This is a genomic window from Streptomyces sp. NPDC088762 (genome assembly GCF_044750905.1).
GTDB lineage: Bacteria > Actinomycetota > Actinomycetes > Streptomycetales > Streptomycetaceae > Streptomyces.
Window position 1 is genome coordinate 56,395 of record NZ_JBIVKT010000014.1, and the last position, 115,343, is coordinate 171,737.

A 115,343-nucleotide genomic window follows, 5' to 3' on the forward strand; every position below is an offset into this window, starting at 1 on the left:
GGCACCGCTCCGCCCGGCCTCGGCCGCGTCCAGGGTCCAGTGCGCGAGGTCGCGTACGTCGATGTACTGGATCGGCAGGTCGCGCGGGCCGGGGGCGAGCACCGGGCCGCCACTGGCCGTGCGGCCCAGCCACCAGGGCAGCCGGCCGGTGTTCTCGTACGGGCCGAGGATCAGCCCGGCGCGGACCAGCAGGGCGCGGTCGCCGAAGGCCTCGACGGCGGCGAGCTCGGCGCCCCGCTTGTCCTCGGCGTAGGCGACGGGTCCGGCGTCGGGCGAGCCCTCCACCACCGGGCTGTCCTCCCCGCCGCCGGCCGGGGCGGGATAGGCGTACACCGAGCGGCTGGAGATGTACGCGTACCGCCCGGCGCGGCCGCTCAGCAGGCGGGCCGTGTCGCGGACGGCGGCGGGGGCGGCGCTCCAGGTGTCGACGACGAGGTCCCACTCCCCCTCGGCGAGGGCGTCCAGGCCCCCGGGGGCGGTGCGGTCCCCGTGCAGGGCCGAGGTCCCCGGCGGGGGCGCGTGGTGCCCGCGGTGGAAGACGGTCACCTCCCAGCCCCGGTCGAGGGCCTCCTCGGTGATCGCGCGTCCGACGAATTCGGTCCCACCCAGCATCAGCAGTTTCATGAGTGGCAGCCTGCCCGGGCGGGCGCGGCGCCGGAAGGCTTGATCGCCCACAGCGATGACGCTCAGGGCGTAGGCGTGAGGGGAACTGCGCCCGCGGGAGCCGCCGGTGCGCGAGCCGTGCGGGACGGGCCCGCCGGACAGCGGAGCGCCCCCGGTGCGGTCGGCACGTGGGGGGCGCTTTGCACCGCTTTGCCGCTAATCGATTCCGGGCAGGATGTGGGACTCCGCCAGGTCGTCCTCGTAGCCGGCCAGCCGGATCGGGGCGGATCGGGCCCAGACCTCGAGGCTTCCGAGTTCGTCGGTCCGCGGCTTGGACCGCGATCCCGGGCGCTCCGCCAACGTCGGTTCGGGCTGCGTCATTTCAGTCACCGCGCACTCCTTTGTGTCGCGTAACCCGGCAGGCGGACCGCGCGCCGGGCAGGGATGAAAGGGTTTCCGGACGCGGTGGCGCCTTGGTGGAGCGAGGCCCTGATGGGGCCGTCTGATGCCCCAGAGTACACATATGAGCGGGCCTGCGCTCGATAGAAAGGCAAAAACCGCGTCGCCCTCTTCTTTTCGCCGCGAGTTCGGGAAGTCGCCGGCCCCGCGGGTGCGACCAGCATGGTCCGCTCGACGCCGAATGCGCGCGGGGACCGCGCGGGGAGCAGTGGTGGCGGGGCCGGTATTCCGGGGGCCCGAAGTGCCGTATTCCTCAGGCGTTTCGGAGGCGGTGGATCTTCTGCGCGCCTGCCGCACGGGCCGCGGACCGCAGGCGGCAGCGCTGTTGCGGCACTCGCGTCCCTGCGGCGAAGAGGCCCGAATCGCCGGTTCCCTGCCGGATCCCGGCGATTTGCTCCGTCCGGGTGATGCGGCGCGGGCGGTGCGCGCGCCGCCGGGTCGGTCGCGGCGAGGGCCCGTCGCGCCGGCCGGAAACGGCGTCGACCCCTCCGGCATGCCGGAGGGGTCGAGCGCGGGTCGGGCGCGGTCGGGCGCGGTCGGGCGCGGTCGGGCGCGGGATCCCGTAGCGCCGGCGGGCCTACCAGTTGGCGGGGGCGTAGTCCTTCAGGAAGACTCCGAAGAGGTCCTCGCCGGCCTCGCCGCGCACGATCGGGTCGTAGACGCGGGCCGCGCCGTCGACCAGGTCGAGCGGGGCGTGGAAGCCCTCCTCGGCGAGGCGCAGCTTGTCGAAGTGCGGGCGCTCGTCGGTGATCCAGCCGGTGTCGATCGAGGTCATCAGGATGCGGTCGGTCTGGAACATCTCCTGGCCGCTGGTCCGGGTCACCATGTTCATCGCGGCCTTGGCGGCATTGGTGTTCGGGTGCCCCGCGCCCTTGTAGCCGCGGCTGAAGACGCCCTCCATCGCCGAGACGTTGACGACGTACGCACGCCCGCTGGCCGCCTTCCGGGCGGCCTCGGCCATGGCCGGCCGGAGCGCGCTGATCAGGATGAACGGCGAGGTGTAGTTGCACAGCTGGGTCTCGAGCAGCTCCACCGGGGAGATCTGGTCGATGGTCTGCACCCAGGTGTTGCTCTCGACGACGTCGGGCAGCAGGCCGCCCGCGTCGATGGCGGTACCGGCGAGGTGCCGTTCGAGGCTGGCGTTGCCCGCGACCAGGGCGAGGTCGGCGACCTTCTGCGCCTCGAGCCCGCTCGCGCCGACGGGCAGCGCCGCCAGGCCGTCGACCGCGCCGGAGTTGAACGCGCCGATGACGTGGTGGGCGGGGAGCTCGCCGGCGGGGAGCGGGGCGCTCTCCCCCTCGACCAGCGCCGCGTACGCGCTGGGCAGGCGGCGCACGGTCTGCGTCGCGTTGTTGATCAGGATGTCCAGCGGACCGGCCTCGGCCACCTGCTCGGCGAGCGCGACGGCCTGGCCCGGGTCGCGCAGGTCGATGCCGACGACCTCCAGGCGGTGCATCCAGTCCGCCGAGTCCTCCATCGCCTTGAAGCGGCGGATCGCGTCCTTGGGGAAGCGGGTGGTGATCGTGGTGTGGGCGCCGTCGCGCAGCAGCCTCAGCGCGATGTACATGCCGATCTTGGCCCGGCCGCCGGTGAGCAGCGCGCGCTTGCCGGTGAGGTCGGTGCGGGCCTCGCGCTTGGCGCGGTTCTCGGCGGCGCAGTTCGGGCAGAGCTGGTGGTAGAAGTAGTCGACCTCGACGTACCGCGTCTTGCAGACGTAGCAGGAGCGCGGGCGCTGGAGTATCCCGGCGATCCGGCCGGCCTCGGTGACCGAGGAGGGCAGGATGCCCTCGGTCTCGTCGTCGATGCGCTCGGCGGAGCCGGTGGCGGTGGCCTCGGTGACGGCCTTGTCGTTGGCGGTCTTTGCGGCGCGGCGCTCCTGGCGGCGGCGCTGCTTGACCGTGCGGTAGAGGCCGGCGGTGGCGCGGCGGACGGTGATCGCGTCGGGGTGGTCGACGTCGAGCTTGTCCAGCTCGTCCAGCACGCTGAGACAGAGGGCCAGCCGCTCGGGGTCGATGCCCGGGCCGTAGGCGTGCCCGTGTTCCTGGCTGTCTTCGGTCACCGTCATGGCCGCTGCCGTTCCTTGATCACTCGTCCGCATCCGCCTGCTGCGGAAGTCCCCAAAAGGGAAACTGTACGGATGCCACGGGCCCGGAACCAAACCTGCTGCCGTAGGCCTACGGACCGAGAGCGGGCCGTCACGGGGCGCACCGGTCGGCCACGCGCTCCGGTACTCCCGTACTACGCCCGGAGTATGAGCCGTGACCCCCTGTGGACGGAGGAATAGCGTAGATCGCTCGGGCATTGTGGACCTTATGAGTGCACTGGCGCTGTCGGTCCTGCTCTGCCTCGTGTCCGCCGTGGCGTACGCGGGCGGTGCGATCGTCCAGGAAAGGGTCGCGGCGACCACGCCGGACCGGCCCTACGCCCCGCTGCGCCGCGGCGGCTGGTGGGTGGCGGTCGCGCTGAACGGCCTGGGCGCTCTGCTGCACGTACTGGCTCTCGCATACGGGCCGCTCAGCCTGGTCCAGCCGCTCGGCGCACTCACCATCGTCTTCGCCCTGCCGATGGCGGCCGTCTTCGTACACCGCCGGGCGGGCGCGGCGGCCTGGCGGGGAGCGGTGCTGGCCACGGTGGGTCTGGCCGGGCTGCTGGCGCTGACGGGCGGGGAGGGACGGGCGGCGCACTCCCTGGCCGGCGTGGAGCGGAGCCTGCTGCTGACGGTGACCGGGGCCGGGGTGACGGTGCTGTTCGTGGCGGCGCACCGGATGCACCGGGAGGTGCTGCGCGGCGTGCTGCTGGCGGCCGCGGCCGGTACGGCCTTCGGCATGGCCTCGGTGTTCACGAAGTCGGTGGCGGAGGGCTTCACGCGGGGCGCGCCGGGCACGCTGTGGCCCGACGTCGCGGCGATCGCGACGCTGGCGACCGCCGGGCTGCTGCTCTCGCAGGCGGCCTACCGGGGCGCGGGCCTGACCGCGCCGCTGGCCACGGTGACCGTGGTCAATCCGGTGGTCGCGGCGACGGTGGGCATCGCCCTGTTCGGCGAGGGCTTCCGGTACGGGACGGCGGGCACCCTGGCGGCGCTGGCCGGCGCCGTGCTGACGGCGACCGGCCTGGTCCTGCTCGTGGCCGTGCCGTCGCACGTGCGCGGGTCAGATGCGGACTCCGTGGGAACGGAGGTACTTGAGCGGGTCGATGTCGGAGCCGTACCCGGGTCCCGTGCGGATCTCGAAGTGCAGGTGCGGACCGGTGGTGTTGCCGGTCGAACCGGAGCGGCCGATCCGCTGGCCGCCGGAGACCTGCTGACCGGCCTTGACGGCGAGCGCCGACAGGTGGGCGTACTGGGAGTACCGGCCGTCGGTGTGCCGGATGACGACCTGGTAGCCGTACGCCCCGGCCCAGCCGGCGGAGACGACCGAGCCGGGTCCGACGGCCTTGACGGAGGTGCCGGTGGCCACCGGGAAGTCGACGCCCGTGTGGTAGCCGCTGGACCAGGAGGAACCGGAGACGCGGTAGGCGGTGCCGAGGGCGGCGTCGACGGGGGCGGAGAAACCTCCCGCGGCCGGCTCCTCCTTCGCTGAGGCGGACTGCGCCGCCGGCTTCTCGGCGGGCTTCTGCGCCTGCTTTTCGGCCGGTTTTTCGGCCGGTTTCGGCGCGGCCTTGTCGGCGGGTTTCGCTGCGGGCTTCTCCGCCGCCGGTTCCACGGGCTTCACCGGTTCCGCCGTCCGCGGCGGCTTCTCGGGGTTCTGCGCGGGCGGCGCGGCGGTGATGCGCAGGGTGAGCCGCTGCCCGGGGAAGATGAGGTCCGGATCGGCGCCCACGGTGGCCCGGTTGGTCTCGTACAGCGCCTGCCAGCCGCCCTCGACGTGCTGCTCGGTGGCGATCGCCGAGAGCGAGTCGCCGGGCGCGACCACGTAGGGGTTCGGGAGGACGGACGTCCCGGTCGGGCGGGGCGCGGCGGCCTGCTGCCCGGCGGCGGTGGTCTTGGTCTGTTGCGCCGGGATCTTGGCGCCCTGGCCTTGGCCTTGGCCTTGACCCTGGCTCTGGTTCTGACTCTGGCTCTGGCTCCGGGGCGTGACGGCGGGGGCCGCTGCGCTGCGGCTGAGTCCGGCCCGCTTGCCGCAGTTCGGCCAGGCCTGCGGCCCCTGGCCCTTCAGGACCTTCTCGGCGACCGCGATCTGCTGGTCCTTGGTGGCCAGGTCGGCGCGGGCGGCGTACGCGGTGCCGCCGAAGGCCCGCCAGGTGCTCTGGCTGAACTGGAGCCCGCCGTAGTACCCGTTGCCGGTGTTGATGTGCCAGTTGTTCGTCGACTCGCAGGCGGCGACCTTGTTCCAGGTGTCCACGGAGGCGGCGTGCGCGGTCCCGGCTCCCATGAAGGGGAGCGCGATCCCGGCGCCGCCGGCGGTGACGGCGAGCGAAGCCCGGTTGATGCTGCTCGGCTGATACCGGCGGTGCCGGCCCCGTATACCCATGGGAGCCCCCATTGAAGACATCAGGAACCGCACAACCTAATCGTCTCGACCGGAGCACGACAAGAGGCGCAACACAGCGCCCTCCAGCGGAATTTGACATTCTTTCGACGAGGGGAAGGCGGGCGGGCCCGTCGGTCGTTGTAGCGTCGGTCTTCCCGCACACCGAAGCACGCAGGAGCGCACGCATGAGCACCAGCACAGCCCAGATCGGCGTCACCGGGCTCGCGGTGATGGGCAGCAACCTCGCCCGGAACTTCGCCCGCAACGGTTTCACCGTGGCCGTCCACAACCGCACCGCCGCCAAGACCGAGGCGCTCGTGGCGGATTTCGGGCACGAGGGCACCTTCGTGGCGGCCGGGTCCGCGAAGGAGTTCGTCGATGCGCTGGAGCGCCCCCGGCGCCTCGTCATCATGGTGAAGGCCGGGGAGCCGACCGATGCCGTGATCCGCGAGTTCGCCCCGCTGCTGGAAGAGGGCGACGTCATCATCGACGGGGGCAACGCGCACTTCGAGGACACCCGGCGCCGTGAGAAGGAACTGCGCGCGCAGGGCATCCACTTCGTGGGCGTGGGCATCTCGGGCGGCGAGGAGGGCGCGCTGCTCGGCCCCAGCATCATGCCCGGCGGCTCGAAGGAGTCGTACGAGTCCCTCGGCCCGCTGCTGGAGAAGATCTCCGCGAAGGCCGCCGACGGCACCCCGTGCACCTCGCACGTGGGTCCCGACGGCGCCGGGCACTTCGTCAAGATGGTGCACAACGGCATCGAGTACGCCGACATGCAGCTCATCGCCGAGGCCTACCACCTGCTGCGCGAGGTCGCCGGCTACTCCCCTGCGCAGATCGCGGAGACCTTCCGGGCCTGGAACCGGGGCCGCCTGGACTCGTACCTGATCGAGATCACGGCGGAGGTGCTCGCGCACACGGACGCCGCGACCGGGCGCCCGTACGTCGACATCGTGACCGACGCCGCCGAGCAGAAGGGCACCGGGCGCTGGACCGTGCAGATCGCCCTGGACCTGGGGGTGCCGGTGTCGGGCATCGCGGAGGCGGTCTTCGCCCGTGCGGTGTCGGGCCACGGCGACCTGCGGGCGGCTTCGCGCGGGCTCGCGGGCCCCTCGGCCGCGCCGCTGTCACCGCAGGAGGCGGACGCGTTCGCAGCGCAGGTGGAGGAGGCGCTGTACGCCTCGAAGATCGTCTCGTACACGCAGGGCTTCCACCAGATCCGGGCGGGCAGCGAGGAGTACGGCTGGGGCGTGGACCTGGGCGCGGTGGCCTCGCTGTGGCGCGGCGGCTGCATCATCCGGGCCGCGTTCCTGGACCGGATCCGGGCCGCCTACGACGCGCAGCCCGGGCTGCCGAGCCTGCTGGCGGACGCGCGCTTCGCCGAGGAGATCGGGGCCGCCCAGGAGGGCTGGCGGTCGGTGCTGGTGGCGGCGGTGCGCCAGGGCATCCCGGTCCCGGCCTTCGCGGCCTCGCTGGCGTACTACGACGCCCTGCGCACGGAGCGGCTGCCCGCTGCCCTCACGCAGGGGCAGCGGGACTTCTTCGGGGCGCACACCTACCGGCGCACCGACCGCGAGGGCTCGTTCCACACCCTCTGGAGCGGCGACCGCTCCGAGGTCCGCACGGACTGAGGCCGCCGGTACCCCCTCGGCCCTGGGGTGGCGGTCAGCTCCAGGGCCCGGGCTGCGGGATGGGCGCGGGTCCCGGCGGCGGAGGCACCGGGTCCGGCTCCGGGACGGGGCCGGGCACGGGCGGCACGGGGCGCGGGATCGGCCCGGGGTCCGGGAAGGGACTGGGGTCCGGGGTCGGCTCGGGCTCGGGCACCGGCGGCTGGGTCTCTTCGGCTTTTCGTACCATGCGGTCCATTTTCCCGCGATTGCGGACGGAATGCCCCTACGACTCTCCCGCCCGGCTTGGCTGCGGTCCCAGGACCGCGGCCAGGCCGCGGGCCGGGCTGGACAGCACCGGGATCCGGGTCGTGACGAGGTCCGCGGCGCCGGCCATGGAGGCCTGGGCCAGCACGATGACGTCGGCCTCGGCGGGGGCGAGCGCGTCGGCGGCCGCGGCCACCAGGGCGAGGTTCCCCGCGATGTCCCCCGCCTCGAAGCGCTCCCAGGCCCCGGGGACCAGGTGCCTGCTGATCGACAGCGGCCGCTCACCGGCCTCCTCGGCCAGCAGCTCGCACGTCGGGGCGAACGTCGACTCCACGGTGGCCAGCACGGCCATGCGCCGCCCCGCGGCCACCGCGGCGGCCGCCATCGGCCGGTCCACGCGCAGCACCGGGACGCCGAGCTCCGGAGCCAGGGACTCCGCCGTCGCCCCGATCGTCGAGCAGGTGACCAGTACGGGCACCGCCGCGCGGGCCACGGCCCCGGCGAGCACCTCCAGCAGGGCCGGAGCCACCGCCTCCGGCCCTTCGACGCGCGCCCGGGCCAGCAGCTGCGGAACCACCAGGTGCCGCAGGACGGCTCCGGGGTGGTTCCGGTCCCGCAGGGCGTCGAAGACTGGAACGTGCGCGGGCGAGGTGTGCAGCAGGACCGCGCCGACCGCCGTCACCACAGGTCCGGGCCGGCGGCGAGCTGCGCCTTGGCCGCGGCCACGACCCCGGCCGGCGCCTCGGGCGCCCGGTCGGGGTGTTTGGCGGCCCAGCTCGCGGCGTACGGGCAGAGCGGCACCACCGGCACGCCTTCACCGGCGGCGATCCCGTAGAAGGTCTTCACCAGCGACCCGGCGATACCGCGCCCCTCGTGGCCGGGCTCGACGATGGTGTGCACCGCCACCAGGGCGTGCGGCTCGGCGTCGAGCACGAAGTACGCGATGAACCCGACCGCCACCCCGTCCTCGACGGCCAGCAGCCTCCCCGCCCCGCGCTCGTCCTCGAACTCGATCGCCATGGTCCCCGGCTCCCCTCAGACGGCCACCGCGTGCGGGCTGCGCTCCTGATCCGTCCCCGGCACCGGCGCCGAGGGGTCCGCACCCAGCTCGACGATCCGGTTGTCCCCGTCGACGTGCACGACGCGGGGCTTCAGCGCCCGCGCCTCGGCGTCGTCGACCTGCGCATAGCTGATGAGGATGACCAGGTCCCCCGGGTGCACGAGATGCGCGGCGGCCCCGTTGATCCCGATGACCCCGGACCCCCGCTCACCCTCGATGACGTAGGTCTCCAGCCGCGCCCCGTTGGTGATGTCCACGATGTGGACCAACTCACCGGGCAGCAGATCGGCCGCGTCCAGCAGATCGGCATCGATGGTCACGGACCCGACGTAGTGCAGGTCGGCCTGGGTGACCGTAGCCCTGTGGATCTTGGACTTGAACATGGTGCGAAACATGAGGAAACTCCCGATATGTCTGCTCCCTGCCTGCTTGCCGCAGGTCAAGGGCGATGCCCGGAGCCTACAACGGTTCACATGTCCGGTCAGCTCTCCAAACCGGACACCTGGCCCTCCGTGTACGACGCCCTCGGCCCTGCACTTTCAAGCAGCCCTTGGCTGCCGACGGCACGCCGGTCCTCGAACAAGTCATATGGTGACCGGCAGCCTCGGATGGGTGGAGTGATGAAGCAAGAGACGTCAGCGATCCGCATCGCACCGTGGATGCATGTCATCACGCCCGGCGGGAGCGTGCCTCTCGATCAACTCCTGCCCGGGTCAGGCAGCGTGTACGTGGCCCGTCTCAGCGGTCAGGAGATGCCCGACGAGGTGTCTGCGTTCCAGCACTTCTCGGAGGTGCTGAAATTCCCTGATTACTTCGGGTGGAACTGGAACGCCTTCTACGATTGCCTGCGCGACCTCGATTGGCTTTCGGCAGACCATCGCATCCTGGTCATAGAATCCGCCGAGCGCGCCCTCTCGGAGGACGACGCTGCCCGCACAACCTTCTTCGGATGCCTGTGGCGCGCCGGTCAGCGGTGGTCCTACACCAAGCGACCCGAAGGCGTGACGCTCACCAAACTCTCCGTCGTCCTGTCGTGCGACAAGGACTCCGTATCCACCCTCGCGGATCAACTGGAGGCATGGCAGGAACAGCGCCATGGGTGAACTGACCCAGTCCGCCCCGCGATAGTGAACGCCTTGAGCCGGCCTCGCCGGTGGCAGTTCGCCGAACCACCGGGCACCGGTCATTCGCCGAGGAGGCGGCGGGCTTCCGAGAGGAGGTGGAGGAGTTCGGTGCGCGGAGGGGTGTCCGGGGTGGGCCGGGGGGCGTGGGTGATGAGGACGTGCAGGGCGACTGCGGCCTGGCGGGCGAAGAGGCCCAGCAGGTCGAGCTCCGGCAGGCCGGAGCGGGCCTGGGGGGACGGGTCGAGCACCTCCAGGACGCCGAGGACCCGGCCCCGGCGGATGAGGGGGGCGGCCATGAGCGCGTTCGGGACGTAGCCGGTGGACTCGGCGATGTCCCGGTCGAAGGACGCGCTGTCGTGCAGGTCGTCGACCACCATCGGCTCGCCCGAGGCGGCGACCCACCCGGCGATCCCCCGGCCCGCCGGGAACCGCCGGCCCACCAGGAACTCCTGTCCCTGCCCGGAGACGGCCTCGAAGACGAGCTCGTCCGCCGCGGAGTCCAGGAGCATGATGGAGCTCGCCTGCGCGCCGAAGATGGCGCGCGCGGTGTCCACCACCGACTGCAGGAGCTCCGTCAACGCCGGATCCGGCCGGAGTGCTGCGGACACGACAGGGGCGGTCGTCTGAGTCATGGGGCTTCCCTTCCGACGCCGGTCGTTACCGGCGGCCGCGGACACGGACGTTGGCTGCGGACAGGTACAGGGCGTTCTTCAGCTGGAACGGCGTCAGCCGCGGGCCGCTCGACAGGATCCGCGCGCAGAGCCCCGCGATGAACGGGGTGGCGTAGCTGTTGCCGGAGCTGCGGATCGACGTGCCTCCGAGCCACGCCACCTGGACTTTCTGGCCGGGGGCGAAGAACTCCACCGGGGGCTCGGGGTTGTAGAGGTGGAGATCCGGGTCGTCCTCCTGGTGGCTGCCGACCGAGATCACCGAGGAGAAGCGCCAGGGAAAGCTCTCCACCCGCGTGTTGTGCGCGGAGGCGACGATCACGGTCTGCTGGAAGTACGCCTCGTCGGTCAGCCGGCGCAGCTCCTCCACGAAGCGGTCGTGGGTGGTGGACAGGCTCAGGTTCACCACGTCGAACCGCTGGCGCACGGCCCAGCGGATTCCTTCGAGCAGGACGTCCCCGCTGCCGGAGAACCGGTCGCCGAGCACCCGGATGCTGGACAGCTCGCAGTCCGGCGCGGTGCGCCGGATGATCCCGGCGCAGGCGGTGCCGTGACCGCAGGTGTCGCCTTCCTCCGTCTCCTCGACGTGGACGCCCTCGTCGTCCTTGAAGACCCTCCACGACCGGGCGACCGGGCCGACCATGGGATGGTCCCGTTCGACCCCGGAATCGACCACGCAGACGCGTACGCCGCGGCCGGTGCCTCCGAGGAGACCCTCGTCGGGCGCGTCCGGCGGCCCGTCGGCCTCCACGGGTACGTCCGAGGGGCCCCGGCCTCGCAGGCCCCAGGTGAGTGCGGGCGCGGGTTGCTGCGCGGCGGTCATCGTGGTGCTTCCTTTCCGGCTCCGGTGACCCGTCCGGCGGCGGGGCCGTGCCCGGGCGAGCGGCTGTGGCAGCGGAAGACCACGGCCTCGGCCTGGCGTACGGCGGGCAGATGGCCCTTGTCCGCGAAGCGCCGGCGGGCGCGGGTCGCCGCCGCGGCTGCGTCGGCCGGGCGCCCCAGCGCCAGGGCGGTTCGGGCGAGGTCGAGGGCGGCGATGCCCTGGACGATCGGCGAGTCGGTGCGGTCGGCGGTGGCGAGCGCCCGGGCGGCCAGCCGGGTGGCGGTCGAGGCCTGCCCCCGTGCGGCGGCGAGCCGGGCGCGCAGGCCGTCGAGGTCCGCCGACTCGGCTCGCGGCCGGGCCGGTTCCTGGTACTCCCCTTCCAGTTCGGCGAGGGTGCCGCGGGCGGTACGCCAGTCGCCGAGGTCCAGCCGGATGCGGGCGGCGTCCAGCAGGGCACCGCGCAGCAGCGCCGTGGCGCCCAGGTCGCGCGCGGCGGCGGCGGCCCGTTCCAGGCCCAGGAGCGCCTCCTCCCGGCGGCCGGTCAGATCGGCCACGGTCGCTGTGAAGATCGGCAGGAAGGCGTCGGCCTCGGCGTAGCCGAGCCTCTTGGCGAGGTGCTCCGCCTCCGCGAGGCAGGCCAGGGCCCCGTCCCGGTCGTCGTGGAGGGCCAGCACCACCGCCAGCGGGCAGTTGAGCGTCAGCCGGACGGCCCGGCGGCCGGCCCCCTGGTCGGCAAGGAGCTCGCGGCAGCGGGACACCGCGTCGGCGACCGGTTGGGGGCCGCGCCAGAGCGAGACCCCCAGCGCGCCGAGGGCCGCGGCCCGCTCCGGCTCGGCGTCGGCGCGTACCGCGTGGTCCAGCGCGCGGGCGAGCAGACGCTCCGCCGACCGGTGCCGGCCCTGTTCCTGGGCGCGCTGGGCGAGCCGCAGGCAGGCCCTGGTCTGGCCGAGGTCATCGCCGGCCGCCGCGAAGACCGGCAGGGTGGCGCCGGCGGCCGCTGCCGGTGACTCGCCCGGTCCCCCGGACCGGGCGACCGAGGCCAAGGCGAGGCGGGCGTGCGCGCTCTCCACCGCCTCCTCGCCGTCGGCCCGGGCCTCGGCCAGCACCGTTTCGAGCAGCGCTCTGCCCTCCGTGCCGCGCCCCAGGTCCAGCAGCGCCTGGCCGAGCCGCCGGCGTGTCGCCGTACGTCCCGGCTCGCCCGCCGCATACCGGGCCGCGGCCCTGGTCAGCACGTCGGCCGCCCATACGGGGTCCGCGTGGGCCAGCGCGAGGCGCCCGGCCTCGGCGAGCGCGTCGGCGGCGCGCCGGCGCAGCCCGTCGGTGTGCGCGTCCTGGGCGCCCAGCTCCACCCGGTAGCGGTACGCCTGTTCCAGGTGGCCCCCGACCGCCGCGCTGCCCCGCCGGCGGACCGAGTCCAGGCGGGCCGCCCGTTCGTGGTGGTCGGCGCGGTCCTGCTTGGACTGGCTGGCGTAGACGACCTCCTGGATCAGCCCTCCGGCGAAGCGGAACGCCGCGCCGTCCGGCCTGATCAGGCGGTGCCGGACCAACCGGTGCAGCAAGGGTCGGAGTTCGGGGCCGGTCCACGCCGGCGGGGGATGTCCGGCGAGCGCCGTCAGTTCGTCGGCGGTGAAGTCGCCGCCCAGCACGGAGGCCAGGCCCAGGGCCCGGTGCTCGGGCGGGTCGAGCGCGTCGATCCGCGCGCCGATCAGGGCTTGGAGCGGGAGCGGAACGCTGTCCGCGTCGATCGCGTCGCCCGCGACCAGCAACTGCTCCAGGTGCAGCGGGTTTCCGCCCGCCCGTGCCAGGGCCTGGGGGCCGAGCGGCTCGCCGTGCGCCGTGCCCCCGGTCAGCTCGGCAGCGAGGAGCTGCGCCTCGGCGTCGGAGAGCCCGCCGAGCGGCACGGCGTCCGCAGCCAGCCCGGGTCGTACGTCGAACAGGTGGGGACGGGTGAGCAGGATGATCAGGACGGCGGCGTCGCCGAGTGCCCGCAGCAGCCGGTCGAGGGCGTCGAAGAGCGGCTGCGCGCCCCAGTGACAGTCGTCGATCACCAGCACCACGGGCTGCGTTCCGCAGAGCCCGGCAAGGACCTTGGCGAGTGCGGCGCAGGTGTCCGCGGGCGACGGGTTGGGCGTACCGTTCAGGAGCAGGCCCTGGTGGAGCAGGTCCAGTTCGGGCGACGGTACGGCCGTCACTCCGGTCCTCAGCAGGTCGGCCACGGCATCGGCGAGCGGTCCGAGGCTGGGCTGTTCGCCGCGGGCCCGACAGCGCCCGACGCCGTGACGCGGGCCGCCCGCCGTGGCCGTGGCCCGGTGGAGCCACTCTCGCACGAGTCTGGTCTTGCCCTGGCCCGCCTCCCCGCCGATCACCATGCGAGCGGCCCGGCGGGTGCGCACCACCCGGTCCAGCGTCCGGTCGAGCAGGGCCAGTTCGCGGGTCCGGCCGATGAAGGCGAGGTCGAAGCGGCGCAGCGCCTCCGGGCCCTCCCCCTCGTCCAGGCCGATCAGGCGGTGAGCGGTGACCCGGTCGCTCTTGCCCTTGAGCAGCAGCGGCCCGGTCTCCGTCGTCCGGACGCCCGGCCCGGCGGCCGCCAGGGTGTCCGGTCCGATGAGGATCTCCCCGGCGGCGGCGTTCTGTTCCAGGCGCGCGGCGATGTTGACCACCTCGCCGGAGACCATCGCCTGCCGCAGGGTTGCCGAACCGGTCACCGCCTGGCCGGTGTTGAGACCGATGCGCATCTCCAGCCGTACGCCGACGCCCTGCTCCAGGCGGACGTTGAACCCGGCGAGCGCCTCCCGCATGGCCAGGGCGGCGGCGACGGCCCGGCGGGCGTCGTCCTCCTGCACGGTCGGCACTCCGAAGACGGCCATCACGGCGTCCCCGATGAACTTCTCCACGGTGCCGCCCTGTTCCTCGATCCGCAGCCTCATCAGGTCGAACCAGCGGAGCGTCACCGAGCGCAGGGTCTCCGCGTCCAGTGCCCCGGAGAGCGCGGTGGAACCCACCAGATCGCAGAACAGGACGGTCACCACCTTGCGGCCGGTCGGCTTGGCCGTGACCGGCCCGGGGGCGCACGGGCTGCCGCAGAAGGGGCAGAACCGGGCGTCGGGCGGCAGTGCGCTCCGGCACTCGGTGCAAGGCATGGATTCCTCCGGTGGACGCGGGACCGCGGGACGGCCGGGGTCAGAACAGAGCGCCGCCCGCCACGTCGGCATGGGCCTGCACCTCGGGAGCCGCCGCGTCGAGCCTGCCCCTGATGTCGACGAGCAGAGCCAGTTCCTCGGGGCCCAGCGCGCGCAGGACCTCGTACTGCTCCTCGCTGAGGGCGTCGAGGTCGAACCCCGCGGCGGCCAGCTCCTCCAGGGTGGGCTCGGGCGGGGCATCACCGGACGGGGTGTCGTCGTGGGGCCTGGTGTCCTCGGTCACGGGTGTCCTCCGGGGTCGGCGGCGAGGGAGAGGAAGAGCCGGGTGAGCAGGTTCGCCGTGTGCAGCGCGCTGACGGAGACGGTGGTCTGCCGGGCCGGGGCCGGCGCGAGGTCGTCGAGCACCCGGTGGAGGTCGTCGAGATGGCCGCCGTCGAGCTCGGCGTGTTCCCTGAGGGTGCGGAACGCGCCGTCGGGGAGCCCGGTGGCTTCGGTGAGGCGGTCGGCGAGCCGGGGCCCGGGAGCGTTGCCCTCCAGGACCGCGATGTACCCGAGCAGCGCGACGGGGTGCTCGTGCTCGATCCGGTAGTACTGCGCCCCGGCGAGTTCGACGACGACGGGGGGCGGTACGGCGGCCGGCCCGGCACCGGCGGCGGCGAGGTCCTCGAGCAGCCAGGTGTCGTGGTCGCGCTCTTCCTCGGCGTGGCGGGTGTAGTACGCCGCGAGGTTCCGCGCGGACGGGTCGTCCAGCTCGGCGCACCGCTCGGCGGCCCGCTCCAGCAGCGGCACCGAGGCCCGGACGAGCGGATGCATGGCCGCCAGGTAGCGGGGGTACCGCTGCCGCAGTCCGTCCGGTCGCCACAGCGCCGCGGTCGCGGCCCTCAGGGCGGTGGTGGTGGGCGCGAGTTTGGTCCTGAGCGCGAGGGATGCGGGGGCGGTCACCGAGGGCTCTTCTCCGGGGGAAGCGACTCGACCAGGTCCGCGTAGCGGGCGCAGCCCAGGCGACGCACCAGCGCGGCGGGTCCGGCGGCGCGCTGCTGCTCCGCGCTGAACCGGTCGAGGAGTTCACCGACCCGGCCGCCGGCATCGCGGTCCGCGCCCGCGAGGACGCCGGGGCGGTCGGCGAGTGCGTGACAGCTGCGGCAGTAGCCGGCCGGGGCGGGTGAGCTCTCGTAGCGGGCGTGCAGCCGCTGGGGGCCGACGGCGCGCAGCATCCGCAGGACCGGGGAGCCGAGGGAGCGCTCGCGGACGGCCGGCCAGTCGTCGTCGGCGATGTGTCCGAGCCTCAGGTGCCGGGGCACGGGGCGGCGGTCCACCGTCCACTGGTTGCAGCAGGCGGCCACGGTCCCGTCGAAGGCGACCACGGGCCAGGCCGCGAGGGTGCACGGCGCCGCCACGGAGCCGTCCGGTCCGGTCGGCGTCGCCGGGACGAGGCCCGCGGCGCGGCCGAGCGGCCGGACCTCGTTGACGAGGAGGGGCACCCGGCCGGCGAACACGCGGCGGACGTCCGCGACGGCGTCCGCCAGATACGGGTCGTCGGGTCCGGTACCGGTGAGGTGGATGCTGACGGGGATCCCGGCGTCGAGCACGTCCCGCAGGGCGCGCAACACCCCCGCGCGGGGGACCTCGCGCTCGTGGTGGACGTCCAGGCTCGCCGAGAAGTGGTCCAGGGCCGTGATCGCCCGCATGATCCGGTCCGGGACGCGCCCCTCACGGGCGAAGAACATTCCGCTGAGCAGCGCCGTACGGGAGCCCGCGGCGCGGGCGAGACCGGCCAGGCGGGCGGCCAGTTCCGGCAGCAGCAGCGGTTCGCCCCCGGTCAGCATGACCGCCTCGGGGCGGTCCTGCGCGCCGAACGAACCGACGAAGCGCAGCAGGTGTTCCGGGTCGGGCTGTTCGGAGACCGACATGGAGGAGCCGGTGGAGCAGTGTGCGCAGCTCATGGGGCAGCGACGGGTGAGCGCCACCAGGAGACCACCACAGGGCACCGGCCGCAGGCCGATGAGCTCCGACAACTCCACGTCTCCCCCTCTCGTGCTCGTGCCGCGCGCCGCTGCCGCGCGCGGTTCATGGCCCGGATCGTGGCAGCGGGCGGCACACTTCCGGTTCACGAACGCCTGGTGATCGGTTGATCCGCAGGTCGGAGCGGCCGCACATCGGGGATCGGCCGGGTCTGCGGCGGGGATCCGGGGTCGTACCGCGGCCCTGTGCTCGGCGTATACCGGCGCCGAACCGGTGGCCAGGCGTTCCCGTACCCGGCGTCCCTAACTTCTTGCTCAGACGGCGCCACACCGACGCCGCCGACGAAGGAGGACGCACATGTCTGAGAACACGAAGCCGCAGACCGAGACCGAGGACATCGAGGTCGTCGCCCACGGCGAGGACGAAGAGGCCGAGGCCGGCTGCATCGTCAACCACTCCGCGGAGATGTGACAGCTCGTCTCCCGAGCCTGAGCACCGCGCGGGCCCCCCGGCTCTCGGCAGATCCTGCCCGGAGCCGGGGGCCCGCGGCCACCCCGGCACCGGAACCGCCACACCGTGGGAGCGGCGACCATGAAGATCCTTCTCTGCCCGCTCAGTGACGGCGGCTACCTCTACCCGGCGATCGCGGCCGGCCGGGAACTACGGCGCCGGGGCCATGACGTCGGCGTGCTGGGCCGCTCCACCGCAGCGACCGTCGCGTCCGACGCCGGACTGCCCTTCGCGGCGGCCGAGGACTACGGCGGCCACCGGGCGTTCTCCGCCACGTGGTGGGGGCCGACCGGCGCGGCGCAGTACCGGGCGATCGTACGCGCGGCCCGCGAGGCGGGGGCCGACCTGCTGGTCACCTCCGTGCTCTGCAACGGCGCCCTGCTCGCCGCCGAGACGCTGGACGTCCCGGTGGTCGTGATCGGGCTCGCGGCGCACCTGTGGGACTACCGGTCGGGCGGCGACGACGAACCGCACCTGGGCCGGACCCGGCAGAGCCGGACCCAGGACTGCCTGCGGATCCACAACGGCCTCCGGGAGCAGACCGGTCTGGCGGGGCGGGCCTCCCGGTGGGGGGACGAACCGCTGCTGGGCGACGCGTTGCTGCTGCGCGGGGATCCGGAACTGGAGTATCCGGGGGCCCGCCTGCCCGAGCGCGTCCGCCACGTGGGACCGCTGTCCTGGGAACCGACGCCCGACCCGGCCGAGGTCGATGCGATCGCGGATCACCTGTCGCGGTCCGGCAAGCCCGTCGTCTACGTCCATCTCGGCCGCTTCTTCGAGGGCAGGAGCCTGTGGCCGCGCCTCAACGAGGCCTTCACCGGCGGCCGGTTCCAGGCCGTGGTCGAGCAGGGCCGCTCGACCGACCCGCAACCGGCCCCGGACGCCGACATCCTGCTGGTCCGCAAGCGCTGGATGGGACCGCTCGTCGACCGCGCCGGCCTCGTGCTGAGCAGCGGCACCTCCGCGCCCGTACTGGCCGCGCTCCTTCGCGGCCGGCCCCTCGCGCTGTCACCCAACGGCTCCGAGCAGCCCCTGCTCACCGGCGCCTGCCTGCGGGCCGGCGTGGCCGTGCACTTCCCGAACCGCCCGTCCGCAGCGGCTTCGGCGCTGCTGGAGTCCGCGTGGCGGGACGACGGTCTGCGGGCCCGCGCCCACGTGCTCGGCAGCAGGCTGGCCGCGATGGACGGCGCGGCACGCGCCGCCGACGTCGTCGAGCGCGTGGCCGGGGCGTCCGCCGCTCCCCCGGCCGGAGCCACCGCCGCCTTCCCGGCCGGGGCGTCCACCGCCCCCTCCGCCGTGGCGTCCGTTTCCTAAAGGAGAACCATGAGTACGCGATCAGCAGGCCTGGACGAGGCCGTGACCAGCCTGTCGGCGGGCGCGCGGCGGTGGATCGGGCTGCACGCGGCCTACCTCGACTCCCCGGCCGCGCGCGCCGAACTGCCGGTGACCCCGCGCGTGAAGGCCCTCCTGCAGCTCGCGATGCTCCGCCGCTACTGGGAGAAGCGGGCACCCGCCGACCCCGCCCTGGCCGGGGTGACCGCGGTGGTGGAAGACGTGTGGCAGCGCCCCGACTTCCCTCGGCTCCTCACCGTCGAGGAGCGGTACGGACGGCAGTTCGAGCTCATGTACGCGGCGCTGGCACCGGCCGGGGCCGCCACCGACGCGCCCCGTGCCGTACTGGCCCGGCTGGCGGCCGGCAGCTACCTGACGCCGGGCCGCAAGCCCCCGTTCCTGCATCTGGAGGCCAGGTTCTACGCCGATCTCGCGGGCGCCCCGCACCGGTTCGCCTCGTACGAGGAGCTGTACGAGGCGAGTCCGCTCCCCCGCGCCGCCACGCTGCCGGTGGCCGACCTGGACGGCTGCCAGGTCGCGCACACCGTCCTCTACCTCAGCGACTTCGGCCTGCGCGAACCCCGCCTTCCCGAGGTGGAACGGGGGCGGGCGCTGCGCGTGGTGGAACGGCTGACGGACCACTGCGTGGGACTCGGCGACTGGGACGTCGCGGCGAAGCTGCTGATCGCCCAGTACTGCCTGGGTGCCGATCCGCTGCGCACCCCCTCCGGCGCGGCCGCCCTGCGCATGCTCGTCGCGGCCCAGGCCGCTGACGGAGCGATCCCCGGGCGCTGCGCCGCCGAGCGGCTCCCGGCGGACGCGACGCCCGTGCAGTACTTCCGGAAGTCCTACAAAGTGACCCTCGTCGTGGCGCTGATGACGCTGATCGTCACCGGCGCCCGCACCGACGAGCCCGCCCTGACAGCGGCAACGGCCGTACGGGAGACCTTGTGAGCATCGACCAAGCGGTGAATATCGGCCTGCCCGTCACCCTCAGCCCGGCCACCGGCTCAGGAGCGGCGGTGACGGCCCCCGAGGCCCCCGCGCCCCTCCCCTCCGGCGCCCGTCTCCTGAAGGGCGAGCAGAACTGGTGGTTCCTGGGCCCGGGCGGGGTCGCCCGGCTCCGGGACCGGCACGTCACCGGCGACGGTGCCCTGCGCCCCGAGGCGGAACGGTCGCTGCACGAGCGGGGCATGTTCACCCGCGGCCGGATCCGCGCCTACTCGCTGACCGTCCTCACCAGCACCCACTGCAACCTGGGCTGCGGGTACTGCTTCCAGAACACCGCGCAGGACGAGGCGGGCGGCAGCCGGCCGCCCCGGATCGGCCGGTCCCGCCTCACCTCGGAGACCATCACCGACATCCTCGGCTTCACCGAGCGGCAGATGGCCGCAGTAGGCCTGGAGAAGCTCAGGATCCTGCTCTTCGGCGGGGAGCCCCTGCTGAACCCGCGCGGCTGCCTGGAACTGCTGGAGCGGGCGGCGCGGATCGCGCCGACCTCGGCCTGGATGATCTCCAACGCCACCCTGCTCACCCCGTCCCTCGCCCGCCGGCTCGCCGACCTGGGGCTGACGTCCGTCCAGGTCACCTTCGACGGCGACCGCGCCGACCACGACCGGATCCGGGTCGGCCGGGCGGACGGCGGCGCCACCTTCGACAAGATCGTCGGCAACATCGCCAAGGCCTCCGAGGACACCCGGATCCAGTGGACGCTGCGGGTCAACGTCTCCCAGGAGACCTTCCACGGCGTGGACGCCCTGATCGACCGGCTCGCCGCCTCGCTCGACCCGGCCCGGTGCACGCTGTACTTCGCCCGGATCGGCGACGTGGGGGTCGGCTACGCCAACAGCCTGCTGCACACGGGCGAACTCCCGGCCGCCTTCATGCGGTGGCAGCGCCGGGCGCTCGACCTCGGCTTCACGGTGACCCGCCCCGGCGCCCACAAGAGCTGTGCCACCTGCGGTCACACCGACGGCCGCTACGGCGCGGTGGTGAGCGCGGACGGGACCCTGGCCAGCTGCTGGGAGACCGCGGGCAAACCCGACTGGGAGGTCGGCACGGTCACCGACGGCTATCTGCCGGGCGCGCAGACCCGGGACCGCTGGATCGCCTGCCAGGACCTCTACCGCTACGACGAGGACGCGCGGACGCTCGCGCGGTTCCGCGACTCCGTCGACACGGCCCTGCTCGACTACCTGCACGAGACGGGGCGCCTGTAGTCATGTCCTCACCCCTGGAGCGGCTCTCCGCCGGCGCGCTCGGCTGGCTCGGCGGGAATCTGGACCACTTCGACCCGTTCTCGGCGAGCGCCCGGTCGGCGACCCACGGACAGGCGAAGGCGGCGCTGGAACTGGCGCTGCTCTGCCATTGCGCGGCCCGCCCGGCCGACCCTCCGGAGGCGCTGGACGAGGCGGGGGCCCTGGTCCGCAAGCTGTGGCAGGACCCGGACTTCCCGCCCCTGTTCGCCGGCGTCCCGAAGTACGCCTCCACGTACGGGCTGGTCTACGCGGCACTGGCGCCCGACGGGATCGACGACACCCAGGTCCGGGCGACGCTCGCACGACTCGACCCCGGGTTCCTCGCGCCGCGGGGGAAGTCCCCCTACCAGCGCATCGAGATCCGCCACTACGCGGACAAGGCCGACGTCCGCCACACCATCGAGCCGTACGCCGAACTCCTGCCGCACAGCCCGCTCGTCGCGTTCCGCGCCGCCGAACCGAGGGACGCGACGTCGGGGGACGGGGCGCCGCTCACCGCCCCGCAGGCGTACGCGGTGACGCACACCGCCTTCTATCTCGGCGACTTCGGCCGGACCGCCCCCGGGCTGGACGGGGAGGCCCTGGCACACGCCCGGGACCTGGTCGACCGGTTGCTGCGCCACTGCGTCGAGCACGACCGGTGGGACCTGGCCGCGGAGCTGGTCCTCGCCCAGTTCATCCTGGGCAGCGAGCCGCTGGACACGTCCTCGGGAGCCGCGGCCGTGGAGTGCCTGGTGCGGGCCCAGCGGCCCGACGGGTCGGTCCCGGGGCGGTCCGCGGCGCTCGCGGCGCACCCGTCGGCCCCGGGCGCGGAGTTCTTCCGGAAGGCGTACCACACGACCCTGGTCACCGCTCTCATGGCGCTGATCGTCTCGTCGCCGAGGCCGTCGTGACACCGCGGCTGACCCTCATCAACCGGGACTACACCCGGCTCTGGTCCGGCCAGGCCGTCTCGTCCGTCGGGGACGCCGTCTTCAACACGACGCTGGTGCTGTGGGTGGCCACCGTGCTCGGGAAGGGCGAGGCGTGGGTGCCGGTGGCGGTCAGCGGCATCGTGCTGGCGTCGAGCGTCGCCGTGCTGGTCATCGGCCCGCTCGCGGGCGTGTTCGTCGACCGCTGGGACAAGCGCGCCACGATGCTGCGCACCGAGGTGCTGCGCGGCGCACTGGTGGCCGTGCTGACGGCCGTCGCCTTCCTGCCGGCCGGCACCCTCCCGACCGGCGTGTGGCTCGGCCTGATCTACGCGACCGTCCTCCTGCTCAACGCGGCCGGCCAGTTCTTCTCCCCGGCGCGCTTCGCGGTCCTCGCGGACCTGGTGACCGGGGACGCCGACCGCGCCCGCGCGGCCGGCATCGGGCAGGCGACCGCCGAGACGGCCTGGATCATCGGACCGCCCCTCGCCGCGCCGCTGCTGTTCACGGCCGGACTGCAGTGGGCCCTGCTCCTCAACGGCCTGTCGTACGCGGTCTCGTACGTCGCGATCCGCTCCATCGGCGTACGCGGGTCCGGCACGGGCTCCGCGGGACGGGGCGGCGCGCCGCGACCCGCCGAGCGGCAAGCGGGCGGACTGCGGCGGGAGTTCACGGACGGACTGCGCTTCTTCACGGGCAGCAGGTTCCTGGTGGCGCTGCTCCTGCTCGCCGTCATCGGCCAGTTCGGGATAGGGGCGCTGGGCACCCTCAACGTCTTCTTCGCCACCGACAACCTCCACGCGGACGCCCACCTCTACGGATACCTCGGCATGGCCATGGGCGCGGGTGGCATCACGGGAGCGCTGAGCGGGGGCCGGGTGGTGCAGTGGCTCGGGGCGCGGAGGACCACCTGGATCAGCCTTCTGCTGAGCGGGGTCCTGCTGGTCGCCTACTCCCGGCAGACGGGCTTCTTGGGCGGCCTGGCCCTGCTCTTCTTGTTCACCGTGCCGCTCACCCTGCTCAACACGGCGATGTCACCGCTGCTGCTCGCGGCGGCGCCCCCGGACTACCGGGGGCGGGTGATGGCCGTGTTCTACCCGGTGACGAGGCTGGCGTCGATGCTCTCCGCGGTCCTGTCCGGCTGGCTCGCCGGATCCGTGCTGCGGGACACCGGGGGCTCCCTCGGCGGGCTCCGGTTCGGCCCGGTCGACACGATCATCGCCGCGTCAGGGCTGATCGTGCTCGTGGCCGGCGTCTTCGCCATGGCCGCCCTGCCCGGCGCGGAAGGCGCCGAGGAGGCCCCGGAGGAGGGCGCCGCGGAGGGCGCCGGGAAGGCCACCGAGAGATCCGGCGGTGACACGGCCGCGCCACCCGCCGACCGTCCGCCCGCGTCGCACGTTCCCCGACCGAAGACCCGTCCGTTCGCGCACGGACGCCTCACACGAAAGAGGACGGACATGTCCGAGAACGAGACGACGAACCCCGAGCCGGACGAGCGAGCGGACGTCGAGGTCGTCGCCCATCACGACGACGAGGAACTTTCCGCCTGCTGCATCATCAACCGGTCCAGCGAACTCTGACCACCGACGGATGAGGGAGCAACGAGTGACCCCGGAGCCCCGCCGCTATCCGCGGGCGGAGCGGCAGGACGTCGTCGAGGAACTGCACGGTCTGCGCATCCCCGACCCCTACCGCCGGCTGGAGGACGCCGAGTCCCCCGCGACACTCCGCTGGAGCGCGGAGCAGGACGAGCTCTACGCGGCGGAACGGGCCTCCTGGGCGCACCTGGAGCGCTGGAAGGCGGAGGTGGCGGCGATCGACGCCGTGGACCGCGTCCGGTCGCCCAAGGTCCGCGGCGGCAGGGTCTTCTGGCTCCGGCAGGACGCCGGTCAGGAACATCCGGTGCTCATGGTGGCGCAGGCCGGGGCGGACACGAGGGAGCGGGTGCTGCTGGACCCCAGTGCCCTCGACCCGTCGGGACGCACCGTGCTCGACGCCTGGGAGCCCTCCGTGGAGGGTGATCTGCTGGCCTTCCAGGTGTCCCGGAACGGCACGGAGGACTCGCTGCTCCGGGTGCTCGACGTGGCCACCGGGGAGGTCGTCGACGGGCCGGTGGACCGGGTGCGGAGGTCGTCGATCGGCTGGCTGCCCGGCGGTGAGGCGTACTACTACGTCAGGAACCTCGACCCCCGGCTCCACCCCGGCGAGGGGCGTTACCACCGCCGGGTGTGCCTGCACCGGGTCGGCACGGACCCCGGGACGGACGCCGTGGTCTTCGGTGAGGGGCGGGACAAGACCCAGTTCTACAGCGTCTCCGTGACCGCGGACGGCCGCTGGCTCGGCGTCACGGCCACGCTCGGCACCGGCCGCGGCACCGATCTCTACCTGGCCGACCTGTCGGCGGGGCCCCTCGAGCGCCCGGAGCTGCGGCCCGTTCAGGAGGGCATGGACGCCGCCACCCGCCTGTACGCGGTACCCGGCACCGGTCCCCGGGACCTGGTGTGGCTGCGCACCGACCGCGACGCCGCCCGCGGACGCGTCGTCGCGTGCCGGCCGGCCGAACTGCGCCTGGGCCCCGGTGCCTGGCGCGAGGTGGTCCCCGAACGGCCCGACGCGGTGCTGACCCACCTCGTCGTGCTGTCCGGCCCGGAGCTGAAGCACCCGCTCGGCCTGGCCGCCTGGACCCGCGACACGGTGGCCGAGGTGACCGTGCACGACCTGGTCGAGGGCCGGCAGATCGGCACGGTCCCGCTGCCCGGCACCGGCGCCGTCGGTGACTTCTCCGCCGGCCCGCCCGGCGGTCACGAGGCCTACTTCGCCTACACCGACTTCGTCACGCCGCCGCGGGTGCTCCGCTTCGACGCCCGGACGGGCCGCGCGTCGCGCTGGGAGCGCGACGCCCCGGACGCCGCGGGCGTCGGCGGGGCGGTCACCCGCCAGGTCGCCTTCCCCTCGCGGGACGGCACGACGGTGCGCATGTTCGTGATCTCCCCCACCGGCCGTCCGGACGTGCCCCGCCCCGCGCTGCTCACCGGATACGGCGGCTTCGGCAAGACGATGTCGCCCCGGTACCGCGCCCAGGTCCTCGCCTGGGTCAGGGCCGGCGGGGTGTTCGCCTGGGCGGGCCTGCGCGGCGGCGGCGAGGAGGGCGAGGCCTGGCATCTGGCGGGCAGCGGGAGGAACAAGCAGAACACCTTCGACGACTTCGCCGCGGCCGGCGACCGCCTGATCGCGGAGGGCTGGACCGAGCCGGGCCGCCTCGCGATCATGGGCGGCTCCAACGGCGGGCTGCTGGTGGGCGCCGCCCTGACCCAGCAACCGGAGAAGTACGCCGCCGCGGTGTGCATGGCCCCCCTGCTGGACATGGTCCGCTACGAACGGTCCGGCCTCGGGCCCAGCTGGACGCCCGAGTACGGCAGCGCGCAGGATCCGGCCCTGCTGCCGACGCTGTTCGGCTACTCCCCCTATCACCGGGTCACGCCCGGGACCGCCTACCCGGCGGTGCTGCTGGTCGCCGCGGACGGCGACACCCGGACCGATCCGCTGCACGCCCGCAAGATGTGTGCCGCGCTCCAGCACGCCTCTTGCGGCACCGGTCCGGTGCTGCTGCGGCTGGAGCGGGGCGTCGGCCACGGCGACCGGTCCGCGTCCCGCGCGGTGGCCCTGCAGGCCGAGTGCCTCGCCTTCCTGGCGGAACAGGTGGGACTCCCGGGTCCGGAGCCCGCCCGGCCGGAAGGTCCCGGTCCGGCGGCCCCGTGACACGCCGGCTCCGGCCGCCCGACGGGGCGGCGGCCGGAGCCGGCCCGGGGACCCCCTAGGTGGGCACGGGCGTACCGGGCAGCCGCGAGCCGCGCGCGTACAGCCGTATCAGGTGTGGCAGTTCGTACTCCGCCGCGTGCGCGGTGACCTCGCCGCAGGGTGACGTCACCATTCCGGCGCCGATGAGCGCCTCCACCACCCGTACGGCGTGCTGCTCGTCGCAACCGAGGGCCTCGGCCGCCTCGGTCAGGCCGAAGGGACCCTCCCCGGTGCCCGCGGCCAGCCGTTCCACGTCACGGCCCCACTCCTGCGGCAGCGCCTCCCAGCCGTGGGCCAGCCACCGCCGGACGGACACGTCCCCGGACGTCAGTTCGTCCAGCGCCCCCGCGGGGTCGGTGAGCCGGTCCGCGAACTCCCACAGCGGTATGTGGCGGAGCACCGCGAGCCGCATCCCGCTCACCCGGACCGCCAGCGGCGACCCGCCGCAGGCGCGCACGATGCGCAGGGCGGCCTCCCGGTCGGCCCGTACCCGGCCCTGGCCGACGAGCCCCGCGAGCAGTTGCACCGACTCGGCGGTGCCGAGCGGGGGGACGGGGACCCGGTGCACGGGCGCCAGACCGCCCAGCTGGCCGCGCGCGGTGAGCAGCACCCTGCCCCGCCCGCCGCACGGGAGCAGCGGTCGTACGGCGCGTTCGTCGGGCACGTCGTCCAGGATCACCAGCACGTGGTGCTCCGCCAGCCACTCCCGCCACGCCTCGGGCCCGGACAGCCCCGCCTGGCCGGTCCGTTCACCGAGCTCCGCGAGCACCGTCGCCGGCGAGCGGGTACGGCCGTCCGCGTCACGCAGGGAAACGCAGAGCCGCCCGTCGGCGAACCGGTCGCCGAGCAGGTGGGCCGCACGCACCGCCAGCGTGGTCTTCCCGGCCCCGGCGGGGCCCGACAGCATCACGATGCGGCCGGCGCCGTCGTCCTCCAAGAGGTCGGTGAGCCGCCGCAGTTCTTCGCCGTGCCCGGTGAAGTCGACGAGGTCGGGCGGCAGAACGGCCGGCGGCCGGGCGGCCGCCCCCTCCCCGGCCCGGACGTCCCCCGCGAGGATCATGCGGTAACGGGCCGCCATGGCCCCGCCCGGCTCCAGGCCCAGTTCCCGGGCGAGGAGCTGCCGGTAGTCGTCGTACGCCGCGAGCGCCTCTGCCTGCCGGCCCGACCCGCTCAGCGCGCCCATCCAGGCGGACCGGAGCCGCTCGCGGAGCGGGTGCCGCTCCACCAGGTCACGCAGCCCCTCGACCACGGCCGGCGCGCCGCCCAGCTCCAGCTCCGCCTCGGCCCAGCTCTCGTAGGCCGTCAGATGGCGCAGCTCCAGCCGCTCGGCCTCCTCGGCCAGCCGGGGCGACTGCCGCAGGTCGTCGCCCAGGGGCGGCCCCTGCCACAGGTCGAGGGCCTGGCGCAGCAGTCGGGCGGCCGTACGGGGCTCCTGTCCCTCGGCGGCCCGCACCAGGGAGCGGAACCGCAGGAGGTCGAGCTCGTCCTCTGCCACGCGCAGCACGTATCCGCCTCCGGTGTGGGTGAGCCGCGGCCGGTCCCGGTCGTCGTCCGCGAGCAGCGCGCGCAGGGCACTCACGTACACCTGGAGGTTCTTGCGTGCGGTCCGCGGGGGCTCCTCCTGCCAGACCGCGTCGGTCAACGCGTCGACCGAGACGGGGCTGTTGGCCGAGCCGAGCAGGGTTGCCAGTACGACCCGCTGCTTCAACGGGCCGAGGGGCAGTGCCCGGTCGTCGCGGTGGACGGTGAGCGGGCCGAGGACGGAGAACCTGAGCGTGCCGGATGGCGCTGCGGACTGCGCGAACGGACGCGGCATCGAGCGAACCTCCGTGGGGTGACGGGAGTTGGTCGGTCCACTCGATGATCCGCGGGCCGTACCCGTCACACATCGGTGCCGGGCCCGCAGAGTCGCGCCGCCCGTGACCGTGTCATGGGGGACCGGCCCCCCATACGGGGGGCCGTGCCCCCATACGGACGGGAGCGTCCCCCATCCCCGCTCCGGCGGCGCCCCCTAAGCGGTGTCCGCGCACTCCGCAGACAGGGCACACAGGGCCGAACGGTCGGCGGAGCCGGTCTTGGTCATCAGACTCGCCATGTGCTTCTCCACCGTCCGGGGCGAGATGCACAGGCTCTGGGCGATCTGCTGGTTGCCGGGCCGCTCCGCGAGCAGCACGAACACCTCGTACTCGCGCGGTGTGACGCCCGCGGTGCGCAGGCCCGCGGGGATCCGCTCCCGGCCGCCCCGGCGCTGCGAGACGCTGACCCCCGCCTGCCGCAGGACAGCCCGGCAGGCCCCGGCCACCGTCGGTACGCCCGCCTCGTGGAAGTACTCCTCGGCGGTGCGCAGCCAGGTGACCGGCTCGCCCCAGGAATCGGCGAGCGCCGCCTCGGCGGTCAGCCGCAGCGCGAGGTGCCACGCCTGCGGGAACACCGTCGCCGCACGGCCGGCCCGCTCCACCGCGCGCTGCGCACCGTCCGCGTCGCCGTCCCGGCCGCGCAGCACCGCGTCCGCCATGCCGAGGAACATCCGGTTCCAGGCCAGCTGCCCGCCCGGCGAGGCCAGCGCCTCCCGATACGCTTCCCGGCCGGCGTCCTCGCCGTCGAGGATCCGTAACAGGGGGCCGAGCCCGTACCGGCCGCTGAGGTAGAAGAAGCTCGGGTGCTCCCGCTCCCACGCCAGCGCCGCGTCGAGCTCGGCCTTCGCCCGTTCCCGGTCCTCCCCCATCAGCGCGCCCACGGCCTGGCACAGTCCGCGCTGCAGGGGCACGAGCATGGACTCCTCTCCGCCCGTCCGGCGGAACCGGACCAGGGCCCGTTCCTGGTCGCGGGCCCGCCCCCGGTGGGCGGCGAGCGTGGCGTCGACGAGGAGCAGATAGCGGTGCGTCGACAGGTTCTGGAGGCGGGCGCTGGCCTCCACCGACCGCTCGACGATCTCCCGGGCCCGGTCCCACCGCCCGCCCAGGACGCTCTGCATGGCGAGGAACCCGTCGACGGCCTGGAGCAGGGCGAGCGAACCGAGTTCGTGAGCCGCCGTGCGGGCGGTCTCCAGACGGGTCGCCTCACCGGTCCGCATGAACGCGTTGGTGCCGAGCCGTACGAGTGCCTCGGCCCGGTACAGCGCGAGCCGGTGCTGTTCGGCGACCGCCAGCATCCGTTCCAGGCAGGCGTCGGCCTCGTCGAAGCCGCGCTCCCGGGACAGCATGGCCAGCAGCTGCCACGCCTGGCAGGCGACCACGGGCCGGCCGCGTTGCTCGGCGGTGAGCGCGGCGCGCCGGGCGGAACGTTCCGCCTCTTCCAGTCGCCCGCGACCGTCCTCGCCGCCCCGGCCCACCGGGCCGCGCCCCTCGTCCCGGCCGTCCTGCTCCGGCAGCAGCGCGAGATGGCCCTCGACGACCGCGAGCGCCGCCTCCTGCTCCGGGCGCGCGGCGACCCCGAGCAGGGCGCGGGCCGCCCGGATCCGGCGGCGCGCCTCCTCCTGCTGCTCCGCCATGGTCGCCACCCACGCGACCTGCGTGTGCGCCTGGGCCCGTTCCTCCGCGGCCCGCGACCCGGCGGGCGTCGGCGGAAGGTCGTCGAGCAGCGCGGCCGCCTCGTCGAGCCGCCCGGACTCGGCCTGGGCGATCGCCAGCTGCACCGTGATCTCGTCCCGCTCCTCGTCGGCCGCGAGCCCCCGGGCGCGCTCCAGCAGCACGGCGGCCGAGCCCGACGCACCGGCGTCCAGCATCTGCCGGCCGACCTGGGCGAACTGCCGGGCCGCCGCCACCTTGTCGCCCGCCGCCAGCCGCAGGGCTGCCACCAACTGGCGCTGGTCACCGGAGAGTTCACCGGCGCACTCTTCGATGGCCGAGGCCGCGCGCCGGGCCAGCGCGGCCTGCTCGGCGGGCGGCAGCGAGGCCCTGAGCGCGTCCGCCGTCAGGACGTGACGGAAGGTGTAGTGGTCGTGGGCGGCCCCGTCCGGGGCGATGATCCCCACTTCGGAGGCCGACCGGAGGTGGGCGAACAGCGCCCGGTCGTCGAGTCCGGTCACCGCCCTGAGAGCGCCGACGGAGAACCGGCCGCCGAGCGTCGCCGCGACGAGCAGCAGTTCGCGCACCGGTTCGTCGAGCCGGTCCAGCCGGCGCGCCCAACTGCGGACCGCGCCCGTCGGTACCGTCGCCCCGCCGTGCTCCGTAAGCTGCCACCCGCCGTCGGCCCTGCTCAGCCGTCCCGTGTCCAGCAGGTCGGCCAGCAGCACCTCCACCAGGTACGGGTTCCCGCCCGCCCATTGCGCGAGGTGCCGGTGCGCGGCCGGGGGCACCTCACCCGCTGCGACGTCCAGACACGCGGCCGCCATGTCCCGTACGGCGGCCTCGCCCAGCGGCCCGAGCTCCCTCACCGAGGCGGTGTTGCGCAGTTCGGCGGCGAGGGCGAGGTCCAGCGCCGGGCCGGGGTCGGGCCGGAGCGTGCCCACCAGGAGGACCGGCAGCTCCGCCACGTTGTCGACGACGTACTCGACGACCGCGATCGTCTCGGTGTCGGAGTCGTGCAGGTCCTCCAGCAGGATCAGGCAGCCCCGCTCGCGGCCGAGCACGGCCAGTAACCTGAGCAGCGCCTCGGCCAGTTCGACCAGCGAGATCGCGTATCCAGGCGCCACCGCGTCGGCCCGCCACTCCGGCACGAGGCCGGCCAACGCGGGCCGGTAGGGCTGCAGTTCGGGGTCGTCCGGAGCACCCGCCGCCCGGAACCGCGAGGACAGCGCCTCAACCAGGGGCCGGAAGGGCACGACGAGGCCGGTGGACGTGGCGCGGCCGCGCAGCACCGGCATGTCCCGGGCGTACGCGCGCAGGGCGGACTCGCCGGCCAGCCGGGACTTGCCGATCCCCGCCTCGCCGACGAGGAACACCGCCCGCCCGGCACCCCTCCTGACGCTCTCCAGGGCCTCGTCCAGCAGTCGGATCTCGGCGTCCCGCCCCACGATGACCGACGACGTCGCTCGCATGGGCGCAGGCTACTTGATCTTCTTCACGCACGGCAGAGGACCGGGGAACCCCCCGGCCTCCGCTCGATCCGTCAGGGCGTCATCCCCGACGCGTCACCGGGCGACGTGCCCGTCCTCCCGTCAGCACAGCGTGAGGGAGCCGGTGGTCCAGGGCATGTCCATGGAGGCGGCGGCGTCGGAGTCGGCCGTTCTGAGCAGTCGGCCGCGCAGCCCCAGCGCTCCGCTCGCCCCGAACACCACCTCGCCCACCGGGTGGTCGTGGGCCGCGCTCTCCGCGCCGGCGCTGCCGTCGACGTACCTCACCGAGTCGTTGATCTGCATGGTCATCGTCCGTCCTTCGTATCCGCAGGAGTGGTGGTCGTGATGAGCTGTGCGGCGGTGCGGTGTGTCCGGTCGTGCGCTCGGGGTGCTCCTCGGGGGAGCACCGCGGATCTTCGGCCGTACGGGATGCCGGGTGGGCGGTCCGGCGGCGGGCGCCCGGGCCCGTCGTACGGATCGGCCTCCCAAGGACGCGCCAAGGAGGGTGGCCGGCTGAGGGGTGTCGTGCGGACGGGCCCGGCCTGATCCGGACGGCCCCCTAGCCGGACGTCTGCAGCAGGAGCAGGGACGGCACGCGCTCCGGGAACCCCGACCGCAGGAGGCCGTGCCCGATCCCCGCCAGTCCGGTGAGCAGGCCGGGATGCGGAACCGCCTCCGGGGCGCCGCTGCGGGCACCGGTCTCCTCGACGGATGCGAGGAGTGCTCCGGCCCGGCGGATCCAGTGCGGGCGTGCCTCCGGGACCGCGCCGTGGCCCAGGAGTTCGCACAGTCCGGCCTCGCCGTGGCAGAGGCTGTCGTCGGCGGCCGGCCCCTCCCGGCCCAGCCCTTCGACGGTCCTGCGGGACCAGCCCGCGAGGTGTGGGTCGTCCAGGGCGCCCGGGGCGTCCAGCACGGCGAGCGCGATGCCGGCGCGCCCGCGGCACCAGGCCGAGGCCCGGGCCCCGACCGCGGGCCCCTCCGCCGGTGAGGCCCCGAAGGGTCCCTCGTGGCCCCCCGGGGCCCGGCCTGCGTCCGGCTCCCCGCCCACGGCCGCCCGCAGCGCGGCCAGGCCCGCGAGCCGGTACCGCTCACCGCCCTCGGCCGCCCCGGACCCCGCGGCGGCCTCGGCGAACCGCAGCAGGGCCCATCCGACCCCGGCGGCCCCCGTCGTGAAGCCCCGCCCGCCGGCCGTGGGATCCACCGCGGTCAGCCGGTCCGCGCAGGCCCGCGCGTCCCGCCAGGTCTGCTCCTCGTCCCCGGTACCGGCCCCGGCCCGGTGGGCGGCCAGCAGCGCGACGAGCCCGCCCGCGACGCCCGCGCCCACGCCGTGCTCCCGCTCGGACACCGCCGCCGCGCCCGCCAGCCGCAGCGTGGCGCACGCCCATGAGCCGACCTCCGGATCCTCCAGCAGCCGTGCCGTCTCGGCGAGCGCGTACGCGATGCCGCCGAGGCCGGAGAAGGCCCCCGAGCCCACCGCGGAGAGGTCCGCGGGCCGGCCGCGCAGCGCGTCGAGCAGCCCGGGCACCGGTGCCAGGGCCGTACGGGCCACCTCCGCGTAGTGTCCGGCCCCGGTGAGCGCCGCCAGCTGGGCGAGGAACAGCGCCGGGCCGGTGTACCCGCCGGCCAGGTCGGCCGGCATCGGGCCGATCCGCCAGTAGCGGTCGTCCAGGAGCTCCAGGCCGATCCAGTTGCTGCGCGGTCCCGCGCGGTACGCGCGGGAGACCAGCCGGTCCCCGAGGGACCGGGCCGCCGACAGCAGCCGCTCCGGCTCCGGGGCGCGCTCCGCCGTGCGGGTGCGCCGGTCCGCGACGGGCCGGTGCACGGGCGCGCGGGAGGCCGTCGCCATCGCGGCCCGCACGATCCACTCCTGGTCCTGGCGGTCGACCGGGTCCAGGGCGGCGAGCCTCGCGGCGACCCGGTCGATCCCGGACGGGTCCGTGCGGCCGGCCGACGACCGCTCCGGCGCGCCCCACGGGCGGCCCTGGCCCGGGCGGGCGGTGAACAGCGGTACGTCCCCCGCCCAGAGCTGGGCGATCTCCTCGTCCACCAGGCCGGGCGCGAGGACCGTCCCGAGCTCGTCGGTCCGCAGGGACTCCAGGACCCGCTGCCGCTCACCCGCGTCCTTCAGCAGATCGGGGTGCGTCGACTCGTCGAGCAGCGTGCTGTACACCCAGGTGGGGCGTACCAGCACCCGCACTTCGTCCTCGGTGAACGCCTTCAACAGGGCCGTCCCGTGCAGCAGTTCCTCCCTGGCCGCGCCGATCGCCGTGTACCCGGCGCGGAATCCGGCGCAGAGCGCTTCGATGTGGTCCGCCGGCTCGACGGGTCCGCCGCCCGCGAGGCGTGGCCGGTTGGCGGATTCGCCGAACCTCCCGGCCCTGCGCACCAGGCGCATCCGGTCGGTGCCGGCGTCGGCCCAGTCCGCCCGGGGGACGGGCGACACCGCTTCGCGGCCGCCGCCGACCGCGGACACGTCCAGGGCACTGTGGTCGCCCACCAGCAGTTGGGGCAGCAACCCGACCCGGTACACCGAGTCGTGCAGTGCGCGGGCGGCGGGGTCCGCCGTGGCGGTACCCGCCAGCGGCGGGTGGAACAGGGTCTCCACGTCGACCAGCACCGGGTGGGCGCCGGCGGCGATCAGGTTCTCGTGGTGCAGATCGGTCCCGTCGATCAGGTGCAGCAGCGCCAGCAGCGCGCCCTGGCGGCGGTAGAACGTCTCGACCTCCGCGGCGCAGGCGCAGGGTGCCGCGGCGACGAACTCCACCCACCCGTAGTCGCCCCGGTCGAGCAGCCGCAGCGTACGCAGGTCCACGCTGTCGGGCAGCGCGTTGAACCAGGCGACGAGGTCGTTGAAGTGGCGGTGCGCGGAGAGCGGCCGCGGCTTGTACACCAGCCGGGTCCCGTCGGCGAAACGCAGCAGCATCACGCTCCGTCCGCCGCGGTGCCCGTCACCGGCGCCCGGCTCGACGCCCACGAGCACGCCCCCGCCGGACTCCGCCAGGAGGCCGCCGGCCAGCAGGGCGTGGTCGTCCGCCAGCCGCTCCAGCGCCTCCGCGAGGGCGTCCGTCGCGTCGAGCGCCGCCCGCCCCAGGATCCGCGCCAGCACCGGCCGGCCGGCCAGCAGGGCCGTCAGACCGCGCCGGGACGCGGTGCGCCCCAGGAAGTCCCGGAACCGGGCCCGCGTGTCGTCCCCGTCGAGCCGCCCGGCGTTCCGCGCCTCGTACAGCTCCAGCACCAGCGTCCGCGCCGCTGCACGGGCCAGCCTGCCGCCGAGGTGCCTCTCCAGGTCCTCCCGTACGGCGGTCATGTCCACGAGCCTGCGCGCCCGCCCCGACACGCCGCGCTCCAGCCGTTCCCCCGCGCAGACGGTGAACGGCCGCAGCACCCACTCGAAACCGCTCAGTTCCGGATGGGCCCCCTCGGGCGCCACGGCCTCCTCGGGCGCTGCGGCCGACGCCTCTTCGGCGAACGCGGCCCAGTCCGGCCGCCGTTCACCCCCGCCACCGCCGACGAGCCCGGCCTCCCACCACCGCTCGACCGCCGACAGCGAAACCCCGGCCCGCCCCTGCCCAGCCACCAACGCCCCTCCTCGACCCCGGCCCCACCGCTCCGCGCCACGCCCGATCTTGGTACGGGGAGGGCCTTTCCCGCATGGGGAAGAGACCCCCATGTTTTCCACCCCGCCGCGACCCGGCCCCGAGCCGGCCGGCGCCGTCCCGTGGCGCCCCGCCGTCGAGCCGGCCCTTGTGCGCGGTGAAGCCCCCCCCCGCAGGAGGGCGATCTCGCCCGATACCGCTCGCATGCCGCCGCCGAACCGTTTCCATACCCGCCGGTCCTAGCGTCCGGGACGACCGTTGTGGCCGCCCGTTACCACCCCGCGAGGAGATCCCGTGCTCGAAGGCTTCGGCGAAGCGCTCGCGGACCGGGAGTACTACCTGCCCCTGGCCGGCGTGGCCGACCCCGGGCCGCGCTTCACACCCGGCGAGGTACCGCCGGGCCTGCGCGGTGCCGCCCAGGGCATCTGGACGGTCTGGGGCGGTCCGCGGACCGGGCTCGCCGAGCAGGGCTGGAAGATCCACGTGTCGGCCCGGCTGGACCGGGCGCAGCACGTCCTCGACACGGTCGCCGGGATCTGCTTCTCCGAAGGGGTGCCGTTCAAGCACCTGAGCGCCCGGCTCTTCTTCCTGTTCCTCCATCACAAGCACGCGGGGCGGGCCCAGGCGGGCAAGTTCTGCGCCGTCTACCCGCCGGACACGGCGACCGCCCGCCGGCTGCTGGAACGCCTGCGCGACGCGCTCGACGGGGAAGAGGGGCCGTACGTCCTCACCGACCGCCGCTTCCGCGACTCGCGGACGGTCCACTACCGCTACGGCTCCTTCGGAGCCCGCAGCCGGCTGCGGGCCGACGGCACCCGGGAGGGGCTGGTCCGCGACGGCTCCGGCCGCGAGGTCCCGGACCTGCGGCTGCCCGCCTTCCTCCTGCCCGCGGGGATCTCCGACCCCTTCGTAGAACAGGAGGAGCAGCCGCACGCGGGCCCGATCCTGATCCGCGACTACGAGGTGACCCGCGCGGTGCGCCTGGGCAACGCCGGCGGCACCTACCAGGCCCGGGACCGGCGGACCGGCCGCACCGTCTTCGTCAAGGAGGCCCGCGCCCACAACGGCCTGGTCTTCGACGGGACCGACGCGCAGCAGCGCCTGCGGCACGAGTACCGCGTGCTGTGCGAGCTGCACGCGGCCGCCCCCGGGGTGGGCCCGGAGCCGCTGGACCACTTCACGGAGTGGGAGCACGACTTCCTCGTCACGGAGTACATCGCGGGGCAGCCGCTGGTGGGCTGGCTGAGCCGGTCCTCCCCACTGGCCCGCGCCGACCGCACGGCCGAGACCGTCGCCGCGTACTACGAGGCGTGCCGGCGTCTGCTGGCCGCGCTGGACGCCTCGCTCGAGCGGCTGCACGCCGCCGGCTACCGGTTCGGTGACCTCAGCCTGGGCAATGTGATGGTCACACCGTCGGGCGGGGTCCGGCTGGTGGACTTCGAGGCGGCCTCGGCGCTGTCCGCGGCACCCTCCGGGATCGGCACCCCGGGGTTCACGCCGCCGCCCGGCCTGCTCCGGGCCGGCGCCGATCCGCTGCTGCAGGACCGGTACGGCACGTCGGCCGTCGCGTTCGCCTTCCTGGCGCCGTTCCAGGAGATCGCCGAACACGCGCCCGCCAACCTCGCGCTGCTGCGCCGCGACCTGGCGGACGTGGCTCCGCCGCAGGACCTGTGGCAGCGGGCGACCGCCTTCCACCTGACGGCGGACCGGGCGCAGGACCGGAACGGTCCCGACCGCCTGCCTTCCCCCGCCGAGCTGGACAGCGATCCGCGCGGATGCCTCACCCGGCTGGCCGAGGAGGTGGCCGCGGGGCTGCTGGAGACGGCCGACGCCGGCCGGCCGGAGTGGGCCTTCCCGCCCTCGCCCGAGGCGTTCCGGACCAACAACGTGTGCCTGGCCTACGGCACGGCCGGAGTGGTGCACGCCCTGCACCGCGCCGGGGCCGCGGTACCGGAGGAGATCCGCGAACGGCTGCGCCGCGACACCCTGGCGCTGCGCGACGCGCTGCCCCCGGGACTGCTCGTCGGCTCGGCCGGCATCGCCCGGGTGCTGGCGGCCCTCGGCCGGCCGGAGGAGGCCGTCGACCTGCTCCGGGACGCCGAGCGCCACCCCCTCACCGCCTCCTGCAGCACGCTGGCCGGCGGGCGGGCCGGGGTCGCCCTGGGCTGGCTCGCCCTGCACCGGCTGACCGGGGAGAGCAGCCACCTGGAGCGGGCCGCCGCGGCAGGGGAGGGCCTGCTGCGCAGCTCGGACCTGCAGTCCACCCTCGGCGAGCACGACGCCCGCGGCCTGCTGCACGGCCGCTCGGGGCTCGCCCTCTTCCTGCACCACCTGGCCCGTGACACCGGCGAGGCCCGCTGGCTGGAGGCGGGCCGCCTGCTGCTCCACCAGGAGCTGGACCGGACCTTTCCGCTGGACGACGGCGCCCTGTCCGTCTCCGACAACGCGCAGCTCACCCGTGCCATGCCGTACCTGGCCACGGGCGCGGCCGGTGTCGCGGCGGTGCTCACCCGCTACGTGGCCACCGCGCCGGACGAGCGCTGCGCCACGGCGCTGCCGAGGCTGGTCGCCGGCATCCGGGTCTCCTGCGCCACGAAGGAGGCGGGCCTGTACCGGGGGCTGGCCGGACTGAGCTGGTTCCTGACCGGGCACGCCGAGCTCACCGGCACCGACGCCGCCCGCGGGGACGCCGTGCGTGCCGCGACCGGCCTGCTGAAGTACGCCGTCCCCTACCGGCGCGGTGTCCGCTTCCTGGGAGCGGGCTCGCAGCGGTTCACCGCCGACCTGTCCAGTGGCGGGGCCGGTGTCCTGCTGGCCCTGCACCGCCTGCTGGCCGGCCCGCTCCTGACGGAGTCCCACCACGCGCCTCCCGGGATCCCGGCAGCCCGCTGACGGCACCGGGCGGGCGCCCCATGAACGCCTGGGCACGGCGGCGAGCAACTCCGTGCCGAGGTTCGCAGTGACCGACCGACACCACTCCGAGAAGAAAGTGGAGAGCATCCATGAGCCAGATCCTCGCGCTCCAGGCACTGGACACCGAGCCGGAGGCCCATGCCTTCCCGCCCTGCTTCAGCGTCGCCTGGAGCATCAGCGACATCTTCCCCGAGCCGATGTAACGAGCCGTACCCGGGAGGGCCGGGGCCGGTGGTCCTGCCACCGGCCCCGGCCCGGTGCGTCAGGACATGACCAGCCGGCCGGAGTCGAGGACCGCGGCCCTGTCGGCCAGGGCGTCGGCGGCCGCGCGGTCGTGGGTGATGAACACCAGGCTGAGTCCCTTCCGATCGCGCAGTGCGGCCAAGTGGGCGAGGATCGCGTCGCGGGTCGCCGGGTCGAGGCCCGAGGTGATCTCGTCGCAGACCAGAACGCCGGGGTCCGCCAGCAGGGCGCGGGCCAGTGCGGCCCGCTGGAGTTCACCGCCGGACAGCGCGCCGGGGCGGCGCAGGGTGAGGTCCTCGGCCAGCCCCAGCTCCGCCAGGGTCCGTACGGCTGCCGCGCGGGCCGCGTCCCGGTCGGCTCCGCGCAGCCGGACCGCCGTACGAGCCACTTGGCCGAGGACCGGCCGGTGCTCGTCGAAGGCCGCCTTGGGGTCCTGGAACACGTACTGCACGGTGGCCAGTTCCCGGCGGTTGCGGTCGCGCAGGCCGCGCGGCAGCGGGGTCCCGTCGAGCAGGACCGCGCCGTCGTACGAGGAGTGCAGCCCGGCCAGGCAGCGGCCCAGGGTGGTTTTGCCGCTGCCTGAGCGGCCGGCCACGGCCAGGCACTCCCCCGGCGCGACGGACACCGTGACGCCGTGCAGCACCGGGACGGTGCCGGCCGCGGTCCGGTGCCGTGCGGTCAGGTCCCGGACCGCGAGCCTGGTGCCGGCGGGCAGGCTGCCGGCGGGTCGCGGCGCGGGGAACGCAGGTCGTGACGGGGCGGGCAGCACCCGGTCCGCGGGTCCGCGGTCCACGACCCGGCCGGCACGCAGCACGACCGCGTCGTGGGCCAGCTGTCGTACGGCGTCCAGGTCGTGGCTGAGCAGGACCAGGGCGATGCCCTGCCCGGCGACATCGGCCAGGGCCTGGACGACGCCCTGTCGGGTGGCCGGGTCCTGTCCCGTGGTGGGTTCGTCGGCGACGATCACCCTGGCCCCCAGGAGCAGTGCCTGTGCGATGACGACCCGCTGCTGCTGGCCGCCGGAGAGCTGGTGGGGGTAGCGGCGCAGGACCGTCTCGGGGTCGGGCAGCTGAGCCAGCCGCAGGGCGTGCTCGACGCGGTCGCGGATCTCACGGCGGGTGCCGCCCCGGTGGGCGGCGATGTCGCGCAGGAGGGCTCCGGCGCGGCGGGCGGGGTTGAGGACGGCCGCGGGGTGCTGGGGTACGTAGCCGACCGCGCCGGGTCCGGGGGTGCGGATCCGGCCGTCGATGCGGGCGCCGGGCGGGAACTCGCCGAGCAGGGCGCGCCCGATCGTGGTCTTCCCGCTGCCCGAGGGCCCGACGAGTGCCGTGACCCGGCCGGGGCGGGCCGCCAGGCTCACGCCGTCGACGAGCGTGCTGCCGTCCACCCGCACGCGCAGGCCGTCCACTTCCGCGAGCGGGTCCGTCACCGGGTTCCTTCCTTCCCGGCCTTCGCCGGTGTGTGCAGTGCGGCGTCGAAGAACAGGTTGGTGCCCATCGACAGGGCCGCGATGAGGAGGGCGGGCATCACGACGGCCCACGGCTGCAGGAACAGGCCGGTGCGGTTGCGGTCCACCATCACCGCCCAGTCGGCGGCGTCCGGTTCGACGCCGATGCCGAGGAACGCGGCCGTGGCCACGAGGTAGAGGGCGCCGGTCAGCCGGATCCCGGCGTCGGCGGCGAGGGTCCGGCGCATGGAGCGGGCCACGTGGCCCAGCGCCGTACGCCACCACGACTCGCCCTGCATCCGCAGGGCCTCGACGGCGGGCCGGGAGGCGATCTCGGTCGCCGCCGCGTGCACGACCCGTGCGGCGTCGGGTACGGCGGCCAGGCCGACCAGGGCCGCCAGGCCGGCCGGTCCCGGGGTGAGGGTCGCCGCCACCAGCAGCACGAGCAGGAGTGACGGGACGGCGATCAGTACGTCGAGGGGCCGCATGAGGGCCTCCTCGAGCCAGGTGCGGCGGGTGAGCGCGGCGGTGAGCCCGAGCGGTACCGCCACCAGGTAGGCGAGGCCGGTGGCCCCGAGCGCCACGAGGACCACGGAGCGGCCGCCGAGCAGGACCTGCCGCCAGACGTCCCGGCCACTGAAGTCGGTGCCCAGCCAGTGCCCGGCGCCCGAGGCGAAGGAGACCGAGCGGGGCCCGGCCGGTCCGGCGAGCAGCGGTCCGGCGACGGCCACCAGCAGGGGCAGGGCGATCAGCCCCACGGCGAGCGCGTACCTGCGCACAACGCGCCTCATGCGGCCACCTCCGCACGGGGGGCGAACCGGCGGGCGACGAGGTCGGCGCCGAGGTTCGCCAGGACGGTGACCACGCCGAAGACGACGGCCATGCCCTGGACGACCGGGACGTCCCGGGCGGCGACGGCTTCGATGAGCACGGTTCCCAGTCCCGGGATGACGAAGAGGGCCTCGACGACGATCACTCCGCTCAGCAGCCAGTCGCAGGTCCGGGCCAGCTGCTGGGCGGCCGGGGCGAGGGCGTTGGGGAGGGCGTGGGTCCAGCGGACGCGGGCGCCGCCGACACCGTAGCGCAGGGCCTGGGCGACGTACGGGGAGGCCATCGCGTCGATCATCCCGGCCCGGACCAGGCGGCTGATGGTGCACACCGGCCGGGAGACCAGGACGAGGACGGGCAGGACCAGTACGGCCGGATCGGTGAGCGGGTCCGCGCCGACGGCGGTGGGCGGCAGCCAGCCCAGCCACAGCCCGAAGAGGGTGGCGAGCAGCACGCCGAGGGCGAATTCGGGGACGGAGTGCACGGCCAGGGTCAGCGCGCTGAGGGTACGGTCCAGCGGGCCGCCCTCGCGGCGGGCGCACAGCACGCCGAGCCCGGCCGACAGCGGCAGCAGCACGAGGAGGGTGGCTGACGCGAGCAGCACGGTGGGCCCGAGGCCGCCGGACAGGTAGCCGGAGACGGGACGCCCGCTGACCAGGGAGGTGCCGAGGTCACCCCGGAGGAGTCCGGCGGCCCAGTCCAGGAAGCGTTCGGCGGCGGGCCGGTCCAGGTCCAGGGCCGCGCGGATGCGGGCGATGCGCTCCGGTTCGGGCTGGTCGCCGGCCAGGGCGACGGCCGCGTCCCCGGGCAGGGCTTCGGTGAGCACGAAGACGAAGAGGACGACGGCCGCCGTCTGCCCCAGCCCGAGGAGCAGTCGGCGGCCGGCCCAGGGGAGGTGGAGGGTCACGCGAGCCAGATCTTGTCGAAGCGGGCCCAGTCGAGGGTGTTGGCGGGGGCCTGGGCGGAAACGCCGCGCACGGCGGGCGCGGTGGCGACGATCCAGTCGGCGAAGCCCCAGATCAGGAAGCCGCCTTCGTCGTACAGGCGGCGCTGCATGCGCTCGTAGAGGGCGGCCCGCTCCGTCTCGTCGCGGGTGGACTGGGCCTGCTGGTACAGGTCGTCGAAGTCCTTCTGCTGCCACTTGGTGGCGTTGGTGGTGGATGCGGTGAGCAGGCGCTGGGAGACGTGGGACTCGATGGGCATGGCACCGGACCGGTAGGAGGCGAAGGTGCCGTTGCCCAGGATGTCCTTCCAGTACGTGTCCTTGTTGCCGACCTTGATCTCGACGGTGACCCCGGCCCTGGCGGCCTGCTCCTTGAAGATCCCGGCGGCCTCGATGAAGCCGGTGGCGGCGGGGGCGGTGTCGAGGGTGACCTTCAGGTTCTCGGCGCCGGCCTCCTTGAGGAGGGCGCGGGCGCGGTCGAGGTCCTGGGTGCGCTGCGGCAGCTCGGAGGCGTAGTACCGGCAGCCCTTGCCGAAGAGGTCGTTGCCGACCTCGCCGGCGCCGGACAGGGCGCCGTCGACGAGTTCCTTGCGGTCGGCGATGAGGAAGAACGCCTGGCGGACCCGCTTGTCATCGAACGGGGGCCGGTCGGTCTTCATCACGAAGCCCTGCATGGAGCTGCCGGGCAGCCGGATGACCTCGATCTCCCCCTTGCCCTCGTGGGTGCGGGCGGTGGCGGGGCTGAGCTCGTGGGCGTACTGGACCTGGCCGGCGAGCAGGGCGCTGACCCGGGCCGATTCCTCGGTGGCGACGACGAATTCGAGCTGCTCCAGGTGGGGTGCGCCCTCCCAGTAGGCGTCGTTGCGCCTGACCAGCAGCGATTTTCCGGGCGTGAAGGAGCGATAGGTGAACGGGCCGGAGCCGACGGGCCTGTCGAAGGAGGTGGTGCCCTGGGGAATGACGTGGGCGCCGAACGCGGCGAGCACGTTGGGGAATTCGGCGTACGGGCGCTTCAGCCTGAACTCGACGGTGGACGGGTCGAGGGCGCGGCTGGCTTCGAGGTCGATGGGCTCCAGGGAGGCCTTGGCCCGGAAGGTGGCCTTCGGGTCGGCGATCCGGCGGTAGCTGTAGAGGACGTCCTCGGCGGTGACCGGGCGGCCGTCGTGGAAGGCGGCCTTGCGGAGGGTGATCTTCCAGGTGTCGAGGGTCTCGTTGGGTTCCCACCGCTCGGCGAGCCGCGGTACGGGGGCGAGGTCGGCGCCGAAGTCGGCGAGCTTGTCGTACAGGGCCTTGGCCCGGGCGGCGTCCACGAACAGGTTGGCGGCGTGCGGGTCGAGGGTCTCGCCCGCCCCGCCGCCCGCGAAGGCGGCGCGCAGCGTACCGCCGCGCTTGGGGGTGCCGGCCGCGGCGGCGTTCTTGGCGTCGGCGGTCTTGCGGGTGTCGCCGGCGCAGCCGGTGGTCAGACCAAGGGCGACGGCGGTGGCCGTGCCCGTGGCCACGAGGAATCCTCGGCGGGCGAGGCCGGAGCGGGGGCTTTTCACGGTGTGGTGTCTCCGTTGCTGTGCGGGGAGTCGGGCTGGGGCGGGGTGCGCGGAGCGAGCCGGGCGACGAGGTGCAGGCGGTCGGAACTCGTGGTCCCGTGCGGGGAGTCGCCTTCGCGCCAGGGTGGTTCGCTGCGCGGGCCGGGGCGGTCGTACAGGTCGAGGACCTCGAAGCCCGCCTGGGCGAGGAAGAACCTCAGTTCCTGGGGGAACAGCAGCCGCCAGGCGGAATGCCGTTCCTGCTGCGGTGTGCCGTTGCCGGCGCTCCAGGTGCGCCGGCGGCGCAGGAGTTGTGCGCCGTGATCGATCCACAGGGTGGTGTGGGAGGTGTACGTGGTGCCGCGCCAGTCGAAGGAAGCGGTGCGCGGCCCGTCGAGGAGTTCGGTGTTGCCGAGGAAGAAGGCGCCGTTGCGCATCTCGGCGATGAGCAGCCCGCCGGGCGCGAGGTGGCGGCGGCAGGCGGTGAGACAGGCCATGAGGTCGTCGTTGGTGTGGCAGTAGAGCAGGGCGCTGTCCAGGCAGAGGACGGCGTCGAAGGTCCGGCCGAGGTCGAAGTGCCGCATGTCGGCCCGGTGGTGGTCGGGTCCCGGGTGCCGGCGGCGGGCGTGGTCGAGCATGGCCTCGGCGGTGTCGATCCCGGTGACGCGCCGTCCGGCGCGATGGTGCAGCCAGGCGGCGTCCCGGCCGGTACCGCAGCCGATGTCCAGGATCCGGGGCCCCGCACCGTAACGGCGCAGGACCTCCTCGGCCCAGCGTGCGGCGAGGCGGTCGGCGTCGGGGAAGCGCTCTTCGTAGAGCTCGGGGTGGTCGGTGAGGAGGTTTCCGGTGCTCATCGGGTCTCGCTTGGGGTACGGGGAGGGAGGTGCGGAGCGGCGGATGCCGCGTCCGGGCGTGGGTCCGGCTCCGGCTGCGGGTCCCGGTCCCGCGCGGCCGGGGCGGCGGGTGCCTCCGCGGCGGCGGGGGCGGCGGGCAGGGACCGGCGCCGGTGCAGCAGGGTGACGGCCGCCGCCGAGGCCAGGCCGAGGGCCGTGCAGCAGGCGTACGGCAGCCATGCCGGTCCGGTGTCCGCGGCGGTGTCCATGGCCCGGCCCACGCCCGCTCCGGCGCCCGCGGCGGCCACTCCGGACACCGCGTAGAACAGGCCGTAGGAGGTTCCGGTCAGTTCCGCGCGGCCGAAAGCCGGGATGAGCTCCATGACGAACGGCTGGGCGGTCATCAACCCGAGGTGCAGCAGCAGCGCCCCGGCCAGGACCGGCAGCAGCCGCGCCGGGTGCTCCCCCGACGTCCCCGCCACCAGCACGGGCGGTACGAAACCGAGAGCGCTGACGGCCATCCCGGTGGCGATCCAGCGCCCGCGGCCGCTGCCGCGTGCGGACAGCCGGCGGGTGAGACGCAGCTGGAACAACAGGCCGGAGAGGGTCCCGGCGGCGAACAGCAGCCCGACGGCGCCCGGCAGGCCGGTTGCGTGCCGCGCGGCATGCGGGAGCAGCAGGTAGAGCTGGCTCTCCATGCCGTACATGCCGACCATGGCCAGGGCGAAGGCCACGAAGCGGCGGTTTCCCGCGACCTCCCGCCAGTTGGCGAGAACGGATCCGGCCGGCCGCGGGACCTCCCGGGCGGGCAGTACGGCGGCCTGCGCGAGGGTGAGGACCGCGAAGACGCCCGCCGCGGTGAGCGCCGCCGCCCTGAATCCGCCGAACAGCAGCAGGCTGCCCAGCAGCGGCCCGAGCAGGGCCCCGGCCGTGGCGAACACGTTGAACAGCGCGAAGGCCTCGGCCTTGCGGTCGCCGGCCTCCTGGGCGACGTACGTCCGCACGGCCGGGTTGAACAGGGCACCGGCGAGGCCGCTCAGCACCGACGCGGCGAACAGCACCGGCAGTGCGTCGCCGAGGGCGAACAGTGCGAAGCCGACGGTGCGCAGGCCGCAGCCCGCGATGATCACGCCGCGGGCTCCGAGGCGGTCGGCCGCCGAGCCCCCGATCAGGAACAGTCCCTGCTGGCTGAGGTTGCGCAGGCCCAGGACGAGACCGACCAGTGCCGCCGACAGCCCGAGGTCGTCGGTGAGGTGGGTGGCCAGGTACGGGATGAGCAGGTAGAAACCGGTGTTGACGCCGAGCTGGTTGACCAGCAGGAGCCGTATGGCCGGCGGGAAGCCGCGGACCGCGGTGATGGTCCTCACCGCGCGGCCCCTGCGGGTATGCCGGCGCGGGGCAGTACGCCGAGGCCGCCGCGCGGGGCGGGGCGTACGGTGCCGTCGGCGCCGCCGATCCCGGCCCACGGGTCGTCGGCGAGGAGGAGATGGCCGTCGAGGTCGACCCAGCGGGCCCGGTCGACCAGGTGGACGGCGGGCGCGATGCCGAGCGAACTGGCCGTCAGGCAGCCCAGCATGAGGTCGGTGCCGCTGCCGGCCAGCGCGGCGTGGATGCGCAGCGCGGCCCGTACGCCGCCGCACTTGGCGAGTTTGACGTTGACCCCGTGGACCCGTCCCGCGAGGGCTGCGGCGTCCTCGTAGGAGACCGCGTCCTCGTCGGCGATCACCGGGACCGGGGAGGCGGCGGCGACCCGGACCAGGACCTCGGGCCGGCCGGCCGCGACGGGCTGTTCCACGGCGGTGACCCCGAGGGCGGCGAAGCGGGGCAGCAGTTCGTTCGCCTGCCGTTCGCTCCAGGCGCCGTTGGGGTCGAGCAGCAGATCCGCCGCGGGCGCCCCTGCCCGGACGGCCTCGACCCGCGCCAGGTCCTCGGCCGGGTCGGGGGACCCGGCCTTGACCTTCAGGACGGTGAAACCGGCCACGGCGAGCCGAGCGGCCTGGGCAGCGGCGGCGACGGGCTCGACGATGCCGATGGTGCGGGCCGTGGCGGCCGACGGGGGCGAGGAACTGCCGAGCAGCCGGTGCGCGGGCTCGCCGGCCCGCTTCCCGGTGAGGTCCAGTACGGCGGCCTCGACCGCGGCGAGTACTCCGGCGGGCAGCTCTGCGCCGACGGGGCCCGCGGGGGCGAGTTCGGCCCAGGCGGTCTCGGGGTCCGGCAGGCGCTCGACCGCCGGGCGCAGCGCGTCCAGGTGGCGCAGGATCCGCTCGGTGGGCAGCCCCAGGTACGCGCTGCTGACGGCCTCCCCCCAGCCGCGCAGCCCGCCGTGGTGCAGGGTGACCCAGACGGCGTCGCGGCGGGCCATCACGGAGCGGGAGATGCGCAGCGGCTCCGCCAGTTCCAGCGAGGTGGTGTGCCAGGTGAGTCTCATACGGCGCCTCCGGGGGCCGGAACGCGGCGGGCGAGGGCTCCGCTGCCGGCTGTGGCAGCGGGGTCGACGACGGTGCGGCAGCGGGCCCAGCCGACGGCCTCGGCCGCGCGCGGGTGCGGGATCTCCAGCGGGCGGGTGGCCGGGGCCGTGGTGGTCAGTCCGTGGGCGAGGCAGAAGTCGTCGTCGTAGACGGTGCCGAGGTAGCGGTGCGGTCCGTCGGGGAAGACGGTGGCGACGACTGCTCCCGGTTCGGCCCTGGCGGCCCAGGCGGAGACCAGGGCGACGGCGCCGGTGCTCCAGCCGCCGCTGACGAAGCTGCCGCGGGCGAGCCGCCGGCAGGCGTCGACGGCCTCGGCGGGTCCCACCCAGTGCACCTCGTCGAAGCCTCCGTGGCGGACGTTGCCGGGGTGGATGCTGCTGCCCAGTCCGCGCATCAGGCGCGGCCGGGCGGGCTGGCCGAAGATGGCGGAGCCGACCGAATCGACGCCGATCACCCTCAGCCGGGGCCACCGACGCCGCAGCGGGCCGACGAGTCCGGCACTGTGCCCCCCGGTGCCCACACTGCACACCAGGACGTCCAGGTGGTCGAGCTGACCGATCAGTTCGGCCGCCATCGACCGGTAACCCGCGGGATTGTCCGGGTTGTTGTACTGGTCGGGCCAGTAGGCACCGTCGGTGCGCGCCAGGACTTCGCGCAGCCGGGCAATGCGGGCGGCCTGCCAGCCGCCCTGCGGGGCCGGGCGGTCGACGAGCTCCAGCCGGGCGCCGTAGGTGCGCAGCAACTGCCGCATGGACGGTTCGAGTTCGGTGTCGCCGACGAGGATGACCGGATGGCCGAGGGCCTGTCCGGCGAAGGCCAGCCCGATGCCCATGGTGCCGGAGGTGGACTCGACGACCGGGGCGCCGGGGCGCAGCTCACCGCGCCTGCGGGCGCCGGTCAGCATGGACATGGCCGCCCGGGCCTTCATCCCGCCGGCGCCGAGGCATTCGAGTTTGGCCCAGAAACCGGGATGGGGGTGGGGCAGGTCGGTGTGGATGCGCGCGAGCGGGGTCCGCCCCAGCAGGGGCAGGAGGCCGGGGTTGGCGGCAGCGGTGTCCGACCCGTGTATGGGCGGAGCGAGGGTCACGGACGGCCTCCGTAAAGGTGGATGACGCCGGGGCCGCCGTCGAGCCAGAAGAACGGGTAGGGCTCGGCGGACACGGCGCTCACCCCGGCCCCGAGGAAGCGGGGCAGGACGGCGCTGCCGGTCTGCGCGAACATCACGAGCGGCTTCCCGCTCGCGGCGGCATGGTCGAGCAGGCCCTGGAAGGTGCCGTTGCCGAGAGTCATACCGGAGGCGAGGATCGCTCCGCAGCGCTCCAGACCGTCGCCCGTGTCGGTCAGTACGGGCTCGCCCCACTCGGTGGTGCCGCCCTTGAGGTCGCACGGCAGGTAGTCCAGGCCGCGTGAACGCAGTTGCTCCAGGAGCGAGTTCACCACTCCGACCACCAGGACCGGACCGCGCTCGCCGGACGGTGAGGCGTCAGCGGGCAGCAGGTCGACGACGGCACGGGCCCGCGCCCGCGAACGGCTCAGCGAACTGCCGGCCGACAGCGGCCACGGGCGGGCGCCGTTGCCAGGCTCGTGCGGGCGTACGCGGGCCAGATAGGCGTCGAGCGCCGCGATCCGCACCGGCAGGAGCGGATGGCCGAGCAGGTCGGCGACGGTGCTGCCCACGCAGTCGTCGAGGGCGTCGGCAGGCAGTGCCCCGGGTTCCACTGCGCAGGACCCGACGGCCTCGTCGAGCCGCAGGCTCAGCACCTCGTTGCGGTAGCCGCTGCTGCGCCCCTCGTGCCGGACGGCCTGGGTGGTGGTGAAGGCGAGGGAGATCCGCTCGCGAGCGGGGTGGGGGCCGTACGCCCCGCCGAGGACGCTGTCGAAGAGCTGGTCGACGGTCCGGACGACGGGGTCGTCGCCGTGCGCCCGGCCGCGCGCCGGGTTCCCTTCGGTTCGGGGCGTGTGGAGGGCATGCAGGGTCATGCGGGCACCGTCGCGGAAGGCTCGTAGGAGGGGCGCAGGCCGGCCAGCAGCCGCTCGGCGGCAGCGCGGGCGCCGCCGCCCTCGGTGTCGGCGGTCATGACATGGCCCAGGTACTCGTTGTTGCTGGTGGCGGGCCGTACGCTGCGGCCGGGTTCGGCGAGGGTGAGCTCGAGCACCTCGGGCCGGGCGCGGACGGCTTGCGCCCCCTCGATGCCGGTGAGGGTGCCGGCGGCATCGGGCAGCAGGAAGGCGATGGCGGCGCTGCGCACGCCGGTCGCTCGCGGTGCGAGGCCGGGCGTGCGGCCGAGGGCCACGTCCACGCAGGCGGTGGCCAGGTCGACGCCGGTGACATGGCGGACCAGTTCGGTGATGCGGTTGCCGGCCGGGCGGGGGTTGACCTCGACGAGCCGGGGTCCGTCAGGAGTCAGTTTGATTTCGGTGTGGCAGACCACCTGGTCCAGGCCCAGCGCCTTGACGGCCCGCAGCGCGGTCTCGGCGGCTTCCGCCGCCAGTGCCTCGTCGATGCCGGCCGGGAACATGTGGCCCGTCTCGATGAAGGCGGGCGCCCCGCCGATGCTCTTGTCGGTGACGCCGACCACGTGGGTGGTGCCGCCGGTGGAGACGGTCTCGACGCTGACTTCGGGCCCCTGCAGCAGTTCTTCGAGCAGAATGACGGGCGTACGATCCTGGCCACGCGCGTTCACCGGGAACTGCGCCAGGGCCTGGCAGGCCGACTCCAGTTCGCGCTCGTCGCGCACCGCGCGGACCAGCATGCCCGCGCACAGGTCCACCGGCTTCACCACGAGCGGGTAGCCGATCTCGCGAGCGGCGGCCGCCGCCTCCGCGCCCCCCTCGCAGAGCGCGAACCGCGGCCCGGGCACGCCGGCATCGGCGAGGGCACGGCGCGTCAGGTCCTTGCGGCACGCCGCCTCGACGGCCTCCGGGGCGGGCCCGGGCAGGCCGAGCCGCCGGGCGGTGTGCGCGACGGCCGGCAGGTAGTAGTCGCACGAGGAAACCACCCCGTCGAAGCCGAGTACGGCGTGCAGGCCCTCGAGCCGGTCGAGCAGGGCGCCCGTGTCGTTGGTGTCCGCCGTGATGACGTTGCGGGCCGTGAGCAGCGGGTGCGGCCCGTCGCCCGCGGGGGCCGAGCGCAGGTAGTGGTGCAGGTCGCGGGTGACGAAGGTGAACTCGTGCCCGTCTTCGCGGATGGCCCTGGGCAGCAGCCTGCTCATCGACCCCACCCAGCTTTCGATCATCAGCAGATGTCCCATCGGACTTCCTCCCAAGACTGCCGTCGGCTCCGTGCGACCCAGACGTTATAGGAAATCGTTTTCATTTCCAATACGGCGGTTTTCCGATAGCCTGCGTCCCCCGGAGCAGGAGAGGCGGAGTGTGATGACAGAGCTGACGCGGGATCAGAGGGTGGGGCCGTACACGGTGCGGCACGCGAGAACCGAGGACGTGGCCGGCGCTCGGAGCGTCATGCTGGACACCTTCTACCGGGAGTTCACCTACGGGTACGTGCCGCACTGGCACCCCGACGTCGTCGACCTCGAAGGCACCTACCTGCGCCATCCCCGGCACACCCTCGTGGTGGCCGTACGCGGTGACGGCGAGGTGGTCGGCACCACCGCGCTCACCTCGCGCGGCCCCGCCCACCCGCCGCACCCGCGGCGCCTGGCCGAGCGCTACCCCTCGGGACGGACCGCACAGCTACTGCGGGTGTACGTACGCCCCGAACACCGGCGGCACGGGCTGGCCCGCGCGATGGTGCACACCGCCTGCGCGTTCGCCGCGTCCGTGCCCGGCTACGAGCGCATCTACCTGCACACCAACGTCGACATCCCCGGCGCGGAAGGTTTCTGGCGCAGCATGGCCACCGAAATCTTCGACGCCCGCACCACCGGCGAGCACGGCGGATTCGGAACCGTCCACTTCGAGATGCCGCTCCCGGTGCCGGAAGCGGACCCGGGTCCGGCGACGGGGATGGGACCGGGCCGGGAACCGGCCGGAGTCATGTGAGGCATCGTTCCGAACCGGTCAAGGTCCGGTACCCCGCTCATTTGGTCCAGATGTCCAGCAGTTGGTTGGCCGCGCGGAAATGGTCGGGCGAGTCCACGTTGCACACGACCGTGACGGCGGTGTTGCGGTCCGGGCTCACCTTGAAGGTGCTGTGGAACCCCTCCCAGTCGCCGCGGTGCACGAGGCTCTTGTCGGGGAGGAGGAGGATCCCGGCCCCGTAGCGCCCTTCTTCGATTCCGCGCCCGCGCAGCACGTCACCCACGCTCACCGCTCCCTCCGTGACTCCGGTGAGCAGCTGTGTTCCGCCGATGCGACCGGTCCGGTAGTTGTCGGCCCAGCGGACGAACTCTCCGGGGGTGGTCTGGACGGACCCGTCTCCGTACTGCTTCCAGGGGGAGGAGTTCGGTGTGAAGGAGCCGTCCTCGCCGTCGTACGACTTCGCCTTGCCGGGAACGTCCACCGCCGGGGAGAGAACCATGCGCAGGTGCAGCGGGGTGAAGAACTCCTGTTGGAGGAAGGCCGGGAACGGCTTGCCGCTGACGCGCTCGACGACGTGCGCCAGGAGGACGTAGTTGGAGTTGGAGTAGGAGAAGCGCTCGCCCGGCGGGCCTTCCGGCTGTGAGGCGAGGATGGCCGCGATCGCTTCCTTCTGGCCGGCCGGATCCGTCAGTTTGGTCCCCTTGGCCTCCAGCAGGTCCTGGTAGTCGGTGATGCCGCTGGTGTGACGCATCAGATCGCCCAGGGTGACGGACCGCGTCCAGGCGGGCGGGTCGTCGAGGTAATCGGACAGGGGGTCCTTCAGCGCGAGTCGGTGCCGCCCGGCCAGCAGGAGGACGGCGTCCGCGGTGAACTGCTTGGAGTTGGACGCCATGTCGAAGACCGTCTTCGAGGTGATGGCGCGCCCGGTCGCCAGGTCCGCCTTCCCTCTCCCCGCCTCCCAGACGACGTTCCCCCGTTTGCCGACGGCTGCCGCACAGCCCGGGTCGTCGGGAGACGGGACCAGCTGCCGGAGAACATCGGCGCTGCGTTTCAGGCGGTCGTCGCCGGCCGCGTACGCCTGCGGGTTCGCCACGCCGGCCAGTGCGACCGCGGCCATGAGGCCCCCGGCGGTGCACAACGACACCATCCGGTTCACGGACACCACCTTCTTTCTGCGAGGTCGTCTCAAGGAGCGGTCTCGAACTTCGGGGGCTTGAGGTCCTTGATGCAGTCGGTGTTCGGGGCGGTCGGGGTGTCGAAGAAGGAGGCGGTGATGGCCTGCGCGCACTTCGAGGTGGCGAAGACCACGTGGGCCACGTAGGGGACCGTGACGACGGTGGCCCGGGGCAGGGTGCGGGCGACGTACGGGCCGTTGTCGGCGCCGGTCTGGGAGTCGAAGCCGCCGGAGAGGGCGAGGGTCGGGATGTCGCTGCGCGTGGCGTCCCGGATCGAGCGGGGGGCCGCCGGAACGTTCCACGCGTCGCAGTCCGCCCGGAGGAAGGTGAGCTGCGGTGCCTGGGCCAGTACCGAGGCGGGGAAGTCCGGGAAGGCTTCCCGGCCGGCCCGGAGGGCCTGGGCCTCGGTTTCGTACGGGGTCCACTCGCTGCAGAAGACGCCGTAGGCGAGGCCGTGGGAGACCCTGCCGATGGCCTGTGGGCTGTGCTTGCCGCCCGCCCACTGTTCGGCGACGCGCTGCGGTTTGCCGTGGGCCAGCTCGTCGAGGGAGCGGGGGACGCCGGGGGCGACGTGGGTGGCGGAGGTCATCCAGTTCACCAGCGCTCCGCCGTCCAGGACGACCTTCACGGGCTTCGGGTTGTCGGGCAGCGTGACGGTGGTGGTGACCGGTTTGGCCTCCAGTTCGCGGACCAGGCGTTCGAAGGTGGCGGACAGGTTCGGGTAGCGGCGGTTGCACGCAGGCTGCTGCGCGCAGGCTTTGAACAGCCCGTCGAAGCCCTGCCGGGCGCTGCTCCAGGCCGTGGCCGAGCCGGCGTTGGAGGGCGGCAGGATGCCGTCGATGCCGACCGAGCGGATGCCTTCCGGGTGCAGGCGCATGTACGTGAGCGCCAGGTGGGTCCCGTAGGAGATGCCGAAGAGGTTCCACTCCCCGAGGCCCAGCGCGGTGCGCAGGTCCGCGTAGTCGGCGGCGCTCTGGATGTCGTTGTAGGCACCCAGGTCCGCCCCGCTGTCCGCCAGCTTCTCGCGGCAGGCCTTCGTCGCGGCGACGTGCTCGCGCCCGGTGGACGGCGCGTCGTAGACGAGGCCGACCGCGCGTGCGTTGAACTCGTCGATGTCGGGGCAGGTGAGCGCCGGGTCGGCCGAGTAGGTTCCGCGCTGGGACATGAGGATGACGTCGCGGTCGCGGTTCAGGCCGCCGTCGACCGCCATCTTCGCCTCCCCGACCGCGTCGTCGCCGGGTCCTCCGGCCAGCCATACGACCGGGTCGGGCTTGGGCTGGTCGGCCAGTGCCGGGACGATCGCGACGCCGAGCCTGATCGTTCGGCCGCTCTGTTCGGCGCGGTTCTCGGGCACGGTGAGCGTTCCGCACCGGGCCCCCTTGAGTTCGGGGATCGGCTCCGGTGTCTTCGGGCAGGCTCCCGGCTCGAAGCGGGCGTCGCCCACCGTCCGGGCGACCGTGCCGGTGGCGGGTCCGGGTGTCTCCTCCTGCCCGCTCGCGGGTGCCGCGAGCAGGCCGGTCACGAGGATCCCGGTCGCCGCTGCGGCCGACCTGGTGCGCAACCGCCGTACGTGCGGGCGTGCCATCTGCCCTCCTGGTCACTTCGGGGTGATGGTGAACGGTTCCCACTTGAGCCCCGCCACGCAGCCGGTGTCGGGCGCGGCCGGACGGGCGAGGAAGGACGCCAGCACCTTCTGGGCGCACGGTGACTGCGGGACCGTCCAGTGGCCGATGCCGGGGATCTGCACGGTGGTGGAGTGGGGCAGCGTTCGGGCCGTCTTCTGCGCCCAGCTCGGCCCGGTCTTCATGTCGAAAGTCCCGTTGAGGAAGAGGGTCGGCACCGAGCTGACGGGGGCCACCCGCTGCGTGGCGGTGCGGTCCGGAACGTTCCAGACGCGGCACACCTGCTCCTGGAACGCCAGTTGGGGCGCCTGGGCCAGGACCTGGTCCGGCCAGTCGGGGAAGGCGCGGCGGCCCGCGTTCAGCACGTCGGAGGCCGAGTGGTCGGGCACCCACTCGCTGCACACCACCGAATTCGTCAGACCGTGTGCGGTCTGGCCGATGACCTCGACCGAACCGGCGGCGCGGGCCCGGGCGAAGCGCTCCGGGCGTCCGCGGCCCAGTTCCTCGATCGCCGCCGGGACGTCGACGAGCGGGATCGCCTTGGCGACCAGCAGGTTCACCACCGCACCGCCGTCGAGGACGACCTTCACCGGGTCCCCTCCCTGCGGCGGCCGGACGGTCAGCGTCAGAGGATGGGCCTCCAGCTTGTTCACCTGCTCGTTCAGGGTGCGCTCGAGGTCCGGGTAGCGGCTCTTGCAGCGGGGTTCGGCCGCGCAGGCCTTGTACAGGTTGTCGAGCCCCTCCCGGGCACTGGCCCAGGCGAACGGCAGGGAGACGGACTGCGGAGGGGCGATCGAGTCGAGCGCGACCGCGCGGACCCCCTGGGGGTGCAGGCGCAGGTAGGTCAGGGCCAGGTTGCTGCCGTAGGAGTGGCCGTAGACGTTCCACTGCTTGATGCCGAGACCCGTGCGCAGATCGGCGAAGTCGGCTGCGTTCTCAGTGCTGTTGAAGGCGCTGAGATCGGTCCCGTCGGCTGTCAGGCGGTCCCGGCACTGCTTGACCGCGTCGAGCGTGAGCCGTTCCGTCTGCGGTGCGTAGGAGGGGAGCCCCACGGACCGTGCGGCGAGGCGGTCCAGCTCGGGGCAGGCCAGGTTGGGCTGGTCGTAGAGGTTGCCGCGCTGGGCCATGACGATCAGGTCGCGGTCCCGGTTGAGGCCGGAGTCGACCAGGAACGGAATGTCGTCGAACGTCTCGCCACCGGGGCCGCCCGACATGAACACCACGGGGTCGGCGGCGGGCTTCGCCGAGGCGGCCGGAACGACGGCCACGGCCAGCTTGATCTTCCGTCCGTCGGGACGGGCACGGTTCTCCGGAACCTCGAGGAAGCCGCACCGGGCGGTGGCCAGCGCTTCGATCGGCTCAGGCGTCCTGGGGCAGGGACCCGGCACGAAGCGCGACGCGATGACCTTGCCGGGCCCGGTGGTACCGGGGGCACCGGCCCGGGGTGGTGCAGCGCCCGCCGCATTCGGGGCCAGGGCTGTGAGGCAGCCCAGACCGAGCCCGGCGGCCGCTGCCCCGATACGGAAGCTGTGTCTTGCCATGTGATCCCGTTCCTCTGCCGGCCGCCGGCTGCCCTCAGGACAACGCCGCGACAATACGGGCGGAACGCATGTAATCGACGCTACCAGCGGGTCCGGTGACCTGCACACGGGCCGACCTCCGCTCCTTTGCCGCAGCAGGGACTTGCGTGCAGAGTGCAGAGACCGATCGAGCGGATCCGGCCGGTGCGGGAACCGTGAGAACGCTCGAGCCGGAATGGCTCTTCGTAGACTTCTACAACAACCTTGCGCCGCACCGTCGTCCGCTTTTTGGCCGCTGAACTCGGCAGTAACCCGCGGGAGTTGGCGCCGGGCGTCATGGTCGGCCGGCCCCGGAAGCGGAACGCCGATGCGGTGCCGACCGTCGCCGAAACCGTCGATATCACGCAAGGGCGGCTCAAGGTCGACGCGGACCGTGCCCGCCCTCGGGCACCACCGGACGGATCGGACATTTCCGGGTCGGACACACCTCTCCCCCGCGACCTGCCGCCCGGGGGAAGTGCCGGCCCCAACCACCGCCGGTCAGCCAGTCCGGAGCAGCGCCCGGGGTCCACGGCGGAGCCGGCACCGGAGACGGCGGCGGCCGAGCGCCTGCCGGCCGCCACGCACCGCGCGACCTGGGCGGCCGCCGACGACCCTTCCGCATGCGACCCGACGCTGGGGCGCTTCGGGAGGTCCGCAGACGCCGGCTGGAACCGGCCACCGCCCCACCCACCCGGTCGCCGAGCCGGGGCCGCACCGCGCCCCGGACGGCGCCGCCGCGACGGGGACCTCCGCGGCCCCGACCCGAGCCCCGACGCCCCTCACCCCCTGCCGACCACTATCCGTAACCGTCACGTCGCTGAACTGGCCTTTGTGTCGCCACCCGCCCCGCGGGCCCCGCTGTGACCCCGGCCACCCCCGGGGCGGGTGGCCGCGAGCTTTCAAGCCGGCAGGACACGCCTGGCGGGACCCTCCGCAAGCCACGGCCGCGGCCGTCGGCAACGCCGGATCGCCCCAGCCGCGAGGGCCGCTTCCACCCCCTCTGACCTGCACCGCGGAGGGGTTCGGCCCCACCTCCACCCGGAATGTCTGATTCCGCTTGCGTGGACGTTGTAGGAGTCTACGAATACCCGGCCCCAGCCTGCGGGCGTCTTCATGTTTTCCGCCCCTGGCTGACATCACTCGGTTGCCTGTGTACTCCTCGTACTCCTCACAGAAGTGACAAACAAGCAAGGAACGGGTTGCCGTGGACTTACTCGGCGGCGATGCGGCGGCGGCCCGTCCGGCACACGACTTCGCGATTTCACTCGACCTCGAATACGGAAAGGTGGGCACCAGCATGGGATCGGCCGCGCCCACCCCGCGCACGACCCGCACGGCCGCTTCCCGCAAGGCCGAGGCCCCCGCCAGGGCCACGGCCGGTTCAGCGACAGTGGAGGCTTCTTCATGATCGACCCGAGTTCTCCCGCCCGCGCCGCGCTGGACCTCACCGAGCCCTTCGGCGTGCGTGGAGTCGCCGAACCGCCCACCCTTTCCGCGACCCCGGCAGTCGTGAACGCCATCCGCAATGCGACGGGGTTGAACCTGACCCACACACCGGTCGCACCGGAGCACACCCTCGGCGCCTAGCGGCGCTGATCTCCCCCAGGCAAGCCATCGGCCGAGACGACCTCACGGCGGCGCCTGCGGGGGCAACTTGCTGCCGCGGGTGCCAAATCCCGCCCGGGCAGAACATCCGGGGAGAGTCCCCACCGTCTCCGAAAGAAGCGACCAAGGAGTGACCATGACCGCACACATCCAAGAAGCCAGCATCCAGGAACTCGAGCGCACCTGGCTGGACGAGGCCATCAGAGTGGCCACCAACAGCGTGATGAACGGCGGCGGTCCGTTCGGTGCTCTGGTCGCCAAGGGCAGCGACATCGTCGCCATCGGGAACAACCAGGTCACCGCGACCCTGGACCCGACGGCGCACGCCGAGGTAAGCGCGATGCGTGCCGCCTGCAAGGAGCTGGACACCTTCTCCCTCGCGGGCTGCGTGCTGATCACCTCGTGTGAGCCGTGTCCGATGTGTCTCTCCTCCGCCCTGTGGGCGCGGGTCGACCGGATCGTGTTCGCCGCCGACCGGGACGATGCCGCGGTGGCCGGCTTCGACGACCGCAAGTTCTACGACCTGTTCGCGACGAACCCCCAGGCGAACTGGCCGACGGCGATCACGCGGCTGGACCTGCCGAACCGTACGGCGCCGTTCGACGCGTGGCTGGCGAAGACCGACCGCATCGACTACTGAACATCCCCGGTGTCCCGGGAGGTCCCGGGCACCGCGAGCGCCCCGGTATCGAGTGGCCCTTCCCCGGAGGGGCCACCGATCGCGTGAGGGTGAGCAGGCCGTGACGGGCGAGGCCCCCGGACTGCTGAGCGAGATCTCTGACATCTCGGCTCGGCAGGCCGGGGGCCTCGCCGGTGTGCGAGGGGCCGCATGGGAGGGTCGCGGCCGTTGCGGGACGCCGGGTGGGCTCAGACGATGCCTTCGGCGATCTCCGCCTGCTCGCGGGCGTTCCCGTACGCCGACGGGGTGCCGTACGAGCGCCGGGCGGCGTACCACCACACGCTGGCCAGGACCAGCACCACCGCCAGGGCGATCACCGCGTAGTTCATCGTGCCGGCGGTGACGGGGGACTTCTGGGGCAGGCAGAACAGGACGGTCACGATCGCCACCCAGACGACGGCGGTCCAGCCGATCGGCTTGCTCCAGCGGCCCAGGCTCCAGGGGCCCGGCCGGAACCGGTTGCCGGCGCGGAGCCGCAGGTAGATCGGGATGGCGTAGGCCGGCGTGATGCCGATGACGTTGATGGCCGTCACGGCCCCGTAGGCGGTGGCGGAGTAGAGCGACGGGAGGGTCAGTACGGCCGCGACGGCGACCGCGAGCCAGACGGCCGGGACCGGTGTCTGCGTACGGCTGCTCACCTTGCGCCACAGGGCGGAGCCCGGGAGGGCGTTGTCGCGGCTGAACGCGAAGACCATCCGGCTCGCCGCGGCGACCTCGGCATTGCCGCAGAAGAGCTGGGCGACGATGACGACGAGCAGCAGGGCGGTGGCGCCGCCGGAGCCCAGGGCGTCGAGGAAGATCTGCGCGGGCGGAACGTTGGTGGCGGTGCCCTGGACGGCCGCGTAGTCCTGGATGGCGAAGGTGAGACCCGCGAGCAGGGCGAACCCGGCGATCCAGGAGACCCATATGGAGCGGACGATGCCCTTGGCGGCCGACACGGAGGCGTTGGAGGTTTCCTCCGAGAGGTGGGCGGAGGCGTCGTAGCCGGAGAAGGTGTACTGGGCGAGCAGGAGGCCGACCGCGGCCACGTAGAGCGGGTTGCCCCAGCCGGTGTCGTTGACGAATTCGGTGAAGACGAACGAGGCCGACTGGTGGTGGTCGGGGACGAGGGCCAGGGCGCCGACGATCACGGCGACACCGGCCAGGTGCCACCAGACGCTGACGGAGTTCAGCACGCTGACGAGGCGGACGCCGAAGAGGTTGAGCGCGGCGTGCAGCAGCAGGATGGCCAGGAAGATCAGGAACGTCGATCCGGGCGTGGGCACGAAACCGAACCGGAGGTTGAGGAAGGCTCCGGTGAACAGGGCGGCGCCGTAGTCGATCCCGGCGATGGCGCCGAGCAGGCCGAGCAGGTTCAGCCAGCCCGTGTACCAGCCCCAGCGGCGTCCGCCGAGCCGGTCGGCCATGTAGTAGAGCGCCCCCGAGGTGGGGTAGGCGCTGGTCACCTCGGCCAGGGCGAGGCCCACGCAGAGCACGAAGAGGCCGACACCGGCCCAGCCCCACAGCATCACGGCCGGGCCGCCGGCACCCATGCCGAAGCCGTACAGCGTCATGCAGCCGGAGAGGACGGAGATGACCGAGAAGCTGATGGCGAAGTTGCCGAAGCCGCCCATCCTGCGGGCGAGGACGGGCTGGTAGCCGAGTTCTCTGAGCCGTTCCTCCTCGTCCTGCCGGGGCGGGGCCTTGTGGTCCTGGCGAGCGGCCGGTGCGGTTCGGGACATGGCGGTACCTCCGGGGGTGGGGGGAACGGTCGTCGTATCGGGAAGCGCGGTCAGTTCCGGCCGGCCAGGCTGCGGGACCTGGCCTCCAGGAACACCTCCTCGGCCAGGGCCCGGTCGGCCGGGTCACGGGTCCGGTGGGCCCACGGCAGGGCGGTCCAGTAGCGGCCCAGCGCGCCGAAGACCGCGGCCGCCTCGTCGAACCGGAGGGCTCCCCACAGGGCATGGGCGAGATGGTTCAGATCGAGCGGGGAGGCGAGCCGCGCGTCGGCGTGGCGGAACCAGGTCTCCAGGGCGCGGATGGCGTCGCGGAGGGCGTCCTCGGCGACCCAGTGCAGGTCCAGGGCCCTCTCCTGGCCGCCTTCGCGGCGGTAGCGTTCGACGTGCACGTAGAGCGGCAGGACGTGGACGGGCGACCCGGGCGCGGCGGAACCGGCCGCCCACTGGGCGAAGGTGGCGGCCTGGGAGAGCGGTCCGGGTGTGCTCGCGTACACGAACTGGAGCATGCGGTGGTACGCCTCGCGGTTGTGCGGGTCCCGCCTGTCGGCCTCGGCGAGGATGCCCCAGGGCCCGGCGGGCAGCATCCGGCCGGGTGGCGGAAGCCGGTGTTCCTCCATCCGGCGGTGTTCGTCGAGGAGGGCGAGGGCGAGCAGGCAGACCCAGGGCACGGGGTCCGCGGGGCTGATGGCGGCGGTGTCCCGGCAGGCCCTCCAGGCCTCCTGCCACAGCTCGCCGGTGCGGGGGTGTCCGGCGCGGTGGGCGCGGACGGCCCGTTCGACGGTGACCCGGGTGTGCATCACGGTCGCGGCGACGCTGTGCGGCTCTTCGGCCCGCCAGGCCCGGACCACGTCGGAGCCCGCGGCGACCGCGGCGAGGACCTGGGTGCGCTGGGTCCACAGGCCCCAGCGGTCGGTCCGTTCGAGTAGGCGCGCCATCGACACCCAGCGGCCGGTGCGCAGGTCCTGGACGGCGGCCCGCAGCTCGTCGTCGTGGCCGGCGGGGTGGTAGACGGGCCGGAAGTCGCTCCCCGCCATCACCTCGCCCCGGTGGACGGGCGGCGGCCCGGACGGGCGCGTCGTGCGGTGGTCGTGGTCATCAGTCCCCCGTTGATCGGCGATCACTATAAAGGGAGCCCGGTCACGCCGATCCACATTCCTGTTCGAACGCAACCATCAAGCCACCAAGACCATGTGACAGTCAGTCATCTCCATTCCGCCGCGGACTTGCGGATCTTGACGCACGTCCTCGGCTGGTGAAGGCTTCCCACGGACGATCCATCGTGCGACACCAGGGACGGAGCGCTGATGACGGGCCCGGTACTCGCCGTCGACCAAGGCACGTCGGGGACCAAGGCCCTCGTCGTCTGTCCGGTACGCGGGGTCATCGGCTCCGGCTCCGCACCCGTACGGCCCCGGTACCTGCCGGGCGGCCGGGTGGAGGCCGACCCCTACGAGCTGCTGACCTCGGTCGTCGACGCCGGTCGCGCCGCGCTGGCGGCGGCCGGCGAGCCGGTGGCGGCGGTGGGTCTGGCCAACCAGGGCGAGACCGTGCTGGCCTGGGACCCGGCGACCGGTGAGCCGCTGACCGACGCGATCGTCTGGCAGGACCGGCGCGCCGAGCAGCTCTGCACCGAACTGGCCCCGCACGCAGCGTCATTGCGCGAGGCGACCGGTCTGCCGCTGGACCCGTACTTCGCGGCGCCCAAGATGACCTGGATACGCCGCCACCTGACCCGCCGCGGCGTCGTGACGACCAGCGACGTGTGGCTGGTGCACCGTCTCACCGGCGCCTTCGTCACGGACGCCGCCACCGCGGGCCGCACCCAGCTGCTCGACCTCGACACCGTCGGCTGGTCGGACGCGGCCCTCGACGCCTTCGGCCTCGCGGGCGAGCGGCTGCCGGAGATCGTCGACGCCGACGCACGCGTCGGCACCACCACCGCCTTCGGCCCCGAGCTGCCGCTGACGGGACTGCTCGTCGACCAGCAGGCCGCCCTGCTCGCCCAGAGCGCCACCGAGCCCGGCGCGGCCAAGTGCACGTACGGAACCGGGGCGTTCCTGCTCGCGCAGACCGGCCCGGTTCCGCGCCGCAGCACCTCCGGGCTGGCCGGCTGCGTGGCCTGGCGGCTCGGCGGACGGACCGCCTACTGCCTGGACGGGCAGGTGTACACGGCAGCGTCCGCCGTGCGCTGGCTCACCGATCTCGGCGTGATCTCCGGCGCCGGCGACATCGACGCCGTGGGCGGCAGCGTCCCGGACGCGGGCGGCGTCACCTTCGTCCCCGCCCTCGCCGGGCTCGCCGCCCCGTGGTGGCGGGGGGATCTGCGGGGCTCGGTCACCGGTCTCGGCCTCGACACCACGGCCGGGCATCTGGTGCGCGCCCTGTGCGACGGCATCGCCGCCCAGGTCGCGGAGCTCGCGGACGCCGTCGCCGCCGACCGGGGCACCCCGCTCGCCGCCCTGCGCGTCGACGGCGGGCTGACCCGGTCCGCGCTGCTCATGCAGGCCCAGGCCGATCTGCTCCAGCTGCCCGTCGAGGTGTCGGCGCTGCCGGACGCCACCGCGCTCGGCGTCGGCGCGGTCGCCCGGCTCGGGCTCGATCCCTCCCTGAGCGTCCACGAGGCCGTCCCGCAGTGGAAGCCGTCCGCCGTCTACGAGCCGAAGGCGGGCGCGGGGCAGGCGGCGGAGCGCCGCGCACGGTTCCGGTCGGCGGTGTCCGCCCTGCTCGTCGGCGACGGCCCGGCATGACCGTGACCACCCGCGGGGCTCTGCCGGGCGGGGAGTACGACGTGACGGTCATCGGGGCCGGCGTGGTGGGCTCGGCGATCGCCCGCGAACTGGCCCGGCTCCCCCTGCGGATCGCCCTGCTCGACGCCTCCGACGATGTCGGCGACGGCACCTCCAAGGCCAACACCGCCATCCTGCACACCGGTTTCGACGCGGTGCCCGGCTCCCTGGAGGCCCGGCTCGTCCGGGAGGGACAGCGGCTGCTCACGGCCTACGCCGCCGACACCGGCATCCCGGTGGAACCGCTCGGGGCGCTCCTCGTCGCCTGGGACGAGGAGCAGCGGGCCGCGCTGCCGGGCCTCGCCGACAAGGCGGTGCGCAATGGCTACCGGGCGGCCCGGATCGTGACGGCCGAGGAGGTACGGGCCCGCGAACCGGAGCTCGGGCCCGGGGTGCTGGGGGCGCTCGACGTGCCGGGCGAGTCCGTCATCTGCCCCTGGACGACCACGCTGGCGTACGCGGTGCAGGCGGTGCGCGGCGGCGCCGATCTGCACCTCAACTGCCGCGTCGAGCACGTCACTCCCGGCGAGCCGCACCTGGTGTCCACCGGGCGGGGACTCCTGCGCACCCGCCACCTCGTCAACGCGGCGGGCCTGTACGCCGACGAGATCGACCGGCTCCTCGGCCATGCGGACTTCACCGTGACGCCCCGGCGCGGCCAGCTGATCGTCTTCGACGAGCTCGCCCGGGGCCTGGTGCGGCACATCCTGCTCCCGGTACCCGGCCCCCTCGGCAAGGGGGTGCTGGTGTCGCCGACGGTGTACGGGAACGTGATGCTCGGGCCGACCGCCGAGGACCTGGACGACAAGACGGACACCGGTTCGACCGCCGAGGGGCTCGCGCTGCTGCGGGACAAGGGCCGGCGCATCCTGCCGGCGCTCCTGGAGGAGGAGGTCACCGCCGTGTACGCCGGGCTGCGGGCCGCCACCGGGGACGAGGACTACGCGATCCGGGGCCACCCCGCGCAGCGGTACGTCACCGTGGGCGGGATCCGCTCGACGGGCCTGACCGCCTCGATGGCGATCGCCGCCCACGTGGTGGAGCTGCTCGCCGACGGGGGTCTGCCGGTCGCGGGCGCACGGGAGTTGGAGCCGGTGCGGATGCCGAACCTCGGCGAGGCGTTCCCCCGGCCGTACCGCGACGCGGAGATGATCGCGGCCGATCCGGAGTACGGCAGGATCGTCTGCCACTGTGAGCGGGTGACCCGCGGGGAGATCCGCGACGCGCTCGCGGGGCCGGTCCCGCCCGGTTCCCTGGACGGGCTGCGGCGGCGTACGCGGGCGCGGGGCGGCCGGTGCCAGGGTTTCCACTGCGGGGCCGCCGTCCGCGCGCTGTTCGAGGAGGCCCGCCGGTGAACCGCACGGGGCGCACAGGGCGTACGGGCCGCACGGTCGACGTACTGGTCGTCGGCGCCGGGCCCGCCGGGCTGGCCCTGGCCGCCGGCCTCGCGGGGGCCGGTGCGGGCCGGATCGAGGTCCTGGAACGCGAGCCGGACGCCGGCGGGGTGCCGCGCCACTGCCACCACGGCGGGTTCGGGGGGCTCCCCCGCCCCTGGCTCACGGGACCGGCGTACGCACGGCGGTCGACGGAGTCGGCGGTGGCGGCCGGCGCCACGGTCCGTACGGGGGTGAGCGCCACCGGCTGGGCCGGCCCGCTGTCCCTGGAGACCACGGGCCCGGCGGGCCTGGAGCGGATCACGGCCCGGGCCGTCGTCCTCGCCACGGGCGCCCGGGAGCGCCCGCGCAGCGCCCGGCTGGTACCGGGTTCCCGGCCGGCGGGCGTGCTGACCAGCGGGGAGTTGCAGCAGTCGGTCCACCTGTACGGGCAGGACGTCGGCCGGCGCGCCGTGGTGGTGGGGGCCGAACCGGTGGCCCGCCACGCGGTGCGCACGCTGCGCCGGGCGGGTGCGGAGGTGGTGGCCGTGGTGACGGAGCTCCGCCGCGGCGCCGCCCTGCCCGGGGTACCGCTGCTCACGGCCACGACCGTGACCGAACTGGGCGGCCGAGGCCGCCTGTCGGGCGTGGCCGTGCGCCACGAGGACGGGCGGTCGGGGTGGCTCGCCTGCGACACGGTGGTCTTCACCGGCGACTGGATCCCCGACCACGAGCTGGCCCGCCGCGGCGGCATAGAGCTCGATCCGGGCACGCGCGGCCCCTGCGTAGACGCCTCGTTCCGTACGTCGGCGCCGGGTGTCTTCGCGGTCGGCAACGCCCTGCACGGCATCGAGCGGGCCGCGACCGCGGCCTCGGAAGGTGCCGCCGCCGTGGCCCCGGTACGGGCACACCTGTCCGGAGCCTCATGGCCGGAGCCCGGGCCGCCGCTGCTGGTCCGTCCCCCGCTGGTGTGGGTGGCACCGAACCGGATCACGGGCACCGCGGCGCGGCCGCTGCTGCTGCGGTCCGCGGCGCCGCTGACCGCCCCGGTGGTGGCGGCCCGCCAGGACGGCCGACTGCTGTGGCGCCGGCGGATCCCGGGGCGGGTGTCACCGGCCCGTTCGATGCGGCTCTCGCCGGCGTGGACGGCCCTCGTCGACGGGGCGGGCGGTCCGGTCGTACTGGGCCTCGCCTGACCCCCCGGCCACCGCGGCGCCCGCCACAACGCGGAGGCACTCGGGCTCGCCCCGGCACCGCGGGCCGGTGCGGTGCCGGCGAGCCGCACGCTCCGAAAGAGACGGCCAGGGCGAATCCTGCCGATCGGGCCGGGCTCGCGGCAGCCTGCACCGCTGGAGGGCGTCGCACGGATCAGGCCGGGCTCGCGGTGTCCGGCACCGCACCTCGCCGCGTCGTCCTCACTCGCCGAGGCTCCGCGCCGACTCCCTCGTCCGCTTGCGATGCACGGCACCGGACACCGCTCCCCCATGCGGCCTGATCCGTACGACACCCCCAGCCGATCCGGTCTGACCGGCCGGACGCCCGTAGGTCGCGTCGTCGAAGTCCCGCCTGGCCGGCGGGGTCTGGCAGGTGCGCTCGCCGCGTCGTCGTCGGTCACCGACGTTCCGCGTCGATTTCCTCTTCCGCCCTGCGACCGCACGCACCGGACCCCACCGGTCCCGCCCTTCGGGCGGCCGGCGGACGACACTCCTCAGGGCTCCACGGGCAACGGGTCCGCGACGCGGCGTGCGCGCACCCGCGGCTCCGGCCGGCGGGAGCGCGGGCCTCCCGGCGGCGAGGCCCCCGGTTTCTCCGGGCACGTGCCCGGCCGCAGCCGGGCTCCTGTTCCGCCCCCTCTTGACGCTGGGCCGCCGCCCTCGGATACTGGCGGCCAAATCGATTTGGCCAAATCGATTTGGCTCTCCGTCCAGGGCCGGATCGCGGCTGAAACATCCGAGCGTGCAGCACCGCCCCCGAACGGAGCTCGAACGTGTCAAGTCCCCGCCAGACCCTGCCCGGTGCGGAGCACCCGGCGACCGCACCCACGCCCGCCCCCGCCACGCCCCACCCCGTCGACGAGTCCCGGCCCCTCGGCCGGATCCTGCTCTTCGGCATCCAGCACGTCCTCGTCATGGCCGCCACCCCCATCTCGGCGATCTTCCTGATGAGCGCGACCCTCCACCTCAGCCCCGGCCTCACCGTCAACCTGCTCTCCGCGGCCTTCGTGCTCTCCGGCGCCGGATCCCTGATCCAGTCGCTCGGCCCGTGGAAGTTCGGGCCTCGGTTGCCGTTCGTGATGCTGCCGGGGGGCGCGCCCCTCATCCTGTTCCTCGCCATCGCCGAACAGCACGGCCTGCCCACGGCCACCGGCGCGGTGCTCCTGACCGCCGCCTTCATCTTCGTCGTGCTGCCGGTCTTCTCGAGGCTGCTGGCCTTCTTCCCGGCCCTCGTCATCGGCACGATGATCGTCATCGTGGGCGTCAACCTGGTGAAGGTCGGCGCCGTCCTCGTCACCGGGCGCCCCGGCCGGCCCGGCTTCGCCGATCCCACCAACCTCGGTCTCGGCCTGGCCACCATCGGCTTCACGGTCCTCTTCTACCTGCTCTTCAGCGGCATCCTGCGCCAGCTCGCGGTCATGCTCGGACTGCTGGCCGGCACCGCCCTCGCCTGGATCGTCGGCGCCATCGACTTCGGCCGCGCCGCCGACGGCGGTCTGCTCACCGTGCCGCAGCTGATGCCGTTCGGCTCCCCCCAGTTCAACCTGCTCGCCGCGCTGCCGCTGATGCTCTACAGCCTCGCCTCCATGGCGGAGGCGACCGGCCAGACCGTCATCAACGCCGAAGCCGTCGGCAAGGAGATCGACACGCGCACGGCCGTCCCCAAGACCGTCCGCGGCGACGCGCTCACCTCGCTCTTCGGCGGCTTCTTCGGACTGCCGCTGATGGTCACCAGCGGCGAGAACATCGGCATCGTCCGCGTCACCGGAGTACGCAGCCGGTTCGTGACCGCGGCAGCCGGTCTCGTCCTGATCGTCATCGGGTTCCTCGCGCCCGTGACCCGGGCGATCAGCGTCATCCCCGCCGCGGTCGTCGGCGGCACCGCGATGGTCGTCTTCGCGGTGATCACCGTGCTCGGTGTGCAGATGCTGGGCCGTTCCGACCTCGACAAGCACACGAGCACCTTCGTCTGCGCGGTGGCGCTCGCGCTCGGCCTGCTGCCGATCCTCGTTCCCGGCGTGTACGGCGGCTTCCCGCCGAACGTCCGCATCCTCCTGGAAAGCGGCGTGGCCGTCGGCGCGACCGTCGCCGCGGTCCTCAACATCCTCTTCCACCACATCAGGCCGGGCATCGCCGCCCGACTGGCCACCCCCCGTACGGAAAGCAATTCATGAACCAGCTCACCCCCGAACTCCTGGACGGCGCACACCCGTTGCTGCTGCTTCCGGACGCCGTGCTGCTGCCCGAAGGTCCCGCCGACGGCCATGCGGTCGTCGTCGCCGACGGCTCCTTCCGCGCCGTGGGACCGGCCGAGGAGCTGGTGCGCGCGCATCCGCACCTCCACCCCGTACCGCTGCCCGGCCACGTCCTGATGCCCGGCTTCGTCGACTCCCACCACCACCTCACGCAGAGCTTCGGTTCCGCCCTCGCCTTCGGGGAGCCCTCGGAGATCTTCCGCCGGGTGTGGGTGCCGCTGGAGGGCGCGCTGGACGAGGAATCGGGCTACGTGGCCGCCAAGTTGGCCGCGTACGAAGCCTTGCGCGGCGGTTTCACCACCGTTGCCGACGCCGGAACCCGCGCCGGTGTCGACGTCGAGGTCGTCGCGTCCGCCGCGCGCGACGCCGGCATCCGGTGCGTGCTCGGACTGGTCTGCAACGACGCCGACAACGGCGATCCCGCCGTCCTGGCCGAGGCCGAGAAGCATCTCGCGCGCTACGCGGACGACCCGCTGGTGCACCCCTCCCTCGCCGTTTCCGTCCCCGAGGCGGCGACCGAGGAGACGCTACGGGGCACGGCCCGCCTCGCGGCCGAGTCCGGGGCCGTGGTCCAGATCCACGTGAACGAGCACCTGGCCGGTGTGGAACGCTCGCTCGTCAGCCACGGGCTGCGCCCCCTGGAGTACCTGCACGCGATCGGCGCGCTCGGCCCCCAGCTGCTCGCCGCGCACGCGACCCTCCTCACGCCGCGCGAGCTCACCCTGCTCGCCGACACCGGGACGGCGGTCAGCTACAACCCCGTCGCCAGCGCCTGGAAGGGCAACGCCGTCGCGCCCGCGACCGCCCTGGCCGAGCGCGGCGTCCGCTTCGGCCTCGGCACGGACGGCACCAGGGGCGACGGGTTCCGGCTCGCCGAGGCGGCCGAGTTCGCCCAGCGGATCGCCTACGGGCTGGTCACCGGCGACTCCTCGTGCGGCGCCGGCTGGACCTGGCTGGAGCACGCCTCGCGGGGCGGCGCCGACGCCGTCGGTCTCGGCGCGCGGACCGGCACGATCGCCGAGGGCCTGGCCGCCGATTTCCTCCTCGTCGACGTCACCAACCCGGAGCTCGCCCTGTCCTGGGACCTGCCCTGGGAGCTGGTCCGGCGGGGCAACCGCGACCAGATCAGCGCCGTGTTCGTCGCGGGACGCATGCGCCTGTGGCGCGGCAGCCCCGTCGGCTGGGACGGCCCCGCCCTCGTGCGGCAGGCGGCCGGCCTGGCCCGGGCGACCGTCGGCAGGGCCGCCATCACCCGCGTGCACCCCACCTCCACGCAGGCACGGGAACGGAGCACCGCGCGGTGACCCCGATGATCCTGGTGGTGCTCGCCCTCACGGTGACCGCCGCCGCGTTCGTGCAGGGGAGCAGCGGGCTCGGCTTCGCCCTGATCGTCGCCCCGGTCGCGGGCATCCTCGATCCCGGGTTGCTCCCGGTGTTCGTGCTGGCCGCGATGATTCCGCTCAACGTGTACGTCGCCTGGCGCGAAAGGGCCTCGCTTGATGTGCGGGGCGCGGGCTGGATCACCGCCGCGCGGATCGCGGCCACGCCCGGCGGTCTGGCGCTGCTCTGGCTGATCCCGGACCAGCGGCTCGGCCTGTTCGTGGGCCTCGCCACCGTGCTGGCGGCCGTGGTGAGTCTGGCCGCGCCCGCGTTCACGCCCGGCCGCGCCGCCTATGTGGGCGCGGGCGTGGTGACGGGCCTGACGGAGACCGCCACGGGAGTGGGCGGGCCACCGCTGGCGCTCGTCTACCAGCACCGGCCGCCCGCCGAGTTGCGTTCCACCGTGGCCGCGTGCTTCCTCGTCGGTGAGGTCGCTTCGCTGCTGCTGCTGTTCGCGACGGGCAAGGGCAATCCCGCGGACCTGGGGTGGGCGCTCGCGCTCGTGCCCGCGATCGCCGTGGGGGCGTGGCTGAGCCGCCTGGTCCACCACCGGCTGGACGCCCGGCGGATGCGTCTGTTCGTGCTGGTCTTCGCCCTGGTCTCGGGGCTGGTGCTCATGATCGGGCTCTGACCCGCACCCCATGAACCGGGGCCACGTCCCTGCCGTGTTGCCCCGAACGCCCCGCCGCCGGACCCGGCCCCCTGCACCGGACCCGGCGGCGGGGTTCACCGCGTCGCCGTGCCGCGCAGGGAGGAGGCGCGGGCGATCACCCGCGGCTCCGGAGCCGTCACCACCCTGGTGCCGGTGGTCTCCCCGCGCAGCCGGCCCAGCAGCAGGTCCACCGCATCGGATGCCGCCCGGTCCAGGCGCAGGTCGACGGCGGTCAGCGGCGGCTCGCAGGTACGGGCGCGCAGACCGTCGTACCGGGTGACGACCATGACGTCGTCCGGGACCGAGCGCCCGCTGTCCCGGACCGCGCGCACCGCGCCCACCGCGAAGGCGTCGACCAGCGCGCAGATCGCGTCGATTCCCGGGTGTTCGGCCAGCAGGGCCGCGCAGCCCTCGTATCCGGCGTCTTCGCCGCCCGTCTCGGGGGCGGTGGCGACGATCGGCTCCCAGCCGTACGTGCCGGCGGCCCGCTCGAAGGCGGCGCGCGCGTCGACCGACGAGTGCCGGGACCCGGAGCCGATGAAGAGGGCGGGCTTCCGGGCGCCCTGTTCGTGGAGGTGTGCGAGCAGCAGCTCGGCGACGAGCCCGCCGTGCAGGTCGACGTACGATGCGTCCTCGTCGGGAGCCACCGGCCTGCCGAGTGCCACGTAGGGCAGCCCGCGCTCCTTCAGTACGGAAACGGCCGCGTCGTCCACGTCGGGCTCCACGACGATGGCCCCGTCGATGTCGACGGAGTACAGGGCGGACCCGGACATCACGGGGGGTACGAGCACCAGGGCGTAGTCGTGGACGAGGGCGCTCTCGGCCGCGGCGGCGGCGACCTCCATGTAGAACCCCAGCCGGGACGGCCCTCCGGCCACCGCGAACGGCATGGACGAGGCGAGCGCGATCGCCCTGGCCTGCCCGCGCCTCAGTCGCTGGGCCCGCAGGTTGGGCCGGTAGCCGAGTTCGCCCGCGACCTGCTTGATGCGCTCCCGGGTCCGGGGGTCGACCTTGCCGATCCCGTTGAGGGCGTGCGAGACCGTCGTGCGCGACACCCCGGCCACCCGTGCGACATCGGCGATCGTCGGCGGCCTCGGGCCGGAGCCGGAAATGGACATCTGCGGTGGCGCTCCCCTCGTGCGGATCTCTGTCTGATGACCAGTCCATCATCACAGCCGCCGCGTGGACGTCGGGGCCCGCGGCCCGATGCGGGCGGCGCCCGCGGCGGGGGCGACGTCGAGGATGCGCGGGGGGCGGTGGCCCGCCGTGCCGAAGGCGGTCGTGACCGAGGCGCCCACCGTGCCCTCCCGGCCGGCCTCCACCAGCGCGATGACCGAGCCCCCGAAGCCGCCGCCGGTCATCCGGGCGCCCAGTGCCCCGGCCCCCAGGGCGGCGGTCACGGCGAGGTCGGTCTCCGGGCAGGAGACGCGGTAGTCGTCGCGGAGCGAGGCGTGGCCGGCGGTGAGGATCGGGCCGAGGGCCGCGACATCGCCCTCCCGCAGCCGGGCGACGGCCTCCGTGACCCGGGCGTTCTCGGTGACGACGTGACGGACCAGGGGGGCGAGTCCGGCGGGCAGGGTGGGCAGGGCACGCGGGAGTTGCGCGGCGGGCAGGTCGCGCAGGGCGGGCAGGCCGAGCAGCGCCGCCGCGCGTTCGCAGCCCGCGCGCAGGGCGGCGTACGCCCCGTCGCCGAGGTCGTGCGTGACGCCGGTGTCGATCACCAGCAGCCGCAGCCCGTGGCCGTGCGGGTCGAAGGGCACCGGCCGGTGGTGTTCGGGGCTGCGGGCGTCGAGGTGGAGGGCGGCCTCGGCGGTGCAGCAGACGGAGGCCATCTGGTCCATGATCCCGCAGGGGACGCCGACGAAGGCGTTCTCCGCACGCTGGGCGATCCGGGCCAGTTCGGGCCCGGCCAGCCGCAGCCCGTACAGATCGTCGTAGGCGACGGCGACCGCGCACTCCAGCGCGGCGGAGGAGGAGAGACCGGCGCCGGTGGGCACCGTGCTGTCGAAGTGCAGGTCCGCGCCCCGGCCGACGGGGTGTCCCGCCTCGGCGAGGGCCCAGACCACGCCGGCCGGGTAGCCGGCCCAGCCCGGCACGGCGCCGGGGACCAGCGCGTCCACCGCCAGGTCGGTGATCCGGCCGTCGCCCTGCGCGCTGTGCAGCCGCAGCCGCCCGTCCGTGCGGGTCCGGGCGGCGAGCAGGGTGGTCTGCGGGAGGGCCATCGGGAGGGCGAAACCGTCGTTGTAGTCGGTGTGTTCGCCGATCAGGTTGACCCGGCCCGGCGCCGCCCAGACCCCGTCCGGGGAGCCGCCGAAGAGCTGTCGGAAGGTGTCCGCGACCCGGTCCGCCCGGAGGTCGTCGTCGCGCTGGACGGTCCGGCTCACGCCAGGGCCTCCCGAAGTCGCCGCGCGGCCGTCTCGGGAGCCACGTCGTTGATGAAGGCTTCCGTCCCGGATTCCGTCCCGGCGAGGAACTTCAGCTTGTCCGGGGTCCGGCGGACCGTGAACAGCTCCAGGTGCAGGGCCAGTTCCCCGCCGTCGGTGCGGGGCGCCTGGTGCCAGGCCGAGACGTACGGCGCGGGCACCCATCGCCCCGGCTGTCCCGGCAGCGGGAAGAGCCGGTCGAACCGGCGCAGCAGGTCCAGGTAGATGCCCGGGAACTCGGCCCGCTCCGCCTCGGTGAGGCGGGTCAGGTCGGGGACGCGGCGGTGCGGATAGAGGTGGACCTCGTACGGCCAGCGGGCGGCGCGGGGCACGAAGGCGGTCCAGTGCCGGCCGGCCGTCACCACCCGCTCGGCGGCGGCGCGTGCCCCCTCCAGCAGGTCCTCGAAGAGGTTGCGTCCGGTGGCGGCCCGGTGGGCGGCCGCGGCGGCCGTCATCTTGGCGGTGCGCGGGGTGACGAAGGGGAAGGCATAGATCTGGCCGTGCGGGTGGGCCAGCGTCACCCCGATGTCGGCCCCGCGGTTCTCGAAGCAGTACACCTGCTCCACACCCGCGAGCGCGGAGAGCTCCGCGGTGCGGTCGGTCCACGCGTCCAGGACCAGGCGGGCGGCCGCCGGGGTGAGGTCGGCGAACCGGGCCTCGTGCTCCGGGGTGAAGCACACGACCTCGCAGCGTCCCGCCCCGTCCGCGAGGGAGGGGAAGCGGTTCTCGAAGACGGCCACCTCGTAGTCGGCGGCCGGGATTTCACTGAGCCGGCCGTCCCGGGAGGGGCACAGGGGGCATTCACCGGCGGGCGGGTGGTAGGTGCGGCCCTGCCGGTGGGACGCGATCGTGACCCAGTCACCGGTCGCCTCGTCGCGCCGCAGTTCCGGCCGGCTGTGGACGCGGTCGAGGGTGCGCAGGTCCGGCGCGTCGCGTACGGCGCCTTCGCCGGAGTCGAAGTAGATCAGTTCGCGGCCGTCGGCGAGTTTCGCGAGGGTCTTCTTCACCCGGCAAGAATAAACATTCTCAAACAGCATCCACCAGGTTTGCGGCGGCATTCCCTCAGACTCCGACACACGGGCGTGCTACCTTGCGAGCTTTCCGATCGAAGTCGCCTACACCCGGGAGCGAGCCGTGGCCGAGCAGGCTGCCCGACTGGCCCACCAGCGACGCGCGTTCATCCTCGACGCGGTCCGGCGCGACGGCGCGGTGCGGGTGGCGGACCTGGTCGTCCGGCTCGGTGTCTCCGACATGACCGTCCGCCGGGACCTGGACGCCCTTGCCCGGCGCGGCCTCGTGGAGAAGGTCTACGGCGGGGCCGTCGTCGCGGCCGGGGCGAGCGGGCACGAACCCGGTTTCGACGCCAAGTCCGGTCTGGCGGGCGAGGCCAAGGCCGCCATCGCGGACGCGGCCGCCGCGCTGGTGGAACCGGGCAGCGTGGTCGCGGTCTCGGGCGGCACCACCGCGCACGCGGTCGCCGCCCGGCTGCTCGGGGTCCCGCGGCTCACGATCGTCACCAACTCCCTTCCGGTGGCCGAGCTGGTGCGGGCCGCCGGACGTAACGGCGGGGCGGGCGCCGGAACCCCCACGCTGCTGCTCACCGGCGGCTCCCCCACTCCCTCGGCCGCGCTGGTCGGCCCGCTCGCCGACCTGGTGATCGGTTCCCTCCACGTGGACCTGCTCGTCCTCGGCGCGCACGGGGTGGCGGAAGGCGCCGGACTGACCACCCCCAACCTGATGGAGGCCCAGACGAACCGGGCCCTGGTCGCCTCGGCACGGCGTGTCGCCGTCGTGGCCGACCACAGCAAGTGGGGGGTGGTCGGGCTGAGCGGTTTCGCCGCGCTCGACCAGGCCGACTGGTTCGTGACCGACACCGGCATGCCCGCCTCCGCCCGCGCCGTCCTCGCCGAATCGGTCGGCGAACTCCTCGTGGCGGGCGGGGAAGAGCGGGGCGCAGAGGCCGGCGGGGAAGCGGGAGAGCCGTGAGGGGCGCCACGGTCCGGATCAGGTGCCCTTCCCGGCCAGGAACCGTCGCAGCCTCGTCAGCGGCCACGCGTTGATGACGTCGTCCTTCGTCAGCCAGCCGCGCTGCGCCGTACCCACCCCGTAGCGCATGTACAGCAGATGCGTGGTGGCGTGCGCGTCGGAGTTCACCGCGAACTTCACGCCGTACCGCTTCGCGCTCAGCACGTCCTCGTCGCACAGGTCGAGCCGCTCCGGGTGCGCGTTGATCTCCAGCGCGGTGCCCGTCCGCGCGCACGCCTGGAAGACGGCGTCGAAGTCGGCGTCGATGCCCGGGCGTTTGCCGATCCGGCGGGTCGTGGGATGGCCGATGACGGCCACGTGGGGGTTCTCGCAGGCGCGGATGAGGCGGCGGGTGAGTTCCTGCCGGCTCTGGTCGAAGTGGGAGTGGACGGAGGCCACGCAGAGGTCGAACTCGGCGAGGAACTCGTCGGGCCAGTCCAGTGCGCCGTCCGGGCCGATGTTGAGTTCCGTGCCGTGCAGCAGCCGCATGCGGTGCTGCGTGCCGTCCAGGGCGCGTACGCGCTCGCGCTGGGCGAGGATCTTCTCGCTGGTCATGCGCTGCATGTAGAGGTTCGGGGCGTGGTCGGTGACCGCGTAGTACGCGTAGCCGCGGGCGGCAGCGGCGGCGATCATCTCCTCCAGCGGGGCCAGCCCGTCGGTGAGGTCGGTGTGGGTGTGCAGATCGCCGCGGATGTCCTTCTCCGTGATGAGGTCGGGGAGTTCACCGCGCAGACCGGCCGCGATCTCGCCGCGGTCCTCGCGCAGCGTCGGCGGTATCCAGGGCAGTCCGAGCCTGTCGTAGATCGCTTCCTCGGTCGCGGAGGTGATGCTCTCACCGCTCTCGGCGTCGAAGAGCCCGTACTCGGAGAGCTTCAGGCCCTGGTGTACGGCGAGGGCGCGGGTGCGGATGTTGTGCGCCTTGGAGCCGGTGAAGTACTGGAGCCCCGCGCCCCAGGAGTCGGGGGGCAGCACGCGGAGGTCCACCTGGAGTCCCGTGGCGGTCCGTACGGAGGTCTTCTTCTCCCCGCGGGCGATGACCTCGGCCGTGGCGGGCAGGGCGGTGAGGGCGTCCATGAACGGAGCCGAACGGCGCGCCGCGACCAGGATGTCGACATCGCCGATGGTCTCCTTCATCCGGCGCAGGGAGCCCGCGTACGTGCAGCGGACGCACCCCGGGAGGTCCGACAGCTCGGCGACGAGCTGCTCGGCGATGTCCATGGCCGCGCTGACGAGGATCCGGCCCTCGCCGGCCTTCTGCAGCACCGCGATGCCGTGCAGGATCTTCTCTTCGGTCCGCTCGCCGAAGCCCTTCAGGTCACGCAGCCGCTCCTGGTGGATCGCCTCCAGCAGCTGGTCGACGGAGGCGACGCCCAGCTCCTCGTAGAGGACCATGGCCTTGCGCGGCCCCAGGCCCGGAATCGTGATCAGCTCGCGCACACCGGTCGGCACGTACGTCCTGGCCTCCTCGACGACGTGCATGCGGCCGGTCCGCAGGTACTCGATGATCTTGTCGGCGACCGACTTGCCGACGTGGGGGATCTCGCACAGTGCTTTGGCGTCGAGTGTCGTGACGTCCTGCGGGTAGCCACCCACGGCACGGGCGGCCTTCTCGTACGCGCGCGCCTTGAAGGCCTCGCCGCCCCGGATCGCGATGAGGTCCGCGTACTCCTGGAGCAGCGCCTCGACCTGGTCGTTGACTCGGGCCATGCCTCCAGGGTGCCGCGCGCGGGCCGGACGGGCACGCCGGCGGCGGCCGCACGCCGCTTGGGCTCGCGGGGTCTCGGAGGATGCGACAGCAGCGGTCAGGAGGGGTGCCCCGTCGCCGCACTCGCCACCGACATGGCCCGGGACGGCGGAGACAGCGAGGCCCTGACGGCCACCGACTGACCCGAGCCACCGCGCAGGGCGGCACACCGCAGGAAGGGTGCGCGTGGCCACTCGCCCCTTAGCCTGGAGGAATGGGCGGTGAACTCGTGACGCTCTTCCTCGCCGGTGACGTGATGCTCGGCCGCGGCGTCGACCAGATCCTTCCGCGCCCCGGTGACCCGGCCCTGTCGGAGGCGTACGTCACCGACGCCCGCACGTACGTCCTGCTGGCGGAGGGGGTGAACGGCCCGGTTCCGCGTCGGGCGCCCTTCTCCTGGCCCTGGGGAGAGGCACTGCACCTCCTCGAGGCGGCCGCGCCCCACGCCCGGATCCTCAACCTGGAGACGTCCGTCACCCGCAGCGACGACGCCGAGCCCGGCAAGTCGGTCCACTACCGGATGCACCCCGCCAACCTGCCCAGCCTGGCCGCGGCCCGGCCCGACGTCTGCGTGCTCGCCAACAACCACGTCCTCGACTACGGCCGCCGCGGACTGGCCGAGACCCTCGACGCGCTCGCCGCCGCGGGGCTGCGCACGGCGGGGGCGGGGCGGGACCTCGACGAGGCGCGGCGGCCCGCGGTCCTCACCCTGCCCGGGAAGGGCCGTGTGCTGGTCTTCTCCGTGGGTACGGCGTCCAGCGGCATCCCCCGCGGCTGGGCGGCCGGCGCGGACCGCAGCGGGGTCGACTTCGTCGACGAGGCCTCGGACGCGGACGCGGCGGAGGTGGCCGGCCGCATACAGCGCGCGAAGCGACCGGGCGACCTCGTGGTCGTCTCGATCCACTGGGGTTCCAACTGGGGCTACGCGGTCCCGCGCGACCGGATCCGCTTCGCGCACGCGCTCGTCGACGGCGGCGCGGACGTCGTCCACGGGCACTCCTCGCACCATCCGCGCCCGTTGGAGGTCTACCGGGGACACCTGGTCCTCTACGGTTGCGGCGATCTGGTCGACGACTACGAGGGGATCGGCGGCAACGAGCGGTACAGGGACGATCTGCGGCTGCTGTACTTCGTCTCGCTGGAGCCGGACACCGGCCGGCTCGACCACGCCCGCCTCGTTCCCCTGCAGACCCACCGAATGCGACTGCGGCACGCCTCGCGCGAGGACTGCGACTGGCTCCACGAGGTTCTCGTCCGCACCAGCCGTACGTTCGGCACGCGCATCACCCGCGGACCGGACGGCTCCTCGACCGTCCACGCGGGGCCCGCGCCGGCCCGGGTCACCGACCGGGAAGGGTGAGTTCGCCTCCGCGGTAGAAGCCTTCCCGCTCCTCGACGACGTACGGGGCCATGGCCTCCCGGCGCTGCTTCTCCGCGTCGGAGGACCGCCAGGCGTCGCACGCCTGCCGGGAGTCCCAGAGCGAGACTCCGGTGACCTCCTGCCCGTCCTCGGACCAGTACGCGAACGCGCGGCGCATCCCGTCGGGTGTGGAAGCCGGCCGCCAGGCCCGCTCGAAGTCCTCCAGGGTGCCCGCCTCGATGCGGCGCGTGGTCACCCAGACGCAGTGGTCCTCCATGGCAGCCTCCTCCAGAGCGGGGATCGCCCCGATCGGTCTCTTCGACCACCGTAGGTCCGTGGGGCCGCTTCCGCCTCCGAGCGGCTCGCTCCCGGCAGGGCCGGTGCGGGCCGGGGGGCGGCTCAGGGAGTGGACAGGACGGGGGTCTCGAACGGGTCGTGGTGGATGTGTTCGGGCAGGGTTCCGCCCTGGACGAGCACCTCCTTGGCGGAGACGACCATGGGGGCCGGGCCGCTGAGGAAGACGTCGTGCTGGTACCAGGGCCCGTACTCGGCGAGGACGTCCGGCAGGGAGCCGCGGATTCCGGGGACGTACTCGTGGGAGACGGCGCCCCGGATGGTGAGCCAGTGGTGGCGCTGGGCCATGCGGAGCATGTCGTCGACCCCGTACAGCTCGTCACCGGTGCGGGCGCCGAGAAACAGGTCCACCTGATGGCGTCCGCCCCGGCGGGCGACCTCTTCGATGAGGGCGCGGACCGGGGCGAGGCCGGTACCGCCGGCCACGCAGAGCAGTTCGCCGTGGACGGCCGCGTCGAGGACCATTCCGCCCATCGGAGCCCCCAGCCGGAGCACGTCGCCCACCACGGCCCGGTGCACCAGCGCCTCGCTCACCGAGCCGCCGGGCACCGCGCGGACGTGGAAGGTCAGGGTGCCGTCCTCGCGCGGGGCGTTGGCGGGCGAGTAGGAGCGCCAGTGCTTGGGCCACCACGGCGTCTCGATGCTGACGTACTGTCCGGCGTCGTACTCGTACGGTTCGTGGGGCCGCACGGTGATTTCGGCGATGCCGTGGCCTCGCGCGACCCGGTGCACGAGCGTGGCGGGCCATACCGCGGGCCGTACCGCCTCGTCCTCCGCGGCGGCGCTGATCATGACGTCCGCGACCACGCCGTACGCCTTGGCCCAGGCGGCGGCGATGTCCGCGGTCCAGGCGGGGCCGGCGTAGCGGGCCAGGGAGGCGAGGAGGCACTCGCCCACGGCGGGGAAGTGAGCGGCGAGCGTGCCGAACTTGCGGTGGTCGCGGCCGAGGTGCCCGCAGAAGCGGACCAGGTTCTCGGGGTCGTCCACCAGGTCCACGATGCGCAGCAGCCCGCGCAGGAGGCGACCGCGCTGGGCGTCCATCCCCTCCGGGAACAGCGGCCGGACCGCGGGGTAGCGCGTGAACAGGATGGCGTAGAAGTAGACCGTGATGTCCCCCGCGAGGGGCTCGACCACGGACAGGGACGTCCTGATGAGGTGTATCTCGTGGTCCGACAGGGGCGGTTCTGCGGGTTCGGGCTCGCCGGTGTCCACGGGGTGCGCGGCTGCCACGGCGTCCGCCGCAGGGGCCGGTGGCGCCCAGGAGTCCAGAGGCGGGCGCGTGGCGGTACTGCTCGAACGGCCGATCCGGAACCTCAAGATGCCCGCGCTCCCCCGTCGGAGGGAGCGGCAGGGGAATCGAGTGGGCGGAGCATGAGTCCTCGTTCGGTGCATGGCCAAAGAAGCGGACGGCGCCCTTCCGGGTACTGCCCGATCTTCAACGAGGCCCGAGGCCGCGAGGAAGGGATGTATCCACCGGAACTCGGGGCGGGATCTTGGCGGATCCTCCCGGACGATGGCACCTCTTGTGGTGGAATGCGGCCTTTGCAGATGCCCGCAGGCCGGCTTTTACCCCTCGGGGTCGGCGTCGGGCGCCGCCTCCGCCAGGCCGGTGACCTGCCGCACGTGCAGCAGGCTCGGCTCGGCGAGTACGTCGTGCAGCTGCTGGAAGATCCGGCGCGCGGCGACCGCGTTCCAGTCGGCGGGCAGCAGCTCGCCGGGCAGACCGGGGTCCAGGTAGGGCAGCCGGCGCCACTGGGTGAGCATGGGGACGTAATGCCGGAAGGCCTCGCCGCCGTCGATCTCGCGCTGCTGCGCGAGACCTTCGGCGACGGGGCCGTACGCCTGGGTGAAGGTGGCGTACTGGGCCTGGATCGCCGGGAAGTCCCACCACGAACTGACCGTTCCGGGCAGGTCGCTGAAGGCGGCGTAGTCCGCGGCGAAGAGGTGTACGTAGTCGCTGAGTCCGCGCCGGACGAGCATGTCGCGGGCGTCCTCGAGCAGCCGGCCGGGGGCCAGCCACACGCCCGGGGCGATGTTCCCGAAGCCCAGCCAGGTCAGCCGGGTGCGCAGCTGGTAGCGGTAGGACCGCTCGGACTCCGGCACGGAGAAGACGGCCATCGCCCAGCCGTCGCTCAGCCTCGCCGGTTCCAGGCTGCCGAAGATGCGCCGGTCGCCCTCGTCGAAGACGGGCCGTACGGCCGGGCTCAGCCGGTAGCCGGTGGCGCCGCGGCGCTCCGCTTCCAGGACGCCCTTCTTCTTCAGGCGCGAGATCGCGGACCGCGCCGCCGGGCCGTCGACGTCCAGTTCCGACATGAGGGTGACCAGGTCGGCGACCGAGATCCAGCCGCCGAGGCGGCGCAGGAACGCCCCGTAGACCGTGTTGATCAACGAGCTGGGCCTGAGGGGACTGTCCGCCATGATCGCCTTCCGTCGTGTGCGGTCGCGATCCTACCGAGCCGGGCGTACGGTCCACGGTCCAGGTGCGGGGCGGGAGGGGCCGGGGCCCGGGCGCGCGACGGCCGGCGGCGCGGCGCCGTCACTGCGCATAGGCCCCCGACAGGAGGTGGCCCGCTCCAGGGGCCACGGCCGGCAGGTCCAGGGCGCGCAGCATCTGGTGGGCCGTGCACACCGCGGCCGAGACGACGGGTTTGCCGAGGAGTTGTTCGGCTTCGTCGATGGCGCCCAGCGAGGGCATCTGCACGCAGGCGGAGAGCACGACGGCGTCGGCGTCGGCGTGGTCCAGGGCCCGGGCGAGGCCCGGGAGGCGGGCCGGGTCGTGGGCGGCGACCTCGAGGTTGTCGGGGATCTCCAGGGCCTCGTAGTCCAGGACCTCGATGCCCTCGTGGGTGAGGTAGTCGACGACCGTCTTCGTCAGGGGGCGCATGTAGGGGGCGATCAGGGCGATCTTCTTCGCCCCCAAAGTGTGCAGGCCGTGGACGAGGGCTCCGGCGCTGGTGACGACGGGGGCGGCGGCTCCGTTCTCGACGGTACGGGTGTGCAGCCGGTCCTCCGAGGTGCGGTGGTAGCCGAGGCCCATGCTCATGATGGCGACGAGGCAGGCGTAGCCGAGTACGTCCACGCGCGCGTCGGAGAGCTCGACGGCGCACCGGTCGGAGTCGGCGTCCATGGCCTTGAGCTGCTCCGGGGTCACATGGGTCATGCGCATCCGGCTGGAATGGAACGTGAAGCGTTCCGGGGCGATGGTTTCCCGGGCGCGCAGGATCGCGGGCACCTCGGTCTCCATGGTGACGTTGGAACTCGGCACGATCTGGCCGATGCGGTAGGTACGGGGCGTGCGGGCGGGCATGGTGGCTCCTCAGCGGGCGCGGCGGGCGTCGACGACGGGGTTGGTGAGGGTGCCGATGCCCTCGACGGTGGCCTCGACGGTGTCGCCGGGCTGCAGGAACTCGGGCGGGACCATGCCGGCTCCCACGCCCGCGGGCGATCCGGTGGCGATGACGTCACCGGGTTCGAGGGTGACGCCGGAGGAGATGTCGGCGATGAGGCGGGCGATGGGGAAGAGCATGTGCCGGGTGTTGGACTTCTGCTTCGTGACCCCGTTGACGCGCAGGGAGAGGTCGAGGGCCATGGGGTCGCCGATCTCGTCGGCCGTGACGACGGCGGGGCCGAACGGGGCGTAGGAGTCCTGGCCCTTGGAGAAGAACCACTGGCCGGAGCGGCGCTGGTCACGGGCGCTGATGTCGTTGACGATGCTGTAGCCGAAGACGTGGTCGTACGCTTCCTCCTCGCTCACCCGGAAGGCGGTGCGGCCGATGACGACGGCGAGCTCGCACTCCCAGTCCAGCTGGGAGGTGAGGTCGGCGTTGTGCAGGATCGGCTGTCCGGGGCCGGTGACGGCCGTGGCGGGCTTGCCGAAGAGCACGGGGCGCGTGGGCCGTTCCTTGTCGGTGTCCAGGCTCCGGCTCGACTCCTCCACGTGCTCGACGTAGTTCAGTCCGACGCCGATGATCTTCCCGGGGCGCAGCGGGGCCGCGAGTGACACCTCGTCGATCCGGTGCACGGCCCCGGCCGGCCACGCCGTGGGGCCGCCGGCCAGCAGCCGGCGCGCGGTGTCCCGGGCGGCGTCGCCGGCCCGGATGAACGACAGCAGGTCGGGGGGCAGCGGTTCGCCGGCGAGGCCGGCCAGGGTGGCGAGGTCGACGACGAGGTCGCCGGCGTGTGCCCCGAGGCGGAGGGACGGACCGTCGTGGATGTAGCTGACCAGCCGCATGGGTGGGTGCTCCTTGCAGGGAAGGGGGCTGACGGGGGTGGTGTCAGACGGTGGGCTGGTGCCCGCCGTTGTCGGTGTACGCCTCTTCGCGGTGGAAGCCGAGCGAGCGCATCACGGGGAAGTCGTTGAAGGAGAACAGGCAGGCGTCCTCGGACGGGTCGAGGTTCTCGTGCTCGTGCCAGGCCCAGGAGGGCACGCAGAACATGTCGCCCTGCTGCCACTCGAAGCGCCGTCCCGCGATCACCGAGGCTCCGCGCCCCTTGGCCGCGGTGTAGATGACCGAGCCGGTGTGGCGGTGGGCCGCGGTGGCCTGGCCGGGCCGCAGGAGCTGCATGTGGGCGCCCATGGTGGGCATGACCGGGCCGCCGGTGAGCGGGTTGGTGTACTCCGCGATCACTCCGTCGTACGGGGAGCCCTCGGAGGCCTTCGCCAGGTTCCGCAGGGCTTCGTAGGTGGGCTCCCAGGGGAAGGCGAGCAGCGGCGAGTAGGGCCGCGTCCACTTCTCCACGCCGTACGGGAGGAGGTGCGCGCCGTACGTCAGGACCGAGGAGTTGATGACCTTCCCCGGGGTCTGGTACAGCTCGGGGTGGACCTCGTAGAAGCCGGCGTCCAGGGCGTTGACCAGCGGGATGTCGAGTCCGTCCTGCCAGATGACGGGGGCGTCGTCGGCTTCGTTGCCGTGCTCGTGCCAGGTGCCGTTCGGGGTGATGGCGAAGTCACCGGGGCCGACCTTCAGCTTCTGGCCGTCGACGATCGTCCAGGCGCCCGTGCCCTCGTGGACGAAGCGCAGCGCGGCGGCCTGGTGGCGGTGGGCGGTCATGGCCTCCCCGGGGCCCATGATCTGCAGGCCGGTGTAGAGGAGTCCGACCGCGGCGCTCACGTCCTTGCGGCCCGGGTTGACGAGCATGACCACGCGGCGGCCGGCGTCGTCGGCCTTGACCAGGTCCAGGGCCTTGCGGACCAGGGGCCGCAGTTCGCTGTAGCGCCACAGCACGGGGACCGACTTGGGCTGCGGGTACCAGGGCTCGATGTCGTTGGCCACGGTCCACAGGGCGCCTGCTTCGAGCTCGGCGAGTTCGCCGTAGAACGCGGTGAGTTCGGGGGATTCGGATACGCGTGCGCGGCCCAGCCGGCTGTCGTCGTACTCGGTGGTCATGCGTCCTCCTTGGTGAGGCCTGTGATGCCTGTGGTGTCGGTGGCGCCTGTGGTGTGGGTGGGTTCGGCGGAACGGGGTGCTGCCGCGGGGTGCGCCGGGTCGGTCGCGAAGGTCACCGGGGTGCGGGGGCGGTTGTCGACGTGCAGACGGAAGACGTCGAAGCGGTTGTAGTGGCCGACGATGTCGTGCATCTGTTTGGGCTGGATGCACCGGGCCAGGTCGATCTCGGCGAGGACGATGCCCTCTTCGTCGACGAGGGGTTCGGTGACGGGGCGGCCGTCGGGGCCGAAGATCCCGGACAGGGCGCTGCGGGGACGGGTGAACTGTGTGCGCAGCTCCTCGTCGTCGCCCGCGATGGCGTCGACGATCTCCGGGGAGACGGTCGAGCAGGCGACGACGGAGAAGACCTTGCCCTCGAAGCTGTGGGCGGCGGTGCGCACGGCGATGGCGTCCGCCATGTCGTAGTCGGCCGGGGCCACGGGCAGGGCGATGTAGCAGGAGGCGTGGACCAGTTCACCCTGGGCGAGGAGGGCGAAGCGGGCGAGGGTGTTGGTGTTCTCGCCGCAGGCCAGGGCGCCGAGCGGGCCGACGGGGGTGGAGTGCACCTTGAGCGAGCTGCCGTCCCCTCCGGTCCAGGTGAGCTTCTCGGCCCAGGTGGGCACCAGCTTGCGGTGCACTCCGAGGAGTTCGCCGTCCGGGCCGATGGTGAGCAGGGTGTTGTAGAGGACGCCGAGGCTGTGCGGACCGCGTTCGTTGACGCCGATGACGAGAACGACACCGTACTGGCGGGCCGCGGCGCGCAGTCGGTCCACGCAGGGGCCGGGGACGTCGACGGCCGCGCGGTAGAGGCGCTCGAACCAGGGTGAGCCCTGGACCGGGTTCATCGTCCAGTTCCAGTACGGGTATCCGGGGACGAACACCTCGGGGAAGACGACCAGTTCGGCGCCGCCCGCCGCCGCCCGCGCGATGAGCTCGACCGCCTTGTCGACGGTGGCCCCCGCGTCGAGGTACACGGGCGCCGCCTGCACGGCCGCGGCGGTGAAGCATGGCAGATGGTCCATCGGTCCTCCAGGTCAGCGGGCGCCCGCGCCGGCGGCGGCGGGGACGTGCGGGATCCAGCGCTGGTGCACGGGCGCGGACGCCTCGCGCAGCAGCTGGAGCCGGGGCGGAACGCGGTCGGTGCGCGCACCGGGCGGGCGGCCGCTGCCTGCCCGCCAGGAGGCGGGCCACGGCGCGGCCGGGCCGCGGTAGCCCTGGGCGGCCGCGGCGTGCAGCGTCCAGAGGGGGTCGTGGAGCTGGGCGCGGCCGACGGCGCACAGGTCGGCCCGGCCGGCCAGGATGACGGAGTTCACGTCGTCGTAGGTGGAGATCGCGCCGACGGCGATGGTCGGCACCCCGGTGGCGTTGCGGATCAGGTCGGCGTACGGCGTCTGGTAGCTGCGGCCGTACCGGGGCCGCTCGTGGGCCACGACCTCGCCCGTGGACACGTCGACCGCGTCCGCGCCGGCCTCGCCCAGGGCGCGGGCGATCTCCACCGCGTCGGCCTCGCTGGTGCCGCCGTCGGCCCAGTCCGCGGCGGAGATGCGGACCAGCAGCGCCTTGCCCTCGGGCCAGACGGCCCGTACCGCGCGCAGCACCTCCAGGGGGAAGCGCAGCCGGCCGGTGAGGCTGCCGCCGTACTCGTCGGTCCGCCGGTTGGTCAGCGGCGAGAGGAAGCCGGACATCAGGTGGCCGTGGCCGTACTGCAGTTCCAGGGCGTCGAAACCGGCGCGATGGGCGCGTTCGGCCGCTGCGGTGAAGTCGCGGGCGATGTCGTCCATGTCCTGGCGGGTCGCTTCCCTCGGTGTCGCGGCGTGCTCGTCCCAGGGCAGGGGTGAGGCGGCGACGAGCGGCCATCCGTCGGCCCCGAGCGGGACGGTCCGGCCGTCCGCTCTGGGCAGCCCGGTCGCGGCGCGGCGGCCGGCGTGGGTGAGCTGGATGCCCAGGCAGGTGTCCGACTGGCCGTGTACGAAATCGGTGATGCGCCGCCAGGCGGCCTCCTGCCCGTCCGTGTACAGGCCGGGGCAGCCACGGGTGGCCCGGCCGTCGGCGCTGACCGCGGTCATTCCCGCGAGGACGAGTCCGCTGCCGCCGAGGGCCCGGGTGCTCAGGTGGACGAGTTCGAAGTCGCCCGGTACGCCCTCCCGCGCGGTGTACAGCGCGGTGGGCGGGACGACGACACGGTTGCGCAGGCGCAGGCCGCCCAGCCGGTACGGGCGGAACATCGGCGGGACGGCCGGACTGCCCGCGGCCGGACCGGTGGCCGCGAGGGCGCCCGCGCCGGCGTGCCAGGAGTCGACCGCGCGCGCGAACTCCGCGTCGCGCACGCGCAGGTTGTCGTAGGTGACGCGCCGGCTGCGGGTGAGGAGGTTGAAGGCGAACTGCGGGGGCTCCTGGGCCGTGTAGCGGCCCACGTTCTCGAACCATTCGAGGCTGGCCTGGGCGGCGCGCTGGGTGGATTCGACCACCGGCCGGCGTTCGGCCTCGTAGGCGGCGAGCGCCGAGCCGACGTCGGGGTGTTCGTGCAGGCAGGCGGCCAGGGCCAGGGCGTCCTCCATGGCGAGCTTGGTGCCGGAGCCGATGGAGAAGTGGGCGGTGTGGGCGGCGTCGCCGAGCAGGACGACGTTGCCGTGGCGCCAGGAGGCGTTGCGGACGGTCGTGAAGCGTATCCACTTCGAGGCGTTGGGGATCAGCCGGTGTCCGCCGAGGTGGTCGGCGAGGATCTCCTCGCACCGCCGCACGCTCGCCTCGTCGCTCTCGCCCCGGGCGAACTCCCGGTCGGCGAGGGCCTCGAAGCCGGCCCGGCGCCAGTCGTCCTCCGCGATCTCCACGATGAAGGTGCTGCGCCGGTCGTCGTACGGGTAGGCGTGGACCTGGATGCTGCCAAAGTCCCGCTTCTCGACGATGAAGGTGAACGCCTCGAAGACGCGGTCGGTGGACAGCCACATGTAGCGGCAGTGGCGCTCGTCCAGCTCCGGGCGGAAGCTGTCGGCGTAGGTGTCGCGGACCGTGGAGCGGATCCCGTCCGCCGCGACCACCAGGTCGTAGCCGGCCGAGAGCTCCTCCACGGGCGGGGCCTCGGTGCCGTAGTGCACGCGCACCCCGAGCTCGGCGCAGCGGTCCTGCAGGATCTCCCGCAGCCGGTTGCGGTCCAGGGCGGCGAAACCGTGGCCGCCCGAGACGTGGACCTGGCCGCCGTAGCGGACGTCGATGTCGCTCCACCGGGCGAACCGGGCGGACATGGCGGCGAACACGGCGGGGTCGGCCTGGGCGATGCCCTCCAGCGTCTCGTCGGAGAAGACGACGCCGAATCCGAAGGCGTCATCGCGGGCGTTGCGCTCCCAGACCGTGATCTCCCAGTCCGGTGAGAGCTGCTGGGCCAGGGCGGCGAAGTACAACCCGCCGGGCCCTCCTCCGATGACTGCTACGCGCACGGTGTTCCTCCTCGTGGTTCCGGACAGCAGACTATGCTGCATATTTGGCGACCGTCAATCATGCGGCATATCCGCTGGGGTGGCCCCTCGCCCCGGGTCACGCGAACTGCTCGGGTGCCTGCGGGCCGGCCTTGGTGAGGACCTCCCGCACGTCATCGGGCCAGGCCGTGGATCCCGTCGCGCGCGCGGCCGAGTGGGCGATGACCATGCGCCCGGAGGCGGCCGGCTCCTCCCCCTCGCCGCGGACGGTGAAGGCGTAGTGCAGGGAACTGGTTCCGACCTTCACGACCGCCAGTTCGGTACGGACGGTCTCGCCGAACCACAGCCGGGCCCGGTAGTCCGCCTCGAAGCGGACGCGGGGGGTGCTCCCGAAGAGATGGGCCAGACCCAGTCGCCGCAGCAGGACGGCCTCGGCCGCCTCGACCCAGCGCACCACGGTGGAGTGGTGGTAGTGGCCGGCCGCATCCGTGTCGGGCCATTCGACGCGCCGTTCGATGACGACACTGGGCAGGTTCCCCGGGGCGGGGGCGGAGGCCTGGGCGCGTCTGCGCAGCTCGGCGCGCCGGAGCTTGCCGTTGCTCGTGCGCGGGAGGTCGGCGACGAACTCGACGGCGCGCGGGTACTTGTAGGGCGCGACGGTCCGCTTCACGTGGTCCTGGAGTTCCTTGACCGTCGCCCCGTCGGACGCGACACCCGGGCGCAGGATCACGTACGCCTTGACGACCATGCCGCGCTCGTCGTCCGGGGCCCCGACGACGCCGCATTCCTCGACGTAGGGGTGGGTGGCGAGCGCCTTCTCCACTTCGGGGCCGGCGATGTTGTACCCGGAGGAGACGATCATGTCGTCGCTCCGGGCCACGTACCAGAAGTACCCGTCGGCGTCCCGGATGTAGGTGTCGCCGGTGATGTTCCAGCCGTTCCTCACGTACGAGGCCTGGCGCGGGTCCTCCATGTACCGGCAGCCCGTGGGTCCGGTGACGGCGAGGAGTCCGGGCTGCCCGTCCGGCACGGGCTCGCCGCGTTCGTCGACGACGCGGGCCCGGTAGCCGGGGACGGGTCTGCCCGTGGCGCCGGGGCGTATGTCGCCGTCGGAGGCCGAGATGAACACGTGGAGCATCTCGGTGGCGCCGATGCCGTCGATGATGCCCAGGCCGGTGGCGTCGTGGAACTCCTGCCACACGGCCGCGGGCAGCGCCTCTCCGGCAGACACGCAGCGGCGCAGACCGGCCAGCCGGTGCACCAGGCCGGCCGCCATGATCGCCCGGTAGGCGGTGGGCGCCGTGAAGAGCACGGTGACTCCGTGCTCCGCCACGAGGTCGGCCAGCTGACGCGGGGCCGCCTGCTCGATCAGCAGCGTGGCGGCTCCCGCGTACAGGGGGAAGACCACGAGTCCGCCGAGCCCGAAGGTGAAGGCGAGGGGCGGGGTCCCGGTGAAGACGTCGTCCGGGCGGGGGCGCAGGACGTGGCGGGAGAAGGTGTCGGCGTTGGCGAGGACGTCCCGGTGGAAGTGCAGGGTCGCCTTCGGCCTGCCGGTCGTGCCCGAGGTGAAGGCGATCAGGGCGACGTCGTCCGCCGCGGTGGGGACGGTGGCGAACCGGCCGTCCTTGGTGGCGCACCGCGCGACGAGGTCGTCCTCGCCCGGGCCTCCGTAGGCCAGGACCGGGCCGGGCAGGCCGGCGGCGGTGAGCTCGCCGAGGTGGCGGTGGTCGCACACGGCGACGGCCGGCCGGCTGATCCCGCCCAGCTGCGCGAGTTCGCCGGCACGCAGCAGCGGCATGGTGGTGACGGCGACACCGCCGGCCTTCAGGACGCCGAACCAGGCGGCCACCAGCCACGGGTTGTTGGGGCCGCGCAGCAGCACCCGGTTGCCGGGGACCAGACCGAAGTCCTCGGTGAGCACCTGAGCAACCTGGTTGGCACGTTCCAGCAGGTCACCGTAGGTCCACCGGTCCGTGGGAGTCAGCAGACAGAGGCGGTCGGCGCCCCAGCGGCGGACGGTGTCGTCGAGGATCCGCGCGGCGCAGTTGAGCCGGTCCGGGTACTGCAACTCCGGCAGGTCGAAGTGCAGTTCGGGCCAGAGGGAGAAGGGCGGGAGCCGATCACGGCAGAACGTGTCGACATGGGCGGACAGGGAGAGCTCCATGGGGCGGCACCTCAATCTCGGGGCAGCGGGGGGAGTGGAGCAAGTATCTCGCTAATCTGCCGACCGTCAATGATTCGCGATATCCGATTCTGTTAACAGCGTGTTACGCGGCTTCGGCCGTGGAATCAGGGCATATCGTCATGAGACGGCACTGTTTCCGCCCAGCTCCTGGAGGCCGGCATGGCGCGGCTGTACGTCGACGGCGACCAGCTCGTCGTGCATCTGTCCTGGTGGGAGAAGGTGGCGGCCCGCCGTAAGGGGCCGCGCGTCCCCCTGGCCGCCGTGGCGGACGTCGCCGTCGTGACGGACTGGTGGCGCCCGCTGCGCGGCAGGCGGATCCGGGGCACGCTCGTACCCTCCGTGCGGTGCGTGGGGACCTGGCGGCACGTCACGGGTCAGGACTTCGTCGCCATCCGGGCCCGCGACCTGCGGGTGGTCCGGGTCGAGCTGCGGCCGCCGTCTCCGTACGACCGCATCTCCGTCAGCGACCCCGGGGCGGACGAGACGGCCGCGGCCCTTCGGTCCGCCCTGACCGCACTGGCCGGACGGCCGGCTGCGCCCCGCGCGTAAGGGGGCGGCAAGATATCAGCCTTTCGAGTGGTCGCCCGGATGTTTATCCAATAGTGATGGCCCTCCCGCGACGGCACCACCAGGGGCACTAGCGTCCCGTGACACCCCGGGAACGCGGGTGTGCCCCGCACGGCGCGTGCGGCCCCCCTGCCCCGCCCCCCTCCCGGCCCACGGAGCAAGGAGGCACTGTGCTGTCAGTCCGGCGGAGGTCCATCAACAGCCTGTCGGTGGCCACGAGATACACGATCGGAAGCGGCTTCGTCATCACCGCCCTGGCCGTCACGCTGATCGCCCTGCTGATCCCGGTGGACAAGTTCGGCGCCCGGACCGCGGCCGCCGCCGCGGCGGGGCGGCCGGCGGCCGAGGACGACGGCGCCGGGATCCTGAGCACGGCGTACGGGCCGCTCACCCCGGCGGACCGCGACTTCGTCCGCAAGGTACGGCTCGCCGGCCTGTGGGAGCTGCCCGCCGGCCGGCAGGCCCAGCAGCGCGGCACGCGCCCCGCGATCCGTACCGCCGGGGAGCACCTCGTCGAGGGCCACACCGAACTGGACCGGCAGGTCATCCAGGTCGGCCAGGCCCTCGGCATCGACCTGCCCAACCAGCCTTCCGAGCAACAGCAGGACTGGCTCAGCCAGTTGACCCGGGCCAAGGGCGACGAGTACGAGCGGCTGTTCGTCCAGCTGCTGCGCCGGGCGCACGGAAAGGTGTTCGCGCTGCTCGCCCAAGTGCGGGCGCAGACGAAGAACTCCATGGTCCGGGCCCTGGCCACCTCCGCCAACACCACCGTCCTGGACCACATCACGGTCCTGGAGGACAGCGGGCTGGTCGACTTCGACGCGCTCGCCGACACGACCCCCGCCCCTGCTTCACCCCCTCCCCCCTCCCCCGTCCGACCGACGAAGTGAAGTGAAGTGATCGCATGAGTGAAAAGGGCCATAAACGCCCCCGGTTGTCGAAGCGGCTGCTGGCCACGGTCGCCGCCCTGGTCCTGGGCGGCGGCGGGGTCGCCGTCATCGCGGGCAACGCCAACGCGGGCCAGGAGCAGGACCGTACGGCTCAGGTGACGGCCACCATCGACTGTCCCGACGTGGGCGACCGCCTCACCGCCGTACCCGACCAGGCCCGCTCCGAGGTCGACGAGAGCCTGGCCGAGCTCGACGTGCAGGTCGCAGAGGCCTACCGGCGGCTCGCCGGCGGCGAGGCGCGCGAGGACGCCCTCCTCGGCGGACTCCAGGGGCAGCGCGAGAAGACCATCACCCGCATGTCCGACGCGATAGCCCGGTCCGCGGACCGGCCCGAGGAGCTCAAGTCCCTCGCCGGATGCCGGATGAAACAGGCGTCCGCGCAGGACGACGCCGCCGCGGCCGATCCGGAAGCCGCCCGCGCCATCGGCGGCAAGGCCGGTCCGGCGCGGAGCGATTTCGTCTCCATCACCAAGGTCCGGCCGAACGTACGCACCCCCGCGCCGGCCGCCGGGGCCTCCACCGGCTCCTTCAGCTCCCGGTGCGGCCGCAACGAGAACGGCCACTCCAACCCCGACAACGTGATCGTCGCGCCCGGCGTCTCCAACGGCGCCCACCACATGCACGACTACGTCGGCAACGAGTCCACCGACGCCTTCTCCACCAACGACAGCCTCGCCAAGGCCGGCACCACCTGCGGCAACGGCGACCAGTCCAGCTACTACTGGCCCGTGGTCCGGCTGCGCGACGGCAAGACGGAGAAGGACGCCAAGGCGCCCGGCGGCGGCCTGGACGCGAACGTCGGCACGATCCTGCGGCCCAAGCAGGTCACCATCACCTTCAAGGGCAGCCCCGTCGGCAAGGTCACGGCGATGCCCCGTTTCCTGCGCATCATCACCGGCGACGCCAAGTCCTTCACCAACGGCACGGCGAACGCCAACGCCTCGTGGAGCTGCACCGGCTTCGAGGACCGCCAGCTGAAGGACAAGTACCCGATCTGCCCCAAGGGCAGTGACGTGGTGCGCACCTTCACCTTCCAGAGCTGCTGGGACGGCCGGAACACCGACAGCGCCAACCACCGTACGCACATGGCCTTCCCGGACCGCGGCGGCCGCTGCCCGAAGGGTTTCACCGCCGTCCCGCAGCTGGTGCAGCGGATCACCTACGGCATCGCACCGGGCGCCCGGTTCGCCGTCGACAGCTTCCCGGAGCAACTGCACAAACCGGTGACCGACCACGACGACTTCATCAACGTCATGTCGAAGGGGCTGATGGCCACCGCCGTCGACTGCATCAACGGCGGGCGCACCTGCCGCTGACACCCACCCGGCCGTACGGACCCCGGCCCCGGACTCCCGGGCCTGGCGCACCCCTCCCCCACCCGACGCGCCCGCCCGGGACAGGTGGTGGCCCGAAGACGGCTTCGGGCCACCACCGCACGGCTTTTCATTCCAAACGAAACCGGCCCGGCCCCGTGGTGACGGGGCCGGGCCGACGGCCGTGTGGTGGTGGGTGGTGGGTCACAGGCCGTTGACGCGTGCCATCCGTCCGACGACCAGGGGGGTGAAGTCCGCGGTGACGACGCGGGCCGTCCTGCGGCCCACCCGCGAGTGCTGACGCCTGACCTGGGCCATCAGCCGGCGGCTGCGCAGGGCCATCTCGAGCTCGAACCGGGTACGGGGGTCCCGCAGTCCGGGTCCGAAGAGCTTCTCGAGCTGCCGCATGCGGTAGCGGACCGTCTGCGGATGCACACTCAGGGCCTTGGCCGCCTCGGGGGCGCCGCCGCCCTCGAGCCAGGCCAGCAGGGTCACCTCCAGCCGTTCGCTCTGGCGCGGGGTCAGGTCCGCCAGTGGCCGCAGCCACCGGGCGGCCAACGCGTGGGCCAGCGGCTCGTCCTGGAGCAGGAGCAGGGTGGAGAGGTGGTCGTCGACGAAGACGGCGCGGGCGTCCAGGCCGCCCGGGCGGGCGGGCGTCAGCGCGAGCAGGCGCAGCGCCCAGCGCAGCGAGGACGCGGTGTCCCGCAGCGGGACGGCGTGGCCGACCGCCGCGAGCCGGCCGCGCAGGGGGAGTTCGAGCGCGGCCCTGGTGTCGTGGTCGGGGCTCGGCACCAGCAGGACGGGCCGGCCGCCGAACACGCCGGTGAGGGAGTCGTCCAGTACGGTCGCCAGCTGGTGGGTCTCGCCGGGCGTGGCCGGTGCGATGGCCCGTACGGCTGCCGGGAGGGGCCAGCCGGCCGCCCCGGCCAGTTCGGTCAGTTCGGTCAGGGAGATCTCGGATGCGGCCCGGTCGTCGGTGAGGGCCTTGAAGAGGTCCTGGCGCGCCCGGCTGCCGTGGTCGACGGCCGGGTCCGTGCCCTCGGCCCTGGCCTCGGCCCTGACCTCGGTCCTGGCCTCGGCCGCTGCCCCGGCCCCCGCCTCGGCCTCCGGCTCCGGGGGCGCCGGCAGCGCCTTCAAGGCCGGCGGGCCCTGTCGCCCCTGCGGGCCGCGCAGGCCCTGCGGGCCTCGTGGTGCCTGCGGTGTCCGTGCTGTGTGGGAGGGCAGGTGTTCCTCCTGTTGTGTGTCCGGGTGGCCGCCGCGTACGTCCCGTTCTGCTGGGCCGTCGCGGTAGCCGAGAGCGGCGAGAAGGGCCTCTTCCACCCACTGTCCGAGCAATTCGTCATCGATGGCATCGTTGTCATCGATAAGCGCGGAAAATCCCGGAATTCCATGCAGAAGCTCCTCCACTATCTCGGCGGCCAGCGCGGGGAGTTCCCTTCGCAGGACGCGGGTCCACTCTCCGCGTGGGCGGGACCAGATGCGGTTCAGAAGTTCGCACATCGTTTCCTCGTTCGTGCCGGGGTGAGGCCTGCCCGGTGCGGGAGCGACAGGCCTGCCGAGGGCGCTTCTCTCGCCAACTGCCTTGTTCGACAAGAGCGTTGTGACCCTCGTACTACCTCCTTGAGGGGACCGACCCCCTGCGGTCCCGCGGTTTTGCCGTGTTTTTGCCGTCGGTGACGCGTAGGCCGCGGGCAGCGCCGTGGCCTGTCGCAACCTCTACTGGAGGGGAATCTTCCGGGGTTGTTCGATGCGCCGGAGACGCGGTGCGAGAAATTATCACGTTTCGATAAATCCTGTGGACGGGCCGTGCAGCTCCACGATGCTGCTGCACTCCGGCCCCAAGTTCCTCGGCCGGCGCAGGAATTTCACAGCGCTGCCGGGCACGACCGTCAACGACCCCCGGGTGCCGAGCGCCCGCTGGAATGCTCGGCACCCAGGCGCACAGGAGATCTGGATGCCCCTGCCCCAGCTGCACATACCGCGCTCGCACCGGGCCCGCCGCAGGAGTCTTCCCGCGCCGGCGGCTCCGGTCGCCGCCGCGGCCCTCGCCTCCGTCATCGTGGCCGCCCGCGCGGGCGCCCTGACCCACGTGTGGGACTTCCTCGACTTCGGAGCGGGTGTCCTCTCGCTCGTCTCGCTCACCGCCACCGTCCTGTGGGGGCTGGTGGCCACCGACCGGGTGCTGCTCGGCCCCGGCCACCGGCTGCTCGCCCAAGGCGTGCACCGGGGCCTGGCCGTGGCGGGGCTGGGCTTCCTCGCCCTGCACATCTGGGTCAAGGTCGCGGAGCAGCGGACCACCGCGGCCGCGGCCGTCGTGCCGTTCACGGACGGCGGGCAACCGGTCCTCATCGGACTCGGGACACTCGCCGGATACCTCTTCGTGTCCGTGGCCGTCTCCGGCGCGGTGCGCAGCGTGTTCGCCACCAAGAGCCGCTCCCTGTGGTGGCGGGCCCTGCACTTCGGTGCCTATCCGGCGTGGGGCGCTTCGCTGGTGCACGGCCTCAAGGCGGGCCGCCCGGGCGGCGCGTGGGTGACCGCGGGCTACGCGCTCTGCCTGATCGGCGTCGCCATCGTGCTCGCGCTCCGTCTCAAGTCCCGCATGCGCGAAGGGAGTTCGCGCCCGGCTCCGGCGCCGCCGATGCGGCCGCGGCCGCGGCCGGCCACCGGTCCGCGCAGGACCGTGTCCGTACGGCCGGTACCGCCGCCCCGGCCGGAGCGCCCCCCGTACGCCGCCGCGTACGCGCCCGGCGGCTCCGAACGGCAGCCGGCAGCCCGAGAGCGGTGGATGTGACCGGCGAACCGCGCCCCGGCCTCGGCTGCGTGGGCGCCCCCAGACTGCTGGCCGGGCTCGACCGGGCCCCCCGGCTCGACCGCGCAGCCCATCTCGCCGAGCACGGCACGCTGCCCCGGTACCGCCCGGACGAACTCGTCGGCCTCGCGGACGACATCGACCTGCGGGGCCGCGGCGGAGCCGGCTTCCCCTTCGCACGGAAGCTGCGGGCCGTCACCCGCTCCGCGCGGGGGCGGGACGCCCCGACCGCCGTCATCGTCAACGGCAGTGAGGGAGAGCCGAGTTGCCTCAAGGACACGGCGCTGCTGCTGCACGTACCGCATCTGGTGCTCGACGGGGCCCTGCTGGCCGCGGCCGCGCTCTCCGCCGAGGAGGTGGTGGTGGCCGTCACGCGGGCGGACGTGGAGCAGTCGGTGCGGGACGCCGTGGCCGAGCGCGGTCCGGCGGGCCGCCGGGTGCGCGTGACGAGACTCCCCGAGCGCTTCGTGACCGGCGAGGGCACCGCGCTCGTCGGCGGACTGAACGGCGGGGCGGCGCTGCCGTCCGGGCAGAAGGTGCGCACCAGCGAGCGGGGCCTGGGAGGCGTGCCGACCCTGCTGTCGAACACCGAGACCTATGCCCAGCTCGCCGTCGCCGCGCGGCTGGGGGCCCGGGAGTTCCGCACGACCGGTCTGCCGGACGAGCCGGGCACCGTGCTGCTGACCGTCGCCGGGTCCACCGTCGTCGAGACGCCGGCCGGGGCTCCGCTGGCTTACGTGCTGGAGCTGTGCGGCACCGATCCCGGCCAGGGCGTGCTGGTCGGCGGCTACCACGGCCGGTGGCTGGACGCCGGGTCCGCGCGTTCGGCGCTGGTGTCCCGGCAGTACCTGGCTTCCCTCGGCGCGGTGCTGGGAGCCGGGGCGGTGCTGCCGCTGCCCGAGGACACCTGCCCGGCGGGCGAGGTGGCGCGGGTGACCCGGTGGATGGCGAAGGAGTCGGCCGGCCAGTGCGGGCCCTGCGTACGTGGGCTGCCCGCGCTGGCCGACGTACTGGAGGACGCCGTCCGGGGCGGCGGCCGGGCGGCCCTGGAGGCGGTGGAGGCGCGGCTGGGGGCGGTGCGGGGCCGCGGTGCGTGCAGCCATCCTGACGGCACCTCGCACTTCGTGGCCTCCGCCCTGGCCGCCTTCCCCGACGAGTTCCACGACCATGCCCTCGGCAGCGGATGCGGCCGGCGGGTGCTGGGGGCGCTGCCGCTGCCGCGCGACGAGAGTCCGGAGCGGCTGGTGGTGGACTGGACCCTGTGCAAGGGGCACGGGCTGTGCGTGGACATCCTTCCCGACGTCGTACGGCTCGACGCGGACGGCTATCCGGCCCAGGCCTCCATGCCGGTGCCGGGGCGGCTGCGGCCGAAGGCGCTGCGCGCGATCCGGCGCTGTCCGGCCCTCGCGCTGCGGATCCAGGAATGAGCCGGGCCGGACGGGCCGGTGCACGGCTGCGAACCGCACGCGAGTTCATTCCTGTCGCGATCTGACAAATTCCGAGGGATGTGAACTTCCGCTCTCCCCGGGACCGTATGAATAACCGAGGGCAGAACACCGCGGGACCGAATCCGAAGGAGAGAGATCATGAAGAGAATTCACCGAGGGATATTCGCCGGGTCGACGGTCACGGCCCTGCTGCTGACAGCCGGCTGCGGGCTCGGCGGCGAATCTCCGGGAAAGAGCAATGCGGTCCAGCCGGTGAGCGACAGCAAGAAACTCGGCTCGGGGTACGGTTCGGCGTACGGCTCGGACGCGGATGCCGGGGCGGGTTCGGGGTACGGAAGCGACCCGGGCACGGCCACGGAGGGCGAAGCCGGGAAGAGCGTTCCGGCCGGGCAGCTGAAGGTCGCGGAGCTGCCGGGCCTGGGCGGCGCGGTCACCGACGGGGCGGGCTTCACCCTCTACCGGTTCGACAAGGACACCGCCAAGCCCCCGAAGTCCAACTGCGAGGGGGACTGCGCCGCGGCCTGGCCCGTGGTGGCGGCGGATGACGCCACGGCGGGCGCGGGGATCGACGCGGGCCTGCTCGGATCGGTCGCGCGGGCCGACGGCACCCGGCAGCTGACCCTCGCGGGCTGGCCCGTCTACCGCTACGCGAAGGACGTCAAGGCGGGTGACGCCCTGGGCGAGGGCGTCGGCGGAACCTGGCACGTGCTGGGCGCCGACGGAAAGCCGGCGGCCGCGGCCGGGAAGCCGGCGCAGGAGGCGGAGAAGGGTGTCGGACTCTCCGTCCGGCAGAACGCGCAGCTCGGCGGAATCCTCGCGGACGCGGCGGGCCGGACGCTCTACCGATTCGACAAGGACAGTGCCTGGCCGATGAAATTCGGCTGCCTCGACGCCTGTCTGGACACGTGGAAGCCCGCACAGCCCGTCGACCGGGAAAAGGTGTCGGGAATTTCCGCCGAATTGGTCGGGACCGTGAAGCGTCCCGACGGTTCGGAGCAATTGACGATCGACTGCTGGCCGGTCTACACGTTCACCGGCGACAAGGAGCCCGGCGATATCAACGGGCACAACAAGCAGGGCCTTTGGTTCGCCGTCACCGACAAGGGAAAGAAGGCGAAGGCGGTCGGCTAGGTCGTCTCCGACCGCCCCACCGCCCCACCGACCCACCGACCCACCGACCGGCCGACCGGCCGACCGACCGGCCGACCGGCCCCTGGCCATGGCCATCGACACCTGGCCACCGGCCCCCGCAGACCCGTGGTGCCCGGACTCTCCCCACCGGGCACCACGGCCCCACCACCCCTTCCATCCCGTGAGGACTGCCATGCCACGGTCGTCGCCCGACCGCCCCGCCCGCCGGACCCTTCCCGTCGTCGCCGTGTGCGCGGCCGCCCTGCTCAGCGGCGGATGCGCCACCGGACACGCGGCGGCGATGCGGACCCCCTCGGTGTCGATCGAGGAGATCGCCGCCGCCGTCGGCTGCACCGCCGAAGTGAGCGTCGAGGCCGATGAGTTGCGGCAGGCCGGGTGTGAGACCGGGCAGGGCGCCTTCCGCATGGTCACCTTCGCCGCCGCCGAGGGCCGGCGCTCCTGGCTCGCCGAGGCCCGCACGTACGGCGGCAGCTACCTGGTCGGTGACCGCTGGGTCGTCACCGCCCGGCCCCCCGAAGCGCTGACCACCCTCCGCGCCGTCCTGGGCGGCTCGCTGGAGGCGGCGTCCACGGAACACACGGGCCACGGCGGCCACGCCGGTCACCCGCTCCAGCCGCCTTCGCCGACCCCGCGGGTGTGACACCCATGGATATTCCGTTCGGGTGACGGGGAAACGTTCCCTTCTCCCGCGGGGGCTGTGGTGCGTGGGCGGGGCCGCGAGCATGGTGCCCGCCCGGCGGTCGCGTTGCGGCCGGGGCCTCCGGTCGGGGGCGGCCGACGGGCACCCCACCCACGAGGAACGGAGAGCCGTTGTGGCGTTGACCGCCCAGAACATCGCGCAAGAGATCGAGGCCGCCAGCAAGGTCGGTGATCCCGAGGCGGACCAGCTGGTCTCGGACCTCATCGACAACAAGGAGATCGACGGGGTCAACGCCCTGTTCCGCACCATCAACACCCTGGGCCCCGACCAGGACCTCTCCCAGCTGCCGCCACGGCTGGCGGAGTTCCTCAAGAGCGCCACGGCGGAACCCCCGGACTGGTCCGATGCGGACGTCAAGGCCGCGGAGGGCTTCTTCGACCACCACCACGGCGAAGCGTCCATGCTGCAGGGCACGGTCGGCCTGATCGGCACCTATCTCTCCCCGACCGGCGCGTTCACGCTGCGTTCCACCGGCCGTCTCGGCGGGGTCGAAGGACCGGGGAGGCGCCTGTCGCAGTCCTCGCGGCTGTTCGTCGACATGGGCAAGAAGGGCGCCATGCGTGACGGCACCCTCAAGGCGAATGTCACCAAGGTGCGCCTCGTCCACGCCTCGGTCCGCCAGCTGCACAAGAAGAGCGGCGAGTGGGACTACGCGAAGTGGGGCGAGCCGGTCTCGCAGAAGTACACCACCGGCGCGGCCTGTGTCTTCTCCACGCAGATCCTCCAAGCGATGGAGCACCTGGGCATCGAGGTGTCCAAGGACGACCGGCACGGTTTCATGTGTGCCTGGCACTACGTCAGCCACTACCTGGGCACGCCCGAGAAGTGGCTGCTGCCCAAGGACGCCGACGAGGTGGAGCGGATGTGGAACCAGGAGCGGGACAAGGAGTGGAAGAAGACCGACGACGGGGTCTTCATGACCGCCCAGGCCATCAAGTTCTACCGTGACCTGCTGAAGCCCGGTGTCAGTGACGCCTACATCGCGGTGACCCGGGTGGGGCTGACCGACAAGTACGCCGACATGGCCGGCGTGCCCAGGAGCCCCATCGACTTCGCCGCCAAGCCGCTCGCCGAGGGCCACAAGGCCGTCAGCGGTCTGGGCAGCGGCCTTCTCGGAGGTGCCGCGAAGAACACCGTCGGCGTCAACCCCTACGAGAAGGCCGTCGGCATCGCGTCCAAGTCGTTCAACGAGATCGAGAAGTACGCCCTGACCCACGACAAGGACGACCAGCCCCAGATGCACCAGGAACTCCACGACAACCGCTGAGCCGGGCACGGCCCTGCGGCCGTGAGGCCTGCCGGCGCGTGCGGGAGGTACCTGCACGCGCCGGCGCGCCCGACGGCGTGTCGGCCAGTTGTCCGGATATCGGCTCATTCGTGAGACGCACAAGGCCCGACCTTCGGGATGATTCGCCCCGCCGCCGCGTACAACAAGGTGGGCGGGTAAGCGACTTCACCGAAGGGAACCACCCGTGCGCCTGAAACGCTCCGCACCGCTGCTCGCCGCCGCCGGCCTCATCGCCACCACCGTGCCCCTGCTGACCGCCACCCAGGTCTCCGCCGCTCCGGCGGCGGACCACCTGCGGCAGAAGCCCGCCTGGCACCGCTGCAGCCCCGACCAGCCGGCCGCGTACGAGTGCGCGACGCTCAAGGTCCCGCTCGACTACCGCCGTCCGCAAGGGACCACGATCGACCTCGCCATATCCCGGATGAAGAGCGAGAACCCCGCCAAGCGGCACGGCGCCATGCTCCTCAACCCCGGCGGTCCGGGCGGATCGGGGCTCGATCTGCCGCTGATGATGAACGAGTTGATGCCGAAGGACGTACGGGAGCAGTACGACCTCATCGGCTTCGACCCGCGCGGCGTCGGTGCGAGCACCCCGATCACCTGCGGGCTGAACGACACCGAGCAGGCCATCGACCGGCCCTACCGCCCGGAGAGCTTCCCGTCCGACGTGGCGTGGGCGCGTACGGTCGCCGACAAGTGCCGCGAGAAGGCCGGCTCGGTGCTGCCGTACATCACCACGCGCAACACGGCGCGGGACATGGACACGATCCGTACGGTGCTGGGCGAGCGCAAGCTCTCGTACCTGGGCTACTCGTACGGGACCTACCTGGGGGCGGTGTACTCACAGATGTTCCCGGAGCGCACCGACCGCTTCGTGCTCGACAGCGGCGTGGACCCGCAGCGGATCTGGCGCGGCATGCTCCAGGTCTGGGCCACGGAGGCCGAGCCCGCCTACGCGCGGTGGACGCGGTGGGCGGCGGAGCGGTCGGGCGAGTACGGGCTGGGCGACACCCCGAAGGCCGTGTCCGACACGTTCTGGGGGCTGGTGGCGCGGGCCGACCGGGACCCGATCGACCTCGACGGGCAGAAGGTGACGGGCGACGACATCCGCGCCGCGCGGGCGGTGTTCTTCTACCCGGCACAGGCGTCCCCGATGGTGGCGGCCATCAAGGCGGCGGCCGAGGGCAAGCCGCTGCCCGCGGGCCCGGCCGTGGAGCGGGCCAAGAAGCAGCTCTCCGGCGCCCCGGCCGCCGAGCCCGCCTCGGACAACGGCACGGCGGTGTTCTGGGCCGTGGTCTGCGGGGACACGGGCACGTGGCCCCGCTACACCGAGCAGTACGAGCGGGACGCGGCGAAGGACAAGGTCAGGTACCCGCTGTACGGGGACTTCGCGTCCAACATCAAGCCCTGTGCCTTCTGGCAGCGGCCGGTCGAGGCGGCCACGCCGATGAGGACGCGGGCGAACGTGCTGACCGTCCAGAACGAGTGGGACTCGCAGACCCCGCTCACCAGCGGTCAGGGCCTGCACCGGGCGCTCAAGGGCTCGCGGATGGTGCTGGCGGCCGGCGGTGAGGGCCACGGCGTGTACCTCGCCGACCCGAACTCCTGCGCCAACGCCCCGGTGAACACGTACCTGACGACGGGCCGACTGCCCGCCGAGGACGTGACCTGTCAGAACCCGGCGGGCGGTACGGAGCGGCGAGAGTCGCTGTCGCCGTCGCCGTCGCGTCCGCTGCCCTTCCCGGCCGGACCGAACCGCTTCTGACCGCTCCGTCCCGCGCCGGCGGGGCCAACTGGCCTACGGGTGGAGGCCGTTCGGCAGGTCGGCCAGGCCGGGCGCGGACAGGTGGAGCACCTGGTACCGCTCGGTGGCGTCCTCGTCCTGCGGGGCGGCGTCCGCCCACAGGACGAACCTGAGCAGTTGCCAGTCCCGGGGGTCGACGGCGAGGGCGGCGGTGTGCACGCCGTCCCGCCGTGCGAGCTCCTCCAACGCGGCGGTCTCGCGTTCGATCCGCCCGGCCAGTTCCAGGCCGACGGGATCCGGGCCGGGGCCGCCCGGCAGCGCGGTGAGGCGGCGGGTCGCGGCCGCCGGGGCGGCGCTGCGGGCGGGCCCGGCCAGGGCGGCCAGCCCGGTCCAGTGCCGGACGGGCGGGCGGCCGAAATCGCGGATGATGCCCTGGAATCCGGCGCCGCCGACGAGGAACCGGCCCATCGCGCCGATGTCGTTCCAGAGGTAGAAGGGCGCGTACTCGTTCACGGGCGAGCCGTCGACTCCGCGTTCGCGGACGAGGTACGCCTTCAGTCCGAGCCCCTCCCGGTCGTCGAGGAGGTGGCCGTACGCGGCGACGCGCTCACGGATGATCCCCATGTCGTAGTCGGCGGGGAGGTCGATCTCGTACTGACTGGCGTACACGGGAGCGGTTGCCTTCCGGTGGGAGTGGGTCAGGGACGGGCCGTCGGCGTCGTGTGCGCGGCGAGCAGCCCGAGGAGGCCGTCGACGGCCCGGCCGAACACCTCGGCGGAGCCGTCGGCGCGGGCCAGGACGTATCCGCCCTGCAGCACCGCGACGACGGCCGCGGCGGTGGCGTCCGGGTCGAGCGCGGGGGCGAGTTCGCCGCGCTCGCGCCCCTCGGCCAGGACTCCCGAGAGCCGCTCGCGGAGCCAGGTGAAGGTCTCCTCGACGGGGCAGCGCAGGGCGGGGTCCGCCATGACGTCGGGGTCCTGGGTGAGCCGGCCGACGGGGCATCCCTTGAGGACGTCGCGTTCGCGCCGCAGGTATGCGCTGATCCGTTCGGGCGCCGTACCGGGGGCGGCGAACTGCGCCTCCGCCTTGGCGCGCAGCTCCGCGGCCGTGCGCTCGATCGCGGCGAGCGCCAGTTCCGGCTTGCCGGCGAAGTGGTGGTACATGCTGCCCTGGCCGACACCTGCCCGCTGCTGGATGGCCTTGGGGCTGGTGGCGACGTAGCCGCGTTCCCACAGCAGTGCGCGCGTGCTCTCGATGAGGCGTTCCGACGTGCTCATGCCGGTAGTGTACATACCAGTAGGTACAGAAGATCGTCAGGTCCGTCAGGATCCCGGCCGCCCCTCCGGGTCACACCTCGCCGCATCCGGCTCATGCCCTGCCTCCGGCTCGGACGCGGCCCTGGTCGTGGCCGTGACCGTCGGGCCGGCGGTGCGCAGGGGCGTCAGCAGTCCGCCGCCGAGGATCAGCAGGCACAGCGCCCCGCCGGCCACACTGACGGCGGGGACCCCGTGGCGGTCGGCCAGCATCGTGAGCACGGCCGCGCCGACCGGGCCCGCGGCGTTGTGCACCGTCCAGAAGGCGGAGGTGACCCGGCCGAGCAGGTGGCCGGGGGTCACTTCCTGGCGCAAGGTCATGCTGGACACCCCGCCCAGGGTCATCCCGAACATGAACACGGCGGCGAACACGGCGATCACCGGCACACTGCGGCTGACGCCCGTCCCGGCCACCGCGACGGCGATCAACCCGACGGAGGCCAGCCAGCAGGGTCCGAAGCCGAGGATCCGGCGCAGCCCCGCGGCACCGAGGGCGGCGGCGACCACGCCGGTCCCGCTGACGGCGATCACGTAGCCGACGGTGGCGGCGTCCCGGTCGAGGTCGCTTCGGACGTGGTAGATCAGCAGGTCGACGGCGCCCATGGTGACGAAGGTCAGCAGGGTGAGCAGTACCGTCAGGGGGCGCAGCAGCGGATGCGTCCACAGGAAGCGGAAGCCGACCACGAACACGTCCCGCAGCACCCCCGCCGGTTCCCCGGCCCGCGCCCGCGCCCGGTCCGCACCGTCGTCGGCGGTCCACCGGAACCTGACCCACCCCAGGCTTGCGGCGGAGACGAGGAAGGTCGCCCCGTCCACGCCAAGGGCCCAGTCCGGTCCCACGGCTGTCGTGATGGACCCGGCCGCGACGGGCCCCAGGAGGGTCCCGATGGCGAAGGTGCCCATCAGCCGTCCGTTGGCGGCGGTGAGGTCCTCCGTACGCACCAGGGCCGGCACGGCCGTCACGTAGGCCACGTCGAAGAGCGTCTTCAGTACGGTGACCAGTGCGGTCAGCGCGTACAGCAGCCAGATCCGCGGTCCGCCGGCCCACCACACGACGGGCACGGCGCCCAGCAGCGCCGCCCGCGCCAGATCGCAGACGATCATGAGCCGGCGGCGGTCCACCCGGTCCACCACGTGTCCGGCGAACAGCCCCGTGCCGATGGCGGTGGATCCGGAAACGACGGTGACCAGGCCCAGTTGCACGACCGAGCCGGTGGCTTCGAGGACCAGCAGCGGGAGCGCGATCAGCGAGACGGAGCCGCCGAGGACGGACAGCGCCTGGCCAAGCCAGAACACGGTGAAGTCCTTGTTCCGCCGGAGCGGGCTCCGCTCCCCGTCGGGTGCGGGTTTCGATGTGATGCTCCAACTCCCTTTCCCAGCACGGAGGTCCACACCGGGACGGTAGGAGAGCAGAGCCCGTCCTGTCACCCGCCTTTCCAGGGGCTGCGGCGGCGGCCCGTGAGGTTACCGGCCCGCGGTGACGGGGGTGTTGCCGGTCACGGTTCCGTCCGTGCCGGACACCGTGACCTTGTGGCGGACCCCGTCCGGTCCGAGCACCACGGCCAGCCAGGCGCTGCCACCGCCGTCCTGGGCGACCACCCGGATGCCCTCGACCTTGCCGCCGTCCACCGCCGCGGCCGCCTTCTCGGCCGCCTGGCCGATGGGGAGCGAGGGCAGGGGCGCGGGCGCGGGGCGGTTCTTCACCGGGCCGCCGGGGCCCCGCACACCGTCGCGCGGTTTCGGACCCGCCTCCCCCGCCTCCCTCAAGCCCTGCAAGTCCTTCAAGTCCTTCAAGTCCTTCAGGCCGAACTTCCGGGCGCCGTGCCCGTCGCCGCCGCCCCCGTGGCCGGACTCCGACCAGGCGAACCGGGAACCCGCGACCGCTCTCCCGTCGTGGTGCCCGTCCACCGCCACCGCGACCGCGACCGCGGTACCGCCGGCGATCACCACGGCCGCCGCACCCAGCGCCGCCCAGCGGGCACCCTTGCGCCGGGGCACCAGGCGCCCCAGGTCCACGCGCGTGCGCGCGCCGCCCCCCGGGGCGCCTTCGGGCTGCCCTGACGGCGGCGACGGCTGCGCGGACGGCGGCAAAGACTCAGACATACCGGACTCCTCATACCCCACCAGGCACGGCACCCGGTTCGTCGCTGAGCATGCCGCGCGGATCCTGAAGCCCACCTGAAGCCGCCTGAAGACCTCTTCAGCCGGGCGCGGGCCGGGCCTGAGACCCTGGTCGGCATGCGCGTACTGGTGGTGGAGGACGAACGGCGGCTGGCGGTGGCCCTGCAGCGGGGGCTCCAATCGGAGGGCTTCTCGGTGGACGTGGCCCACGACGGGCCGCAGGGGCTGTGGATGGCCACCGAGCACGACTACGACCTGATCGTGCTCGACATCATGCTGCCCGGCCTCAACGGCTACCGGGTCTGCGCGCGCCTGCGCGCCGCCGGCAACGAGTCGGGGATCCTGATGCTCACCGCGAAGGACGGCGAGTACGACGAGGCGGAGGCGCTGGACACGGGCGCCGACGACTTCCTCTCCAAGCCCTTCTCCTACCTCGTGCTCGTCGCCCGGCTGCGCGCGCTGGCCCGGCGTACGGGCCGCCGCGGCCCGCAGTCCATGCGCTTCGGCGACCTGGTGCTGGACCCGGCCCGGCACAGCTGTTCCCGCGGCGGTACGGAGATACGGCTGACGGCCCGTGAGTTCGCGGTCCTGGAGTGCCTGGCCCGGCGCCCCGGCGAGGTCGTGCCCAAGAGGGAGATCCTGGAGCAGGTGTGGGACGTCGCCTTCGCCGGAGATCCCAACGTGGTCGAGGTCCACATCAGCGCCGTACGCCGCAAGATCGACGCGCCGTTCGGCCGTGCGGCTCTGGAGACCGTGCGCGGTGCCGGCTACCGGCTGGCGGTCGACGGTGGCTGAGCCCGCGCTTCCCCTCCGCCCGTTCCGGCACCTGCGGCGCCTCCCGGGGTGGTCGCCGCTGCGCCGCCTGTGGCCCGTGACCGTCCGCGCCCGGGCCACCGTGGGCGCCGTCGTGGTGGTCGCCGCGGCCCTGACCCTGGCCTCGTTCGCCCTCCTCGGACTGCTGGAGGCCCATCTGCTCCGCAATGCCGAGCGCGACGCCGTGCAGCAGGCCGAGACGGTGGCCCGGCTGGCGGCCTCCGGAGACCTCGACGCGATGCGGCCGCCCCTCCACGGCATCGACTTCGTCCAGGTGGTGAACGCCCGCGGCCGGGTGCTGCGCGCCTCCCCGAATCTGGCCGGTGAACTCTCGCTCGTCCCCGTCAAACCGCTCCGGCCCGGCAGGGCCTTCCACACCTGGAATCCCGGTCCGCTCGGCGGCGGTCACCGCCAGCGGGTCGCCCAGGTCACCACGGAGACCCCGCAGGGCATGGTCACCGTCTTCGTGGGGACCTCGCTGCGCGATGTGGACGCGGCCGACGACACCACCGCGGCCGCCCTCGCCGTCGGCGGCCCCCTGCTCCTGGCCACCGTCGCGCTCGTCACCTGGCGGGTCACGGGCCGGGCGCTCGGGCCGGTCGAGGCGATCCGCGCCGAGGTCGCCGAGATCACCGACCGGGACCTGCACCGCCGGGTCCCCGTGCCGCCCACGCACGACGAGGTCGCCCGCCTGGCGCAGACGATGAACGCCACCCTGGACCGGCTGGAGTCCGCCGGGAACCGCCAGCGCCAGTTCATCGCCGACGCCTCCCACGAACTGCGCAGCCCCATCACGGTGCTGCGCACCCAGTTGGAGGTGGCCCTGGCCGTCCGGGACCCCGAGCTGTGGCCGGAGCTGATCAGCGGCGCGCTCGAGGACATCGAGCGGCTCCAGCGGCTCTCCTCCGACCTCCTGCTGCTCGCCCGCATCGACGCCGCCCAGCCCGTGGTGCCGGTCCGGCTGGACCTGGGCGCGGTGGTCCGCGAGGCCGTGGAGGCACGGCACGGGGACCGCGTTGCGGTACGCACCTCGCTGGAGGCGGGCATCGAGGTGGAGGGCAGCGAACTGTGGCTGGCCCGGGTGGTCACCAACCTGCTCGACAACGCCCAGCGGTTCGCCGTCCGGCGGGTGGACGTCGTTTTGCACAGCACCGGCGGACCGTCCGTACGGACCGCCGTGCTGGAGGTGGCCGACGACGGACCGGGCATTCCGGCCGGCGACCGGGAGCGGGTCTTCGAGCGCTTCACCCGGCTCGACGACGCTCGCAGCCGCGACCACGGCGGAGCCGGCCTCGGCCTGGCCATCGCCCGGGACCTGACCGCCCACCACGGCGGCACCCTCACCGCCGAAGACGCCCCGCGCGGGGCCCGGCTCGTGGTCCGGCTGCCGGCCGCGCGGCCGGGCACCTCCTGAGGGTCAGCCGAGCAGGGCGTAGACGGTCGAGGCCGTCGCGGCCGGCTCCTGCGCGCCCTCGGGGGTCATCGTCACGTCGGCGAAGGCCATCCGCTTGCCGAGCTTGGTGACCCGTACGTGGATCAGCACGTCCGCGCCGACCACGGGCCGCTGGAAGCTCGTCGACTGCTGGACGGTCGTCATCGGGCCGTAGGCCCCGCGCGCGGCGGAGATCGCGATGACGGTCGCGGTGTCGGCGGCCGCCATCAGGGCCTGGCCCGAGAGGCCGCCGCCGTCCCGGGCGAGGCTGTCCGACCAGGGCAGGCGCAGGACGGCGTGCCGTTCGCCGGTCTCCTGGACGGACAGGCCGAGGGCGAGCACCCAGGGGGCGAAGTGGTCGGCGAGGATCTTGTCTGCTTCTGCGGATGAGAACGTCACCGGGCGATTGTGGCGGTCCGGCCGGACCGCCACAATCCCTTCCGGCCTACGGCCGGGCTTCAGAGGGTGGCGGCCAGCTCCGTGCCCTGGCGGATGGCCCGCTTGGCGTCGAGCTCGGCGGCCACGTCGGCGCCCCCGATGAGGTGGGCCTCCACGCCCGCCGCGCGCAGCGCCTCGTACAGGTCGCGGCGCGGCTCCTGGCCGGTGCACAGCACGACGGTGTCGGCCGGTACGAGGCGCTGCTCGTCGCCGACGGTGATGTGCAGGCCCTCGTCGTCGATGCGGTCGTACGCGGCCCCCGCGACGGAGACGACCCCGCGGTGCTTGAGCTCGGCGCGGTGGATCCAGCCGGTGGTGGTGCCGAGGTTGGCGCCGACCTTGGTGGCCTTGCGCTGGAGCAGGTGGACCTGGCGCGGCGGCGCGGGCCGCTCCGGCTTGGCGAGGCCGCCCGGGCCGGTGTAGGCGGTGTCGACGCCCCAGTGGCGGAAGTAGACCTCGGGGTCCTGGGAGGCTCCCTCGCCGCTGTCGGTGAGGTACTCGGCGACGTCGAAGCCGATGCCGCCGGCGCCGACGACGGCGACGCGCTCGCCGACGGGCGCTCCGTCGCGCAGTACGTCGAGGTAGCTGACGACGTTGGGGTGGTCCACGCCCTCGATGTCGGGGGTGCGGGGGGTGACTCCGGTGGCGACGACGACCTCGTCGTAGCCGCGCAGGCTCTCCACGTCGGCGCGGGTGTTCAGGCGGACCTCCACCCCGCTCTGCGTGAGCTGGGTGCCGAAGTAGCGGATGGTCTCCTCGAACTCCTCCTTGCCCGGGATGCGGCGGGCGATGTCGAGCTGGCCGCCGATGTGCCCGGAGGCCTCGAAGAGGGTGACGGCGTGGCCGCGGCCGGCGGCGGAGACGGCGCAGGCGAGACCGGCCGGTCCGGCGCCGACGACGGCGACGCGCTTCTTCAACCGGGTCGGGGCCAGGACGAGTTCGGTCTCGTGGCAGGCGCGCGGGTTGACCAGGCAGCTGGTGATCTTGCCGCTGAAGGTGTGGTCGAGGCAGGCCTGGTTGCAGCCGATGCAGGTGTTGATGGTCTCGGAGCGGCCGGCGGCGGCCTTGGCGACGAAATCGGCGTCGGCGAGGAAGGGGCGGGCAAGCGACACCAGGTCGGCGCGACCGTCGGCGAGCAGTTCCTCGGCGATCTCGGGGGTGTTGATGCGGTTGCTGGTGACGAGGGGGACGCTCACGGCGCCCATCAGCCGCTTGGTGACCCAGGTGTAGGCGCCGCGCGGGACGGAGGTGGCGATGGTGGGGATGCGGGCCTCGTGCCAGCCAATGCCGGTGTTGATGATGGTGGCGCCGGCCGCCTCGATCTCCTTGGCGAGGTGGACGACCTCGTCGAGGGTGGAGCCGCCGGGGATCAGGTCGAGCATGGAGAGGCGGTAGATGAGGATGAAGTCCTCGCCGACGGCCGCGCGGGTGCGGCGGACGATCTCCAGCGGGAAGCGAACGCGGTTCTCGTACGCGCCGCCCCAGCGGTCGGTGCGCTTGTTGGTGGCGGCGGCGATGAACTCGTTGATCAGGTAGCCCTCGGAGCCCATGATCTCGACGCCGTCGTAGCCGGCCGACTGTGCGAGGCGCGCGGCCCGGACGAAGTCCTCCACCGTCCGCTCGACCTCGACGTCGGTCAGCTCGTTCGGGACGAACGGGCTGATGGGGGCCTGGAGGGCGCTGGGGGCGACCAGGTCCTTGTGGTAGGCGTAGCGGCCGAAGTGGAGGATCTGCATCGCGATCTTCCCGCCCTCGGCGTGCACGGCGTCGGTGATCACCCGGTGCTCGGCGGCCTCGTCCTCGGTGGTGAGGCGGGATCCGCCCTCGAAGGGGCGGCCGGCGTCGTTGGGGGCGATGCCGCCGGTGACGATGAGGCCGGCGCCACCGCGGGCGCGCTCGGCGTAGAAGGCGGCGAGGCGCTCGAAGCCGCCCTCGTGCTCTTCGAGGCCGGTGTGCATCGAGCCCATGATCACGCGGTTCGGCAGGGTGGTGAAGCCGAGGTCCAGGGGGCTCAGCAGGTGCGGGTACCGGCTCTGGGAACTCATGGGGGCGCCTCCTCGCGCGGGGGTGATGAACCTGTTCTAGCGAGCGGGGACCTCTTTTGCAACTAAGTGCAAAACCGCGTGCGGGCCCGCCCGCCCGGGATTACCGGGCTCGGCCGCCCGGGCCCCCCCTCCTTGTGGCGGAGTTCACGCCCCTGAAGGCCGTCTCCGCCTTCCTCGGCGAGCTGCCCGACGCCGAGCTCGCCCGGCGCTGACTCGCCGAGGACGGCATCCTCCAGGTGGGCGGACTGCTGCCCGGCGCGCCGCAGCACTCGGGTCCGGTCCCGTGGCCCGGCAAGGCCGACACGTACCGGGCCCCGGCCCGGAGCAGACCGGACCGGGCCGGCCACCCCCCGGCGTCAGGCGCGGTGCAGGCGGACCGTGAGGATCTGGAACGGGCGCAGGGTCAGGGCGATCCTGCCGTCCCGGGCGGGGGCGCCGACGGCCGTGCCCTCCATCGGGCGTTCGAGGAGGTCGCTCTCGGTCGCCGCCGTGATCGGGAAGGCCGGGGCGAGCGTGGCGGTGGCGCGGCCGCCGCGGGATTCGTAGAGGCGGACGATCACGTCGCCGCTGCGGTCCTCGGCCAGCTTGACGGCCTCGACGACCACCGCGTCGTCGTCCACCGCGACCAGCGGGGCCACCGGCCCTGCGCCCGGCACCACGCGCTCCGGCAGGTTCAGCGCATGGCCCTCGCGGACCGCGTCGCCGAGGGTCGCCCCCGGCGCGAGGGAGAACCGCAGGGTGTGACGGCCGTGGTCGGTCTCCGGGTCCGGGTAGCGCGGGGCCCGCAGGAGGGAGAGCCGGATCGTGGTGGTCTGGCCGCCGTCGGGGCGCACGTCGCGGGTCACGTCGTGCCCGTACGTGGACTCGTTGAGCAGGGCGACGCCCCAGCCGGGCTCCTCCGCGTGGATCCAGCGGTGGGCGCAGATCTCGAACTTGGCGGCCTCCCAGGAGGTGTTGGTGTGGGTGGCCCGGTAGACGTGGCCGAACTGCGTCTCCGACGCGGTGCGGTCGGCCTTCACGTCCAGCGGGAAGGCGGCCTTGAGGAACTTCTCCGTCTCGTGCCAGTCCACCTCCGTGACGAGGTCCACCGTCTTGGCCCCGGCCCGCAGCGTGACCGACTGGACCACCGAGGAGGAGCCGAAGGAGCGGACGGCGCGGACGGTCACGGACGACGGGCCGCTCTCGGTGACCTCCAGGGAGTCCTGCTCCACCAGGTCGGTGACCTTGTTGCGGTAGAACGCGTCGATGTCCCACGCGTCCCACATGTTCGGGAAGTCGGGGTGGATCTGGAGGAGGTTGGCCGCGGCGCCCGGGGCGATCGTCTCCCGGCGCGCCTCCAGGTCGTAGGCGGAGACGATCAGGCCGCGGCCGTCGATCTCCACCAGCAGTCGGCCGTTGGCCAGGACGTGTCCGCCGCCGTGCCGTTCCTCCACCGTGACCGGCTGCTGCCCCCTCTCGGCGGCCGGCCGGCCCGCGCCGCCGGCGGGGACGCCGCGGCGCGCGTGCGGGGCGCAGTTGAAGACCAGCTCCTCCCCGCCCTCCCCGGCCAGCGCCTGCTGCGCGGTCAGGGTGATCCGCTGGAGCTCCTCGCGCACGGCCGCGTACGTCGCGCGGGCCTCGCGGTGCACCCAGGCGATGGAGGACCCCGGGAGGATGTCGTGGAACTGGTGCAGCAGCACCGTCTTCCAGATCCGCTCCAGGTCCTCGTACGGGTACCCGAAGCCGGGCACGCGCACGGCGGCCGTCGCCGCCCACAACTCCGCCTCGCGCAGCAGCGATTCGCTGTGCCGGTTGCCCTGCTTGGTCTTGGCCTGGGAGGTGTAGGTGCCGCGGTGCAGCTCCAGGTAGAGCTCTCCGGCCCAGACGGGCGCGTCCTCGTATTCGGCGTGCGCCTTCTCGAAGAAGGCGTCGGGCCGCTCGATCCCGACCCGCGGGGAGCCTTCGAGGTCCCGCTGGCGCCTGGCGCGGGCGAGCTGCTCACGGGTGGGGCCGCCGCCGCCGTCGCCCCAGCCGAAGGGCACCAGCGAGCGCGAACCACGGCCCTTCTCCCGGTAGTTGCGGGCCGCGTGCGCCAGTTGGGCGCCCCCCAGGTCCGAGTTGTAGGTGTCGACGGGCGGGAAGTGCGTGAAGACGCGGGTCCCGTCGATGCCCTCCCACCAGAAGGTGTGGTGGGGGAACTCGTTCACCTGCGACCAGCAGATCTTCTGGGTCAGGAACCACCGGGAGCCGGAGAGCCTGACGATCTGCGGCATCGCCGCGGTGTAGCCGAAGGAGTCGGGGAGCCAGACGTTGTGGGTCTCGATGCCGAACTCGTCGAGGAAGAACTTCTTGCCGTAGAGGAACTGGCGGGCCATGGCCTCACCGCCGACCATGTTGGTGTCGGACTCCACCCACATGCCGCCGACCGGTACGAACTGCCCGTCCGCGACCTTCTTCTTGACCCGCTCGAAGAGTTCGGGCCGGTGGGTCTTGATCCAGTCGTACTGCTGCGCCTGCGACATGGCGAAGACGAACTCGGGGTGCTCGTCCATCAGGGCCACCATGTTGGACGAGGTGCGGGAGACCTTGCGCACGGTCTCGCGCAGCGGCCAGAGCCATGCGGAGTCGATGTGCGCGTGCCCCACCGCGCTGATCCGGTGCGCGGAGGCGCGGGCGGGGGCGGCGAGCACCCCGGCCACCTCGGCGCGGGCGGCGGCCGCGGTGCCGGGCACGTCGCCGAGGTCCACCGCGTCGAGCGCGGCGTCGACGGCGCGCAGGATCTCGTACCGCCGCGCGTCGTCCGTACCGAGCTCCGTCATCAGGCCCTGGAGGACTTCGAGGTCCTGGACCAGCTCCCAGACCTCGGTCTCGAAGACGGCGAGGTCCATCCGGGCGAGCCGGTAGAGCGGCCGGTCGCCGCTGGTCCGCTTGTCTCCCTCGTACGTGGGCGAGTGGTGGACCAGGACCGGGTTGGAGGCGGCCTCGACGTACCAATCGATCGGCTCGCCGCCCTCGGCGCGGTCGGCGACGCGCACCCAGTCGTTGTACGGGTTGAGCGCCTTGATCTCGCCGCCGTCGGCGCGGTGGACCAGGCCCTCGCACTGGAAACCGGGCATCATCCGGTCGAAGCCCAGGTCCAGTACGGCCTCCACGGTGCGGCCGGCCCACTCGGCCGGGACGCTGCCGGTGACCTTGAACCAGGTGGTGCCCCAGGCCGGGCCCCATGCGTCGCCGGTCGCGCAGGGCTCGTACCTCGCCGCGAGGGCCTCGGACACGGGGACGGGCTCGTCCGGGGCCTCCCAGCGTGCGACGGTCAGCGGGACCGGGTGGGTGTGGACGGCGGGCTTGATGCGCTCCGTGAGGACCCGGCGGAGGCGGTGTTCGGTGATGTTGCGGTCGTCATGCATGACGGCTGCTCCAGGAGAGGGGTGTCGTGGGGTGCGGGAGGCCGCGGGGGGTGCGGTCTCAGGTCTTGACGGCTCCCTCGCCCACGCCCTTGAAGAAGAAACGCTGGAGGGCGAAGAAGAGGAGCACCATCGGGATCAGGGCGGCCATCGCGCCCGCGGCGATGAGCCTCTGGTCGTTGACGGTGGTGGCGCCCGCCAGGGTCTTCAGGCCGAGCTGGAGGGTGTAGTGGTCGCTGTCGGTCAGGACCAGCAGGGGCCAGAGGAAGTCGTCCCACGCCCCCATGAAGGCGGTGATGCAGACGACGGCCAGGGCGCCTTTGGCGGCGGGCAGGAAGACCCGGGTGAAGCGGGTCCATTCGCCGGCGCCGTCCAGCACCGCGGCCTCCTCCAGCTCCTGGGGGACGGCGAGGAAGGCCGCCCGCATGATCATGATGTTGAGAACCGAGACCGCGCCCGGGAGCCAGACGCCGATGAGGGTGTCGACCAGGCCCATCTCGCGGACGGTGAGGAACATCGAGATCATCACGGACTCGAAGGGGAACATCAGGGACGCCACCAGCACGGTGAAGACGGCCTTGCGGCCCTTCCAGCCCGCCCGGGAGAGGGCGTAGCCGCCCATCGCCGCGAACAGCGCGTTCGAGGTGACGGCGAGGGCGGCGACGACCAGGGTGTTGCCGGCGTACGCGAGCAGCGGGAACGATTCGGCGACCCGGACGTAGTTGTCGAGGGTGGGCCGCGAGGGCAGGACGCCGTCGTAGACGTTCTCGGTGCGGCCGCGGATCGAGGTCAGGAACTGCCAGACGATCGGCCCCAGCATGATCACGAGCATCAGGACCAGGGTGGCGTACCGGCCGGCCAGACCGGTCACGTGACGCCGGCGGTCGGCGCCGGCGCGCGGGACCGGCTTCTTCCCCGGGGCCACCGGGCCCTTGGGGGAGACGGGCGTGCTCACCTCTCGTCCCCCTTCGACAGTCGGCGGCCCAGCAGGCTGAAGACCAGCGTCAGGAGGAACAGCAGGATGGAGAGGGCCGAGGCGTAACCGGTCTCGCCCGAGAAGCCCAGACCGACCTGCCGGATGAGGAAGGGCAGCGTCCGGGCGCCGCCGCCGGGGCCTCCGCTCTCGCCGCCGAGGATGTAGATCTCGGTGAAGACGCGGAGGGCGGAGATCGCGGAGAGGGTGCCCACCAGCATCATCATCGGCTTCACCTGGGGGACGGTGATGCTGAAGAACCGGCGGACGGGGCCGGCGCCGTCGATGGCGGCCGCCTCGTAGAGGGTGGTGGGGACGTTCCCGAGCGCGGCGAGGTAGAAGACCATGTAGTAGCCGAGGCCCTTCCACACGGTCACGATCATCGCGGAGACCAGCAGCATCGTGCTGTCGGTCAGGAACGGGACCGGCTCGGAGATGATGCTCAGCTTCCGGAACAGGGTGTTGACGAGGCCGTCGCTGCGCAGCACCCACTGCCAGATCAGGCCGACGACCACGGCGGAGGCGATCACCGGGGTGTAGAAGGCGGAGCGGAAGAAGCCGATGCCGGGGATCTCGGTCCGGACGAGGACCGCGAGCGCGAGGGGCAGCAGGACCAGGCAGGGGACGACGACCACGAGGTAGAGCACGCTGTTGCCGGTCGCGACCCAGAAGTCGGGGTCGGCGAGGGCGCGGCCGTAGTTGTCGAAGCCGACGAAGCGGCCGCCGCGCAGGACCTGGGCGCTGGTGAAGGAGAGGATGACGGTGTTGACGAACGGCCAGAGGCTGAACAGCGCCACCATGGCGAGGCCGGGGGCGAGGAAGAGGTAGGGGGTCCACCAGCTGCGGTGGCGCAGCCCCGTCGCGGCCTCCATGGCCTGCTCCGCCCTCTTCGCCTCCCTGGTGCGCTGCGACGGGCGGGGAGGCCGGGGAAGCCGGGGAAGCCGGTCCGGGCTGGTCGCCTTCCGCAGGGCGGTCCGTGTCATGGCGTCGCGGCCTCCTTCCGCTCCCCGGCTGCCGCCGGTCACTTCCGGGCCGCGTTGGCGAGGAGTTCGTTGGCCTCCTCCTCGGCCTTCTTCACCGCCGTACGGGCGTCCTGCTCGCCCTTGATGGCCTTCTGTACCTCGCGTACCACGGCGTCGCCGACCTGGTTGGTCCACTGGACGGGGGTGTTGGCGTCGAGTGCCGCCGTCTTCAGCTGCTCGGCGCCGATCGCGCGGGCGACGGTCTCCGCGTCCTTGCCGTCCCCCCTGTCCGCGAAGCGCGGGTCGGCCAGGCCCTGGGCGTTGGACGGGTAGATGGTGGCCTTCCTGGAGAACTCCACCTGGTTGGGGCCGTTGGTGACCCATCGGGCGAACTCGGCCGCCGCGTCGAGGTGCTCGGTGTCCTTCTTGATGCCGAGCGACTGGGCGTAGATGCCGATGTGGCCGAGCTTGCCGGTGACGGCGCCTGCCACCCGGGTGTTCGCGTAGACCTGCGGGGCGTTCTGCTTGATGTCCCTGACGAAGCCCGGGGAACCGGGCCCGAAGACGATCTTCCCGCCCCCGTAGAGCTGGTTGACGTCGTCCGCCTTGAGCAGGGATTCCCTGGGCATGGCGCCCTTGGCGTACAGGTCCTTCATCCGCTCCACCCAGGCGACGGCCTGGTCGGTGGCGAAGGTGAACCGGTCCTGCTTCCCGTTGAGGAGGGGGATGCCCATCTTCTGCCAGTCCCCGGGCAGTCTGCCCTTGGGGTCGGCCATGAAGGCGGAGTACCGGCCGCCGGACCTGGCGGCGATCTGCTCGGCGTAGTCGAAGAACTGCTCCACGCTGGTCGGCGGCTTGGCCGGGTCCAGGCCCGCCTTCTCGAAGAGCTCCTTGTTGTACGTGAGGATCTCCGGGGTCACGTACCAGGGGTACGCGTACACGCCGTCGCCCTTGCCGGGGAGCCGGAACTGCTCCCAGGCGCCGGGCACGTACTCCTTCGCCGCCTCGCCGTCGAGCTCCGCGACGTCGGCGAGCATGCCGCGGTCGCCGAGGAGCTGGAAGGAGTCGGTGGAGAGGTTGACCACGTCCGGGAGGGCTCCGGCCTGGGCGTCCGCGACGAGCTTCTCGTTGTAACCGTCGCCCGGTACGTCCTCCCACTTGACCTCGACCTCGGGGTACTTCGCCTCGAAGGCGTCGATCACGCCCTGCACGTAGGCCGTGAAGGCGGGTTTCAGCTGGAGGGTGCGGAAGGTGATCCGGCCCGCCACCCTGCCCGTCTTGCGGGCCTCCTCACCGTCCCCGGGCCCTCCGCTCAAGCCACAGGCGGCGGTCGACAGGAGGGCGCCGGCCACCAGCGTGGCAACCGCGGTACGGGGCAGGTTCGTCCGGGACATCGGTCGCCGCCTTCGCAGAAGTCCGGCCTCATTGCCGGGGGCGGTGCCCACGGTCGTCCGAAGGGAAGTCCTCGTCAATGAGGCGGAGGTCGCGGTGGCCGGGGGCGCACACATCCCGAATGGCGCGAGGCAGCTGCGAGCGTCCCGCGAGGCGGCCCGAACCCGCGCACCGACCTGCGCTGATGCGCATGAGGCCAAAGACGGTGGGACACGGTGTCGATGTGGTGAAGACCTGCCCCGCGTGAGGGAATTTGACTTCTTGTCGACGGTCCGGGAAGGCCCGCACTAATGCGCTTTAGCACCGCAGGCCGGTCCGCTTCGATGGGCCGTGCCTACTTCATGGGGTACTCGGCCTTCTCCGCCAGCTTTCCGTCTTTGAAGCAGAAGCGGAACACCGTCTCCTTGCCGTTCTTGGTGTCACCGCTGGAGACGTACCACGCGCAGGCACTGCCCTCGGGCTCGGCCGGGCCGCCTTCCTTGAGGACGTCCTTCACGAAGGTTTCCCCCGAGGGGAGCCTGCCGCGGACCTCGCCCTCCGCGTCGCCCGTCCGCACGGCTTCGTAGACCTTGGGGTCGACCAGGGTCTTGTCGGCCACGTCGAGGACCTTGCCCACGCCGAAGAGCAGGAGCACCAGCACCCCCACGCCCAGCACCAACGCCACCCCGCAGCCGATCAGACAACCCTTGCGCTGTGCCACGCCCGTTCCTCCGTGTCGCTCGTACCGGTCGCGTCCGGCGGCGATCGGCCGGACACTCCGAACGATCACAGAGGGCGGAGTACCGGTGCTGTCCTCCAAAGTCGCCGGCTGCCGCGACGAACGTCGTTCGAGGTCAGGCCCGGGGTGCGGCCAGGTCCCCGGGGTCCGTGTTCGCCCCGCACAGGACGACGGCGACCCGCGCGCCCAGCGGCTCCGGCGCGCCTCGCAGGAACGCCGACGCGGTGGCGGCCCCCGCCTCGACCACGATCCGGTGCTCCTCCCAGAGCGCGCGCCGGGCGGCGGTGATCGCCTCGTCGGAAACGAGCACGGAGCGCACGTTCGCCTGCTGCGCGGCGGCGAGCGCGTCGGCCGAGACCCGGGTGGCCCCGAGGGAGTCGGCGGCCACGGAGTCCACGGCGACGTCGACCGGGCGGCCCGCCGCCAGGGCGGCGTTCAGTGCCCGGCAGTTCTCCGGCTCGACCGCGATCACCCGTACGCCGTGCTCGCGGGCGGCGGTGGCGACCCCGGCGAACAGTCCGCCGCCACCGACCGCGACGACCACGGTGTCCAGCCCGGGCAGGGCGGCCCGGATCTCGTCGAGCAGGGTGCCGGCGCCCGCGGCGATGAGCGGGTGGTCGTAGGCGTGGCTGCTCAGGGCCCCGCTCGCGGCGGCGAACTCCTCGCAGGCGGCCAGCGCTTCGGCGTACCGGTCGCCGACGAGCCGTACCTCGGCCCCGTAGCCGCGCAACCGTTCCACCTTCACCCGCGGGGCGTTGGCGGGCAGGAAGACGGTGGCGGGCACGGACTGGGCGCGGGCCGCCCAGGCACAGGCCAGCCCGGCGTTGCCGCCGGAGGCGATGGTGACGCCGGCCGCGGGGAGGGTGCCGGCCGCGTGGTGGGCGGCGAGGAAGTTGCGGGCCCCCCGGGCCTTGAAGGAGCCGGTGTGCTGGAGGTGCTCCAGCGCGTACCAGACGCCCTCGGCCGCCGGGGCGACGGTGACGGGCCGCACGGCGCCCGCGATCCGGTCGGCCGCCGCGCGTACGGCGGCGTAGTCGAGCTGCTGTTCCATGAGCGGACTCCTCGTCAGGCGGTGGGCGGGGCCTGCCCGGCGGCGGGCCGGGCGGGGCCGCCGGGCCGGGCCGCCGCGATCAGCTGGCGCAGGGCGCCGTAGTACACCTCGTGGTCGGTGAGCGGCGGCAGCAGGTCGGCCGCCGCCCCGCCCGCGAGCACGGGGAACTCCTCCGGGTCCAGCGCGGCCAGGGCCGCCCGCGAGGCGGCGGTGGCGCCGTCCGGATCCCGGTGGTCCACGAAGGCCGCACTGCCGAGGGTGAGCAGGTACATGCGGCGGTAGGCGGTCATCGCCTCCGCGGCGGTCATCCCCGCGGCCACGCTGTCGGCCAGGGCGGGCTCGACGAGCCGGGCCAGCAGCTGCCGCCCGAGCCAGGGCCGGCCGCCGCGCAGCACCAGCAGCCCGGGGTGCGCGGTGAGCAGCCGGTACAGGGCGGTGAAGCGCTGCTCGGTCGCCCGCGCCCAGTCGGTGCCGGCGGGGACGTCGGGGAGCTGCGCGGCCAGGTGCTCGGTGCAGAGGTCCAGCAGGCCGGCGAGGTCGGTGCAGCGCCGCTGGACGGTGGCGTGGGAGACCTCGAGCCGTTCGGCGAGGGTGCGGAAGCTCAGCCGTCCGGGCCCCTCCTCGTCGAGGATGCGCAGGGCGGCGACGGCGATGGCCCCGGGGGTGGCGTTGTCCAGGGCGGCTGATCTCCTCGGCATGAGATACACCGTAACATACGGCGTACCGTACGCCGTATCACCGCTCTCGCGTGCGAGCGACTACGGCCATATTGCTGGTCATTGACGGATAACCGACGACGCACGTTGACAGCGGGTGGTCACCTGGCTGCACTGGGCTGGGCCGCCTCTTCCGGATCTTGCCGGGGCCCGCGGGATCCGGAGGGGACGACCCAGCTGCATGGGGCCCACGACCGCCCTCGACCGCGCCCCGACCGACTGCACCCCACGTCAAGGAGACTCCGTGCCGCTTCGCCTGCGCGCCTCGCTCCCCTGTCTGACCGCGGCCGCCCTGTTCGCCCTCG

91 protein-coding genes and 2 pseudogenes (2 of these 93 only partly in view) are annotated in these 115,343 nt (G+C 73.5%); 33 read left to right on the forward strand and 60 right to left on the reverse strand.

Features of this window, described 5'->3' with window-relative positions; genetic code table 11:
• The 3 genes from ACIP5M_RS27090 to ACIP5M_RS27100 all read right to left on the reverse strand — a co-directional run.
• Nucleotides 1-624: the 5' portion of an NAD-dependent epimerase/dehydratase family protein gene (locus ACIP5M_RS27090; RefSeq protein ID WP_401201578.1), read on the reverse strand. The gene continues 360 nt to the left of window position 1, outside the view; only the first 624 of its 984 coding nucleotides appear in the window; it begins with the start codon at nucleotides 622-624; its stop codon lies beyond the left edge, outside the window.
• A gap of 195 nt (nucleotides 625-819) precedes the next feature.
• Nucleotides 820-993 (reverse strand): hypothetical protein, encoded by a 174-nt coding sequence (locus ACIP5M_RS27095; protein ID WP_401201764.1) that lies wholly within the window; start codon nucleotides 991-993, stop codon nucleotides 820-822.
• A 646-nt stretch (nucleotides 994-1,639) separates the two neighbouring features.
• The gene (locus tag ACIP5M_RS27100) at nucleotides 1,640-3,127 is read right to left on the reverse strand and encodes an SDR family NAD(P)-dependent oxidoreductase (RefSeq protein ID WP_401201580.1); all 1,488 of its coding nucleotides are present in this window, start codon (nucleotides 3,125-3,127) and stop codon (nucleotides 1,640-1,642) included.
• A gap of 247 nt (nucleotides 3,128-3,374) precedes the next feature.
• On the opposite strand from ACIP5M_RS27100, the pseudogene ACIP5M_RS27105 reads away from it, so the two are divergent.
• Nucleotides 3,375-4,106: pseudogene (locus ACIP5M_RS27105) on the forward strand (DMT family transporter); the annotation flags it as partial.
• Nucleotides 4,107-4,211: 105 nt separating this feature from the next.
• Here ACIP5M_RS27105 and ACIP5M_RS27110 read toward each other — a convergent pair.
• The gene (locus ACIP5M_RS27110) at nucleotides 4,212-5,531 is read right to left on the reverse strand and encodes a transglycosylase family protein (protein WP_401201582.1); all 1,320 of its coding nucleotides are present in this window, start codon (nucleotides 5,529-5,531) and stop codon (nucleotides 4,212-4,214) included.
• 185 nt (nucleotides 5,532-5,716) lie between these two features.
• Here ACIP5M_RS27110 and gndA point away from each other — a divergent pair, with 185 nt between their 5' ends.
• Nucleotides 5,717-7,162, forward strand: a complete 1,446-nt coding sequence (gene gndA, locus ACIP5M_RS27115) for an NADP-dependent phosphogluconate dehydrogenase (RefSeq protein ID WP_401201583.1) — start codon at nucleotides 5,717-5,719, stop codon at nucleotides 7,160-7,162.
• Between the two features lie 262 nt (nucleotides 7,163-7,424).
• Here the strand turns inward: gndA and ACIP5M_RS27120 are convergent, their stop codons facing one another.
• Genes ACIP5M_RS27120 through panD form a run of 3 tightly spaced genes read right to left on the reverse strand, consistent with a single transcriptional unit; the run spans nucleotide 7,425 to nucleotide 8,860 of the window.
• Nucleotides 7,425-8,087, reverse strand: a complete 663-nt coding sequence (locus tag ACIP5M_RS27120; protein ID WP_401201585.1) for an aspartate/glutamate racemase family protein — start codon at nucleotides 8,085-8,087, stop codon at nucleotides 7,425-7,427.
• Complete coding sequence (locus ACIP5M_RS27125) at nucleotides 8,084-8,425, reverse strand: GNAT family N-acetyltransferase (RefSeq protein WP_401201587.1); 342 nt, start codon at nucleotides 8,423-8,425, stop codon at nucleotides 8,084-8,086. The genes ACIP5M_RS27120 and ACIP5M_RS27125 overlap by 4 nt, the downstream gene beginning before the upstream one ends.
• Nucleotides 8,426-8,440: 15 nt before the next feature.
• On the reverse strand, nucleotides 8,441-8,860 hold the full coding sequence (gene panD, locus ACIP5M_RS27130) for an aspartate 1-decarboxylase (protein WP_401201588.1): 420 nt from the start codon (nucleotides 8,858-8,860) through the stop codon (nucleotides 8,441-8,443).
• A 225-nt stretch (nucleotides 8,861-9,085) separates the two neighbouring features.
• Here panD and ACIP5M_RS27135 point away from each other — a divergent pair, with 225 nt between their 5' ends.
• Nucleotides 9,086-9,568, forward strand: coding sequence for a barstar family protein (locus ACIP5M_RS27135; RefSeq protein ID WP_401201590.1), 483 nt, complete (start codon nucleotides 9,086-9,088; stop codon nucleotides 9,566-9,568).
• A gap of 80 nt (nucleotides 9,569-9,648) precedes the next feature.
• Here ACIP5M_RS27135 and ACIP5M_RS27140 read toward each other — a convergent pair whose 3' ends face one another.
• The 6 genes from ACIP5M_RS27140 to ACIP5M_RS27165 are packed head-to-tail and all read right to left on the reverse strand — an operon-like array spanning nucleotide 9,649 to nucleotide 16,241.
• Nucleotides 9,649-10,221, reverse strand: a complete 573-nt coding sequence (locus ACIP5M_RS27140) for a GAF domain-containing protein (protein ID WP_401201591.1) — start codon at nucleotides 10,219-10,221, stop codon at nucleotides 9,649-9,651.
• Between the two features lie 25 nt (nucleotides 10,222-10,246).
• Nucleotides 10,247-11,080, reverse strand: coding sequence for a S8 family peptidase (locus ACIP5M_RS27145; RefSeq protein ID WP_401201593.1), 834 nt, complete (start codon nucleotides 11,078-11,080; stop codon nucleotides 10,247-10,249).
• Entirely contained in the window at nucleotides 11,077-14,220 is a 3,144-nt protein-coding gene (locus tag ACIP5M_RS27150; RefSeq protein ID WP_401201595.1) for an adenylate/guanylate cyclase domain-containing protein, read from the reverse strand. Before ACIP5M_RS27150 ends, ACIP5M_RS27145 begins: the two co-directional genes overlap by 4 nt.
• Nucleotides 14,221-14,260: 40 nt before the next feature.
• Nucleotides 14,261-14,440, reverse strand: coding sequence for an aroma-sacti cluster domain-containing protein (locus ACIP5M_RS27155; protein WP_401201755.1), 180 nt, complete (start codon nucleotides 14,438-14,440; stop codon nucleotides 14,261-14,263).
• A gap of 59 nt (nucleotides 14,441-14,499) precedes the next feature.
• Nucleotides 14,500-15,162, reverse strand: coding sequence for an iron-containing redox enzyme family protein (locus tag ACIP5M_RS27160; protein ID WP_401201596.1), 663 nt, complete (start codon nucleotides 15,160-15,162; stop codon nucleotides 14,500-14,502).
• The gene (locus ACIP5M_RS27165; protein ID WP_401201598.1) at nucleotides 15,159-16,241 is read right to left on the reverse strand and encodes a radical SAM protein; all 1,083 of its coding nucleotides are present in this window, start codon (nucleotides 16,239-16,241) and stop codon (nucleotides 15,159-15,161) included. The genes ACIP5M_RS27160 and ACIP5M_RS27165 overlap by 4 nt, the downstream gene beginning before the upstream one ends.
• A gap of 532 nt (nucleotides 16,242-16,773) precedes the next feature.
• Between ACIP5M_RS27165 and ACIP5M_RS27170 the strand changes: the two genes are divergently transcribed.
• From ACIP5M_RS27170 to ACIP5M_RS27195, 6 genes are read left to right on the forward strand one after another with little or no spacing between them, the layout of a single operon-like run.
• A complete protein-coding gene (locus tag ACIP5M_RS27170; RefSeq protein ID WP_401201600.1) occupies nucleotides 16,774-18,006 on the forward strand; it encodes a glycosyltransferase in 1,233 nt (410 codons plus the stop codon).
• Nucleotides 18,007-18,015: 9 nt separating this feature from the next.
• Nucleotides 18,016-18,978 carry a DUF6895 family protein gene (locus tag ACIP5M_RS27175; protein WP_401201602.1) on the forward strand — a complete coding sequence of 321 codons (963 nt, stop codon included), beginning with the start codon at nucleotides 18,016-18,018 and terminating at the stop codon, nucleotides 18,976-18,978.
• Nucleotides 18,975-20,243 (forward strand): radical SAM protein, encoded by a 1,269-nt coding sequence (locus ACIP5M_RS27180; protein ID WP_401201603.1) that lies wholly within the window; start codon nucleotides 18,975-18,977, stop codon nucleotides 20,241-20,243. The genes ACIP5M_RS27175 and ACIP5M_RS27180 overlap by 4 nt, the downstream gene beginning before the upstream one ends.
• A gap of 2 nt (nucleotides 20,244-20,245) precedes the next feature.
• Nucleotides 20,246-21,175: a DUF6895 family protein gene (locus tag ACIP5M_RS27185; protein WP_401201605.1), complete on the forward strand. Its 930-nt coding sequence runs from the start codon at nucleotides 20,246-20,248 to the stop codon at nucleotides 21,173-21,175.
• A complete protein-coding gene (locus ACIP5M_RS27190; RefSeq protein ID WP_401201606.1) occupies nucleotides 21,172-22,773 on the forward strand; it encodes an MFS transporter in 1,602 nt (533 codons plus the stop codon). The genes ACIP5M_RS27185 and ACIP5M_RS27190 overlap by 4 nt, the downstream gene beginning before the upstream one ends.
• 25 nt (nucleotides 22,774-22,798) lie before the next feature.
• Nucleotides 22,799-24,952 carry a prolyl oligopeptidase family protein gene (locus ACIP5M_RS27195; RefSeq protein WP_401201607.1) on the forward strand — a complete coding sequence of 718 codons (2,154 nt, stop codon included), beginning with the start codon at nucleotides 22,799-22,801 and terminating at the stop codon, nucleotides 24,950-24,952.
• 55 nt (nucleotides 24,953-25,007) lie between these two features.
• Here ACIP5M_RS27195 and ACIP5M_RS27200 read toward each other — a convergent pair whose 3' ends face one another.
• The 4 genes from ACIP5M_RS27200 to ACIP5M_RS27215 form a co-directional block, all read right to left on the reverse strand.
• Complete coding sequence (locus ACIP5M_RS27200; protein ID WP_401201609.1) at nucleotides 25,008-26,807, reverse strand: BTAD domain-containing putative transcriptional regulator; 1,800 nt, start codon at nucleotides 26,805-26,807, stop codon at nucleotides 25,008-25,010.
• Between the two features lie 195 nt (nucleotides 26,808-27,002).
• Nucleotides 27,003-29,969 (reverse strand): helix-turn-helix transcriptional regulator, encoded by a 2,967-nt coding sequence (locus ACIP5M_RS27205; RefSeq protein WP_401201610.1) that lies wholly within the window; start codon nucleotides 29,967-29,969, stop codon nucleotides 27,003-27,005.
• A 120-nt stretch (nucleotides 29,970-30,089) separates the two neighbouring features.
• Complete coding sequence (locus ACIP5M_RS27210) at nucleotides 30,090-30,296, reverse strand: hypothetical protein (RefSeq protein WP_401201612.1); 207 nt, start codon at nucleotides 30,294-30,296, stop codon at nucleotides 30,090-30,092.
• 250 nt (nucleotides 30,297-30,546) lie between these two features.
• Nucleotides 30,547-33,666, reverse strand: a complete 3,120-nt coding sequence (locus ACIP5M_RS27215; protein WP_401201616.1) for a type 2 lanthipeptide synthetase LanM family protein — start codon at nucleotides 33,664-33,666, stop codon at nucleotides 30,547-30,549.
• 211 nt (nucleotides 33,667-33,877) lie between these two features.
• Here ACIP5M_RS27215 and lanKC point away from each other — a divergent pair, with 211 nt between their 5' ends.
• Nucleotides 33,878-36,475 (forward strand): class III lanthionine synthetase LanKC, encoded by a 2,598-nt coding sequence (lanKC, locus tag ACIP5M_RS27220; protein WP_401201618.1) that lies wholly within the window; start codon nucleotides 33,878-33,880, stop codon nucleotides 36,473-36,475.
• 283 nt (nucleotides 36,476-36,758) lie between these two features.
• Here lanKC and ACIP5M_RS27225 read toward each other — a convergent pair whose 3' ends face one another.
• Genes ACIP5M_RS27225 through ACIP5M_RS27270 form a run of 10 tightly spaced genes read right to left on the reverse strand, consistent with a single transcriptional unit; the run spans nucleotide 36,759 to nucleotide 48,029 of the window.
• Entirely contained in the window at nucleotides 36,759-38,168 is a 1,410-nt protein-coding gene (locus tag ACIP5M_RS27225; RefSeq protein ID WP_401201619.1) for an ABC transporter ATP-binding protein, read from the reverse strand.
• Entirely contained in the window at nucleotides 38,165-38,977 is an 813-nt protein-coding gene (locus ACIP5M_RS27230; protein ID WP_401201621.1) for an ABC transporter permease, read from the reverse strand. The genes ACIP5M_RS27225 and ACIP5M_RS27230 overlap by 4 nt, the downstream gene beginning before the upstream one ends.
• Nucleotides 38,974-39,930, reverse strand: a complete 957-nt coding sequence (locus ACIP5M_RS27235) for an ABC transporter permease (protein WP_401201756.1) — start codon at nucleotides 39,928-39,930, stop codon at nucleotides 38,974-38,976. Before ACIP5M_RS27235 ends, ACIP5M_RS27230 begins: the two co-directional genes overlap by 4 nt.
• Nucleotides 39,918-41,456, reverse strand: coding sequence for an ABC transporter substrate-binding protein (locus tag ACIP5M_RS27240; protein WP_401201623.1), 1,539 nt, complete (start codon nucleotides 41,454-41,456; stop codon nucleotides 39,918-39,920). Before ACIP5M_RS27240 ends, ACIP5M_RS27235 begins: the two co-directional genes overlap by 13 nt.
• 38 nt (nucleotides 41,457-41,494) lie before the next feature.
• A complete protein-coding gene (locus tag ACIP5M_RS27245; RefSeq protein WP_401201625.1) occupies nucleotides 41,495-42,331 on the reverse strand; it encodes a class I SAM-dependent methyltransferase in 837 nt (278 codons plus the stop codon).
• Nucleotides 42,328-43,677, reverse strand: coding sequence for an MFS transporter (locus ACIP5M_RS27250; RefSeq protein WP_401201626.1), 1,350 nt, complete (start codon nucleotides 43,675-43,677; stop codon nucleotides 42,328-42,330). The genes ACIP5M_RS27245 and ACIP5M_RS27250 overlap by 4 nt, the downstream gene beginning before the upstream one ends.
• Nucleotides 43,674-44,738, reverse strand: a complete 1,065-nt coding sequence (locus ACIP5M_RS27255) for a dipeptide epimerase (protein WP_401201627.1) — start codon at nucleotides 44,736-44,738, stop codon at nucleotides 43,674-43,676. Before ACIP5M_RS27255 ends, ACIP5M_RS27250 begins: the two co-directional genes overlap by 4 nt.
• Complete coding sequence (locus ACIP5M_RS27260; RefSeq protein ID WP_401201629.1) at nucleotides 44,735-45,865, reverse strand: PLP-dependent cysteine synthase family protein; 1,131 nt, start codon at nucleotides 45,863-45,865, stop codon at nucleotides 44,735-44,737. Before ACIP5M_RS27260 ends, ACIP5M_RS27255 begins: the two co-directional genes overlap by 4 nt.
• Nucleotides 45,862-46,758, reverse strand: a complete 897-nt coding sequence (locus ACIP5M_RS27265) for a hypothetical protein (RefSeq protein ID WP_401201630.1) — start codon at nucleotides 46,756-46,758, stop codon at nucleotides 45,862-45,864. Before ACIP5M_RS27265 ends, ACIP5M_RS27260 begins: the two co-directional genes overlap by 4 nt.
• Nucleotides 46,755-48,029, reverse strand: coding sequence for an ATP-grasp domain-containing protein (locus ACIP5M_RS27270; protein ID WP_401201632.1), 1,275 nt, complete (start codon nucleotides 48,027-48,029; stop codon nucleotides 46,755-46,757). The genes ACIP5M_RS27265 and ACIP5M_RS27270 overlap by 4 nt, the downstream gene beginning before the upstream one ends.
• A gap of 124 nt (nucleotides 48,030-48,153) precedes the next feature.
• Here ACIP5M_RS27270 and ACIP5M_RS27275 point away from each other — a divergent pair, with 124 nt between their 5' ends.
• A complete protein-coding gene (locus ACIP5M_RS27275) occupies nucleotides 48,154-48,780 on the forward strand; it encodes a GNAT family N-acetyltransferase (protein WP_401201634.1) in 627 nt (208 codons plus the stop codon).
• A gap of 37 nt (nucleotides 48,781-48,817) precedes the next feature.
• Here ACIP5M_RS27275 and ACIP5M_RS27280 read toward each other — a convergent pair whose 3' ends face one another.
• From ACIP5M_RS27280 to ACIP5M_RS27290, 3 genes are read right to left on the reverse strand one after another with little or no spacing between them, the layout of a single operon-like run.
• Nucleotides 48,818-49,906, reverse strand: coding sequence for a serine hydrolase domain-containing protein (locus ACIP5M_RS27280; RefSeq protein ID WP_401201757.1), 1,089 nt, complete (start codon nucleotides 49,904-49,906; stop codon nucleotides 48,818-48,820).
• 38 nt (nucleotides 49,907-49,944) lie between these two features.
• Nucleotides 49,945-51,519 (reverse strand): alpha/beta fold hydrolase, encoded by a 1,575-nt coding sequence (locus ACIP5M_RS27285; protein WP_401201636.1) that lies wholly within the window; start codon nucleotides 51,517-51,519, stop codon nucleotides 49,945-49,947.
• A gap of 12 nt (nucleotides 51,520-51,531) precedes the next feature.
• Nucleotides 51,532-53,097, reverse strand: coding sequence for an alpha/beta fold hydrolase (locus ACIP5M_RS27290; RefSeq protein WP_401201638.1), 1,566 nt, complete (start codon nucleotides 53,095-53,097; stop codon nucleotides 51,532-51,534).
• Between the two features lie 1,425 nt (nucleotides 53,098-54,522).
• Between ACIP5M_RS27290 and ACIP5M_RS27295 the strand changes: the two genes are divergently transcribed.
• Nucleotides 54,523-54,705, forward strand: coding sequence for a hypothetical protein (locus ACIP5M_RS27295; protein ID WP_401201765.1), 183 nt, complete (start codon nucleotides 54,523-54,525; stop codon nucleotides 54,703-54,705).
• 154 nt (nucleotides 54,706-54,859) lie between these two features.
• Complete coding sequence (locus ACIP5M_RS27300; RefSeq protein ID WP_401201640.1) at nucleotides 54,860-55,363, forward strand: nucleoside deaminase; 504 nt, start codon at nucleotides 54,860-54,862, stop codon at nucleotides 55,361-55,363.
• A gap of 227 nt (nucleotides 55,364-55,590) precedes the next feature.
• Here ACIP5M_RS27300 and ACIP5M_RS27305 read toward each other — a convergent pair whose 3' ends face one another.
• The gene (locus tag ACIP5M_RS27305; protein ID WP_401201641.1) at nucleotides 55,591-57,123 is read right to left on the reverse strand and encodes an amino acid permease; all 1,533 of its coding nucleotides are present in this window, start codon (nucleotides 57,121-57,123) and stop codon (nucleotides 55,591-55,593) included.
• A 50-nt stretch (nucleotides 57,124-57,173) separates the two neighbouring features.
• Complete coding sequence (locus ACIP5M_RS27310) at nucleotides 57,174-58,154, reverse strand: hypothetical protein (RefSeq protein ID WP_401201643.1); 981 nt, start codon at nucleotides 58,152-58,154, stop codon at nucleotides 57,174-57,176.
• A 270-nt stretch (nucleotides 58,155-58,424) separates the two neighbouring features.
• Here ACIP5M_RS27310 and ACIP5M_RS27315 point away from each other — a divergent pair, with 270 nt between their 5' ends.
• The 6 genes from ACIP5M_RS27315 (at nucleotide 58,425) to ACIP5M_RS27340 (ending at nucleotide 66,759) form a co-directional block, all read left to right on the forward strand.
• Nucleotides 58,425-59,867 (forward strand): FGGY family carbohydrate kinase, encoded by a 1,443-nt coding sequence (locus tag ACIP5M_RS27315; protein WP_401201644.1) that lies wholly within the window; start codon nucleotides 58,425-58,427, stop codon nucleotides 59,865-59,867.
• On the forward strand, nucleotides 59,864-61,261 hold the full coding sequence (locus ACIP5M_RS27320) for an FAD-dependent oxidoreductase (RefSeq protein ID WP_401201646.1): 1,398 nt from the start codon (nucleotides 59,864-59,866) through the stop codon (nucleotides 61,259-61,261). The genes ACIP5M_RS27315 and ACIP5M_RS27320 overlap by 4 nt, the downstream gene beginning before the upstream one ends.
• Entirely contained in the window at nucleotides 61,258-62,475 is a 1,218-nt protein-coding gene (locus ACIP5M_RS27325; RefSeq protein ID WP_401201647.1) for an NAD(P)/FAD-dependent oxidoreductase, read from the forward strand. Before ACIP5M_RS27320 ends, ACIP5M_RS27325 begins: the two co-directional genes overlap by 4 nt.
• A 791-nt stretch (nucleotides 62,476-63,266) precedes the next feature.
• Complete coding sequence (locus ACIP5M_RS27330; protein ID WP_401201649.1) at nucleotides 63,267-64,667, forward strand: uracil-xanthine permease family protein; 1,401 nt, start codon at nucleotides 63,267-63,269, stop codon at nucleotides 64,665-64,667.
• Complete coding sequence (locus ACIP5M_RS27335) at nucleotides 64,664-66,052, forward strand: amidohydrolase family protein (RefSeq protein WP_401201650.1); 1,389 nt, start codon at nucleotides 64,664-64,666, stop codon at nucleotides 66,050-66,052. The genes ACIP5M_RS27330 and ACIP5M_RS27335 overlap by 4 nt, the downstream gene beginning before the upstream one ends.
• 5 nt (nucleotides 66,053-66,057) lie before the next feature.
• On the forward strand, nucleotides 66,058-66,759 hold the full coding sequence (locus ACIP5M_RS27340) for a TSUP family transporter (RefSeq protein WP_401201759.1): 702 nt from the start codon (nucleotides 66,058-66,060) through the stop codon (nucleotides 66,757-66,759).
• Nucleotides 66,760-66,854: 95 nt separating this feature from the next.
• Here ACIP5M_RS27340 and ACIP5M_RS27345 read toward each other — a convergent pair whose 3' ends face one another.
• From ACIP5M_RS27345 to galT, 3 genes are read right to left on the reverse strand one after another with little or no spacing between them, the layout of a single operon-like run.
• The gene (locus ACIP5M_RS27345; RefSeq protein WP_401201652.1) at nucleotides 66,855-67,898 is read right to left on the reverse strand and encodes a substrate-binding domain-containing protein; all 1,044 of its coding nucleotides are present in this window, start codon (nucleotides 67,896-67,898) and stop codon (nucleotides 66,855-66,857) included.
• 51 nt (nucleotides 67,899-67,949) lie between these two features.
• A complete protein-coding gene (galK, locus tag ACIP5M_RS27350; RefSeq protein WP_401201654.1) occupies nucleotides 67,950-69,164 on the reverse strand; it encodes a galactokinase in 1,215 nt (404 codons plus the stop codon).
• Complete coding sequence (gene galT, locus ACIP5M_RS27355; RefSeq protein WP_401201656.1) at nucleotides 69,161-70,210, reverse strand: galactose-1-phosphate uridylyltransferase; 1,050 nt, start codon at nucleotides 70,208-70,210, stop codon at nucleotides 69,161-69,163. Before galT ends, galK begins: the two co-directional genes overlap by 4 nt.
• A 127-nt stretch (nucleotides 70,211-70,337) precedes the next feature.
• Between galT and ACIP5M_RS27360 the strand changes: the two genes are divergently transcribed.
• Nucleotides 70,338-71,189 (forward strand): DeoR/GlpR family DNA-binding transcription regulator, encoded by an 852-nt coding sequence (locus ACIP5M_RS27360; protein ID WP_401201658.1) that lies wholly within the window; start codon nucleotides 70,338-70,340, stop codon nucleotides 71,187-71,189.
• Between the two features lie 18 nt (nucleotides 71,190-71,207).
• Here the strand turns inward: ACIP5M_RS27360 and polX are convergent, their stop codons facing one another.
• Nucleotides 71,208-72,935, reverse strand: coding sequence for a DNA polymerase/3'-5' exonuclease PolX (polX, locus tag ACIP5M_RS27365; RefSeq protein WP_401201660.1), 1,728 nt, complete (start codon nucleotides 72,933-72,935; stop codon nucleotides 71,208-71,210).
• A gap of 251 nt (nucleotides 72,936-73,186) precedes the next feature.
• On the opposite strand from polX, the gene ACIP5M_RS27370 reads away from it, so the two are divergent.
• Nucleotides 73,187-74,332: a CapA family protein gene (locus ACIP5M_RS27370; protein WP_401201662.1), complete on the forward strand. Its 1,146-nt coding sequence runs from the start codon at nucleotides 73,187-73,189 to the stop codon at nucleotides 74,330-74,332.
• Here ACIP5M_RS27370 and ACIP5M_RS27375 read toward each other — a convergent pair.
• The 10 genes and pseudogenes from ACIP5M_RS27375 to ACIP5M_RS27420 all read right to left on the reverse strand — a co-directional run.
• Entirely contained in the window at nucleotides 74,313-74,609 is a 297-nt protein-coding gene (locus tag ACIP5M_RS27375) for a hypothetical protein (RefSeq protein WP_401201663.1), read from the reverse strand. The genes ACIP5M_RS27370 and ACIP5M_RS27375 overlap by 20 nt on opposite strands.
• Nucleotides 74,610-74,731: 122 nt before the next feature.
• Complete coding sequence (locus tag ACIP5M_RS27380; protein ID WP_401201664.1) at nucleotides 74,732-75,916, reverse strand: globin domain-containing protein; 1,185 nt, start codon at nucleotides 75,914-75,916, stop codon at nucleotides 74,732-74,734.
• A 336-nt stretch (nucleotides 75,917-76,252) separates the two neighbouring features.
• Nucleotides 76,253-77,104, reverse strand: a complete 852-nt coding sequence (locus tag ACIP5M_RS27385) for a PaaX family transcriptional regulator C-terminal domain-containing protein (protein ID WP_401201666.1) — start codon at nucleotides 77,102-77,104, stop codon at nucleotides 76,253-76,255.
• A gap of 118 nt (nucleotides 77,105-77,222) precedes the next feature.
• The gene (locus tag ACIP5M_RS27390; RefSeq protein WP_401201668.1) at nucleotides 77,223-77,993 is read right to left on the reverse strand and encodes an Asp/Glu racemase; all 771 of its coding nucleotides are present in this window, start codon (nucleotides 77,991-77,993) and stop codon (nucleotides 77,223-77,225) included.
• Between the two features lie 9 nt (nucleotides 77,994-78,002).
• Nucleotides 78,003-78,917: a fumarylacetoacetate hydrolase family protein gene (locus ACIP5M_RS27395; protein ID WP_401201669.1), complete on the reverse strand. Its 915-nt coding sequence runs from the start codon at nucleotides 78,915-78,917 to the stop codon at nucleotides 78,003-78,005.
• 43 nt (nucleotides 78,918-78,960) lie between these two features.
• Entirely contained in the window at nucleotides 78,961-80,073 is a 1,113-nt protein-coding gene (locus ACIP5M_RS27400; RefSeq protein WP_401201671.1) for a cupin domain-containing protein, read from the reverse strand.
• Complete coding sequence (locus tag ACIP5M_RS27405) at nucleotides 80,070-81,134, reverse strand: carbon-nitrogen hydrolase family protein (protein ID WP_401201672.1); 1,065 nt, start codon at nucleotides 81,132-81,134, stop codon at nucleotides 80,070-80,072. The genes ACIP5M_RS27400 and ACIP5M_RS27405 overlap by 4 nt, the downstream gene beginning before the upstream one ends.
• Nucleotides 81,135-81,146: 12 nt before the next feature.
• The gene (locus tag ACIP5M_RS27410; RefSeq protein WP_401201674.1) at nucleotides 81,147-83,546 is read right to left on the reverse strand and encodes a bifunctional salicylyl-CoA 5-hydroxylase/oxidoreductase; all 2,400 of its coding nucleotides are present in this window, start codon (nucleotides 83,544-83,546) and stop codon (nucleotides 81,147-81,149) included.
• Nucleotides 83,547-83,643: 97 nt separating this feature from the next.
• On the reverse strand, nucleotides 83,644-84,057 hold the full coding sequence (locus ACIP5M_RS27415; protein ID WP_401201761.1) for an acyl-CoA thioesterase: 414 nt from the start codon (nucleotides 84,055-84,057) through the stop codon (nucleotides 83,644-83,646).
• A 9-nt stretch (nucleotides 84,058-84,066) separates the two neighbouring features.
• A pseudogene (locus ACIP5M_RS27420) lies at nucleotides 84,067-85,689 on the reverse strand (AMP-binding protein); the annotation flags it as partial.
• A 180-nt stretch (nucleotides 85,690-85,869) separates the two neighbouring features.
• On the opposite strand from ACIP5M_RS27420, the gene ACIP5M_RS27425 reads away from it, so the two are divergent.
• The 3 genes from ACIP5M_RS27425 to ACIP5M_RS27435 all read left to right on the forward strand — a co-directional run bounded on the left by ACIP5M_RS27425 (nucleotide 85,870) and on the right by ACIP5M_RS27435 (nucleotide 88,543).
• Entirely contained in the window at nucleotides 85,870-86,259 is a 390-nt protein-coding gene (locus ACIP5M_RS27425; RefSeq protein ID WP_401201676.1) for a hypothetical protein, read from the forward strand.
• Nucleotides 86,260-86,447: 188 nt separating this feature from the next.
• Nucleotides 86,448-87,167 carry a DUF4142 domain-containing protein gene (locus ACIP5M_RS27430; protein WP_401201677.1) on the forward strand — a complete coding sequence of 240 codons (720 nt, stop codon included), beginning with the start codon at nucleotides 86,448-86,450 and terminating at the stop codon, nucleotides 87,165-87,167.
• A gap of 14 nt (nucleotides 87,168-87,181) precedes the next feature.
• On the forward strand, nucleotides 87,182-88,543 hold the full coding sequence (locus tag ACIP5M_RS27435) for a DUF1996 domain-containing protein (RefSeq protein WP_401201679.1): 1,362 nt from the start codon (nucleotides 87,182-87,184) through the stop codon (nucleotides 88,541-88,543).
• Nucleotides 88,544-88,744: 201 nt separating this feature from the next.
• Here ACIP5M_RS27435 and ACIP5M_RS27440 read toward each other — a convergent pair whose 3' ends face one another.
• Nucleotides 88,745-89,860, reverse strand: coding sequence for a PucR family transcriptional regulator (locus ACIP5M_RS27440; RefSeq protein WP_401201681.1), 1,116 nt, complete (start codon nucleotides 89,858-89,860; stop codon nucleotides 88,745-88,747).
• 634 nt (nucleotides 89,861-90,494) lie between these two features.
• Here ACIP5M_RS27440 and ACIP5M_RS27445 point away from each other — a divergent pair.
• From ACIP5M_RS27445 to ACIP5M_RS27470, 6 genes are all read left to right on the forward strand, one after another.
• Nucleotides 90,495-91,331: a hypothetical protein gene (locus tag ACIP5M_RS27445; protein ID WP_401201682.1), complete on the forward strand. Its 837-nt coding sequence runs from the start codon at nucleotides 90,495-90,497 to the stop codon at nucleotides 91,329-91,331.
• Complete coding sequence (locus ACIP5M_RS27450) at nucleotides 91,328-92,776, forward strand: NADH-ubiquinone oxidoreductase-F iron-sulfur binding region domain-containing protein (protein WP_401201684.1); 1,449 nt, start codon at nucleotides 91,328-91,330, stop codon at nucleotides 92,774-92,776. Before ACIP5M_RS27445 ends, ACIP5M_RS27450 begins: the two co-directional genes overlap by 4 nt.
• A gap of 159 nt (nucleotides 92,777-92,935) precedes the next feature.
• Entirely contained in the window at nucleotides 92,936-93,928 is a 993-nt protein-coding gene (locus tag ACIP5M_RS27455; RefSeq protein ID WP_401201686.1) for an SCO0930 family lipoprotein, read from the forward strand.
• A gap of 193 nt (nucleotides 93,929-94,121) precedes the next feature.
• Complete coding sequence (locus ACIP5M_RS27460) at nucleotides 94,122-94,589, forward strand: hypothetical protein (RefSeq protein ID WP_401201688.1); 468 nt, start codon at nucleotides 94,122-94,124, stop codon at nucleotides 94,587-94,589.
• A 172-nt stretch (nucleotides 94,590-94,761) separates the two neighbouring features.
• Nucleotides 94,762-95,916, forward strand: a complete 1,155-nt coding sequence (locus tag ACIP5M_RS27465) for an oxygenase MpaB family protein (RefSeq protein WP_401201689.1) — start codon at nucleotides 94,762-94,764, stop codon at nucleotides 95,914-95,916.
• Between the two features lie 205 nt (nucleotides 95,917-96,121).
• Entirely contained in the window at nucleotides 96,122-97,702 is a 1,581-nt protein-coding gene (locus tag ACIP5M_RS27470; RefSeq protein ID WP_401201690.1) for an alpha/beta hydrolase, read from the forward strand.
• A 33-nt stretch (nucleotides 97,703-97,735) separates the two neighbouring features.
• Here the strand turns inward: ACIP5M_RS27470 and ACIP5M_RS27475 are convergent, their stop codons facing one another.
• From ACIP5M_RS27475 to ACIP5M_RS27490, 4 genes are all read right to left on the reverse strand, one after another.
• On the reverse strand, nucleotides 97,736-98,350 hold the full coding sequence (locus ACIP5M_RS27475; protein WP_401201692.1) for a DUF4865 family protein: 615 nt from the start codon (nucleotides 98,348-98,350) through the stop codon (nucleotides 97,736-97,738).
• Between the two features lie 29 nt (nucleotides 98,351-98,379).
• Entirely contained in the window at nucleotides 98,380-98,958 is a 579-nt protein-coding gene (locus ACIP5M_RS27480) for a TetR/AcrR family transcriptional regulator (RefSeq protein WP_401201693.1), read from the reverse strand.
• A 45-nt stretch (nucleotides 98,959-99,003) separates the two neighbouring features.
• Nucleotides 99,004-100,386, reverse strand: coding sequence for an MFS transporter (locus ACIP5M_RS27485; protein WP_401201694.1), 1,383 nt, complete (start codon nucleotides 100,384-100,386; stop codon nucleotides 99,004-99,006).
• A gap of 72 nt (nucleotides 100,387-100,458) precedes the next feature.
• Complete coding sequence (locus ACIP5M_RS27490) at nucleotides 100,459-101,097, reverse strand: hypothetical protein (protein WP_401201695.1); 639 nt, start codon at nucleotides 101,095-101,097, stop codon at nucleotides 100,459-100,461.
• Nucleotides 101,098-101,232: 135 nt separating this feature from the next.
• Between ACIP5M_RS27490 and ACIP5M_RS27495 the strand changes: the two genes are divergently transcribed.
• Both ACIP5M_RS27495 and ACIP5M_RS27500 read left to right on the forward strand, forming a co-directional pair.
• A complete protein-coding gene (locus tag ACIP5M_RS27495) occupies nucleotides 101,233-101,910 on the forward strand; it encodes a response regulator transcription factor (protein WP_401201697.1) in 678 nt (225 codons plus the stop codon).
• Between the two features lie 58 nt (nucleotides 101,911-101,968).
• Nucleotides 101,969-103,342, forward strand: a complete 1,374-nt coding sequence (locus tag ACIP5M_RS27500; protein ID WP_401201762.1) for a sensor histidine kinase — start codon at nucleotides 101,969-101,971, stop codon at nucleotides 103,340-103,342.
• A gap of 3 nt (nucleotides 103,343-103,345) precedes the next feature.
• Here the strand turns inward: ACIP5M_RS27500 and ACIP5M_RS27505 are convergent, their stop codons facing one another.
• The 9 genes from ACIP5M_RS27505 to ACIP5M_RS27545 form a co-directional block, all read right to left on the reverse strand.
• Entirely contained in the window at nucleotides 103,346-103,759 is a 414-nt protein-coding gene (locus ACIP5M_RS27505) for a PaaI family thioesterase (RefSeq protein ID WP_401201698.1), read from the reverse strand.
• Nucleotides 103,760-103,818: 59 nt separating this feature from the next.
• Nucleotides 103,819-105,843: an FAD-dependent oxidoreductase gene (locus tag ACIP5M_RS27510; protein WP_401201700.1), complete on the reverse strand. Its 2,025-nt coding sequence runs from the start codon at nucleotides 105,841-105,843 to the stop codon at nucleotides 103,819-103,821.
• Nucleotides 105,844-106,199: 356 nt separating this feature from the next.
• The gene (locus tag ACIP5M_RS27515) at nucleotides 106,200-109,229 is read right to left on the reverse strand and encodes an alpha-mannosidase (protein WP_401201701.1); all 3,030 of its coding nucleotides are present in this window, start codon (nucleotides 109,227-109,229) and stop codon (nucleotides 106,200-106,202) included.
• Between the two features lie 58 nt (nucleotides 109,230-109,287).
• Nucleotides 109,288-110,181, reverse strand: a complete 894-nt coding sequence (locus ACIP5M_RS27520; RefSeq protein WP_401201703.1) for a carbohydrate ABC transporter permease — start codon at nucleotides 110,179-110,181, stop codon at nucleotides 109,288-109,290.
• Nucleotides 110,178-111,182 carry a carbohydrate ABC transporter permease gene (locus ACIP5M_RS27525; RefSeq protein WP_401201705.1) on the reverse strand — a complete coding sequence of 335 codons (1,005 nt, stop codon included), beginning with the start codon at nucleotides 111,180-111,182 and terminating at the stop codon, nucleotides 110,178-110,180. The genes ACIP5M_RS27520 and ACIP5M_RS27525 overlap by 4 nt, the downstream gene beginning before the upstream one ends.
• 38 nt (nucleotides 111,183-111,220) lie before the next feature.
• The gene (locus ACIP5M_RS27530) at nucleotides 111,221-112,555 is read right to left on the reverse strand and encodes an ABC transporter substrate-binding protein (RefSeq protein WP_401201707.1); all 1,335 of its coding nucleotides are present in this window, start codon (nucleotides 112,553-112,555) and stop codon (nucleotides 111,221-111,223) included.
• Nucleotides 112,556-112,887: 332 nt separating this feature from the next.
• Nucleotides 112,888-113,253 carry a hypothetical protein gene (locus ACIP5M_RS27535; RefSeq protein WP_401201709.1) on the reverse strand — a complete coding sequence of 122 codons (366 nt, stop codon included), beginning with the start codon at nucleotides 113,251-113,253 and terminating at the stop codon, nucleotides 112,888-112,890.
• A 133-nt stretch (nucleotides 113,254-113,386) separates the two neighbouring features.
• Nucleotides 113,387-114,322, reverse strand: coding sequence for a serine/threonine dehydratase (locus ACIP5M_RS27540; RefSeq protein ID WP_401201710.1), 936 nt, complete (start codon nucleotides 114,320-114,322; stop codon nucleotides 113,387-113,389).
• Nucleotides 114,323-114,336: 14 nt separating this feature from the next.
• Nucleotides 114,337-115,020: a TetR/AcrR family transcriptional regulator gene (locus ACIP5M_RS27545; RefSeq protein WP_401201711.1), complete on the reverse strand. Its 684-nt coding sequence runs from the start codon at nucleotides 115,018-115,020 to the stop codon at nucleotides 114,337-114,339.
• Nucleotides 115,021-115,282: 262 nt separating this feature from the next.
• On the opposite strand from ACIP5M_RS27545, the gene ACIP5M_RS27550 reads away from it, so the two are divergent.
• Nucleotides 115,283-115,343, forward strand: the beginning of a protein-coding gene (locus ACIP5M_RS27550) for a ricin-type beta-trefoil lectin domain protein (RefSeq protein ID WP_401201712.1). Its footprint extends 1,628 nt past the window's final position; 61 of the gene's 1,689 nt are visible here — the first part of the coding sequence; it begins with the start codon at nucleotides 115,283-115,285; the stop codon falls past the right edge of the window.

Coding starts and splice junctions, on each gene's coding strand:
- ACIP5M_RS27100 (WP_401201580.1), bottom strand. CDS start 3,127: ATGACGGTGACCGAAGACAGCCAGGAACACGGGCACGCCTACGGCCCG.
- ACIP5M_RS27110 (WP_401201582.1), bottom strand. CDS start 5,531: ATGGGTATACGGGGCCGGCACCGCCGGTATCAGCCGAGCAGCATCAAC.
- gndA (WP_401201583.1), top strand. CDS start 5,717: ATGAGCACCAGCACAGCCCAGATCGGCGTCACCGGGCTCGCGGTGATG.
- ACIP5M_RS27125 (WP_401201587.1), bottom strand. CDS start 8,425: ATGGCGATCGAGTTCGAGGACGAGCGCGGGGCGGGGAGGCTGCTGGCC.
- panD (WP_401201588.1), bottom strand. CDS start 8,860: ATGTTTCGCACCATGTTCAAGTCCAAGATCCACAGGGCTACGGTCACC.
- ACIP5M_RS27135 (WP_401201590.1), top strand. CDS start 9,086: ATGAAGCAAGAGACGTCAGCGATCCGCATCGCACCGTGGATGCATGTC.
- ACIP5M_RS27140 (WP_401201591.1), bottom strand. CDS start 10,221: ATGACTCAGACGACCGCCCCTGTCGTGTCCGCAGCACTCCGGCCGGAT.
- ACIP5M_RS27145 (WP_401201593.1), bottom strand. CDS start 11,080: ATGACCGCCGCGCAGCAACCCGCGCCCGCACTCACCTGGGGCCTGCGA.
- ACIP5M_RS27150 (WP_401201595.1), bottom strand. CDS start 14,220: ATGCCTTGCACCGAGTGCCGGAGCGCACTGCCGCCCGACGCCCGGTTC.
- ACIP5M_RS27170 (WP_401201600.1), top strand. CDS start 16,774: ATGAAGATCCTTCTCTGCCCGCTCAGTGACGGCGGCTACCTCTACCCG.
- ACIP5M_RS27175 (WP_401201602.1), top strand. CDS start 18,016: ATGAGTACGCGATCAGCAGGCCTGGACGAGGCCGTGACCAGCCTGTCG.
- ACIP5M_RS27185 (WP_401201605.1), top strand. CDS start 20,246: ATGTCCTCACCCCTGGAGCGGCTCTCCGCCGGCGCGCTCGGCTGGCTC.
- ACIP5M_RS27200 (WP_401201609.1), bottom strand. CDS start 26,807: ATGCCGCGTCCGTTCGCGCAGTCCGCAGCGCCATCCGGCACGCTCAGG.
- ACIP5M_RS27205 (WP_401201610.1), bottom strand. CDS start 29,969: ATGCGAGCGACGTCGTCGGTCATCGTGGGGCGGGACGCCGAGATCCGA.
- ACIP5M_RS27210 (WP_401201612.1), bottom strand. CDS start 30,296: ATGACCATGCAGATCAACGACTCGGTGAGGTACGTCGACGGCAGCGCC.
- ACIP5M_RS27230 (WP_401201621.1), bottom strand. CDS start 38,977: ATGAGGCGCGTTGTGCGCAGGTACGCGCTCGCCGTGGGGCTGATCGCC.
- ACIP5M_RS27245 (WP_401201625.1), bottom strand. CDS start 42,331: ATGAGCACCGGAAACCTCCTCACCGACCACCCCGAGCTCTACGAAGAG.
- ACIP5M_RS27255 (WP_401201627.1), bottom strand. CDS start 44,738: ATGAGACTCACCTGGCACACCACCTCGCTGGAACTGGCGGAGCCGCTG.
- ACIP5M_RS27265 (WP_401201630.1), bottom strand. CDS start 46,758: ATGACCCTGCATGCCCTCCACACGCCCCGAACCGAAGGGAACCCGGCG.
- ACIP5M_RS27270 (WP_401201632.1), bottom strand. CDS start 48,029: ATGGGACATCTGCTGATGATCGAAAGCTGGGTGGGGTCGATGAGCAGG.
- ACIP5M_RS27275 (WP_401201634.1), top strand. CDS start 48,154: ATGACAGAGCTGACGCGGGATCAGAGGGTGGGGCCGTACACGGTGCGG.
- ACIP5M_RS27280 (WP_401201757.1), bottom strand. CDS start 49,906: ATGGTGTCGTTGTGCACCGCCGGGGGCCTCATGGCCGCGGTCGCACTG.
- ACIP5M_RS27285 (WP_401201636.1), bottom strand. CDS start 51,519: ATGGCACGCCCGCACGTACGGCGGTTGCGCACCAGGTCGGCCGCAGCG.
- ACIP5M_RS27290 (WP_401201638.1), bottom strand. CDS start 53,097: ATGGCAAGACACAGCTTCCGTATCGGGGCAGCGGCCGCCGGGCTCGGT.
- ACIP5M_RS27295 (WP_401201765.1), top strand. CDS start 54,523: ATGATCGACCCGAGTTCTCCCGCCCGCGCCGCGCTGGACCTCACCGAG.
- ACIP5M_RS27300 (WP_401201640.1), top strand. CDS start 54,860: ATGACCGCACACATCCAAGAAGCCAGCATCCAGGAACTCGAGCGCACC.
- ACIP5M_RS27305 (WP_401201641.1), bottom strand. CDS start 57,123: ATGTCCCGAACCGCACCGGCCGCTCGCCAGGACCACAAGGCCCCGCCC.
- ACIP5M_RS27310 (WP_401201643.1), bottom strand. CDS start 58,154: ATGGCGGGGAGCGACTTCCGGCCCGTCTACCACCCCGCCGGCCACGAC.
- ACIP5M_RS27315 (WP_401201644.1), top strand. CDS start 58,425: ATGACGGGCCCGGTACTCGCCGTCGACCAAGGCACGTCGGGGACCAAG.
- ACIP5M_RS27320 (WP_401201646.1), top strand. CDS start 59,864: ATGACCGTGACCACCCGCGGGGCTCTGCCGGGCGGGGAGTACGACGTG.
- ACIP5M_RS27335 (WP_401201650.1), top strand. CDS start 64,664: ATGAACCAGCTCACCCCCGAACTCCTGGACGGCGCACACCCGTTGCTG.
- ACIP5M_RS27340 (WP_401201759.1), top strand. CDS start 66,058: ATGATCCTGGTGGTGCTCGCCCTCACGGTGACCGCCGCCGCGTTCGTG.
- ACIP5M_RS27345 (WP_401201652.1), bottom strand. CDS start 67,898: ATGTCCATTTCCGGCTCCGGCCCGAGGCCGCCGACGATCGCCGATGTC.
- polX (WP_401201660.1), bottom strand. CDS start 72,935: ATGGCCCGAGTCAACGACCAGGTCGAGGCGCTGCTCCAGGAGTACGCG.
- ACIP5M_RS27370 (WP_401201662.1), top strand. CDS start 73,187: ATGGGCGGTGAACTCGTGACGCTCTTCCTCGCCGGTGACGTGATGCTC.
- ACIP5M_RS27375 (WP_401201663.1), bottom strand. CDS start 74,609: ATGGAGGACCACTGCGTCTGGGTGACCACGCGCCGCATCGAGGCGGGC.
- ACIP5M_RS27385 (WP_401201666.1), bottom strand. CDS start 77,104: ATGGCGGACAGTCCCCTCAGGCCCAGCTCGTTGATCAACACGGTCTAC.
- ACIP5M_RS27390 (WP_401201668.1), bottom strand. CDS start 77,993: ATGCCCGCCCGCACGCCCCGTACCTACCGCATCGGCCAGATCGTGCCG.
- ACIP5M_RS27395 (WP_401201669.1), bottom strand. CDS start 78,917: ATGCGGCTGGTCAGCTACATCCACGACGGTCCGTCCCTCCGCCTCGGG.
- ACIP5M_RS27400 (WP_401201671.1), bottom strand. CDS start 80,073: ATGACCACCGAGTACGACGACAGCCGGCTGGGCCGCGCACGCGTATCC.
- ACIP5M_RS27405 (WP_401201672.1), bottom strand. CDS start 81,134: ATGGACCATCTGCCATGCTTCACCGCCGCGGCCGTGCAGGCGGCGCCC.
- ACIP5M_RS27425 (WP_401201676.1), top strand. CDS start 85,870: ATGGCGCGGCTGTACGTCGACGGCGACCAGCTCGTCGTGCATCTGTCC.
- ACIP5M_RS27435 (WP_401201679.1), top strand. CDS start 87,182: ATGAGTGAAAAGGGCCATAAACGCCCCCGGTTGTCGAAGCGGCTGCTG.
- ACIP5M_RS27445 (WP_401201682.1), top strand. CDS start 90,495: ATGCCCCTGCCCCAGCTGCACATACCGCGCTCGCACCGGGCCCGCCGC.
- ACIP5M_RS27455 (WP_401201686.1), top strand. CDS start 92,936: ATGAAGAGAATTCACCGAGGGATATTCGCCGGGTCGACGGTCACGGCC.
- ACIP5M_RS27460 (WP_401201688.1), top strand. CDS start 94,122: ATGCCACGGTCGTCGCCCGACCGCCCCGCCCGCCGGACCCTTCCCGTC.
- ACIP5M_RS27480 (WP_401201693.1), bottom strand. CDS start 98,958: ATGAGCACGTCGGAACGCCTCATCGAGAGCACGCGCGCACTGCTGTGG.
- ACIP5M_RS27490 (WP_401201695.1), bottom strand. CDS start 101,097: ATGTCTGAGTCTTTGCCGCCGTCCGCGCAGCCGTCGCCGCCGTCAGGG.
- ACIP5M_RS27495 (WP_401201697.1), top strand. CDS start 101,233: ATGCGCGTACTGGTGGTGGAGGACGAACGGCGGCTGGCGGTGGCCCTG.
- ACIP5M_RS27510 (WP_401201700.1), bottom strand. CDS start 105,843: ATGAGTTCCCAGAGCCGGTACCCGCACCTGCTGAGCCCCCTGGACCTC.
- ACIP5M_RS27515 (WP_401201701.1), bottom strand. CDS start 109,229: ATGCATGACGACCGCAACATCACCGAACACCGCCTCCGCCGGGTCCTC.
- ACIP5M_RS27525 (WP_401201705.1), bottom strand. CDS start 111,182: ATGACACGGACCGCCCTGCGGAAGGCGACCAGCCCGGACCGGCTTCCC.
- ACIP5M_RS27530 (WP_401201707.1), bottom strand. CDS start 112,555: ATGTCCCGGACGAACCTGCCCCGTACCGCGGTTGCCACGCTGGTGGCC.
- ACIP5M_RS27540 (WP_401201710.1), bottom strand. CDS start 114,322: ATGGAACAGCAGCTCGACTACGCCGCCGTACGCGCGGCGGCCGACCGG.
- ACIP5M_RS27545 (WP_401201711.1), bottom strand. CDS start 115,020: ATGCCGAGGAGATCAGCCGCCCTGGACAACGCCACCCCCGGGGCCATC.